Raw genomic sequence first — 111,456 nt, 5'->3', positions numbered from 1 at the left:
CAGATGATTGGCAAGCTGGTACTGGTGGGCGTTACCCGTTTTGGCGGCGATGGCCAGGTACAGGGGCTGGAACAGTTTGCCGGCACCGTGCTGCGGGTCAGTGCCGAAGAGGGACTGGTACTGGCCGATGGCGATGACGGACATGAGCGCTACCTGCCGCCGATGCTGGACCAGTACCTGCCGGCCGCGCCGGGTGAGTACCAGTTGCGGTCCAGTGGGGTGACGGTGATCGATCCCGATTATCTGTCCACCTGGGAGCTGCACGCACGGCAGTAACCGAGGGGTATCCAGGGAAGGGGCCGGGCCATGCAGGGCCACGCTTTGCAGGATGGGGCGACTAGCCCTTCCGGCCCATTTCCCGGTGGGCCGGGGGTGTTAGATTCGGCCCATGCCCGCAGTGCGGGTACCCAACTCACTCCCAGGGGATTAAGGATGCTCATCCGTCGTACCTCTCTGGCGGCGGCCGTTGCCGTTGCCACATTCGGCCTGCTGGCCGCCGGCCCGGCCTTCGCCGACTACGCCAAGCCACCGGAACACCTGCTCAAGGTACTCAAGGCCCCGCCGCCGCCGGCACCGAACATCGACCCCAGCGGCCAGCGCCTGCTGCTGACCACCGCGCAGACCTATCCGTCCATTACTCGCGTGGCGCAGCCGTACCTGAAGCTGGCCGGCGTGCGCCTGGAACCGAAGAACCGCAGCCGCCACGACACCCCCGGCGGCTATGGCATTCCGGCCTGTGTGGCCGACTTCACCCTGGTCGAGATCGCCAGCGGCAAGAGCACCAAGGTCAACCTGCCGCAGGGCTGCGCAGGGGCCGCACAGTGGTCGGCCGATGGCAGCCGTTTCGCCTTCCAGAATGCGGTCGATACCAGCGTGCAGCTGTGGGTGGGCGACGCCGCCACTGGCCAGGTGAAGCAGGTGCCGAATGTGCAGCTGAATCCGATCTTCGGGTACACCGTGCAGTGGCTGGGTGGCAGCCAGAGCCTGCTGGTGAAGCTGGTACCTGCCAACCAGGGGCCGGCGCCGTCCAACGGCGGTACTCCCACCGGTCCGGACGCGCAGGAGTCGCTGGGCAGCAGTGGCGAGAGCAGCACCTATGAAGCGCGCGACACGCTGACCAGCGTGCACGATGAAAAGCTGTTCGCCTATTACGGTGCCTCGCAGCTGGCGGTGGTCGATGCCGCTGCCGGCAGCGTGCGCCCGGTTGGCCAGCCGGCGCTGTACAACGACGTCAACGCCGCACCCGATGGCGTGCATGTGCTGACCGAAACCCTGAAGGCACCGTTCTCGCATGCGGTGACCTACCAGCGCTTCGCCAACGATGTAGCGGTGCTGGACCTCGGCAACGGCCGCAACACGGTTCTGGCCAGCCTGCCGCTGGCCGATCGCGTGCCGGTACACGGCGTGCCGGAAGGCCCGCGCGGTTACGACTGGCGCTCCACCGACCCGGCTACCCTGGTCTATGCCGAAGCGCTGGACAAGGGCGACTGGAAGGTGAGCGTGCCGCATCGCGATCGCGTGCTGATGCTGAAGGCGCCGTTCACCGGCAAGCCGGTGGAAATCGCCCGCACCGCGCAGCGTTTCGAGGGCTTTGCGTGGTCGGCCGACCCGGCCGTGTCGTTCCAGTTCGAGAACGACGAGAACCGCCACTGGATGCAGGCCCGCATCGTCGATGTGGACCAGCCGAAGAAGGAAGGGCGACTGCTGTGGGACATGTCCAGCGATGAGCTGTACGGCAACCCGGGCAACCTGGTGTTCAAGCGCCTGCCCAGCGGTGCGCCGGTGGTACGCCAGGAAGGCAACACCGTGTTCCTGCGCGGGCAGGGCGCGTCGCCGCAGGGCGACCGTCCGTTCCTGGATGCGCTCAACCTGGGTACGCTGAAGAGCGAACGCCTGTTCCGCAGCGCTGCCGATGCGTATGAGCAGGTCATCGGTTTCAGTGCCACGCCGGGCCATCTGGTCACCTGGCACCAGTCGGTGATGGACCCGCCGAACGCGTTCGTGCGTCTGCTCGGTGAGCGCATCGACAATGCCAAGGCCGGCGAAGCGCAGTTCGAGTCCAGGCCCACCGCGTTGACCAAGCTGGTCGACCCGACCCCGGAAGTGCGGCAGATCCAGAAACGCCTGGTGACCTACAAGCGCGCCGATGGCGTGGACCTGTCGTTCACCCTGTACACGCCGCCGGGCTACAAGGAAGGTCAGCGCGTACCGGCGATCCTGTACGCATACCCGGCCGACTTCGCCAATGCCGCACAGGCCGGCCAGGTATCCGGTTCGCAGCAGACCTTCACCCGTCTGCAGCCGTACCGCCTGATGCTGCTGGCCGGCTACGCGATCATCGACAACGCCTCGTTCCCGATCGTCGGTGACCCGAAGAACGCTTACGACACCTATCTGGAACAGCTGGAAGCCGACGCCAAGGCAGCGGTGGACAAGGCCGTGGAACTGGGTGTGGTCGACCGCAACCGCATCGGCGTGACCGGCCACAGCCATGGTGGCCTGATGACCGCCAACCTGATCGCCCACACCACCCTGTTCAAGGCCGGCGTGGCGACCAGTGGTTCGTACAACAAGACCTTCACCCCGTTCGGCTTCCAGAACGAGCGCCGCTCGGTGTGGCAGGCGCAGGACGTGTACCTGAAGGCCTCGCCGTTCTTCTACGCCGACAAGATCAAGCTGCCGCTGCTGCTGGTCCACGGCGAGGACGATGCCAACCCGGGCACCGAGCCGTTCCAGTCGCGCAAGCTGTACCAGGCGATCCGTGGCAATGGCGGCACCACCCGCCTGGTGATGCTGCCGAACGAGCCGCACTGGTACACCGCGTTGGAGTCGAACGAGCAGCTGGTGTATGAAATGCTCAACTGGTTCGACACTTACGTGAAGAACGCGAAGTAATCCGGCAAGGCCGCCCTCCGGGGCGGCCTTTCTGTTTCAGGCGTCGTCTCCAGGTATCCCCCTGTGGGTGTTACGTAACCATCTGTGATGCAGGCATGGAGCGGCCACAAAGCTGCGGTACGCTGCGCATCTGATGTCTGCTACGGGTTCGCTCCATGAAGGCCTTCATCCTCGCCGTATCGCTGTCGATGTCCGTTGTTCCGGTCGCTGCATTCGCCCAGCCCCTGCCTGCTGAACTGGCAGCGTTGGGCATCACCCCCGGCATGCCCTACACCAAAGCCAAGCGACTGCTTGATGCTGCGGGATGGCAGGCGAGCCCGCCACGCGATGCGCCCGAAGCACTGGAGGGTTTCCCGGAAGTGGGTTGCCAGAAAGGCGGCAACAACTGCAGCAGCACCTTCGCCAAAGATGGGCAGCAGGTCGCTCTGCAGGTGGGAACCACGCTGGCGGGTCAGCCCTTCGTGCAGGGTGGCCGCTGAGCGCGACGCGCGCTCATCCCAACGGCAGGTTGTCCAATGCACGCGACATCCGATCGTGCAGGTCGCGCACGCGTTCGGCCTTGGCGTCCACACGACGCTCGTCACCGAAGCTGCGCACATAGGCGCATGCAGCGAAGCCGGTGCTTTTCCTTTCGTATTCGACGATCCACGCCAGACGGTCGGGGTTGCTGGCCTGCTCGGCCGACCAGGCGGCCACCGGCGGACGGATGCGGGCGATGATGCCAAGCCGCCACGGTTTCGGTGTCAGCCGTGCACGGAAGCAATGCTGCAGCGTGCACATGCCTGCATACAACGTGTCGGTGCCCAATGCCTTGAAGAAGGCATGCACCTGCGCATCCTGTGGTTCGAACGTGGCATGCATCGCCAGCACGCGCAGCCCGGCAGGGGTGCGGTAGGCACGCAGGTGCCAGTCGGAATGGTGTTCGACGAACGCCTGCACACGCTGCAGCGCGATGCCTTCGGCGCCGCCGGACCGGGCCAGTCGTCGCTTGCGCCGCCCCGACAGGATCTGGTTGACCACCACCATCGCGATGCCGCCGGCCGCCAGGCCGATGTTGAAGTTGCCCAGGGCCCCGCCGATCAGTGCACCGGCTGCCAGCAGCCCCAGTGCGCCGAGCAGCGGCAATGCGCAGCCTGATGGAGTGGGCACGTGGTCGATGTCGGCAAACAGGACGTCGGGGGTGTTCAGGCACAGCGCGCCATAGCTGTTGCGGGTGACAATGACATCATCCCTGCGCTGCACGATCTGCTCGCGGATCGGAATGCCCTCGACACCGTAGTTGGTCCGTCGCTCGCGACGCGGCACGGCCTGGCCGCTGAGGATGTCATCAAGCGCTTCGCGCGCACGCGCATCGGCGTGGGCCTGTGCGGCATCCTGGTCTTCGTCGGACCAGCCAAACCGGCGAACCACCACTGGCCGGCCCCTGTACCTGTCCTGCAGACGGGCTTCGGCCCAGTACGCTGGAACGATCATCATCCTGTATTCCCCTTGCTTCCATGGCAGCCGCTCGCCGCGAGTCTGGCACAGCAGGCGAGGGCGTTGCACGATACGGCAGCGCATGCGCTGGCACGGTGATAGATTGCGCGCTTCGCGTGCACTCCACCAAGGACGGAGCCATGTTCGTGTCGTTGCGTTGCCTGCTTGCCCTGGCCCTCGGCGGGGTGGTCGGCACTGTCCAGGCGGCGGCGCCGGGACCGGAAATCCTGACCACCGATGCCACCCGTTTCTACGCGCTTTACGAGGCGGCCGGCGGCAAGCCGAGCGTGGCCCAGCTGGAGCAGTACCTGGCACAGGGCACGCCGAGCCTGGCCCAGTTCGCGAAGCTGCGCCGGGTGACCGCCGAGCGCATGGCCGACGCGATGGCGCGCGAGCCTGCGGTGTATGCCAACGGACGGGCATGCCTGGCGGAGTTGCCTGCGGTGCGGCAACGACTGGTGCAGGTGTTCGCGAGCCTGCAGGCGATCTATCCGCAGGCGAAGTTCCCGCCGGTAGCGATCGTGGTGGGACGCGGCAAACCGGTGGGCATGACGTACCCGGACGGGGTGGTGATCGGCCTGGAAGCGCTGTGTGCGGCAGATTTCATGAACGCCAACGCGCAGGACCGCTTCGTGCACGTGATCGCCCATGAGTACGTGCATATCCAGCAGACCGGAGTAAGCGAGTACGAAGCAGGTGACCCGCGGGCGACGGTACTGCGCGAGTCGTTGGGCGAGGGTGTCGCCGAGTTCATCGCCGAGCTGATTTCCGGCGACGTCGGCAATGGTCGGCATGCAGGCTGGACGCGGGGCAAGGAAGTGCATATCGAAAGTGCGTTCGCGCTGGATATGGACAGCACCGATCTGAAGCCCTGGTTGTACAACCACACGCCGGGTTCGCAGGAGCCCTACGACCTGGGCTACTGGGTGGGCTATCGCATCGCCAAGGCGTATTACCTGCAGGCCGGCAACAAGCGCGATGCTGTGCGCGCGCTGATCCAGCAGGACAACCCGAAGGCGATCCTGGAGGCCAGTGGCTGGACGCCGGGGATGTGGATGCCGGCCAAGGTGACCGGTGTGGCGGCAAGGGCGGCTGCATCGGCAAAGTGACCCTTCGCAGGTGGCGCTAGACTGGCCAGGTCGACAGCGGAGGATGCTCGTGCGCAGGATGACTTCAACGGCTTGGCTACCGGCTGGTCTGCTCATGGCAGCGCTGACCATGCCAGTGATGGTGCAGGCGGCCAGCAATCCGCTGCTGACCAGGCCGGTCGAACAGCTGCAACCGGACGAGGTGCGTTTCATGCAGCAGCGCCTGTCCGACTGGCCGCAACTGCAGAAGTACCGCGCGGCCAATGCCGCGTTGCCAGCGCCACTGGCCGGCCAGCCACGCGTGGTGTTTTTTGGCGATTCGATCACCGAAGGCTGGGGCGCGGAAGGTAGCAGTACCTTCTTCCCCGGCAAGGGATACATCAATCGTGGCATCAGCGGGCAGACCACCGCGCAGATGCTGGTGCGCTTTTCGCAGGATGTGCTGGCGCTGCGCCCGAATGTGGTGGTGATACTGGCCGGCACCAATGACATCGCCGGCAACACCGGTCCGGCCACGCAGGCGATGATCGAGGACAACCTGCAGGCCATGCTGGATCTGGCGAAGGCGCATGGCATCGCGGTGGTGCTGGCGTCGGTGTTGCCGGTCAGCGAGTACCCGTGGATGCCGGGCATCACGCCTGCTCCCAAGGTGCGTGCATTGAATGCTGCGCTGAAGCGCCATGCCGATGCACGGGGTCTGGTCTATCTGGACTATTACGCAGCGATGGCCAATGGTGCCGGTGGATTGGATGCGCAGTTGGCAACCGATGGCGTGCACCCGACGGCGAAGGGCTATGCGCTGATGGCACCGCTGGCCGAGGCGGCGATCAAGCGCGCGCAGGCGAACGTGCCTAAGCGCTGAGACGGTAGTGCCGGCCGCTGGCCGGCAACCTCAATCTGCATGGCGAACGGATTGCCGGCCAGCGGCCGGCACTACCCTATCGCCAGTTCCGCCAGCAGCCACCCACAGAACCGCATCACCAGCGGATCGCGGGCGCTGTCCTCGTGCAGCAACCAGCTCCAGCGCGGTCCGCGTACGTAGACCTCATCCAGTGGCTGCAGCAGGCCCTGCGCGCGCGCCGGTGCGGCCAGCAGTTCGCTGACCAGTGCGATGCCCAGGCCCTGGCACGCGGCATCCAGCAGTTGTCCTGGCTCGGAGAAATTCAGGCCTTCGCGCTGCTGGCCCACATCCGCGCCGCCCTGTACCTGCCACTGGCTCCAGTCCATTTCGCGCTCGCCGTGCAGGGTGCTGCGCTCGGCAACAGGTAGCGCCAGCACGCTGGGGTGGCAGGCCGGATAAAGCCGGTCCTGCAGCAGCACGCGATGCTCGCAATGGGCCTGTGCCTGCAGATCATCGCGAATGCTGATGTCCAGCGTCTGTGCGGTCATGTCCGGAGCTTCTTCGCTGGTCAACAGCCACAGGTCGACCTGCGGGTGCTGGCGGCGGAAGTCGCCCAGTCGCGGTACCAGCCAGTGGCGCGCGAAGGCGGGGCTGGTGTTGACGATCAGTTGATTCGGCTTGCGATACTGATCGAGCCGACGGATGCCACTGGCCAGTTGCCGCAGCAGCGACTGCGTGGTTTCCAGCAGGTCGATGCCGGCATCGGTGAGGGTCACACTGCGGCCCTGGCGGAAGAACAACGGTTGTTCCAGAGAGTCCTCCAGCCCGCGGATCTGCTGGCTGATGGCAGACTGGCTCAGGTGCAGTTCTTCGGCCGCACGATGAAAGCTGCCGAGCCGGGCGGCGGCCTCGAAGCCGCGCAGGGCGTTCAACGGGGGCCAATGCTTGAGCATGATTGATAAGCCTGGCTGATCGTATTCCCGCTGAATCTATCGTTTGTTCTCGTCCATCCGCAAGGGCAACATGGATCTGTCGCGCATCAGCCGGTGCGCCTGAATCGATCAGCCGGACTTCACGGTCCGCCTCTGGAGCCTGTCATGTCTACCCGACGCCATTTCATCACCCAACTCGCCGCAACCGCTGGCTTGGGCGGCCTGGCCGCGCTGGGTCTGACCGGACTGCCCGCCCGCGCCCGTGCCGCTGCACCGGCCGGGTGGCAGATGCCCGATGAGCACGGTCCGCAGGAGCGGGTCTTCCTGGCCTTCGCTGCACAGCCGCGGGTATGGGGCGCGCAGGCCGATGCAGTGAACAGTGCTGTCGCCCGGCTGGCGCGCACCATCGCCCGCCATCAGCCGGTCAGCGTGCTGTGCCGTCCTGCGCAGCGCCGGCAGGCGCAGGAGCGCTGCGGCAACGACAACATCGAGTTCCTCGACGTGGCGCTGGACGATATCTGGGTGCGCGACTACGGCGGCTGTTTCGTCACCGATGACAAGGGTGGGCTCGGCCTGGTCGATTTCAACTTCAATGGCTGGGGCGGCAAGCAGAGTGCACGCAACGATGGCGCAGTAGCACCGTGGCTGGCGCAGATGTCCGGCGCGACGCTGCTGGAAAGCGATCTGGTGGGCGAGGGCGGTGGCATCGAAGTCGATGGCCACGGCACCGCGATCCTGACCGAAAGCTGCTGGGTGAACCGCAACCGCAATCCGGGCTGGTCACGCGCGGATATCGAAGCGGAGTTGAAGCACCACCTGGGCCTGCGCAAGGTGATCTGGTTGCCCGGCATCGCTGGCGAAGACATCACCGATGCGCACGTGGATTTCTACGCACGCTTCGTGCGCCCGGGCGTGGTGATCGCCAACCTGGACAACGACCCGGAGTCGTACGATTACGATCTGACCCGCGAGCATCTGGACATCCTGCGCGGCGCCACCGATGCCGACGGCCGCAGGCTGCAGGTGCACACGCTGCCGCCGCCGCTGGGCGGACGCGACAATGTGCACACCCGCGACAATGACGATCTGGCCCGGGGCTACATCAATTACCTGCCGATCAACGGTGCGGTGATCGCGCCGCAGTTTGGTGACGCGAAGGCGGATGGTTACTGCCGTGAACTGCTGGAAGACCTGTATCCCGGCCGCACCATCGAGCAGGTGGATATCGATGCGATCGCCGGCGGTGGCGGCGGCATCCATTGCGTGACCAAGAACATGCCGCGGGTCGGATGACGCGGCTCAGGCATCTTCCAGCTTCAATGCAGCATCGGCAGCCAGCAGTGCCTCGGCTGCCGCACTCAAGGCCGGCGAAGGCGGAGCAACCACGCCGATCGATTCCATCATCTGCGGCATGCCGACGAACTGTCGCGCGCGGCGATCGTAGATGCCGGTGATCAGCAGCGCACGCGTGGCGGTTTTCTGTTCCGGGCCGATCAGTACGCGCTGCTCCATGATGCCGCGTGTGCCGACCCAGCCGACCAGCCGCGTTTCCAGGGTGAAACGCTGGAACGGCTTCAGCTCGCGGCGGAACTGGATGGTGCCGGCGCCAACGATCGGCGCCCACTTCTCACGCAGCGCCACCTTGCCCAGCCCCATGCGCAGGATCAGGTCCAGCCGGCCCAGGTCGAAGATGTTCCAGTAGCGGCCGTTGGTCATGTGCAGGTTGCTGTCCAGGTCGTTGGGCAGCACCCGGAACGAAAGGCGCGAGACCCCGAATGGCGCGTCCAGCTTGGGCCGGAACAGGCTGCACAGCAGCAGGTGGAGCAGGCGGAACCAGAGATTCATGGTTATTACGACTGTTATAGAACGGTCGATACGCTAGTCTATGACGACTGTCTTAGCAAGGAGCCTGCCGTGAGCCCGCGATCGTCCGATGCCCCCCAGCGCGTGATCGATGCTGCAGCGCAGATGCTCGCGCGGGTGGGCCTCAATGCCACCAGCATCCGCGAAGTGACCAAGCTGGCCGAAGCGCCGCTGGGGTCCACCTATCACCACTTCCCGGGCGGCAAGCAGGAGCTGCTGGCGCGGGCCACCACCATGGCCGGCGACAAGGTGGAGGCGCTGCTGATCGAGCTGTTGAAGGGCGGTGCAGTGCAGGGGTTGCAGCAGTTCCTGGCACTGTGGCGCGAGCGCCTGCTGCGCACCGGTTTTCGTGCCGGCTGCCCTGTGCTGGCGGCGGCTGTCGAGGAGCCGGTGGAGGCTACGCCGAGCCAGCCGCGTGCGGCGGCCGCCGAAGTGTTCCTGCGCTGGCAGGGGCACCTGGCGGCCACCTTCATCGCCGACGGCCACGAACCTGCCGCGGCGAACGGGCTGGCCAGCCTGGTGATCGCCAGCGTGGAAGGGGCGGTTGCGATGAGCCGCGCGCTGCAGGACATCGCCCCGTTCGACCAGGTGGCGGCGCAGTTGTTGAAGGCGGCTGCACCACCCGCTTGAATCACCCGCGCCGGGAGACGCATCGCGAGGCCTGGCTGGTTGCCACGATGGGCCGGTTGCAATGTCGCCGCCTCCATCGTCGTCCTGCATTGCAGCATCCGGCACGCATGTGAGTTGGCAGGCAGCGGCCGCGATTCGTGGTTACAATCCGCCAACCATCACCCGCGTGCCAGGCAAGGATGTCCGCATGCTGCACCATCTTTCTTTCGGGGTTCGCGATCTGCACGCTGCAGGCCGCTTCTATGATGCAGTGCTCGCAGCGCTTGGCTATCGCCGCGTCTTCGAAGACGACACCGCGATCGGCTATGGCCTGGTCGATGATGAAGACCTGCTCTGCCTGAAGCTGCGCGACGATGCGGCGGCGCCGGGACCCGGCTTCCATCTGGCGTTGGCGGCAACCACGCGCGCGGCTGTTGATGCCTTCCATCGTGCTGCGTTGGCAACCGGAGGCCAGGACAACGGACCTGCTGGCCTGCGCCCGGATTACGGCGACCGTTACTACGCCGCGTTCGTGATCGATCCTGACGGCCATCGCATCGAGGCGGTGACCAAGGCGGCAATATGAGCAACCGACGCCCGCCTGTTTCCATGCCGAGCAGCCGCAGCACTGAAGCGATGCACGCACGCCGGCAGCTGCAGCATCGTGGCTGGCCACGGCTGCAGATGGCCCTGATCGTCGTGCTGACCGGCGCCGCAGGATTCCTCGCCTCGCACGTGCTGCGCCTGGCGGGCATGGACGCGATGCTGCTGCGCTATCCACTGGCCGTGCTGATGGCCTACGGCGTATTCCTGCTGTTGATGTGGATCTGGATCCGGTGGCGCTGGGATGCGGTGGCCGACGGATTGGGTTCCGGGCCCGGAGGCGGTGGCAGCCCGGGATCGCCGTGGAGCGGCAGCGGCGGACATTCCGGCGGTGGTGGCGCGTCCGCCTCGTGGGGTGAATCCGCAGCGTCCTCCAGCACGAGTGCCGACAGCACGTCGTTGCTGGACGTAGCCGACGGCGAGGCAGGCCTGCCGCTGCTGGCCGTTCTCGGCATCATCGCGCTGGTGGCTACGGTGCTCCTGGCCAGTGTCTGGGTGGTGTGGTCGGCGCCGGTGCTGATGGCCGAGCTGCTGGTGGATGCGGCCATCGCCGGCGGTCTGTACAAGCGCATGCAGGGCATGCAGGCGCAGGGCTGGTGGCGGCTGTGCCTGTCCCATACGATCTGGCCGCTGCTGGGACTGCTGGTGTTCTTCGCCGCGCTGGGCTGGCTTGCGCAGGAGCTGGCACCGGATGCGGTCAGTCTGATGCAGGTGTTCAAGGCGTTTTAGCAGGATCTGCCACCACGTTGAATTTCAATCACACCCAAGGAGAAGCGCATGGATGTCGCTGCACGCAGTAACAGGAAGTTCGTTCGTTGGTTGATGGTGGCGATGCTCGCCCTGTTGATGCCGTTCGCGGTGCTGGCCCAGTCCGCGCCCGCAGCGGCCCCGCCCACAACGGAGGCGGCCGCAGAAGAAGTCCAATGCCGCGCCTGCACCTATGAACGCATCGGGCACAAGGTGGACATCGGCCTGGTGGCCTTGGTGTCGTTGCTGGTGGTTGCCCTGCTGGTCGCCATTTCCCGCGAGTGGGGCACGACCTCGCAGCGCTGGACCTGCCGCACGATGGCGCTGCTGCTGGTGGGACTGGGGGTGGCTCTGCTGTGGTGGGCAGGCAGCATCATCTACCTCGGCTACAACCCCTGGCAGGAGGAGGCCGCTCCGCTGGATGCAGCGTTGACGTCGACGCTGCTCAGTACGTCGCCGAAGTGGCTGGCGGGGCTGTTGATGATGGGCTTCGCGCCCACGGTCTGGCGGCGCAGTGAGCGCCTGCCGTCCTGGCGCATTGCGTGATCCCAGGGGGCGCCGGGCCATGTCCGGCGCTCCCGTTACGAATCAATCGAAGCGCCAGCGCACGCCTGCATACACGCCGCGGCCTTCGCCGGGCGTGGAGCGCGCCACGTCCTTGCCGGCATCGTTGTAACCGGGGGTGACGGTGGCGGCGTAATGGCGGTCACCGATGTTGCGCATCTCCGCCCACAGCTGCCAGCGGCCGCCCGGTGCGTCGTAACCGATGCGGCTGCCGAAGATGACGTGGCTGCCGGCCCAGTAGCTGTTGGCGTAGTCCACTGCGATGCGCGAGGCGTATTCGGTGTTCAGTGCGGCATACAGACCCGAGGCGTGGTCGAAGCGCAGTTCGGCCTGGTACGCATGGCGCGGCAGACCCGGCAGGCGGTTGCTGCCGAAACGTGTGTCATGCCGATAGCGGAAATCGCTGAAGGTATAGGCCTGGCGCAGCGACAAACGGCCCGGTGCCGCCTGCCACAAGGTGCTGTCCAGTCCGGCCTCGAGGCCGCGGTGCACGGTGGGGCTGGCGTTGTTCTCGGCAATGAACAGGTTCGGCACCGGCTGCAGTTCCACGCTCAGCAGTTCATGGCTCACGTGCGCGTAGTAGCCGGTCAGTTCCCAGCGGCCCACCGCGGCGTCGCCGCGTGCACCCAGTTCCAGCGTGGTGGCGGTCTGGTTCTGCATCGCCACCGGCGCGCGCTGGCGGCCGCTGGACGGACCATTGCCCGCGCCGAAGTACTGGTTCGAGCCCCAGATCATCGACCATGGATGTGGCGCTTCCACCGAGCGGCTGAGGTTGCCGAACCACTGCGTCTGCGGTGTCTGCTGCCAGGTGAAGCCCAGCCGCGGTGCGTAATCCCAGTCGTGGTCGCGCAGGCGGCCACCAGTGCTCGGCCAGGTGACCTGCACATCGCGGCGAGTGTTGATCAGCGCAAAACCGGTCTGCACGCGCAGGCGCTCATTCACCGCCAGGTTGTTGCCGATATGCAGCGTGCTGTCGGTGCCATGGTGGCGGAAGTCGCGCGTGCGGGTGCCGGCGGCATAACCGTTGTTGGCAAAGCGCAGCGACTCGCGCACATCGGCATCCAGGTCATGGGTAACGCGCAGGCCGATGATGGTCTCGCTGTCCAGGCCAAACAGCGAATGGCGGCGGCGGTAGTCCAGCGTGGCGTTGAGGTTGGCGTAGTCCAGCTGCTGGCGGTACAGGCTTTCGTTCAAGTCCATCGGATACTTGTGATAGACCAGCCCGGCCTGCAGCGACGAATCCTCATCGATCTGCAGCGTGGTGACATTGCCCACCCAGGTGCTGCCCGGTTGCGGACGGCGCGCATCGATGGCGAGGTTGGCCGGGTTCGCCGCGCGCGGATCGTTGCGGATCTGTTCGCGGGTCAGGCGCCCGGGTGTTTCGTGATTGGTTTCGCGGTAGCGCACGAAGAAGCGGGTCTGCAGATCGGGGGTGATCTGCCAGCCGATGTTGGCCATCGCGCCCTTGCCATCGCCGGACGCATGCCGTTGGTAGCCGTCGAATTCGGTATCGGTATAAGCCAGGAAGTAGTCGACGTCACCGCTGACGCCGCCCCAGCTGAGGCCGCGTTTCTGGTAGCCACGGCTGCCGGCTTCGTAGTGCAGCTGCACGCCAGCCGAATCGCGGCCACTGCGGCTGATGTAGTCGATGGCACCGCCCAGCGCCAGGGCACCGCGTTCGAAGCCGTTGGCGCCGCGCAGGACTTCCACACGCGACAGCCACAACGGTTCCAGCAGTTCGTAGGGCGTGCCGCCCGGGCCGGTCAGCGGCAGGCCGTCGATCGATACCGCGATGCCGGAAGCATGCGCGCCCGGGCCGCGGTTGATGCCCGAACCGCGGATGGACACCTTGGTACCTTCGTTGCCCGGTGATTGCGCACTGATGCCCGGCTGGTAGGCCAGCACATCGGCGCTGCTGGCCAGGCGGCTGTCCGCCTTGGCCACGTCGATCACGTTGCTGGCGCCTGGTACGCGCTTCAGTGCCTCGCGCGCCTGCGCACTGGCATCGGCGGCGGTGACCTGCACCGCATCCAGTGTGGTGGCCTGTGGCGCGGCCTGGGCGGTAGTGGCGAGGCCGAGGGTTACGGCCAGGAACAACAGCGACGGGGTGGGGCGGTACGGCGAGAGCGGCATGCGGAAATGCTGTAAACCACGAAAGTGGCGTGCAAGTTAACAGGTCGATGGCCCCACGTCACCCTCCACCCGCGTATGGCCGCCCGCAGTGTCGCTGTAGAGCCGAGCCCACGCTCGGCTATCGCGCGCAGCGCGGGCTTTCTCCAATCGCAACGAAAAGCAGCCGAGCATGGGCTCGGCTCTACAGGGTTTACGGCGAAGGCTTCGCCAGCGCCTTCGACTGCGCATACAGCCGATCAGCGGTTTCTTTCTCCCCCAGCGCGGCATGGCACTCGGCCAGGCTGTCCCACGCGTTGGCCGACCCCGGATACAGCTCGGTGTTGAGCGTGAACACCTTCAATGCCTTGCGTGCCCCGAGGCGCTCGCGGATAGCGTAACCATCGGCATTGATCGCACGCTCCAGTTCGCCCGTGGGAACCCCATTGCTGTCGCGCAGCCAGCTACGCATCGCCTGTGTCGCATCGGTGCTTTCATCCAGCGCGTAGCCGATCAGCCGCTCGGAAAGCACTGCATGCGGAAACTCCTGCGGCGCGGCCACCGCCATCGTGCTTTCCACCAGCGTGCTCGACCACACATTGCGGGCGCTGCCGTTGGTCAGGTACACGAACACCCAGTAGCCGCCGGCCAGCGTGCCCTTGTAGGCCAGCCGCGCACGTACGCGCGTGCCGCCGTCGTGGCCGAGCTGGGTGTAGCCGTCGCTGCGGGTGGTATCCCAGCCGGTGGAGAAGAAATTGCTGCCGCCACCGCTCAGTTTCTGCGGCTGCCAGAGTTTCTCCAGTGTTGCCGTACGCACCAGCCTGCCGGTCGCCAGCGCCTGCAGGAAGCGGTTCATGTCACCCACGGTGGTCTGCAGGTCGGCATGGCCCCAGCCGTAGTTCGGCCACGGATCTTCGTTGGCCGGCTGCAGTTGGCCGTCCTTGCCGATGTAAGGCACGGCCGCGCGCTGCGCCGGCACGCTGGCCGTGCCCCACGAGGTACTGCGCATCTTCAGCGGTTGCAGGATGCGTTCGCGCGCGATGGCCGGATAGGGCTTGCGGTAATGCGCTTCCAGCAACGCTGTGAGCACAAGGTAGTTGGCCTGCGTGTACTGCACGCGGCTGCCGGGTACGAACTGCATCGGCGCCGCAGCGGCGACCTTCAGTGCGGCGGCTAGGTCGGGCGCTATGCCGGTGTAGCCCTTGCTTATCCAGCGGTTGTCGACCCGGTCGTAGTACTCGGCGATGCCCGAGCTGTGATTGAGAAAGTCGCGCACATGGATCTTCTGCCATGCGGGCGGCAGGTCCAGCACATAGCGACTGGCCGGAGCATCCAGATCCACATTGCCCTGGTCCACCAACTGCATCACCAGCGTGCTGGTGAGCAGTTTCGCTACCGACTGCGCGGCGAATATGGAATCGATGGTGGCGGGCGCGTGGGTAGCCGGGTCGCGTTCGCCGCTGGCGCCCTGGTAGAGCACCTGGCCGTTGTGGGCGACCAGCACGGCTTGGCCGGCGATGCCGTAGCGCTCGCGGTTGACCTGCAGTTGGGCGTCCAGACGAGCCAAAAGATCATCGGGAACATCACGTGCCGAAGCGGGCAAGGTGACTGCCAGGGCGCAGAAGAGTGCAGCGGCAAGCACGCGGTACATCGCGGTGTTCCGTCAGCGGCGATGGCGCATCTTGGTCACGGCGGGAGAGCGGGTCAAGAGCACCGATTCCCGCATCAGGGAGAGCCGGCCAGCGGCCGGCACTACCACACGTTTCCGGTAGCGCCGGGCCGTGCCCGGCGACGCTCGATCAGCCGAGGATTCCTGGCAGATCCAGCCCCTTCTCCTTCGCACACTCAATCGCGATCTCATAGCCCGCATCCGCATGGCGCATCACGCCGGTCGCCGGGTCGTTCCACAGCACGCGTGCAATCCGCTTGGCCGCCGCTTCAGTGCCGTCGCAGACGATCACCATGCCGGCGTGCTGCGAGAAACCCATGCCGACGCCGCCGCCGTGGTGCAGCGACACCCAGGTCGCACCGCTGGCGGTGTTGAGCAGGGCGTTCAGCAGCGGCCAGTCGGACACTGCATCGGAACCGTCGGCCATCGCTTCGGTTTCGCGGTTCGGCGAGGCCACGCTGCCGCTGTCCAGATGGTCGCGACCGATCACCACCGGTGCTTTCAGTTCACCGTTGGCGACCATCTCGTTGAAGGCCAGTCCCAGGCGATCGCGATCACCCAGCCCGACCCAGCAGATACGCGCCGGCAGACCCTGGAACTTGATCTTCTCAGCGGCCATGTCCAGCCAGCGGTGCAGGTGCGGGTTGTCCGGAATCAGCTCCTTCACCTTGGCATCGGTCTTGGCGATGTCTTCAGGGTCGCCGCTCAGCGCCGCCCAACGGAACGGGCCGATGCCACGGCAGAACAGCGGGCGGATGTAGGCCGGCACGAAACCCGGGAAATCGAACGCGTCCTCGACACCTTCTTCCAGCGCCATCTGCCGCAGGTTGTTGCCGTAGTCCACGGTCGGCACGCCCAGTGAGTGGAAGCCGAGCATGGCGCGGATGTGGTTGGCCATCGACGCACGCGCGGCCTTCTCCACTTCCTTCGGCGCGGTTACGCGCTTGGCATCCCATTCTTCCACCGTCCAGTCCTGCGGCAGATAGCCGTTGACCGGGTCGTGGGCGGAGGTCTGGTCGGTCAACAGGTCCGGCTTCACGCCGCGGATCAGCAGTTCGTCCAGCACGTCGGCGACATTGCCGAGCAGGCCGACCGACAGCGGCTTCTTGGCGGTGCACGATTCTTCGATCAGGCGCAGGGCCTCATCCAGGTTGTCGGTCCAGGTATCCAGGTAGCCGGTACGCAGGCGCATTTCGATGCTGCTCTTGCGGCATTCCACCGCCAGGCACGAGGCGCCGGCCATCACGGCGGCCAGCGGCTGCGCGCCGCCCATGCCACCCAGCCCGCCGGTGAACAGCCACTTGCCGGCCAGGCTGCCGTTGTAGTGCTGGCGGCCCATTTCCACGAAGGTTTCGTAGGTGCCCTGCACGATGCCCTGCGCGCCGATGTAGATCCAGCTGCCGGCGGTCATCTGGCCATACATCGCCAGGCCCTTCTTATCCAGCTCGTTGAAGTGATCCCAGTTGGCCCAGCGCGGCACCAGGTTGGAATTGGCGATGAGCACGCGCGGTGCATCAGCATGGGTGCGGAACACGCCCACCGGCTTGCCAGACTGCACCAGCAGGGTCTGGTCATCGTCCAGGCGCTTGAGGGTTTCGACGATGGCGTCGAAGCTTTCCCAGTCGCGTGCGGCGCGGCCGATGCCGCCGTACACCACCAGTTCCTGCGGCCGCTCGGCCACGTCCGGGTGCAGGTTGTTCATCAGCATGCGCAGCGGCGCTTCGGTCAGCCAGCTCTTTGCGCTGAGCGTGGTGCCGGTCGGGGCGGCGATGGTGCGGGACGGGTCGTTGCGGGTCATGCGGCGCTCCGGTTCGTAGCGAATTCAAGGCAGGCGTTGAGCACCTGCGCCAGGGTGTGGCGCAACGGTGCGGCGTGGTCGGGGTCGAGCGGGGTGGGCCAGCTGTGCTCGTCCACCTGGTCGGGCAGAGGCTCGTGCATGTAGCCGCGGCAGGCCAGTTCCATCTGCAGGCTGTGCACGCCTCCGGCAATGCTGCTGTAGTGGCGGGTGATCCAGCCGCCCTTGAAGCGGCCATTGCGAACCTGGCTCATGCCGCTGAGCGCCAGCAGGTTTTCGACCACATCGCTCAGCGCGTTGTCGCAGGAGGTGTCCGGTGCACCGGACGGCCCGGCAGTGCCGAGGTTGAACTGCGGCAGCTCGCCATCGAACAGGTGCGGGATGTGCGAGCGGATCGAATGCGCGTCGTACACCACCACGGTGCCGTGGCGTGCACGCAGGCGTGCGATCTGCTTGGCGAGTGCGTCGTGGTACGGCGCGAAATAGGTGTCGCGACGGCGGGCAATCTCGGCATCGTCCGGCTCGCGACCCGCGTGGTACAGCGGCTGGTTGTCGAAGGTGGTCAGCGGGCACAAGCCCGTGGTGTTCTGGCCCGGGTACAGCGACACGCCGCTGGGATCGCGGTTGAGATCGATCACCGAGCGCGAGATGGCCGAGCGCACGGTGGTCGCGCCCATACCGCGTGCGAAGTCGTACAGCTCATGCACCCACCAGTCGGCATCGCGACGCGCCAACCACGGTGAGTGGAAGTCGCCGATCAGATCATGCGGCAGTTCGCTGCCGGTGTGCGGGAAGCTGACGATCAGCGGGGCATCGCCCTCGTGCACGGTCAGCCATTCGGGATGGGCATTCATGCCTGCGGTTCCACCGTGGGCAGCAGCTCTACCAGGCCCTTGGCCAGTGCACCGCTGCGAACCAGATCGGTCGCGATCACCATGTCCGGGTGGAAGTAGCGATCTTCTTCCAGCGTCGGCACCTGCGCGCGCAGCGTGGCGCGCACGGCTTCCAGCGCGGCGCTAGAGCGCAGCGGCGCATGGAAGTCACAGCCCTGCGCGGCGGCCAGCAGCTCGATGCCGATCACGTTGGCCGCGTTCTCGGCCATCTGCATCAGGCGGCGTGCGCCGTGCGCGGCCATCGACACATGGTCTTCCTGGTTGGCCGACGTCGGGATCGAATCGACGCTGGCCGGGTAGGCGCGTTGCTTGTTCTCCGAGACCAGCGCAGCGGCGGTGACCTGCGGAATCATGAAGCCGGAATTCAAACCGGGGCGCGGGGTCAGGAAGGCCGGCAGGCCGGACAGCGCCGGGTCCACCAGCATCGCCAGGCGGCGTTCGCTGATCGAGCCGATCTCGCACACCGCCATCGCCAGCATGTCAGCGGCAAAGGCCACCGGCTCGGCGTGGAAGTTGCCGCCGGACAGCGCCTCACCGGTATCGGTGAACACCAGCGGGTTGTCGGACACGCCGTTGGCTTCGATTTCCAGCGTGGTCGCAGCCTGGCGCAGGATGTCCAGCGCCGCACCCATCACCTGCGGCTGGCAGCGCAGGCAGTACGGATCCTGCACGCGCACGTCGTTGTCGCGGTGCGATTCGCGGATACCCGAGTCCTGCATCAGTGTGCGCAGGGTGGCGGCGGTGGCGATCTGCCCGCGCTGTCCGCGAAGGGCATGGATGCGTGGATCGAACGGCGTGTCCGAGCCCTTGGCCGCTTCCACCGACAGCGCGCCGGTGACCAGCGCGGCCTGGAACACGGTTTCGATTTCAAACAGGCCGGCCAGTGCGTACGCGGTAGAGAACTGGGTGCCGTTGAGCAGGGCCAGGCCTTCCTTCGCGCCCAGTTCCACCGGCTGCAGGCCAGCACGCGCCAGTGCATCCACGGCGGGCAGGCGCTCATCGCCAACGAAGGCCTCGCCGACGCCGATCATGACGCTGGCCAGGTGCGAGAGCGGCGCCAGGTCGCCCGAAGCACCGACCGAGCCCTGCGCCGGCACCACCGGCAGCACGCCCTTCACCAGCATTGCTTCCAGCAGCAGCAGCGTTTCCTCGCGCACGCCGGAAGCACCCTGGGCCAGGCTGACCAGCTTCAACGCCATCATCAGCCGCACCACATTCGCCGGCATCGGCTCACCCACGCCCGCGGCATGCGAAAGCACGATGTTCCGCTGCAGGGTGGCCAGGTCCTCGCGTTCGATGCGCACGCTGGCCAGCTTGCCGAAACCGGTGTTGATGCCATAGACCGGTGCGCCCTTGGCGACGATGGCAGCCACCGTCGCAGCGCTGGCGCGCACCGCCGGCAACGCGGCCGGGTCGAGCGACAGCGGCGCACCGCGATACGCCTGCCGCCACTGGGCGAGGGTGACATGGCCGGGGCGAAGAACCAGGGTGTTGCTCATGTGTTGCTCCAGGAGGCAGGCAGGTCGGGCTGTCCGCGCACCACGCGCGCGTGCAGCGGGTTGAATCCAATGCGATAGACCAGGTCGGCGGGCGCGTCGATGTCCCAGATCGCCAGGTCGCAGTCCATGCCGACGGCCAGGCGGCCGATGCGCTCGCCATGGCCCAGCGCGCGCGCCGCTTCACGGGTGAAGCCGGCGATGCATTCGTCCACGGTCAGGCGGAACAGGGTGGCGCCCATGTTCATCGCCAGCAGCGGGCTGGTCAGCGGCGAGGTTCCCGGGTTGCTGTCGGTGGCCAGCGCCAGCGGTACGCCGGCCGCGCGCAGCGCAGCGATCGGCGGCAGGGTGGTGTCGCGGGTGAAATAGAACGCGCCGGGCAGCAGCACGGCGACGGTACCGGCGGTGGCCATCGCGGCAATGCCGGCGTCGTCCAGGTGTTCGATATGGTCGGCTGACAGCGCACCGAAACCGGCCGCCAGTTCGGCGCCATGCTGGTTGCTCAGCTGTTCGGCGTGGATCTTGATGGCCAGCCCATGCGCGCGCGCGGCTTCGAAGACCTGGCGTGCCTGTGCCGGCGAGAACGCGATGTTCTCGCAGAAGATGTCCACGGCTTCGGCCAGGCCTTCGGCAGCGATGGCGGGGATCATCACCTCGCACACCTCGTCGGTGTATTCCTGCGCCTCGCGGCCCGGCGGCACCGCGTGCGCACCGAGGAAGGTCGGCACCACGTTCACCCGGCACTCCTCGCCCAGCGCGCGTGCTACCTGCAGCTGCTTGCGCTCGTGCTGCAGGGTCAAGCCGTAGCCGGACTTGATCTCGATGGTGGTCACGCCTTCGGCACGCATCGCCAACAGGCGCGGGCGGCTCTCGTGTGCCAACTGCTCTGGCGAGGCGGCGCGGGTGGCGCGTACGGTGGAGACAATGCCGCCGCCGGCACGGGCGATCTCGGCATAGCTCACACCCTGCAGGCGCTGCTCGAATTCGTTGGCACGGTTGCCGGCGTAGACCAGGTGGGTGTGGCAGTCGATCAGGCCCGGCGACATCCAGCGGCCTTCGCCGTCGATGCGGGTGGTCGGCTGCAGGTGGGCATCGCTGCCGGCGGGGCCGACATGCACGATGCGGCCATCGGTGGCGGCCAGGACTGCATCGCGAAGGACACCCAACCCCTCGCCATCGAGGGTCATCAGGTGGACGTTGGACCAGAGGGTATCGACGTGCATGGCATCCACAACGCGGCTGTGCTTATATGTCTATACAATATAGGCGTCCAATTCGGGTTGTCCAGCCATGTCCGATTCGCGTTCCCCGCACTCCTTCCATGCCGCCCACGCCCTGCTGGCCGACGGCTGGGCCGCCGATGTCCGCCTGCAGGTGCAGGAAGGGCGCATCGCGGCGGTCACGCGCGGGCAGGCAGCGCAGGACGGTGATACCTGCGTGGGCATCCTGGTGCCGGGCCTGCCGAACCTGCACAGCCACGCCTTCCAGCGCGGCATGGCTGGGCTCACCGAGATCGGCGGCGGCGACGGCGACAGCTTCTGGAGCTGGCGCGAACTGATGTACCGCTTCCTGGCCCATCTGCGCCCGGACGCAGTGCAGGCCATCGCCGCCCAGGCCTACATGGAGATGCTGGAGAGCGGCTTCACCCGCGTCGGCGAATTCCACTACCTGCACCACGATGCCGACGGTCGGCCCTACGCCAACCGCGCCGAGATGAGCGTGCGGATTGCCGCTGCGGCCGAGCAGACCGGCATCGGCCTGACCCTGCTGCCGGTGTTCTACGCCCACGCCGATTTCGGTGGGGCGCCGCCGAACCCGGCACAGCGCCGCCTCATCCATGACGTGGACGGATTCGCACAGCTGCTCGATGGTGCCCGCACCGCGCTGGCCACGTTGCCCGATGCGGTGCTCGGCATCGCACCGCACAGCCTGCGCGCGGTGACCGGCGACGAGCTGAGCGCGCTGCTGCCGCTGACCGACGGGCCGGTTCACATCCATATCGCCGAGCAGGTGCGCGAGGTCGAAGCCTGCCTGGCATGGAGCGGCAGGCGCCCGGTGCAGTGGCTGTACGAACATGCCCCGGTCGATGCGCGTTGGTGCCTGGTGCACGCCACCCACATCACCGACGACGAGCGTGCGCAGATGGTCGCCAGCAAGGCCGTGGCCGGCCTGTGTCCGATTACCGAAGCCAACCTGGGTGACGGCCTGTTCCCGATGCAGGCCTTCGCGCGCGAGGGCGGGCGCTTCGGCGTCGGCTCCGATTCCAACGTGCTGATCGATGCCGCAGAGGAGCTGCGCCTGCTGGAATACGGCCAGCGCCTGACCCTGCGGGGTCGCAACGTGTTGGCCCCGGATGCGGGCCGCAGCACCGGGCGCTTCCTGTTTGAAGGGGCGCTGCAGGGCGGTGCACAGGCGCTGGGCGTGTCTGCAGGCCTGCAGGTGGGTGCCAGTGCAGACATGGTTGAACTGGATGCAGCGCATCCCGCGCTGCAGGCGCGACACGGTGACGCATGGCTTGACAGCTGGGTGTTCGCCGCACGTAATGGCGCGCTGCGATCGGTCTGGCGCCATGGCCGCCAGTGCGTGGCCGAGGGCCGCCACCTGCAGCGCGAGGCCATCACCACCGCCTTCGCCGCTGCCCTGCGTGGCGTGCTGGGCTGATCGCCTCCCACCATCGAGACCCCACTACGTGAAGGCCAGCAAGTCCGCCACGCTCAACCAGCGCATCCGCAGCGACCTGGAAAGCCGCATCCTCAGCGGGGAGTGGGCGCCGGGCTTCCGTATTCCGTACGAGCACGAGCTGATGGAGCAGTACGGCTGCTCGCGGATGACGGTGAACAAGGTGCTGACGGCGCTGGCGGAGAGCGGCATGATCGAGCGCCGCCGCCGAGCGGGTTCGTTCGTGGCCCGGCAGCCGCCGCACCTGGAACAGGTGGCGCTGGAGATCCCGGATATCGCCATGGAGGTCGGCTCGCGCGGGCATCAGTACGGCTACCGCCTGCTGCAGCGTGAACTGCGCCTGGCCGAGGCAGCAAATGCCGGTGAAGTTGAACTGGCGGGCAGTGAACAGCTGCTGGCGATGCGCTGCCTGCATCTGGCCGATGGCCGGCCGCTGGCGCTGGAGCATCGCCTGATCAGCCCAGTCGGCGTGCCCGAGGTGCTGGAAGTGGACTTCAGCACCACCGCGCCGGGCAGCTGGCTGCTGCAGAACGTGTCGTGGACGCGCGCCCAGCATCGCATCAGCGCCTGGGGCGCCGACGCGCCCACCGCCAAGCTGCTGGACGTGAAACCCGGTACCGCCTGCCTGGTGATCGAGCGCCTGACCTGGCGCGGCGAACAGCCGATCACCCGCGTGCGTCAAATGTTCCTGGGGGATGCCTGGGATCTGGTCGCCCGCTTCTCGCCCGGGGCGCGATAGGGTCGTATCCACGCACGGCGTGGATCTACTGAATCCCGGTTTGGATTACGCGGTGCGCGAGAACCCCGGGTAGATCCACGCCATGCGTGGATGCTGCCTGATCAATACGTCGCGCACTGCCGCCAGCGCACCGGCTCATCGACGCCGGGCCGGGCGTTGAGCTGCACGCGCACGTTGCGCAGGGCGGGGTAGCGAAGCACTTCCTGGCACACGCGTGGCCACACCGCTTCCAGTTCTCCAGTGCGGTTGATCGCCAGCGTCTGCCGGGTCAGCCAGACGCCGCTGGCGATGCCGGATTGCCCGGCCAGGGCGCGGGCCAGTTCAGCCTGGTAGCGGTCCAGCGTGACAGCGTCGGGGTTGGGATTGCTGCGCGCGTCGTCGGTTTTCTGCGGCACGGATGCGGGTGCGGCAGCCGCCTGAGCAGGTGCATCCGCAACCTTGTCCGGCTCGGCGGGCGTCGGCAACGGCTGTGCGGCCGGGGGCCCGACAGACGCGACGGCGGGTGCGGGAGTTGGATCCGCCTGTTCGGTGCGCAGGCCTTGCAGGCCAAGCCCGACCAGCAGGCCCAGCGTCACTGAAGCCAGTGCAGCGATGGCGATGCGGCGCAGCGCTTCATGGCGGGCGATCGCGCGCACGCGGGTGTCAACATCGGTCGGCAGGTAGGGCTGCAGCAACGGCCACAGACGCGGACCGTCGATCACTTCCACCGCCTGCTTCTCTGCGGCGGTCAGACCATCGCGCTCAACCCGGCCTTCGGTGATCAGCATGCCGCCCTTGGCGCCCGCCAGTCGGGCGGCAGCGCCCAGTTCGTTCACCGCAGCGGTGCCGATGCGATAGGCCAGGCCGTGCTTGCACGACACCCGCCAGGTGTTCGGGCCATCGCTGAGCAGGAAATCGCTGCTCGGCTCACGGCTTTCCTCGCTCGGGTCCTGCAGTTCACGCAGGCCGCGCTGCTCGCGCAGCATGCGCTTGATCAGGGTGGAAAACTCGCGCCAGTGCATGCCAGCCAAGGCCTGCAGGCCCAGTTGCATTTCGGTACGTCGGCGCTTGACCCACCAGAGGTAGACGGTGGCCAGGGTGCAGGTAAGCAGGGCCGACAGCAGGGCCAGAATCCAGGGAAGCATGCAGGGCGACGACGGAAGGGGCGAAAACGGAAGCCCACAGTGTAAGGGGCCGACCGGTCGATTGCGTCAGGGTGCTCCCGACAGCAAGCGTGATGCAGCCCGCAGATCTGCACGCGCCAGACACGAAAAACCCGCCAATCCTGAAGCCGTGAGGGGAGGGAACAAACGGCAGCCGAAGCGATTGGCGGGTTCTACGCGATTGTCAACGAAAATTTATTGCGTTGCAACAAAGGCGGTTCAGGGCGTGCTGCCCGGTGACTGGTGGCTGCCCGGCGAGGGGGCATCGACGTCGGTGGAGGCACGATGTTCCAGCTTGGCCAGGCGCGCGGTCAGCGCGTCGATGCGTGCTTCCAGCGCGGTCACTTCATCGGCGGTCGGCACGTGCAGACGCTTGAGCACACCCTGCACCTGGTCATCGAACGCCTTGTTGACCTTGCCCCACGTTCCGGAGGCCTTCTCGCGCGCTTCGTCCAGCGAGTGCTCGACGTTGTCGCGCCAGCCCGGTTCCTGCTCGCCGGTACGCTCACGGCGGCGGGCCTCCCAGGCTTCGCCTTCCTTCACCAGGCCATCGAAGAACCGGCCTCCTTCTGCCTGCGCGCGGCCCAAGGCGCCAAGTCCGGCCAGCCAGACCTGCTGTGCCGAATCGCTCAGCTTGCGCGAAAAGCGTTCTGCCTGGTCGCCGAAGCCGGCATCGTCGTCGCGGCGGTCGTCATTCTCGTAACGGTTCATCGCACTTCCCGGGGGAGTTGGGCCTACCCCCGAGAGTAGCGCGCGCCGACGTTGCTGGGCCGTGATGGCCGCAGCGCAGGTTCAGCCCAGCTTTTCCTTCAACACACGCTGGATCTCGCTTTCCACCATGCCCTTCATCGCCGACAGCAGGAAGCCCAGCTTGGCCGTTACCCGCACCGCGCCCGGCTGCAGTTCGATCGCACCGTCCACGCCACTGCCGGAGAAGTTCAACACGTCGGCGGCCCACGACGACTTCAGGCCGAAGCGTTCGCCCAGCTTGGCGGCAACCTGTTCGATCGCTTCACGTGCCTGGGTGTCGGGCAGGGTATGGGCGTGGCGGACATCGATGGTGGACATGCAGGCTCCTGGCGCAGGGCGGGGATCAATTGAGAGGGCGAGCATTGTGCGCATCGACAGCGCCCACGCCAAGCGCTCATCCCAGGTTCTTCTTCGTGGGCGGCCAACCTGCTAGTCTGCGCCGCGTGCAGAACCTGCTAGTTCACTTCAGTCAACAACAACAGCCCGACCAGCCGCTACGGCCCGGGGTGCAGCGCATCGTGCGCCAGGCAAACGGCAGCGTGCGCCTGGGCGATGCCGGCAACGGCGCGCTGCTGCTCGCGCAGTTCTGCATGGACGACCGCGGCCTCTGGCTGCAGGTCGGCAACGGTATCCGCGGCATCCATGTGAACGGCCGTCCGGTACGGCGCATGGCCCTGCTGCGGGCCGGTGACGCGGTATATGTGGACGGCGTGGAAATGGTCCTGCAGGGCGAGGTCGACACCCTGCTGCAGGCACCGGCGCCGGCTGCCAGCATCGAAGGCAACGGTGACGAGCAGCGCCTGCTGCGCGGTGTCGGTGGCCTGCATCACGGCCGCAGCTACCCCCTGTCGCGCACGCGGGTGATCGGCCGCGGCAGCGATGTCGACATCGAGATCGATGAGCCTGCTTTCGCCGAACAGCACGCGCGGGTGGAAGTGCACGGCGAGCGGGTATTGCTGCGTGACCTGGGCAGTGCCGACGGCACCCGGGTCAACGGCGTAGCCGTGCGCCACTGCTGGCTGCAGGCTGGCGACCAGGTCGTGTTCGATGGCCAGCACCGGTTCGTGCTGGAAGTGCCGCACGACCCGCGCCGCCGCCCGCCGCTGGCTGATGACGAAGGCAGCGACGAAGCCGAACAGGCGCCGGTGGTGCCTGCGGCCCCGCGTCGGGTGCGCCGCTGGCCCTGGCTGCTGGGCAGTGCGTTGCTGCTGGCGGCGGTGCTGAGTCTGCTGCTGTGGTTCGGCGCGCGCTGAACCGCATCCGCCGGGCATGGCCCGGCGCTACCGGCCTTCGCTCTGGTAGATGCCAACCTTGGTTGGCACGCTCCCTCCGCACCCATGACGCCTGCCGGCGTACGCCAACCAAGGTTGGCGGCTACCAAGACCATGCACGGCCCCGCACCGCGCGCGGCCAATGGATACGGATGCAACCAAATTTCCCTTGCGACACTAGGCCGCAAGGCTGGTGCAGTGCGGCATACTAGGGGTCTTGCCCCACAGGTGTGCCATGACGCGCGCGTTCAACTTCAGTGCCGGCCCTGCAACGTTGCCGGAATCGGTCCTGCGCCAGGCGCAGGCGGAAATGCTGGACTGGCACGGTAGCGGTGCCTCCATCGTGGAAATGAGCCATCGCGGACCGGAATTCATGTCCGTGGCCGCCGAGGCCGAGGCCGACCTGCGCCGCCTGCTCGACATCCCCGAAGACTATGCGGTGCTGTTCCTGCCCGGTGGTGCCACCACCCAGCAGGCGTTGATTCCGCTCAACTTCGCCAGCCCCGGCCAGCGTGCCGACTACGTGGTCACGGGCCACTGGGGCAAGACCGCGGTCAAGCAGGCCAGCCCGTACGTGGACGTCAACGTCGCCGCCAGCAGCGAGGGCGAAGGCTATCGCCAGCTGCCCGAGCGCGCCGGCTGGCAGCTTTCGCCCGATGCCGCCTACGTGCACATCACCGCCAACGAGACCATCCACGGCGTCGAGTTCCGTGATGTGCCCGAGACCGGCAACGTGCCGCTGGTGGCCGATTTCAGCTCGTCCATCGCCAGCGAGCCGCTGGATGTGCGCCGCTACGGCGTGATCTATGCCGGTGCGCAGAAGAACCTTGGCCCCGTCGGCATCGCGGTGATGATCATCCGACGCGACCTGCTGGAGCGCAGTGGCCAGCCGCGTGCGGACATCTTCGATTACCGCTCGCACGTCGCCCGCGATTCCATGCTCAATACGCCGCCGACCTGGAACTGGTATCTGGCCGGCCTGGTGTTCAAGTGGATGCTCGCCGAAGGCGGCGTGGTCGAGTTCGCCAAGCGCAACGCCGCCAAGGCCGCGCTGGTGTACGGCGCCATCGATGCCTCCGGCGGTTTCTATCGCAATGAGGTCGCGCATTCGGCGCGCTCGCGGATGAACATCCCGTTCTTCCTGCCCAGCACCGACCTCGATGCCCGCTTCGTCGCCGAAGCCAAGGCCGCCGGCCTGCTGGCGCTGAAGGGTCACAAGGTGGTCGGCGGCATTCGTGCGTCGCTCTACAACGCCATGCCGCTGGCCGGGGCCGAGGCGCTGGTCGCCTTCATGGCCGATTTCCAGCAGCGTCACGGCTGAGCAATGAACGGCGCGCATCGTCGGGTGCGCGCCCCGCAACAAGGAATTCCGATGGCAAGCAAACCCAGCAAGAAGGCGTCGAAGAAGGCCGAACCGGTCAAGGACAGCGCCACCTCCAAGCCCAAGGGCAAGTCGAAGGCAACCGCGGTGCCGACACTGGCGCCACTGGCGCTGGCTGATGTGCGTTCGAAGATCGACCAGATCGACCGTGACATCCAGAGCCTGATCGCCGAGCGCGCACAGTTCGCCCACCAGGTCGGCAAGGCCAAGGGCAAGCTCGCCGCCGCCGTCGATTACTACCGCCCCGAACGCGAAGCGCAGGTGCTGCGCATGGTGGTGGACCGCAACGAAGGCCCGCTCAGCGATGAGCTGCTGGTGCACGTCTACCGCGAAATCATGTCGGCCTGCCTGGCCCAGCAGGAGCCGTTGAAGATCGGTTACCTCGGCCCGGAAGGTACCTTCAGCCAGCAGGCCGTGCTCAAGCACTTCGGCCGCTCTGCGCTGGGCCTGCCGATGGCCAGCATCGAAGAAGTGTTCCAGGAAGTGGAAGCGGGCAACGCCGATTTCGGCGTGGTGCCGGTGGAGAACTCGGGGCAGGGCACCATCCAGATCACCCTGGACATGTTCCTCACCTCCAACCTGAAAATCTGCGGCGAAGTGGAACTGCGCGTGCAGCAGTACCTGATGTCGCGCAGCGGCCGCATCGAAGACATCGAACGCGTCTACGGCCATCCGCAGTCGTTCATGCAGACCTCGGCATGGATGCGCGCCAACCTGCCCAAGGCCGAGAAGATCCCGGTGGCCAGCAACGCCGAAGGTGCGCGCCGTGCGCGCAATGCCGACGACGCCGCGGCCATCGGCGGCGAGAGCGCCGGCCACGTGTACGGCCTGAAGAAGGTCGTCACCAAGCCGATCCAGAACGATGCCGACAACACCACCCGTTTCCTGGTGGTGGGCCGCAACATCTTCCCGACCTCCGGCCACGACCGTACCTCGGTGCTGGTGTTCATCCATGACAAGCCGGGTGCGCTGTTCGATGTGCTCAGCCCGTTCGCGCGCCATGGCATCAGCATGAACCGCATCGAGTCGCGGCCCTCGCACCATGGCAAGTGGGAATACGGCTTCTTCATCGACCTGGCCGGCCACATCGACGACGCACCGATGCAGGCCGCACTGGCGGAACTGGAAGCGCACTCGGCGCAGATCAAGGTGCTTGGCTCCTATCCGGTGGCCGTGCCCTGATCCCTGCTGCGGCGGCTGCGGCCGCCGCCCCTGATGCACCGCCGGCGACCCGGCGTTTACGGAACAATTCAACGATGAGCAACGCGCAGCACTGGATCGCCCGCAAGGGCCAGCCCCTGCAGGGCAGCCTGACCATTCCCGGCGACAAGTCGGTCTCGCACCGCTCGGTGATGTTCGCCGCGCTGGCCGACGGCACCTCGCATATCGAAGGCTTCCTGGAAGGCGAAGACACCCGCGCCACCGCGCGCATCTTCAGCCAGTTGGGCGTGCGCATCGAAACTCCGAGTGCGTCGCAGCGGATCGTGCACGGGGTCGGCATCGATGGCCTGCAGGCACCCAGCGCGCCGCTGGACTGCGGCAATGCCGGCACCGGCATGCGTCTGCTGGCCGGCCTGCTGGCCGGTCAGGCATTCGACTGCACGCTGGTCGGCGACGAATCGCTGTCCGGCCGTCCGATGCGCCGCGTCACCGGCCCGCTGTCGCAGATGGGCGCGAAGATCGACACCGAGGCAGACGGCACGCCGCCGCTGCACGTGCATGGCGGGCAGACCCTACACGGCATCGACTTTGCCTCGCCGGTGGCCAGCGCGCAGATCAAGTCCGCCGTGCTGCTGGCGGGCCTGTACGCGCATGGCGAGACCAGCGTGACCGAACCGCACCCGACCCGCGACTACACCGAACGCATGTTGTCCGCGTTCGGCGTGGACATCGCATTCTCGCCGGGCAAGGCCCGCCTGCGTGGTGGCCAGCGCCTGCGAGCGACCGACATCGTGGTGCCGGCCGACTTCTCCTCGGCCGCATTCTTCCTGGTCGCCGCCAGCATCATTCCCGGCTCCGAGCTGCGCCTGAAGCAGGTCGGCCTCAATCCGCGCCGTACCGGCCTGCTGCACGCGCTGCGCCTGATGGGCGCGGACATCACCGAAGAGAACCCAGCAGAGCAGGGCGGCGAACCGGTGGCCGATCTGGTGGTGCGCTACGCGCCGCTGAAGGGCGCGCGTATTCCGGAGGAACTGGTGCCGGACATGATCGACGAGTTCCCGGCCCTGTTCGTGGCTGCTGCCGCCGCTGAAGGGCAGACCGTGGTGACCGGCGCCGCCGAACTGCGGGTGAAGGAATCCGATCGTCTGGCGGCGATGGCGACCGGCCTGCGCGCGCTGGGCATGCAGGTGGACGAAACCGAAGATGGCGCCACCCTGCACGGCGGCGTATCGCTGGGCAGTGGCACCATTGAAAGCCACGGCGATCATCGGATCGCGATGGCCTTCGCCATTGCCGGCCAGATCAGTCATGGCGAAGTGCGCATCAACGACATCGCCAACGTCGCAACGTCCTTCCCGGACTTCGACGGCCTGGCCCGCAGCGCCGGCTTCAACCTGTCCTGACCGGCACCGCATCCGCCGGGCGTGGCCTGGCGGATCACATGGCCTGGTAGGTGCCAACCTTGGTTGGCATGCTTCTGCGCAAAAAAAACGGAGGCCGAAGCCTCCGTTTTCATTTCAGGCGTTACCGACGATCAGCGCTGGGTGCGGAAATCCACCGGAACCCGCACCACGCTGGCCACGGCACGGCCCTGCTGCACGGCCGGCTCGAACTTCCAGCGCTGCACGGTGTTCAACACGGCGCGGTCCAGGTCGCGGCTGCGTTCACCGCTGCGCGACACGATCGCCGCATCGGTCACGTTGCCACGGGTATCCACGTTCAAGCTGGCAACCACGCTGCCCTGCACGCCACTACGCAGCGCGGCGGCCGGATAGCTGGGCTTGCTGTTGCTGGCCAGCGGGCGCGCCTCACGGTTGCGTACGGCCGGGGCCGCCTTGCGCTGGCTCTGCGCAGGCGCGGCCTGGCGCGTAGCCGGGGCCGGTGCGATGGCAACCGGCGTTTCAGTAGCCGGCAGCATGCGCTCGCTCACCGGCGCAGGCGCAACGTCGTCATGGTTGGCAAAGCGCAGCCAGACCAGTGCCGCGGCGAACATCGCCACGATCAGTGCCAGCCACAGCCAAGGAGACGCCGAGCGGGGCTCAAGCGTGCCATCCTGCTGCAGCTGCGGGGAATGAAGGTTTTCGTGGGTAGTAGCAGTCATCGCAAACTCCTCGCGTCAGTAACGACGCCCAGAGTGTTGCCCGAGGCGGCGTCGCAGCGTGTCAGTGTTGCGTCAACGCGTCCTGCAAGGTTCAGCTTTTCTGCGGGGAAACGTTCAGTTATTGCGGCTTGAAATCGAACGGCACTTCAATGCTGCCGGGCACCGGCTGGCCATTGCTCACTGCCGGGCTGAAGCGCCAGCGACGCACCGCGTCGGTTGCCGCGCGGTCCAGTTCACGCGAACCGCTGCGCTGGATCACCGTCACGTTGTTCGGGTATCCGGTGGCGTCCACCTCCACCCGCACCACCACGCTGCCGGCTTCACCGCGTCGCAGGGCGGCGGCCGGGTAGGCCGGTGGCGGCGACTGGCCGGCAATCGGCATCGGTTGCGCATTGGCGGTTGCCGGGGCCGCAGTGCCCGGCGCCGCCGGGGTTGGTTCAACCGTGGCCGGCGGCGGCGGCGGGGCGGTTTCCACCAACTTCGGCGCATCTTCTTCGTCCGGCACCGGGGCCGGCTTGGCGTCGGGCATGTCGCTGGAGCCTGCCGCTGCGGCCAGCGGCTCGGGCAGCGGTTCCACCTGGGCGGTTTCCTGCGGCGTCTGCGCGGCAGGGTCGGCGCGGAAGAACTGCTTGTCGCGTCCGGTCAGCCAGACCAGCACGAACAGCAGGATGCCCACGCCGAAGGCGATGCCGGCGATCTTCAGGGCGTTGCGCGGGATATGCACGGTGAACGACTTGGCAGGCGACGGACGGGGAGCAGACATGGACCAGACCAGTACGGAATGCCTCGATTCTGCCACGGCCGGAATGAACCGGGCGGCAGAATTCCGTATAACAGGCGATAATCCCGTTCCTGTTACCCACCACGACGCCTGCCATGCTTGATCCAGCCCTGCTCCGCCACCAGCCCGCCGACCTCGCCGAACGCCTGCGCACCAGCCGCGGCTTCGAGCTCGACGTGTCTGCCCTGGAGTCACTGGAGGCGGATCGCAAGCGCATCCAAGTGCGTACCCAGGAGCTGCAGAGCCTTCGCAACAGCCGCTCCAAGGCCATCGGCCAGGCCAAGGCCAAGGGCGAGGACGTTTCGGCCATCATGGCCGAGGTTGCCGCCTTCGCCGATGAACTGAAGGCCTCGGAAGTGGCCCTGGATGAGCTGCGCGAGAAGATCGACACGATCTCGATGGGCATCCCGAACCTTCCTGCCGATGACGTACCGGCCGGCGCCGACGAGAGCGAGAACGTCGAGCAGTCGCGCTGGGGTACCCCGCGCCAGTTCGATTTCAAGGTGCTCGACCACGTCGAACTGGGCGCGCGCAACAAGTGGCTGGACGGCGAGACCGCGGCCAAGCTGTCCGGCTCGCGCTTCACCGTGCTGCGTGGCCCGATCGCGCGCCTGCACCGTGCCCTGGCCCAGTTCATGCTCGACCTGCACAGCGGCGAGCACGAGTACCAGGAAACCAACGTGCCGGTGATCGTCAACGCCGACAGCCTGTACGGCACCGGCCAGCTGCCCAAGTTCGAAGAGGACATGTTCATCACCCAGCTGGGTGAGCAGAAGCGTTACCTGATCTCGACCTCGGAAATCTCGCTGACCAACATCGCCCGCGACGAGATCCTCGACGCCGAGCGCCTGCCGCTGCGCATGACCGCCCACTCGCTGTGCTTCCGTTCCGAAGCCGGCAGCGGCGGCCGCGACGTGCGCGGCATGATCCGCCAGCACCAGTTCGAGAAGGTCGAGCTGGTCTCGATCTGTCGCCCGGAAGACAGCGACGCCGAGCACCAGCGCATGACCCGCTGCGCCGAAGTGGTGCTGGAGAAGCTGGGCCTGCCGTACCGCAAGGTGCTGCTGTGCACCGGCGACATGGGCTTCTCGGCCATCAAGACCTACGACCTGGAAGTCTGGCTGCCGTCGCAGGAAACCTACCGCGAGATTTCCTCGTGCTCGAACTGTGGCGACTTCCAGGCCCGCCGCATGCAGGCCCGCTGGCGCAATCCGGCCACCGGTAAGCCGGAGCTGGCACATACGCTGAATGGCTCGGGTGTGGCCGTGGGTCGCGCGATGATCGCGGTGATGGAGAACTATCAGAACGCCGACGGCAGCATCACCGTGCCTGAAGCCCTGCGCCCGTACATGGGCGGTATCGACACCATCGGTTGAACCCGGTAGATGCCATGCTTGCATGGCACTGCTCAGGCTTTGGTGGGTGCCATGCTTGCATGGCACTTCATCCACGCATGGCGTGGATCTACTGAGGCGGTGTGGCATCCACGCATGGCGTGGATCTACTGAGGCGGTGCGGCATCCACGCATGGCGTGGATCTACTGAGGCGGTGCTGCATCCACGCATGGCGTGGATCTACTGGGGCGGTGCGGCATCCACGCATGGCGTGGATCTACTGAGGCGGTGCGGCATCCACGCATGGCGTGGATCTACCGGTGGGGTGCAAGATCCACTCACCTGGGGCCTCAGGCTTTGCAGTAGATCCACGCCATGCGTGGATAGCGCAATCCATCAACCCGCCAAGCGCAGCTTCTCCAGCGGTACCCAACCCGCTTCCCCCGCCTCCGGCACACACCACGCCCAACCATTGAGCGTGCGCACACCCCGCAGCTGCTGCCCCGGGTCCACATCCAGCTCCCGCGCGCAGTAGTCCTCCGTGGCAAACGCGCCGCCCTGCGCATCGCGACCGATCACCGGCGCCGGCACGAACCCCGGCTGCTGCCCCTCGGCCTCGCACAGAAACCAGTCCTCCCAACCCTCGGGCCCCTCATAACGCTCGCCCACCACCAGTGCCTGCCCACAGTGCAGGGCTATCGGGTGCGGAAATTCACTGCGGTGCGCAGCCGTCACGATGTAGTTCATCGCGCCATGGTGGCAAAAAAAAGCGGCCCCGCAAAAGCAGGGCCGCCAGGGTAGGGTGGGCCGGGATGGGGGAGGGAATCCCGGCCCGCGTTCAGCGCCCAGACGAGGGAGAGAGGCGCCGAACGCTGGAACGGGTTACGCCGCTGCCACTTCCACCGCCTCATGCGACGGCAGTGCTGCCAGTGCACCGGCAATCGCGTCTTCGCGGTGCTGCGGCGAGTAGGCGATGCCCTCGGCACGCACGAACTCGATGTCGTTGATGCCCCAGAAGGCGAACGTCTGGCGCAGGAAGGGCTCCTGGAAGTCCGCCGGCGAGTCGGTGTAGATGCCGCCACGGCTGCTGACCACGATCACCCGCTTGCCACCGGCGAGGCCCACCGGGCCGTTCTCGGTGTACTTGAAGGTGCGCCCGGCCACCGCCACGCGGTCGATCCAGGCCTTCAGGGTGGAGGGCACGCTGAAGTTGTACATCGGCGCGCCGATCACCACGATGTCGGAAGCCAGGAACTGCTCGAGCACCTGTTCAGCATCGGCGGCCTCAGCCGGATCGGTCTTGGCCAGCGAACCGCTGCGCAGATGCGGTACCGGATTGGCGTCAAGATCGCGATAATCAACCTGCAGGCCGTCGATCTGCTGCTTGAACTGGGCCACCACGGCGGCGGTCAGGTGGCGGGAGACGGAGTTGTCGCCAAGCACGCTGGCGTCGATGTGCAGAAGCTTCATGGCAGTACCTATGTTCGGGAGGGGTGGCGGGCTTGCCGCCGACGGAGAGAACAATAGGTTGTTGCAAGGGCGGGATAAAGGTGGTTGAATGCCACGTATTGTTCTACTAATGGAACTCGGGTATGCATGACCTGAATGATCTGTACTACTTCGCGATGGTGGTCGACCACGGCGGTTTCGCCGCCGCCGAGCGCGCGCTGGGCATCCCCAAGTCGCGCCTGAGCCGCCGTATCAGCCAGCTGGAAACCGACCTGGGCGTGCGCCTGCTGCAGCGCTCCACGCGCCGCTTTGCCGTCACCGACGTCGGTACCAGCGTGCACCGCCACGCCCAGACCATGCTGGCCGAGGCGCAGGCCGCGCGCGAGGTGGTGGACCGCCTTAGCGCCGAGCCACGCGGCCTGGTACGCGCCAGCGTGCCGGTATCGCTGGCGCAGATGCAGCTGCCCAAGCTGCTGCCCAAGTTCCTGGAGCAGTACCCGAAGGTGCGGCTGCAGCTGAATATCAGCAACCGCCGCGTGGACATCATCAACGAAGGCTACGACGTGGCCCTGCGCGTGCGTTCGCGTCTGGATGACGATGGCAGCCTGGTGATGCGCAGCTTCGGCCAGGTGCAGGAGCTGCTGGTGGCCAGCCCGAAGTACCTGGACCGCGCCGGTCGCCCGAAGGACCCGGAGGAGCTGGCGAACCACGTCACCTTGAGCATCAGCGAGGACGAGGCGCGTCAGCGCTGGGAACTGCACGGACCGGAAGGCGCGGTGCGCCGGGTGGACCTGCAGCCGCGCGTGGCCGGTTTCGACTTCCCGCTGCTGCAGAGCATGGTGAAGGACGGTTTCGGCATCACCATGCTGCCGGAAACGGTCTGCGCCGATGCCGTGCGCAATGGCGAGCTGGAAGTGGTGCTGCCGGACTGGTCGCTGCCGCAGGGTGTGTGCCACGCCGTGTTCGCCTCGCGCCGCGGCCTGCTGCCGGCGGTGCGGGTGTTCATCGACTTCCTGGCCGAGCACCTGCCGCCGCAGCTGGAGGCCTCGCGCCTGGATTGCGGCGGCGCCTGCGAAAAGGCCAAGGAGCGCATCAAGGCCAGTGCGCTGGGTGCGTTGGCGGTGGACGCGGGCTGAGGCCTGCCTCCGACGATGGAACAACGGTCTTGGGCAAATCGCCCGGCCGTGCGAGAATGCGTGCCCGGCCAGCAGGCTGGGCCGATACGGAGAGATGGCCGAGCGGTTTAAGGCACCGGTCTTGAAAACCGGCGAAGGGTTAAACCTTCCGTGGGTTCGAATCCCACTCTCTCCGCCAGTTGTCTTAAAGAGCCCTTGGAAACAGGGGCTTTTTCGTTGTCGCTGCAGTTGCGCGTCATCGAACCGTCAGATCAGCATGCGCCCCTGAGATGTGCAGGCATGCGTGGATGAGGCCGGATGCGCTTACCCACGAAAACCACCTTTCGGCTTGCTATGGCACAACGGGTAACTGGAGCACGACCTGAAAGGCCCATGCGGCCCCGTTCTGTCGACAAACACGCCCACCTTGCATACCGGGCAGCGCTCTTCTTTGATAGCCGTCCCTGAAATCCCGGTGACCTCCACGGCACCTTCGTTCACCAGCTCATCCAGGAACGGCGAGTGCTTCCCCTGCAAGGTGAACATCACAACCGAGCGCCGTGCACGCGTCAGTGCCACATAGAACAACCGCCGTTCTTCGCTCAACGGGTAGGTGTCGCCATCTGGCATCGCCAAAGAGAGCACCGGGTCATCCGATCGCAGGCTCGGGAAGCCTCGATTCACCATCCCAGGCAGGATCACATAATCCGCCTCGCGCCCCTTTGAACGGTGCGCCGTCAGGAACTCGACCTCCATCGTGCTGCCGAAGGCCGTCTTCCACTCCGAAGGCAGCGCGCTGCGATCCGCGCGGTAGCGCCCCAGGATGAAGACAGAGACGCGCCCGTTGCGGCCCTTCGGAACCGCGCCGGACAGCAGTTGCTGATGCAGCGTGGACAGGTACTGGCGAACACCATCCTGCACCTCCTCACGCCGGTTCATCTGGAACGCCTGCAGCACCGGGCCCATTGCCGGCGCAGCAGAACGAACCGTCTTGGCAATCTGCGCCGGATTGCGGCTGATGAAGCGGCTGGAGGTATCGCACAGTGCCTGTGGGCAGCGGAACGTCTGCTCCAGTTTGAGCACCTGGCCGTGCCCCATCCATTCGCGGAAACCGGTCATCACTGAAACATCGGCGCCGGCGAAGCGGTTGATCGACTGCCAGTCGTCGCCTACGGCAAACAGATAGCGGCCCGGGCGGTTGACCAGAGCGCGGCACAGGCGGGCGCGGGCGCGCGAGGCGTCCTGGAATTCGTCGGCCATCACCAGCTCGTAGGGCGATTCATAGTGGCCCTGTTCCAGCAGCCCGGCGGCCATGTTCAACATGTCTTCGAAGTCGATGCTGCGTTCGTCCGCCAGCGCGTCGTCCCACGCCTGGAACACGGGGCCGGCGATTTCCAGGAAGCGCCGGTAGCGTTCCTTGAACTGGTCCTCGGGCATCTGCCGCAGACGCTCGGCCATGTCTTCCAGGCTCAGGCAGTTGCTCTTGGCATGGGCAATGAAGGTGCGCATCAGCCCGATCAGGTCCGCATCGGGCATGGGCTTGGCGCCGGCATCGGGCAGCTCGCGGTCCGGGTTGGGGTCCAGCTCGATGCGTGATTCGCCCAGCCGTTCCGACAGGTGGTGCAGGGCCTCGCCACTGCGCAGCCCGAACGAGGTGGTCTCGACCAGCGCAGTACCGCGTGCGGCATGCTGCTCGCGTTTCCAGCGCACGCCATCGGCGTAGTTGGCAAACTGCTGCGGCGGCTGGCCGTCGGCATCCAGCGCGAAGTGCTCGTGGTACAGCTCGGCGTCCGGGTAAAAGAAGTCCGGGCGATACTGGCGATGGGTATCCGTGGCGGTGTCGAACTCGTAGCGCCGCTCGTAGTCGTAGACCACGCCGTTGTAGAACAGCCAATCGGCAATCACGCACTCTTCCAGGCTCTTCACCCGTTCACCCTGCAGGGTGCGGATGTAGGGGGTGCCGTCGCGGTCGTAGCCATCGGCCAGCATCTGCGTGCCCAGCGGCGGCAGATCGCGCCCGAATACCAGCCGGAACATGTCCCACTGGGTGCGGAAGTGGGTCGAGCGGTCCTTCAGGTCGTCCACCAGCTCGGCCAGCTTGTTGAAGCCCAGCGTTGCATCGATGGCCCATTCGGGAATATCAGGCTTGCGTCCCGTCGCCTTGGCGATGATGGACAGGCCAAGTGCATGGAAAGTGCGCGCCTCCACCACGGTATCGCCCATGCCCAGCCGCTCGAAGGATCGCTGTGCCCGATCTTCCAGCTCTTTGGCGGCATCCTTGTTGAAGGCCAGCATCACGATGCGCTCCGGCTGGACAAGGCCGCGGTCAATGGCATACGCCGCCTTGGCGACCAGGGTGGAGGTCTTGCCGGAACCGGCTGCGGCCACCACCTGCACCCGGTTGTCGAAGCAGATGACAGCGCGTGCCTGTTCCTCGGTCAGCGGCCTGCTCTCGACCCGGTCCAGGAAGTTCTTGGCCAACACCAGTTCGCGCCGGGTCATGGCCTCATTGGCTTCGGTCCAGGCGGCGGGCCAATCCAGGTTCCAGTCGCGCAGCGCGTCCAGCGCGACGCGATGGTCATGCGCTTGCAGATCTTCATGCACGTCTTCATCGAGGAACAGCTGCTCCAGCTCCCGGGGCTGCAGGGGCAGGGTGGAGCGCTCGGTCAGCAGCGCCTGCTGCTGCTCGTGGGTGATCCAGAGGCGGCCTGCATTGCCTCGGTCGATGAGGTCATCTGCTGCGCTCAACCACGACTGGATCTGCTCCAGAATCGTGTCGAACAGGGCCCTGCGCCCACGCGTGGTACGCGCAAAGCGCATCTGCTGCAGGGCAGCTGCAAGCCGGGATGCTTGCCGGTTGGGCAGCCCGTCTACTGACTGCCCAGCTGCATTCCCGGTCTGCAGTTCGACCCGTGACCAGAACAGGCCTGGAATGACCTGCACGCGATGATCGTCATCCACACGCTGCCGGTACCGCTGGCCGGAGATATTCAGCTCGACGTGTTCGCCATCGAGCCGCAGCCACCAGTGGGGCGAACGAGTCACACGTCGGCCCCAGCCCGAGGGGCGCCATTCCATAGACATCCAGATACTGCCTTGCAAGCGTCAATTGGGCCTCTTGGGCCCTCAATCCCTCATGATAAGGGGACTTGACGTCGCTTGTAGCCTATTACCCAAAGGCGGGTAGCGTGCCCGCATACTGCATGCCGCAGCTTCGCCCCGTAACATGGCGTATGCCAGCATGAAGCGTGTGGATCCAAAGGTTGGTCATGGAAATTGACTGGAACAGCGTGGGAACCTTGAAGCACACCGCCGGCGGCTACGATGTCCGGACGGGTGCATTGAGGATTCTGGTTACCGCTGCCATGCAGGGATACGAGGGTGACGTCTCCGGGATGCACGTCGAGATGGAGGATGGCACCGTCATTGCTCCAGGGGAGATAAGGCGCCTGGCGCTGGTACCGGGCCGGATCCGCTGGCAAGACTGATCGCTGACGAAACCTTTCGCAGCTTCAAACGTGCCTGGAAAATGACGACGCCCCTGAGCAAGGGGCGTCGTTGGGTTCTACGGGGTTGCCTTCGGTTGACGCGGATCGGCAATGATCCGCGACGGCGACCCATACAATACGAGTACCCGCATGCCGGCACTGAATACCGGATCGGGGCCCTGCACGACGGTCATCAGGTTGCCGTTCTCCGTCTGCACCACGTACTCAAGGCCCTTGGCCTGCGAAAGTGCGCGCTCGGAAGCCGCACCGGCAATCGCACCCACCACAAGGCCACCAATGGCGCCGATGGCCGCCGCCTGGTCGCTGCCGCCGATGGTGGAGCCGGCTACGCCGCCAGCGGCAGCACCGGCAACGGCGCCACCGCCCTGCGAACCGTCAATACTGACTGCACGAACGCTGATGACTGTGCCGCTGACGGTGCGGTTGACCTGTCCCACCGAGCCGATGGAATAGCTGTCGGTGCGCACGTTCGGTGCGCACGCAGTCAGCATCACGGCAGCGGATGCGGTCAGCAGCAGGCGCTTCACGGTGCTTCCTGCTTGTTCGGGAACATCGGCTTGGAGATGTCCACCGTTTCCAGAGCCTGCAGGAACTGGGCAATGTTGTTCTGTGCCGATCGACTGATCGACTCGCGGGCACGGATCACGCCTGCGAATGCATAGTTGAACGGAACTTCGCCGGATGCGCTGACATCCTGGGTGTAGACGATGCTGCCGGTTGCGCGATCGATCAGCTCGTAGCGGGCGATCGTCTTGGTGGTCATCGAGGCACCGAAGCTGGGAATGTCGATGGCCAGGATCTTCACCGACAGGCTCAACTTCACCGGCGCGTCGTCGCGGAACACAGCCATCTTGTTCAGTGCTTCGGTCAGCGCGTTCTGCCACATCTGCGGGACTTCGTGCTGGGCCTGTGCGGGAATCTTGCCCTTGGCTTCATCCGGACGTGCGAGCGTGACCGTCAACGATTTCAGCTCGCCATCAATCTTCTTGCTGCTGACCCCGACGTTCGGGACCGAGAAATTGAGCGGCGGATTGGTGGTGCAACCCACCAGCGACGCAGCGATGATCGCCGCGAACAGGAACTTCTTCATCCATTTTCCCCTGTGACTACGTTGAAACATCCATGGTGAATCGTGTGTTCGTCCGCAACGTCGATGCTGCACCGCAACGGTCGCAGAAAGGCGTGGCTGACTGTGCGCAAGGATACCTGAATCGGGGCGGGCTGCAGCCTGGTATCGTTGCCAGCCGTTGATGGCCCTCCTTGAGTACCTCGACTGGAACCGGGTAGTGCCGACCTTCTTGAAGATGACCGCCTGAGCGGGCGGCGTTTCATTGCGTTGATAGGTGACCACCCAGGTGGGCACCTATCACGTCAGCGCCACACCAGGGACTTACTTTGTCGGCGCATCCGCCGTCTGCGCAGCCACCATCGCCTGTTGCATTTCCTTCAGTGACAGATAGCCATCACCATCGGTGTCCAGCCCCGTGAAGTACTTCGCGATCTCCGGCACCACGGTCGCTTCTTCCTTGCTGATCTTCCCGTCCTTGTTCTTGTCCATCGCAGCGAACGCGGCATCGATCGAGTCTGCCTGCTTGCTGAAGCGCGCCTGCTGATAGGCGCTGAATTCGGCCTTGTCGACGCGACCGTCCTTGTTGCTGTCCATCGCAGTGAACGTGGAATCGATATAGGCCTGTTTCGGGTCGGCGGGCGCGGCCTGTGCAATCAGCGGCATGGCGCACAGCGCGATCAGCAGAGCGATCTTGTTCATACGCATTGCGTGTAATCCTTCAATGAGGGGAGATCAGCGGCAGGGGTAGGTGTAGCCATCGCGGTCGCGATAGCTGTCAGTGCGGCGGTCGTAGTTGCCGTAGCGGTTCATGCAGTAGTCGGCACGCTCGCGGGTTTCGCGCTCGCGCTTTGCCGCCGCCGCGATCACGCCAGCCACCACGGCCGCACCCACTACGCCCACCACCACGCCTGTGGTCTTGGCGTCGTGCCGGCGCTCACGTTCGCGGTCGCGCTCCCGCTCGCGCTCTCGGCGCTGCCAGTCATCGCGTTCGCGGTCGCGATAGTCCTGGTTCCACTGCGGGTTGTAGCGGTCGCCACGCTGCGCATGGGCGTCGCCGGAGTAGGGCATCAGCACCAGTAGTTGTGCGGCTGCTGCCAGCAGCAGTGCAGTCCTTCCTGTTTTCAGAAACATCGTCCAGCTCCTGTGCGGACATCGTCGGTAGCTGCAGTACACACCGCGGACATTGCGCGAACCTGCCGTCACCGCAGGCAATTGCAGTGACTACCGGACCAGTGCTTCCACCGGGTCCAGCTGCGCCGCGCGACGTGCAGGCAGGAAACCAAAGCCGATACCGATCAGGCTGGAGCACGCGAAGGCCGCGATGATTGAGCTCGCCGAGAACACCAGGCTGAAGCCTACGTCGGCCAGTGCCAGCACCGCGCCCAGCAGCAATGCCACACCAATACCCAGCACACCACCAAGCAGGCATACCAGCACCGACTCGATCAGGAACTGCTGCAGGATGTCGCTGCGGCGCGCGCCCACCGCCATGCGTACGCCGATCTCGCGAGTGCGCTCGGTCACCGACACCAGCATGATGTTCATCACTCCTATACCGCCCACTACCAATGCAATGGCCGCAATGGAGCTGATCATCATGGTGAGGATGCCGGTGGTCTGTTCGATCGACTGGCGGATCTGCGCGTTGTTGCTCATGTAGAAGTCGGTGCTGCCATGGCGGCGCGTGAGCAAGCGCGCAATGGCCTGCTCGGCCGCTTCCATGCTGATCGCATCGGATACGCGCACGGTGATGCTGGACACATGGCTCTGGCCCAGCATCCGCGCCATGGCCGTGGTGTAGGGCATCCATACCCGTAGCAGCGAGGTGTCGCCGGCCGCGCCAGCATCCTTCTTCACCACACCCACCACGCGCACCGGCACGTTGCCCAGCAGCAGGGTCTGCCCGATGGGGTTCTCGGCTGCGGCGAAGAAGTGCGCACGCGTGTTGGCATCAATGATCGCCACCTGCTGGTAGCCAGCCACACCGGGTGTGCCAAAGAAGGCGCCTTCCCCCAGCTTCAATCCATGTACGCGGAAGTACTGTTCGCTGACGCCCTGCACCTGCACGCTGGCCGAACGGTTGCCGCGCAGGGCGGTGCCCGTGGTGGCCACGCCGGGAGTGGCGCTGTCCACGAACGGTTGCCCGGCCAGGGCCGCGCTGTCGCCAGGAGTGAGGGTCTCCACCCGTGCCGCTTGCAGATCGCCAAAGCCGGAGCCGGGATAGATCTCGATGGTGCTGGTGCCCAGCGAAGAGATGTTGGACAGGATGGCCTGACGCGCGCCCGTACCCAGCGCGACCACCGACACCACCGAGGCGATGCCGATGATGATGCCGAGCATGGTCAGGAAGGTGCGCATGCGATGTGCATTCATGGCGCGCAAGGCCATGCGGAAGGCTTCGGCGAAGCGATCGCGCATGGCCTGCCAGCCGCTGCCATCGCCGCGTTGCGGCAGAGCGGTCGGCGCCACGGCCGCTGCCGACGCGGTAGCCGTGGCACGATCTTCGACAATCCGCCCATCGCGGATCTCGATGATGCGCTGAGCGTGTTCGGCCACGGCCATGTCATGGGTCACCAGCACCACCGTGTGGCCTTCGGCGTGCAGTTCGCCGAGGATCTTCATCACTTCCTTGCCCGACTGTGTATCCAGCGCGCCGGTAGGTTCGTCAGCGAAGATCACCGCGCCACCATTCATCAGTGCGCGGGCAATCGACACGCGCTGCTGCTGGCCACCCGAAAGCTCGCCGGGCAGATGCTGCATGCGTTCACCCAGGCCCAGCCGCGCCAGCAGTTCGGCCGCCCGTGCGTGGCGCTCAGCGGCGGGCATGCCGGCGTAGATCGCTGGCACTTCCACATTGCTCAACGCGGTCAGGTCGGTCAGCAGGTGGTAGCGCTGGAAGATGAAGCCGAAGTGTTCGCGGCGCAGCTCGGCCAGCTCGTCGGGCGACATCTGCGCGGTTTCCCGGCCGGCAATCTGGTACGTGCCCGCAGAGGGCCGATCAAGGCAGCCGAGAATGTTCATCAGCGTGGACTTGCCCGAGCCCGACTGGCCGACGATGGCCACCAGTTCACCGGCGCGGATGTCCAGGTCCACGCCGTCCAGTACCACCAGGGTCTGTTCACCGGCGGCGAATTCACGGCGCACCCCACGCACGCTCAGCAATGGCTCGCTCATGGCTGCGTTCATCGGGGCTGCGTGGGAGCGGTGGCGGCTTCGTCGCTGGCCTGCGTTAGCACCACCTGATCGCTTTCCTTCAAGCCGCCGCGCACTTCCACCTGGATCTGGTCATCCAGTCCGATGGTGATACGCCGCGCCACGGCGCGCCCATCTGCGCCACGCACCTGCACGGTGTAGCTGCCGTCACCAGCCCGCGCACCCAAGGCAGCGGAGGGAATGGTCAGCACGTTGTGGGCACGGCCGAGTACGATGCGTACCTGCGCGGTCATGTAGCTGCGCAGGCGGCCGTCGGTGTTGTCCACGTCGAACTGGCCGTTGTAGTACATGGCTGTACGACTGCCACCGGAAAGCGTTGGCGACGCGAGGCTGGACGTATCTTCGTTGGTGATCGATTCGGGCGCTGGCGCGATGTCGCGCAGGGTGCTGCTGTAGCGGCGGCCCGCATCGCCCAGGATGGTGAAGAAAGCCTCCTGGCCGACCGTGGTGTGCACAACATCGGCCTCGGAGATCTCGGCATAGACGGTCATCACGTCCTGGTTGCCCAGCATGACGATGGTCGGTGCGCTCTGTACTGCATTCACCGTCTGACCCTGGCGGGCGACGACCGCCAGCACCGTGCCGTCGGTGGGGGCGGTGATGCGGGTGTACTCCAGGTTGGTCTGCGCGATGTCCACGTCGGTCTGCCGCTGCACGATCTCACCGTCCAGCGCGGTGATCTGCTCGCGGGTCGCGTCCACCTTGGCCTTTGCAGCATCGAAGTCGGCACGTGCCACCAGCTGCGATGCCACCAGTTGCTGCTGCCGCTGCAGGGTCAGTTCGTACTGGCGCAGATCGGTGGCCAATGCATCGCGATTGGCGCGTGCGGTGCGCTGTGCCGCCTGCGCACTCAGCAGTGCATTGCGTTGGGTACGCGAATCGATGTCAGCAATCGGATCGCCTGCCTCTACCTTGTCGCCCAGCTTCACGTGCAGTGTTTCGATGCGACCGGAGACCTGCGCACCCACGCTCACCAGTCGCGATGGCTTCAGGGTGCCGGTGGCTTCCACCACCTGTTCGATGTTTCCACGTACCACGGGCGCGAGCTGCAGCGGTGGCGGCGGCGCTGGTCGCAGCCAGAGCCAAGCGGCAATGGAAGTGCACAGTACGGCACCAGCGATGATAAGCAGTCGGCGGTGCTTGCGCGGTGCGGTGCTCATCGGCACGGCATCCAGAGGGGATAGGTCATCGGTGGTCCTCGCGGCAGTAGGGATGCACGCGCCGGGTGCCGGGCGTGGATGGCCGTCGAGTCTCGAGGTGCTGGATTGCGTGAACCTTGCGGCGGTGCTGTGGTTGTCAGCCCGCGGCCATGCTGCTGAGAAGCGCTACTGCGATGAACTGTAAGGCGCTGCCCAGCACCAGCAGCACGTTACGCAGGCGGTCGGCAGCCACACGTACGCTGCAGAGCTGACACAGCGCGCCGATCACCAGCCCCACGATGGAAAGCGTACTGGTCGGCTGCGTGTGCACGCCTTGTATCGCCAAGGGTACCCACGCGCTGCCCAGCATCGTCCAGGCCGCGTGCCTGTCGATGTAGCGCAGAGGTACGGGGAGCAGCCGCGATGTGGTTGATCGCCATGCCGACAGCGCATGCAGCGCGGCATGCGCGACGACGAAGAACAGCACGGCGCTGGCCATGGCTGCATGGGCATGGCGTTGCGTCGAGATCACCAGCGCAACGCCCGGCAGCAGCAGGAACAGCACGGCAAACACACGCATCAGCACGTCCGGGCGATTCGCTGCGGGTATCACGCGCAGCCAGCGCGGCCAATGCGGCAGCGCGCGCGTACGATCGGCACGCGAGCGTCGATTCCACGCAGCCGCGGTCAAGCCGGATGTGGCCGGCGTCGCGCGGAATCGGGCAGAAGAGGAGGAGGGAGAAACTCCTTCGGTCACGTGCAGGCTTCCTGTCAGGACGGAACGCGATGGCATCACAGATGCCATCGGTCCGATGCTGCGCAGCGAACATTGCCGCAACCTTGCCTAGCGCCGCTGTCTGCTGCGCATGGACAGGCGGCAGTCACGGATGTGTGGGCGCCTTCAGTGCTCTACCGGCGGTGCCGAGGTGACGCCCGGATGCAGCGGAAACTCGACGCGGATCAGCGCGCCACCACCGGGGGCATCCAGAATCGTGACGTGGCCACCGTGACGGTCGATCACCTGCCGCACCAGGTTCAGTCCCAGGCCCGCGCCGGTCTGACGCGGACGCAGCCGCTGGAACGGCTCGAACACGCGTTCGCGCTGGTCGACCGGAATGCCGGGGCCATCGTCTTCCACCTCCAGGCAGCTGCCCTGCACCCGCACGATGATATGGCGGCCACCATGCTCGGCGGCATTCAGCACCAGGTTGGAGATCACCCGTTCCACCGCACCAGCTTCTCCCAGCACCGGGAAGTGCGGTTCCACCGCGACTGCCACGGTCTTGTCCGACTGGATCAGCAGCGGTGCCAGGTCGGCCGCCACCCGTTTGGCCACCCGGGCCAGGTTGAGGGTTTCCTTCGGGCCGTCCTCTTCCATGCGGTGCAGGTCCAGCAGTTGCTCGGCCAGCGTCGCCAGACGCGCGACTTCCACCGCCAGGCTGCGCGAGGTCGAATCATCAGCGGCATCGATCTTTACCCGCAGGATCGCGATCGGGGTGCGCAACTCATGCGCCGCTGCGGCGATGAAACGGCGTTGCCGCTCGTGTCCTTCATCCAACCGGCCCAAGGCATCGTTGACGGCGGTCACCAGCGGCGCGATCTCCACCGGCACGGCGGTCTCGGTCAGACGGATGCCGCGACGGCTGGCCGAAATATTGCGGGCTTCCTGCGCGATGCGCTCGACACCGGCCAGTGCCCGTCGCACGATGATCGGCGTGAGGATGATGGTGGCCAGGCCCAGCAGCAGGAAGATCGGCAGCGTGATGATGTGCGCGGCCAACGCCATCTGCATGGTCAGCGAATCGGTTTCGCCATGCGCCATGATGGTCAGCTTGCCGGCCGGCCCACTGTGCTGGCGTACCACCACCGCCAGGCCATCGCTGCGATCACGCCCGCGCAGGTCGCCATAGGGGATGCCATCGAGGGCGCCGACCAGCGAGGCATAGGCCGGTGGCACATGGCCGAAGGTGACGTGGTGCCCATGCTCGTCCTCGGCGATGAACCACGCACCGGGGACGATCTTCAGCAGTTCGGCCAGCTCCGGCGTGTGCTGCACGTACAGTTCACCATTGCGGTCGCGGTGCACTGCCTCGGCGGCCACCGGTGCGAAGGTCTGGATGGTGTAGTAGCCACCGCTGTCGGCACGAACGAGCACCATCAGCAGGGCGAAGAACGCCACCAGCAGGGCCAGCAACTGGTAGATCAGCGTCTTGACGATCAGTGGGCGCTTCAACGACGGGCGACGCGCCATCACTTGCTTTCCCGCATCAGATAGCCAACCCCGCGAATGGCGTGGATCTCCACGCCGGCATCGGCGTCAGCCAGTTTTCGGCGCAGGCGCGAGACGTGTGAATCCAGCGTGTTGGAATGGATGCCGTCGTCGAAGCCATACACCGCCATCTCGATGGATTCGCGCAGCACGGTGCGACCCAGGCGCCGTGCGAGGACGGCCAGCACCCGGATCTCGCGCCGCGGCAGCTCCAGCCGCTGGCCGCCCACACTGGCCTCGCCAGAGGCGGGGTCGAACACCAATCGGCCGATGCTGATGGACTCCACCTGCAATCCGCTTGGGCGACGGCCCGCAGCACGGATCCGTGCGAACAGTTCCTCCAGCGCGAAGGGTTTGGCCAGGTAGTCATCGGCGCCTTCATCCAGCCCGGCAATCCGGTCCGGCAACTGGCCCAGCGCGCTCAGCACGATGATCGGCACCCCGGGGTTGCGCTCGCGCAGCAGGGAAATCAACGCCAGGCCATCGCCATCGGGCAGGGTGCGGTCCAGCAGCACCAGATCGTGCAGGCCGCACAGCGCCGCCTCCCGGGCCAGTGCCAAGGTATTGGCCAGGTCCACCACATAGCGCTCGCGCTGCAGGGCAGACTTGAGGGCGGTGGCGAGTTCGGCTTCGTCTTCGATCAACAGGATGTGCATCAGCAGGGCTTGAGCAGGAGGGGGCCGTAGAAGGGCGGTTCGGCACGCGCCGGCACCGTATTACAGGAAGATTGCGTGAACATGGCGTGCCTCCGCATCTGCCGGAAGGCCATGGCGGGGCGCGATGAAACCGAGGGTGCGGCGCAAGGTTCACGCAATCCAGGCGCTCCAGCCTTGGCGCCCTTCGCAGTTCCCATCCCTGGAGTCACCATGAAGTTGTTCGTTCCGCTGCTGTTCCTCGCCACGCTGACCGGCTGCACCACCGCCAAGATGACGGTCACTCCCGACGGCCGCCGTGGCGTTTCCATCGACTGCAGCGGCTCCAGTTCCTGGAGCGGTTGCTACGAGAAAGCCGGGCAGATGTGCCCCGGTGGCTACGTGGTCTTCAGCAAGGATGGCGACGAGGGCAACGCCATTGCGGTGGGCAACAAGAACGGCTTCACCTCCACCCAGATGGCCACGCGCTCGATGCTGGTGTCCTGCTCGGGCTGACGATCGCGGCGCCGATCATCTGGCAGGGGGCCGTGGACATCCCGCACGCATGGGTGCACGGCGCGCCGTTTTCCCGTAGATGCTCGCTACCAGCGGCTTTCAGCGGCGCGGCCATCCGCCGGCAGCGCCGCGCTTTGCCTTTGCTTCATGCCCGTGTAACACGACCATCGCTACCACGGTGGTCCCAGCGATTCCGCTGGGATCATCTGGAGACGCTGGAATGGAGTTCAGAACGTCTGTATTGCTCGTGGCCCTGATGGCCGCTCCCGCAGTAGCCCATGCTGAAGTCTGCTTTTCGCGGGACGGTTTCGTGATGACCTGTCCCAGCTTGTTGCCGCACCCGGTGAAGGCACGATTCGAAGTTGGAACGTTGCCACGCGTAGCCGGATCGCCGTCGGAAATCTACATCACCGGTGGCGGGAGGGTGGATGGCACCAGCAATTTCTACGTGTTCGCCAACGGCAAGATGCTGTGCGAGACCAGCGGCAATCTGGATGGTGGCAACACCACGCCCGTACGGCATTGCAATGGCACGATCACTGCACCCGGGACCTACGTGATCTCGGCATCACGCAGCAATAGCGGCAATTTCCTGGCCCCGGACGATGTGGTGATCAACGTCCAGTAGAACGTCTGCCATCACGGGCCCCGGGCGGTAGTTGCCGGGGCCTCGTCCAGCGCCCCGATCCGCAGAGCGCTGGGCAGGCGCTGCGCCGGGTCGGTATACGGCGTACCGGCCAATGCCACCAAGGTCCCTGTCGCGCCGCGCACGATCAACGGCACCATCGACTGCCGCGGGTCGCCGCCACAGGACAGCTCGCGCAGCCCGTGTTCGTAGGCGGCCACCATCGACGCCATCAGCATCGACGCGGCCAGGCGCGCGTCGGCGTCACCGATAGGTCGGCCCGCAGACTCAGCCATCAACTGTGCCAGGTCATCGGTCAGCAGCGCCTGCAGCTGCCGCGCATGGGCCACCAGCACCGCGCTCTGGGCCACGGTTTTCCAGAACGACGCTGCGCCGGCGTTGATCCGCAGCAATGGATGGCCGTTGTCCAGCAGTTCCCGCACCAGCGCCTGGAAGGCGGCCAGCGGTGTCATGGACGTGCGCGAGCCCATACCCTCGCGCAGCAGCTGCCGCGCTTCCTCATCACGGTCGAACACCAGCTGTTCCTTGCTGGCGAAGTAGTTGAACACCGTCTTGCGCGACACCCCGGCGGCGTCGGCGATCTCGCTCATCGACACGGCCTCGAAGCCGCGCTCGATGATCAACCGGGTGGCGACGTCGGAAATCGCCTGGCGGGTCTCGGCTTTGCGCTGCTCGCGACGGCCGGGTGGCGGGCTCATGGGCGGTTCACTTGTGGAAACGTACACCGAGTGTAACATTGTCGCAGCCAGAGCGCCGACCCGGGGCTCACGAGGATTTCCAATGCTGTACGACGTCGTCATTGCCGGGGCTGGCCCGGTTGGGCTGTTCCTGGCCTGCGAACTGGGCCAGGCGGGATGCTCGGTGCTGGTGCTGGAGCAGGCGGCCTCGCCGGATTCGCCGTTGAAGCGCCTGCCGTTCGGGCTGCGCGGCTTGAATGCCCCCACGCTGGAGGCGCTCGACCGGCGCGGTCTGCTGGACGCCGTGGCTGCCGGCCAGGTGCTGAAACCGGAGAAAGGCCCGCCGCCGCCGGGCACCGCGCATTGGTTGTCGCAGCCGCGCAGGCTGGGCGGGCACTTCGCGGGTATCCCGTTCGCGCTGGACAACGTCGACAGCGATCGCTGGCCCTGGCGGCTGCCCAGCCCGGTCGGCACGCAGATGGCGGTGGAACTGCAGGCGCTGGAGGCCGTACTGGCCGAGCGCGCGCAGGCGCTGGGCGTGGTGATACTGCGTGGTGCGGGCGTGCAGGACGTGCGGTTGGGTTCCGACGAGGCCCAGGTCGAGGCGGGCGGGCAGACCTTCCGCGGGCGCTGGCTGGTCGGCTGCGATGGTGGCCGCAGCACCGTGCGCAAGCAGTGCGGTTTCAGCTTCGCCGGTACCGATCCGGAGTTCACCGGGCACTCGCTCAGCGTCGAGCTCGAGGATCCGACGGTGCTCAGCCCGGGGCGTCACACCACCGCGCAGGGCATGTGCAATTTCAATCCGCCGGGCACGATCGCCCTGGCTGATTTCGACGGCGGCGCCGGCCATCGCCAGCCGCTCGACCGCGATACGGCACAGGCGCTGCTGCGGCGTATCTCCGGCCGTGAAGCAACGATCACCACGCTGCAGCTGGCCACCACCTGGACCGATGGCGCACGGCAGGCCACCGCCTATCGCCGTGGCCGCGTGCTGTTGGCGGGCGATGCCGCGCATGTGCATTCACCGCTGGGCGGGCAGGGGCTGAACCTGGGCCTGGGGGATGCGATGAATCTGGGCTGGAAGCTCGCCGCCGTCGTGCGCGGCGACGCAGATGAAGCGCTGTTGGATACCTATCAGGCCGAACGCCACCCTATCGGCGCCCGAGTGCTGGAGTGGTCGCGCGCACAGGTCGCATTGATGCGCCCAAGTGCGGGTTCACGTGCATTGGCTGCGATCGTGGCCGATCTGGCAGAAACGCGTGATGGCGCTACGTATCTCGCCGAGCGCGTGTGGGGTGTGGGCCAGCAGCTGGATCTGGGTCAGGCCCATCCGCTGGTGGGCCGCAGCACGCCGGATTTCCTGCTGGTCGATGGTCGCCGCATGGGTGAACTGCTGCGCGCAGGGCAGGCGTTGCTGCTCGTGTTCGATGCTGCTGCCTCGTCGTGCGAGGCGGTTGATGTCGAACGAGCCCGTATCCTGTCCATCGCGCAGCCGGCTGTCGATTCGCTGGGCCTGTCCGCGCTGCTGGTTCGTCCGGATGGCATTGTCGCCTGGGCCAGTGATGGTGCCGATGCGGCAGGACTGGCGCAGGCCGTACGGGAATGGACGAGCCCGATTGGCAGCGATGCGATTGCCTGAGTCCCGGCGCAGCCCGCTCAGGGCTGCGCCGCCCTATTTCAGAGATCCTTCTTCTTGCCGCTCAGGTCCAGCGGCTGGTCACTGCCTTTGCGCTCGCTCGACCAGACCTCAACGCTCTTGCTGCATCGGCTTTCGCGGGCGGCAACCTCCGGCGGCAGGTCCTTCACATGCGGCGACTCCTGGCAGGCGGCATGCATGGCCGAATCGTCATAGGTGGCACAGGCGCTGATCGACGCGAGGACAAGGGCGCAGAGGGCGGAGCGGAACAGGGGCTGCAGGAGGCGCATGGGGGTCTCGGGAAGGGGCCGGGCTGGCCATCGAATTCAATCCGTGACCGCGCGCACGCGCAATCCGACTGGCAGCACTTGTTATTGAATAACAATTGTGACAATGCTCAGGGCTGACCGCTGCCGGTCAGGCAATGCAGATCAGGAACACCGTCGACAGCGCGAGCATCAACACGAACACGCGCCGACTCAGGGCCAGGCAGGTCAGGCAGGCCGCCAGCGCCCAGGCCGCCAGCAGCACACATCCCAGCAACCACAGCCCGACCGTCATCATCGAGCCGGCCGCTGCGGCGGACAAGGCAAAGGCCTTGAACAGCGCCACGCCCAGCACGCTGCCCAGCGCGCCGGCCCGCAGGGCAATCGCATCGTGGCAGGTGGGGGAAATCTGGCGGTGCATGAGGGCTGTGTCGCGCTTCGGAAGCTGGCGTACGCAACTCTGCAGCAAGGCGGATCTACGCCGCGTGTTCGTCAACCTGCAGTGTGGTTACCGCAAGCGAATCGCGATCGCCTCAGTCGAACTCGCCGTCCGCCGCTTCCAGGCGGCGCCGGTATTCGGCCCGGTGCTTGAACAGCCGCTGGCACTCCTCGGACCGATGGATGCGGCTGCCAGGCTCGTTCGCTACGGAGTCGCACATCTTGGCGATATGGTTGTTCCCGGCCAGCTCCATCACGAAGAACACCGCCGCGATGCCAGCACCCAGCAGTACCACATACAGCAGGCGGCTGAGCCAGCGCGAGCGCTTGCGTTCGAAATGTTGTTGCAGCGTCAGGTCGAAGCGGATGATGCTCAGCACGATCCAGACCACGCTGACGAGGAAGCAGAGCGTGGGCAGCAGCCCGCGCCAGAGTCCAGCCTCGTAGACCGTTTCGCTGTAGTGCACCGCCGCGCCGGCACCGGCGATGGCGATTGCCAAGGCCCAGTTGCGGCCCAGCGAAAGCAGGTCATCGAGCAGCTTCTCGCGTCTATGGGGAGTGACTGCCACTGAGCATCCTTGAGCAAGACCCTCGGCCGCCGGTTGCGGCCGATCTGCGCAGATGGTGGGGCATCACCGAGGCGATGAGAAGCTGGAGAGTGCTGCGACCGGATCGTCGCCGTCGCTCCGGCGACGGCAGGCGATCCGTCGCGTGCTTCAACGGCTGCCGGCGACAGCGGCCTTGCGGTTCTTCTCCAGCATCACCGACACGCACCACAGCAGCAGGCCGCCGACCGCAGTCGCCGCACCTACGTAACCGGTGGTGGCCGGGCTGAAACCGGCGCTGATCGCCATGCCGCCCAGCCATGGGCCGAGTGCATTGGCGGTGTTGAACGCAGCATGGTTGGAGGCGGCGGCCAGGGTCTGCGCTTCGCCGGCCACGTCCATCAGGCGGGTCTGCAGCACCGCGGCGAGGGCGCCCATCGTGCCCACGGTGACGATCATCGGGCCGATGGTCCACACCGACTCGGCGGCCAGCGGGTACAGCAGCAGCATCACGATCGACCACAGCAGCACCACCGCAGCGGCCTTGAAGTGGAACTTGTCGACCAGCCAGCCGCCGGCGATGTTGCCGATGATCGCGCCGATGCCGAACACGCCCACCGCCAGCGGCATCCACGATTCGGCCACGCCGGTCACCTGCACCAGAGTCGGTGCCAGATAGGTGAACACGCAGAACATGCCGGCAAAGCCCACCGCGCCGATCGACAGCGCCAGCCATACCTGGGTGGTGTTGAATGCGCGCAGTTCGCGCATCGGCGAGGTCCGCACCTCATCCGGGTCGGGTAGCAGAAAGCGCGCGATCATCGCCACCGTGGCGATGGCCAGCACGCTGACCAGGGCGAAGGCGGTGCGCCAGCTCAGTTGCTGGCCCAACCAGGTGGTCAGCGGATTGCCGATGAGGATGGCCACGGACAGCCCGAGCAGCACGCGCGACATCGCTTGGCCGCGCTGGCCGGCCGGGCTGATTGCGGCCGCCACCAGCATCGCCACGCCGAAGTAGGCGCCATGCGGCAGGCCAGCGACGAAGCGCGCCACCAGCATCGTGCCGTAGTTCGGCGCCAACGCGCTGGCCAGATTGCCGACGGCATAGAAGCCCATCAGCGCCAGCAGCAGCTTGCGGCGCGGGAAGCTGGCGCCGACGAAGGCCAGGATCGGTGCACCGACCACCACGCCGATAGCGTAAGCGCTGATCAGGTGTCCGACCTGTGTTTCGCTGATCGAAAGGCCGCGGCTGATCTCCAGCATCAGGCCCATGCTGGCGAATTCACTGGTGCCGATGGCGAAGCCGCCCAACGACAGGGCGAGGATGATCAGGGTGCGCTGGCGCGGCGTCAGCCGAGCGGCCAGAGGGGAATTGGGGCTCATGCGGGGGCGCAAAGGGGCGGGGAAGCGCCACATTGTACTGCTGCATTGCAGCAGGCATCAGCCAGGCTGGGGGTAAATCAGTGTTCGATGGGTGGTGCTGCCCGTGCTGCCTGCTGGCCAAGCGCCGCCAGGGCCTGTCGGTATTTGTCACGCAGGCGCTCGGCGGTGGCGGCATCCAGAGACGCCAGCCGCGTTTCATCGGCGTTGTCGGCGATATCGGCCAGCTTGACCTTCAGCGCCAGCGGATCCGCCGCTATCCGCGTGTAGTACGTGGCGGCATCCGTCGCAGACGTCCTGCTGAGCAACCGCACCGCGTGCTGCAACGGGTCTGGGAAGGCGTGCACCCGCTCAGCGAAGGCAGGGCAGTCCTCGACCACATCATGCAGCCAGGCCACCACCTCGGCCTCATCATCGCCGCGCACGGCAGCGGCCACCCGGCCAACGTGACCGGTGTAGGGCTGTCCTGCCTTGTCGACCTGGCCGGTATGGGCCTCCATTGCCAGCGTGCGTGCGCGTGCCACCCAGTCCATCGCGATCTCCCCGTCCTTAGCGTGTATTGTCGTACGGGTCGTCTACATGCCGCCACCACGGCCGTGCAGGCATCATCGGACGCTGCAGGAATGGCATCTGGATTCCATCAGGGAGATGAGACATGCAGGAATACACCCATCAGCTGGAACTACGCGGCCGCTTCCGTCTGGTAGCGGTGACCCACGAGCCGGTGTACGCTCCCGGCGATGTGGTCGGCCATGCGGTCATCGTCGACGATGGGGAGCGTCTGACCGACCTGATGTCGTTGGCCGATGCGCGCCGGTACCTTGAGGAACTGGTGCGGGAAGAGGGCGTGGAGCCCGGGCTGGAGAATGAAGTCAACCTGCGGAAGAAGGCGTCGCAGCGACGCCGCCGCTAAGCCGTCGCGCCCATTGAGGCGCATCATGGAGGATTCGGGTGTTGTCCAGTAAGAAGTATCTGCTCATCGCCGTCATCACGCTGGCGACCCTGCTGCTCGGGTTCGTGCTTTCCGGTTACCTGACGCTGCTGCTGCTTGGTCTGGATACCAAGCTGCTCACCTGGAATACCTATTACCAGTATTTCCACGCCCTCGGTCAGCCGCAGGTTGCCCCGTTCGTGGGCAAGATCAAATGGGCCGGTTACCTCGGCTTTGGCCTGCCGCTGCTGGTGCTGGCCATCGTCGGCCTGGTCGTGCTGTTGAAGAAGGACAAGCGCTCGCTGCATGGTGACGCGCGCTTTGCCACCAGCGCCGATCTGGCCAAGCATGGCATGTTCAAGAAGAGCGGGCAGAGCATCGTGGTCGGCAGCCATGGTGGCAAGCTGGTGCGGCTGGACGGTCAGCAGTTCGTGATCCTGGCCGCCCCGACCCGTTCGGGCAAGGGCGTCGGCGTGGTCATCCCGAACCTGCTGGAGTACGGCGAATCGCTGGTGGTGCTGGACATCAAGCAGGAGAACTTCGACCTGACCAGCGGTTGGCGCGCCAGCCAAGGGCAGGAGATCTACCTGTTCAATCCGTTCGCCGAAGATCGCCGCACCCATCGCTGGAACCCGCTCAGCTACGTCTCCGACGACCCGGCGTTCCGCGTCTCGGACCTGATGAGCATCGGTGCGATGCTCTATCCCGATGGCTCGGAAGACCAGAAGTTCTGGATCAGCCAGGCGCGCAATGCCTTCATCGCCTTCACCCTGTATCTGTTCGAGAACTGGGATGACGAGCGCAGCAGCGGCTTCCCGGGCGGGCAGGGCACGCCGACCCTGGGCGCGGTCTACCGCCTGTCCTCCGGTGATGGCAGCGACCTGAAGAAGTTCCTGAAGAGCCTGTCCGAGCGTCCATTCCTGAGCAGCAACGCGCGCTCGGCGTTCGCCAACATGCTGTCCCAGGCCGACGAGACCTTCGCCTCGATCCTGGGCACCTTCAAGGAACCGTTGAATCCCTGGATCAACCCGGTACTGGACAAGGCCACCAGCACCAACGACTTCCTGCTCACCGACGTGCGCAAGAAGAAGATGACCATCTACATCGGCATCCAGCCCAACAAGCTGGCCGAAAGCCGGTTGATCATCAACCTGTTCTTCAGCCAGCTGATCAACCTCAATACCAAGGAACTGCCCAAGTCCAATCCGGACCTGAAATACCAGTGCCTGCTGTTGATGGACGAATTCACCTCGATCGGCAAGGTGGAAATCATCGCCTCGGCGGTGTCCTACATGGCCGGTTACAACGTGCGCCTGCTACCGATCATCCAGAGCATGTCGCAGCTCGATGCCACCTATGGCCGAGAAGTCTCACGCACGATCATTACCAACCATGCGCTGCAGATCCTGTACGCCCCGCGCGAACAGCAGGATGCCAACGACTATTCGGACATGCTGGGCTACACCACCATCCGCAAGAAGAACGTCACCCACGCGCGTGAGAAGACCCATAGCTTCACCGAGGAGCGCCGCGCGCTGATGCTGCCGCAGGAGCTCAAGGCGATGGGGCCGGACAAGGAGGTCTTCCTGTACGAAGGCATTCCGCATCCCGTCAAATGCGACAAGATTCGCTACTACAAGGACCGCTATTTCACGTCACGACTACTGCCAAAGGTTGACGTGCCGATGCTTGATGTCTAAGTTGCAGACATGAAAGTGTGACGGATGCACGCATTCATTGAGGTGAATTAGTGAGGCGCGTCAAAGAAACGCCATACGTTGGTCAAAATTCAGATTTGTCTGACATCGAATTGACGCGTAGTTGTGCGACTCTATGCGTGGCTTGCGAATCTGTGTGATTCGTCATGCTTTCAGAGTGGCCAGGAGTTTCAGCCATGGGAACAGGGATGGTTCCGACGTTGGTGAGGGTGCGTGAAAGGGGCCTCGGATGAGGTTGCTTCACGCGACTTGGTTGGCAGCTTTCGAGCTGCAGGGGAACCGTGCCCATGTGCTGTTAAGCAGTGCATTCGTTACGTTTCCGGCGTGCATCGCGCAGTGCCGGACGACCAGGGGACCAACATCGGGACTGCTTTTTCGTACGTCAAAGTGAAGCCCGTATGAATCAGGCGTTTATTGCAAAAATGTCCATCGCCGCAGTGGCGGCGTTGATGGTGGCAGGTTGTGCTACCAAGCCCGCACCCGACTTCGGAGGGCGCTGGAAGCCGGTCAACCGTTTCGCGACGGCTCCGACCGAGATTCCGCTGTACTCCAGCTACGTCTATCAGGCGTCGCCTATGGATCGCACGCTGAAGGCCATGCTCGAGCGCTGGGCCAAGGATTCCGGCCGCACGCTGGACTATCGCCTCAGTTCGGATTTCACCCTGTATGGCGCGGTGTCGGAGATCGACACCACCAACGCACAGCAGGCCGTGATCGATCTCACGGCGGCCTATGCGGCGCAGGGCGTTTCCGTCTCCATCGTCGGCAACCAGATCGTCGTGCAGAACGCTGGATCGACGCCAACCGCGTCGGCCCAGGATCCTGAAGCCAGCAGCGGCAGCTGAGACCGCGTCGAAATCATCGAACGTGCCGCACCCCGCGCCTGGCGCAGGGGCGTCGCGCCCATTGATGTTTCAGCAGTACGGAAGAACCCATGTTCCGCAAGAAGGATGCAGGCAACAGCCCCAAGGTCGAGCAGTCGGTCGCCAAGGCGGTCAGCTACGAGATCACCGTGGCCGACATGGCCCGGCGCAGCGAGCGTCGTGCCTGGTGGGTCGCCACCGGTTCGTTGCTGATGTCGCTGGCGCTGGCCGGTGGCTACTACTACATGCTGCCACTGAAGGAGAAAGTGCCTTTCCTGGTGATGGCTGATGCCTATACGGGCAATGCAACGGTCGCCCGCCTTAGTGGCACCTTCCGTGGCGAGACGATCACGGCCAATGAAGCCATCAACCGCAGCAACGTCGCCCAGTATGTGATGGCGCGCGAGTCGTATGACTCAGCCGTGATGGGGCTGCGCGACTGGGAACTGGTATTCGTCATGTCGACGGATCCTGTGTCGCAGACCATGCGCGCCCGTTACGCGGGCAATAATCCGCAGAATCCCTTCGTGATGTATGGCCGCGAGAAGGCGATCCGGGTAAAGATCCTCAGCATCACCCCATTGGGTGCGGAACCGAATGGCAGCTTCCGCGGCGCGTCGGTGCGCATCCAGCGCAGCCTGCTGGACAAGCGTTCGGGAGTTAGCAACTTCCTGGACAACCAACTGGTGACAATGCGCTTCGAGTACAACCAGAACCTCGCGCTGTCCGAGCAGGATCGTGTGCTCAATCCGCTGGCCTTCCAAGTCACCGAGTACCGCGTAGACAACGATTACGCGCGTGGTGTGCCCGTTCCGGACGACAATGCGATCCAGGCGCAGGCCCAGCAGGCCGCGCAGCAGGCGCAGGGCATCTATGACCCCAACAACCCTGCCGCAGCCACCATGATCGATCCGGCAACCGGGCAACCCGTGGCAGCACCGGTTGGTGGCCAGGTGCCACCGATGCAGGGGCAGCCTATCCAGGGCCAGCCGGTGCAGGGACAACAGATGCCAGGGCAGGCCATGCCTGGTCAGCCGGTCATGAGGCCGGTACCGAACAATTCCACCGGAAATGCTGATGGAGCAAGCAACCGATGAGTAGTCGAAAAGTCAGGGGAAGCGCATTGGCGCTGCTGTCGTTGCTGTCGCTGGTGTTCTCCACCGCGGCGATGGCACAGGCGGTGGACCATTACGAGTACGAGAAGGATCGCATCTATCCGGTACGCACCGGTTTGGGCCTGACCACCCAAATCGAACTGAGTCCGAATGAGAAGATCCTCGACTACAGCACCGGTTTCAGCAACGGCTGGGAGCTGACCCGTCGCGAGAACGTGTTCTATATCAAGCCGAAGAACGTTGACGTCGACACCAACATGATGGTGCGCACCGAGACCCATTCGTACATCTTCGAATTGAAGGTGGTGGCGACCGACTGGCGCCAGCTTGAGCAGGCACGTCGTGCTGGCGTGCAGTACAAGATTGCCTTCACCTATCCGAGCGATACCGAATTTGGTTTGGCGCAGGAAGCGGTCGAGGAAGAGGCGCAGCCGCTGCTGAGCACCGAACTGGCCAAGGATCGCCAGTACAACTTCAACTACTCCTATTCGACCAGCAAGGCGAAGAAGATGGGCTGGCTGATTCCGGTCAATGCCTATGACGATGGTCGTTTCACCTACCTGAAACTGCCCAATTCGCCTGAGTACAAGACGGGCATCTTCCCAGCCGTGTTCGGTCGCGAGAAAGAGTACGGCGAGGACTTCGTGGTGAATACCACCGTCGAAGGGAATACTTTGATCGTCCACGGGACCTACCCGTACCTGGTCATCCGCCACGGCGACTACGTCGTTGGTCTGCGAAGGAACGTGAAGAAATGAGCCAGCAGAACACTCCTGGAAACGATCCGAACAACGGGCGAGAGGATCCGGGCCCGTACGGTAACGGGCCGGACCAGAGCCCACAGGCTCCGTCCAATCCCTATTTCGGTAACACCCAAACTGAGGCCGCACCGGACCTGGATGCGGGTGCGCCGCAGTTGCGCTCGGCCGAAGAGCAGCGGCTCAACCGCAAGGCGTTGCTGTTCCTTGGCGGCATCGTGGTGCTCCTGGTGGCGATGGGCCTGCTGGTTTTCCGCAACAGCAAGGGCGATAGCGATGCACCAGCCAAACTGCCTGACACCGCCCGCGTTGCCACGCCGCAGCTGCCGAGCGTAGAGCAGGCTCCGTCGGTGCCCACGGGCCCGGCCGAGCCCATTCCCATGCTGCCGCAGTTGCCGGAGGATTCGGGGCAGACCGGTCGCTCGGTTTATCAGTTGCCCGATCGTGATCGCGAGCGTGAGCCGGAGCGTGGTCCGAGCCTGCTCGATCGTCGTATCGGTGCTGGAAGCGGAGTGGGGGCGGGCGATGGGGCAGATGGTGCGCAGAGCCCCGCCGACCAGTACAGCAAGGCAATGATTGCCGCGATGCAGGCAGGCAATCCGCAGCCGGTCGCCACGAAAACTCGCCGTGGTCCGGATGTGGAGGACATCTCCAATGCCAGCTTCATCCACAGTCCCGATGCACTGCTGGTACGCGGTACCTATCTACGCTGCGTGCTGGAAACCCGCATCATCACCGATCTGGCTGGCTACACTTCGTGCCTTCTGACCGAACCTGTCTATTCGATCAATGGCCGTACGCTGCTGCTGCCGAAGGGCTCGAAGATTTACGGCGCTTATGGTGGTGGTCCAGTGGGCAAGCGCGTTGAGGTGATCTGGGATCGCATCACCACGCCCAATGGCATCGACGTGGCCATGTCCAGTCCCGGTGTTGATGGCCTTGGCGGTGCCGGGCATCCAGGTCAATACAGCGCGCATTGGGGCAGTCGTATCGCCCAGGCGTTGATGATCAGCCTGATCGCGGATGCCTTCAAATACGCTGCGGCCGAGCATGGCCCGGAGACCACCACCATCACCAATAGCGGCATGGCGGTGCAGTCGCCCTATGAAAGTGCCACGGCACGTTCAATGGAGCGTTTGGCCAACGATGCCATGAGCCAGCGCCGTCCGCCGACGGTCACCATCAACCAGGGCACGGTCGTGAACGTCTACGTCGCAAAGGACGTTGACTTCAGCGATGTGCTTCGCACCCGCCGGTAACCTGCAGAACGACCATGGACGCCGAAGTGTCACCCATTGCCCTCGTCTCCAGTGATTTCCTGCGCTATCAGTACGAAGTGCTGGGCATCGCGGAGTACATGACTTCACCCGAAGTGACGGAAATCTGCATCAACCGTCCGGGCGAACTGTACCTGGAGACGCGGGCAGGGTGGCAGCACGTGCATGTGCCAGGCCTGACGTTCGAACGCGCACGACAGTTCTGTACCGCGGTGGTCAACGAAAGCAACACCGGCCAGCGCATCACCGATGCGGATCCGGTGGTGTCGTTGACCTTCCCGACCGGGCAGCGTGCGCAGTTCGTGATCCCGCCTGCCTGCGATGCGGGCAAAGTGTCGATCACGATCCGACTGCCTTCCAAGCACACCAAGTCGCTTACCCAGTATCACGAGGATGGTTTCTTCAACCAGATCCTTGAGCAGGATGGCAGCCTGAGTGAGCAGGACCGCGAGTTGCTTGAGTTGCGACAGCAGCGTGAGTACGCCGAATTTTTCCGGCGCGCGGTGATGTACCGCAAAAATATCGTTGTGTCCGGCGCCACCGGCAGCGGCAAGACCACCTTCATGAAGGCGCTGGTCAACCATATTCCGGACAGCGAGCGCTTGGTCACCATCGAAGACGCGCGCGAACTGTTTCTGACCCAGCCCAACGTCGTGCATCTGCTGTATTCCAAGGGTGGGCAAAGCGCCAGCAACGTGACGGCCAAGAGCTGCATGGAAGCCTGCCTGCGTATGAAGCCCGAGCGCATCATCCTCGCCGAGCTGCGTGGTGATGAGGCTTTCTACTTCATCCGTAATTGCGCCTCGGGCCATCCCGGCTCGATCACCAGCTGTCATGCGGGCAGTCCCGAGCAGACCTGGGACCAGCTGGCGCTGATGGTGAAAGCGTCGACCGAGGGCTCTGGTCTTGAATTCAACGTCATCAAGCGTCTGTTGATGATGACCATCGATATCGTCGTGCATATCAAGGCGCACGCGGGCTCGCGCTATATCACCGGTATCGACTTCAATCCTGGGCGCGCCCAGGGGCAGGAGGGCTGAACGATGTTGCCAGGACTTGAAATGATGGCGTGCCCGGAAATGGCCGTCTCGATGGACGTGATGCAGCACGTCATCAATGTGGAATCCTCGAGCAACCCCTACGCCATCGGCGTGGTTGGTGGTGCACTGGCGCGCCAGCCCAAGGCGCTGGACGAGGCGCTCGCCACTGTGCGCATGCTGGAGGAGAAGGGTTACAACTTCTCCATCGGCCTTGCCCAGGTCAACCGCTACAACCTGGCCAAATATGGCTTGGACTCCTATGAAAAAGCGTTTCAGCAGTGCCCGAATCTGCAGGCGGGCTCGCGCATTCTTGCCGAGTGCTACAAGCGCTCCGGCAAGGATTGGGGCAAGTCGTTCAGCTGCTACTACTCGGGCAATTTCGAGACCGGTTTCCGTCACGGCTATGTGCAGAAGGTTTATGACTCGATTCGTCGTGGGCAGCAGGTTGCGTCCAATGGCGTGGCGCCCATCGACGTCGTAGCCCGCGGAGAGCGCCGTACCGTCAAGGTCGAACATCATCCGCAGCTCGCCTCCCCGGCGCAGGCGCGGATCGTCGCCCAGGCCAATGGTCCGGTCTATGTGCCGTCCAACGACCCTGCGCGTGCCTATACCGTTTATCCGTCTACCAGCGCTATGGCGCGCGGGAGCCTGGTCAATCTTGCCGATCAGGCATTGTCGCGGGTCGTGCTGGGCTCAGTCGACCGGATGATGCAGCCGCAGGCGCAGCCGGAGAGCGGCTACCCGCAGCAGCAGGGCTATCCGCAGCAGGCTGCTGCAGGGCGGGCGGGTCAGCCGCCGATGATGCCGCAGCAGCTGCCAGGCGCGACGGCAGGCGGCGGCGAAAGCCCAGTGATGCTGCAGCCCTGGGGGCAGCAGGGCGCCTCGGCACCTCCAGGCAACATGTATAACGCGCCGGCGCAGTCCATGCCGGCGCAACAGATTCCCGCAGGGGATGCGGCCTTCGTGTTCTGACGAAGTCGTGGTACGGCCAGTCCCCCGGCTGGTCGATTCAGTTGTGTTAGTCCATCAACAAGGAAATCAATCCATGAAGCGTATCAATATCGACCTCGTCCAGGCCCAGCGCACGCTGAAGACCCTGCTGATGGCTACCCTCTTCGTGGGCGCCGTGTTCGCCCCGCAGGTGTTTGCCGGCGGCGCCACCGACTTCGGTGGTACCGACAAGAAAGTCTGTGGCTTCTTCAACAACATCAATGGGCTGTTGAACATCGCCTCGATCGCTGTGGTGACCATCGCGGTCATCTTCGCCGGCTACCAGATTGCTTTCGCGCACAAGCGCATTGCCGATGTTGCCCCGATCCTGATCGGTGGCGTGCTGATCGGCGCCGCCGGTCAGATCGCCCGCATGCTGCTGGGTGACGGCAGCGATGGCAAGTGTGGTGGTGGTGGCACGACTGGCGGCGGCATGGCACTGCACATCCAGAACGCCATCCTCTACTACAGTGCATAAGAACGTTCTGTTCCGGGGTTGCACGCGCCCAGCGATGTTCCTGGGCGTTCCCTACCTGCCCTTCTTCATGGTGGCAGGTGGGTTGTTGCTGCTCAGCATGTACACGAACTTCTGGTTCCTGCTGACCATTCCGGTTGCCATCTTCATCATGCGGCAGATGGCCAGGCGTGACGAGATGATCTTCCGTCTGTTGGGCCTGCGCCTGATGTTCAAGCTGAGGGTCCGCAACGTCCAGGAACACGATGGCATGTGGGTGTTCAACCCGAATCAGTACCGCAACAAGCCGGCCCGAATGGATTGAGGGCCGGAACGGCCGCGGCGGGAAGCAGTTGCCCGCCGCAGCCACTCCGAATTTTTGTCGGCAGTACCCCATTGGAAGCAGTCGCATGTTCAGCCCAGATACCTCCATCAGCGAATTTGTTCCCCTGTCATCGCATGTAGCCCCGAACGTGGTGAAGACCACGGGCGGCGACTACCTGCTGACCTGGCATCTGGAAGGGCTGCCGTTCGTCGGTCGCGAGGAATGGGAGCTGGAGCATCGCCACAACACTTTCAATCGTCTGCTGCAGACGCTGCGCGCGCCGGATTTCGTCAATGTCGCCTTCTGGGTGCATGACATCCGCCGTCGCCGCACGCTCAAGGGCAAGAGCCAATTCAAACAGCGCTTCAACCAGGATGTGTCCGATCAGTACATGGGCATGTTGTCCTCGCAGCGCATCATGCAGAACGAGCTTTACCTGACGATGATCTATCGTCCGGTGGTGGCCGGTAAGCGCTTCGTGGAAAAGTCCGCGAATGTGGACAGGCTGCGCGCCGAGCAGGAGCAGGCGGTCGAAAAATTGATGGAGCTGGCTGGCAACGTCGAGGCGGTCATCCGCGACTATGCGCCTTACCGCCTGGGCATGTACGAGGCCAAGAATGGCGTGGTGTTCTCTGAGACGCTGGAGCTGTTCGGTTACCTGATCAACCGCATCGATGAGCCGGTACCGGTGCTGTCGGCGCCTGTGAAGGACTATCTGCCAGTCAGCCGGCATATGTTCTCGGCCAAGACCGGCGATTTTGTGATCAACACGCCCAACGGTGCCAATCACTTCGGCGCAATCCTCAATATCAAGGAATACGCCGAGGGGACCTACCCCGGCATCCTGAACGGCCTGAAGTACCTGGATTACGAGTACGTCATTACCCATTCTTTCAGCCCGATGGGGCGCCAAGATGCACTGAAGGTGCTGGACCGTACCAAGGGCATGATGATCTCCTCCGGCGACAAGGCCGTCAGCCAGATCGTCGAGCTCGATCAGGCGATGGATCAGTTGTCCTCTGGCAACTTCGTGCTGGGCGAGTACCACTTCATCATGGCGGTCTACGGCGACAGTCAGGCAAAGCTGTCGCAGAACGTGGCAACGACCCGCGCTGAACTGTCCAATGCCGGCTTCGTCTCCACCAAGGAAGACCTTGCGGTCACCTCGTCGTTCTACTCTCAGATCCCGGCCAACTGGCGCTTCCGTACGCGAATTGCCAATGTCAGCTCCCTGAATTTCCTCGGCTTGTCGCCGCTGCACAATTTCGCCACCGGCAAGCAGCACAACAACCCCTGGGGAGACTGCGTCACTACGCTGCAGACGACCAACGGCCAGCCGTACTACTTCAACTTCCATGCCACCCACCCGTCGGAAAACTCGCTGGGTGAAAAGGCGATCGCCAACACCATGGTGATCGGCAAGTCCGGTACCGGTAAGACCGCCCTGATCAACTTCCTGCTCAGCCAGGTGCAGAAGTACGAACCGTCGCCCACGATCTTCTTCTTCGACAAGGACCGCGGTGCGGAGATTTTCGTGCGCGCCTGCGGCGGCAACTATCTGGCGCTGGAGAACGGTGCGCCAACCGGCTTCAACCCGTTCCAGTGTGAGAACAACGAAGGCAATGTGCAGTTTCTGGCAGACCTGATCAAGGTGCTGGCAGGCAAGCGTGAGTACAGCTCCCGCGAAGAGGAGGATATCTATCGCGCGGTCGAGAGCATGCTCGACACGCCAATGCACCTGCGCAGCATGACCAATTTCCAGAAGAGCCTGCCCAACATGGGTGACGACGGCTTGTACGCGCGCATGCGCCGCTGGACCTCGGGCAATTCGCTGGGCTGGGTGTTCGATAACCCGGTGGATACCGTGGACCTGAGCAAGGCCAACATCATCGGTTTCGATTACACCGACATCATCGACAACCCCGAAGTGCGTGTGCCGGTCATCAACTACCTGCTGCACCGCCTGGAGTCGCTGATCGACGGTCGCCCGCTGATCTATGTGATGGACGAATTCTGGAAGATCCTGGACGGCGAGGGTGGCCTGAAGGAATTCGCCAAGAACAAGCAGAAGACCATCCGTAAGCAGAATGGCCTGGGCATCTTCGCGACGCAGAGCCCGGAAGACGCGCTGAAGAGCGACATCTCGGCGGCACTGATCGAACAGACCGCAACGCTGATTCTGCTGCCCAATCCCAATGCCAGCAAGAGCGACTACATGGAAGGCCTGAAGCTGACCGAGGCCGAGTTCAAGGTGGTCACCGCCTTGGATGAGCGCTCGCGCTGTTTCCTGGTCAAGCAGGGTCACGCTTCCAGCGTATGTCAGCTCAACCTGCGCGGTATGGATGACATTCTGTCGGTGATCTCGGCGTCCACCGACAACATCGACATCATGCACCGCGTATTGCAGACAGCTGCGGTACGCGCACGGGTGACGGTGGATGAATTGACGCCGGAACAGTGGCTTGAAGATTTCTACAAGAATCGAAAGGGCTCGGGCAAGGCTGCCCGCTCGGACGCCGCGTGATTGCGGTAGCAGGGAATTCGAAGATGACTGTTTCGAACACGGAGATTGAAATGAATAACCCGAAGAAGGCTCGTGGTACTGGCCGCGGTCCGCGCCGCTCGCGTCTTGGTGCATTTGTCCTTTCTGGTGCACTGCTGGTCAGCGCACAAAATGCCAACGCAGGCATGCCGGTGATCGACTACACCTCGATCTTGCAGGATTTATACACTTGGCTGGATCAGATTAATGAATACGCCAAAGAAAAGACACGCTGGGATGAAGTCAAACAGCAGATTGATGACGCGCGCTCGCTGTTCAGTGCTATGAGTTTTATGATGAACATGCCGAAGGCGCAGGAGCTGAAGCGTGTGAAGGACAATTATCTGGTGGCAGAGACGTGTGGCCAGGACGCGACGGGACTTAGCCTGACCAATCTTGTCGATGCGGTGGGCTTCAAGCCGACCGCAGATATCAAACAGCAGCAGAAGCAGATCTGCGTGAACATCCGCATGATGCAGAACCGGAAGTTCAATGATTCGATCGATTTCATGACGACTACGTCCGAAGAAATTGAGAAGGCCATGTACGCGAACTTCATGGCGCGCAGGCAGAGCAACCAGAGCGGCAACGTGCAGGCGGCCGACAGTGATGCCAAGCGCCTGGGTAATCAGATTCAGGCACTGTCCCAACAATGGGTGGGGCGCATGCAGGCGTACGACGCCTACATCGCAGTGATGGAAACCAATCAGAACGTGGTCGCTCAGGCCGCACTGAAGGGAGATCCTACGAAGAAGCTTGCGAGCGATCTGGTGCGCACGGCTGCGCTCAAGACCGCCTTGAGCATTGATTGATCGCAGCTGGACCTATGAAGCACCGGCCGGGCAGGGTGTCCGGTCGGAGGCAAGTGGAATCGCCAAAGGATTGTGGAAATGAACATCGCGCTGATTGCCAGCTTTGACTTCTCGGGAGGCCTGCACGAGTTGCTTGGATATGCCGTACGCATCCAATCAATCGGCGACTTCATGTTCTTCCGGCTGATCCTGGAGTTCCTCCAGGACCGTATCAATGACTTTGGCATCAAGCTGCTGGGCAACATGATGAAGTGGGTTGGCTTCATGGCTCTCACCCTCATGACGCTGTGGGTGCTGATCCAGGGATTCCGCATCGTCACAGGGCGCAGCCGAGATTCAATGATGGTGCTGGTTACCAATATGGCGCGTGCCGCGCTGATCGTCAGCGTGGCCACTACCATGGCGATGTTCGGTCAGAACGTGCAGGACTTCCTCAACAAGGATGTGAAGGGGCTGATCTCCCACGTGGTGACCGGTAAGGACGACCCGCCGGAAAAGCAGATCGACCAATCCCTTGCCTGGATGCAGGTCGCCCTGTCCAGCATCGACGCGATCCAGGTGCTGAAGGACGAAAGCCTGCAGGGTCAGAAAACCCAGGCGCAGATCTTCATCGGATTGGGTACCGGTGGTCCAGCGATTACCGCGGGCGCGATGTTGCTGCTGTACCAGATCGCGATGGCACTGTTCATCGGCTTGGGACCACTGTTCATTCTTTGCCTACTGTTCGAGCAGACCAAGCAGTTGTTCCAGCGATGGTTGTTCTACGGAATCGGAACGATGTTCTCGATGGCGGTTCTGGCAGCGATGGTGTCGATCGCGCTGGACATGGTCATCCGCGTTGCAGGTTCGTTCTGGGCGACAGCGTTGGTGGACAAGTATCTGCTTGACGGCGCACTGGCCGACGGCATGACCAGCCAGGCCATGCAACAGGGCGGTATGGGGCTGATTCTCACCACCTTGATCCTGACTGCGCCCCCAATGGCCGCGATGTTCTTCCAGGGCACACTGGGTACCTTCATGGCATATTCGCAGATAGGCGGCGGTGCCGCCGGTGCGCCGAGTTCGGATGGTAGACCGGCGGGTACCTATACGCCGTCGGCTCCGTCTAAGGGTGAGGCGGACAGTGGATCTCGAGATGCTAACGCTAATCTCGGTATGGGGAGGGTTGTCACTCCCCAGCAAACTGGCCCTAGCAAGCAGGACAGTGGCCTCCGTGGAGCCTACTCCGGCGGGCAGTGATCAAGGTTGTAGGCATAGGAATATGGAGTCGAGCAGCATGCAAGCATTGGTCAAGTTCACACTCACTCTTGCTGTCTTCTTTGCCGGCGGATCTGTTGCCTTTGCAGAAGGGGGCTGTCCAGCTGGGCAGTACCCGATCGGTGGGCAAGGTGTTCAGGGCTGCGCGCCGATACCAAGTGCTGGGAGCGGCGGAGGCGATTTGCGCCCGAATGGCCGCTGGACCAAGACGTGGGGCGCAATTTCAATTTCGCCTTCGACTCTTGATGTGGGAACTTCGGTAGGACAAAAATCCAAGGCCGCAGCATTTGCGGAAGCGAAAGCGCGATGCTCCACATACGGCGCGAAAGACTGCGGCGAGAATTTTTCATACAAGAATCAGTGTGTCGCTGCTGCCGCTCCTGCAGGGGGAAGAAGGGGGGGGGTGTATTATTCGACCGCAGCGACCAAAGAGCTTGCCGTTGAGCGAGCGACACAAGCCTGTAAACAAGGTGGTGGCGCAAGCGACGCGTGTGCAGTGTCTTACTCTGATTGTACTGAGCCAACATTTCATAGCTATTGAGCTGGCTGCTAAGTCCCAATTCGTATCTTCCGGCGTATTCGGCGAGAGTGTTGGCAAGATCGCGCTTCGCCGAGCAGTGCGCGCAGACCGGTCACTTCTCAGGAAGCCGGCCTCCGCGGCCTTAATTTGCTTGACGATGAAAATTGTATGAAGAAGATGAAGGCACTCCTTACTCTCTCTCTTCTCGCTTTGTCCTGTGCAGCCTACGCAGAGGGAGGGTGTCCGGCTGGGCAGTATCCAGTTGGAGGGCAGGGTGTTCAAGGCTGCGCCCCGATTCCGGGAGGAGGTGGTGGTGGTGATCTGCAACCGAACGGTCGTTGGATTAAGACCTGGGGAGCGATCTACCAGTCTGACGCTACGGGTGCCATGGGGGCATCTGTTGGGAAGCGAACCAAAGCAGAAGCAGAGAAGGAAGCAAAGGATCGCTGTACTACCTACGGCGCTAGCGACTGTACGGCTTTGATCGCCTATAAGAATCAGTGTGTTGCATATGCATATCCGAAAAAGAGCAGCGCGGGGGGGCGAGTTTCTGCCGTGAGGGGGCCAACAAAGGAAGTTGCTTCGACTGAAGTGCTAAAGCTCTGCGCAGCTCGTAACGAAAACCAGTGTGAAGTTCTGTACAGCGATTGCACGGAGCCACTTTTTCACTCTTATTGAGAAGTATGCCTTGGTAAGGGTAGGTTGATGGTTTTCGATGCGTCGCCAGGCTGTAGGGATGGTCGGATGGAGGTGATTGTGCCTCCCCCTTTGTCGTCAATATTTCGGATTATTGTTTCCCTGAATAAGCGAGCCTCAAAGCTGTCGATGATCCTCAGCGCGCTTGCCCGAACTTCTCTCGAGCATCTTGCAGAATCAATTGGTCGGTCTTGGTTGGTTTGCAGTCAGTATGGGTCGCTCCTCCGAATGCTGGATTCTGCATCTAGATGATCAAGATCAATGACCTGTCTTGTCGGTCTGATGGGTGAGGGTCACATGAAGGCGAAGGCACTATTTACCTTGTTTCTTCTCGGTGCCTCGCATGCTGCCTTTGCTGAAGGTGGCTGTCCTGCTGGTCAATATCCCATCGGTGGACAGGGTGTGCAGGGCTGCGCGCCGATTCCGAATGCTGGAAGCGGCGGTGGTGATTTGCGCCCTAATGGGCGATGGATCAAGACTTGGGGGGCAATTTCCATGTCGGACGCTACAGGCAGCATGGGCGCGTCGGTTGGAAAACGCTCCAAGTCAGAGGCGGAGAAGGAGGCGCGGGGTCGCTGCGCAACATACGGCGCCACTGACTGCTCGACAGCTATTACATACAAGAACCAGTGTGTTGCTTACGCGGATCCAGAAAAGGGAAGCAATGGCCGCATTTCCATATCTGCTGGGCCTTCAAAGGAAGTTGCTTCCGCTGAAGTATTGAAGTATTGCGCTTCCAGAGGCGGCGGGGCGTGTGTAATTCGTTATACCGACTGCACCGAACCCCTTTTCAAGTCATTCTGATTCACGTCGAGCGGAACGCGCCTGCGCCATCGTATCTGCGCGAAAAATGAAGTGCATTCTTGCCTGCGAGAGGGATGTCTTCGGTCGCAGATAATTTGAGTGGTGTGTCCTGCTAGACGCTGGTTGATGAATTTTTTCGTCGACACATGGGCCACGCATCAGTGTGATTCGTAGGAAAAATCCGATACGTTGCTGATGCAACGCACGGTATCGTAGTGGCTTGGACAAGTTGCGGGCTTGCGCTGCGCTTGTCGGAGCGGTCGTAAGTCTCCATGCCATTCGAAGGAACGAATCATGCAGAATCCCTTTCGTGTAGTGATGCTGGTCGGCGCTCTGGCGCTGGCTTCGTCAGCACACGCCGCCGACAGCTGGGTCATTTACGCCGGTGGCGACATGCCCAACCGTGAAGCGTGGGTAGTCGATGCACAAACGCTCAGCAGCCGCGCGGACCTGGTCGGTTTTCTGCAGCGTGCCACGCCGGAAGAGCAGAACGCGTACTTGAAGCAATTGCGCCGCAAGAAACCGCCGAAGCCTGGTGAGCCCCTCGCTGGCCCGGATCCGGTGTACGAGATCCAGGTCAATACGGTTTACGAGAACGCGATCAAGCCGAATCGGCTGATCAGGAAGTACTCGGTGAACTGTGCGCGTAACACCGTGGCTATGAAGATGAGTCTGGTGCAATGGCGCGACCGTGCGATCGAGGATGTCCCACCGGAGAGATTCGATCCGACCAGCGAGGCAGTCGAGCCTTGGCAGGTGCAACTGGTGCGTTTTGCCTGCCTCGTCGGGCCTGACCCCAAGGCGAAAGTGCCGGCGGAAATGATGAAGCGCGGCTTCCTGCCCATCGGTGACGTCGGCCAGTCACCTGCGAATTTCATATGGGGCAATCTGTGGAAGGATGGCACGCGCCCAGCGTTCACCTATCGGCCGACCGACGCCGAAATGGACCGGGCTGAGCGCAGTCTGGAAGCGAATCTGGCGCGTGGCCAGAAGGAGACCAGCCGCGTTCTGGATGAGTCGCTTCGCGCAGCCAACCGCGTGGGCCGCAACAATCTGATGGACATGTGGATCGGCAAGACCGAGCAGGAGTTCGTGCGGACATGGGGCACGCCGGACCGTGTGGAGAATGGGACCGATGGTTCGCGCACCTTGTACCTGCATCGTGGCGAACGCGTTCAGGGGTTGAACGTATACGGGCATGTCGTCAGTGACGTGAACAACCGCTGCGATATCACGGTGCTGACGATGGACGGCTACGTCCGTGACTACGCCACTCAAGGGGCCACGTGCGCGCAGCAGTTGCGCTGATCGTGGCTACAGGCCAAGCCGCCGGGAATCCGGGAAGCCATGAAGCGAATCCACCAAGCTATCTTGTCGTGCCTGCTGCTGGTTGCGGGCTCGCTGCCTTCTACTGCAATGGCTGAAGGCAATTGCCCACAGGGCATGTATCCCATCGGTGGCCAGGGTGTGCAGGGTTGCGCGCCCATCCCCGTGAGCAGCACAGGCTCGCCGTACAGCAATCGCCCCAGCTGGGCGCAGACCGTGCGCGGCGTGGCGATGGATGCCCGCGGCGACACGTTCATCAGCAACTCGATGCGTTCGCGGGGCAAGGCCAAGCGCGCGTCCATGAAGGAGTGCAGGGAATTCGGCAAGGGTGAATGCACGTTGGCGACCCTGTTCCAGGCGCAGTGCGTGGCGGTCGCACACGCAGGGCTGGGTACTGAAACCACTAGCGTCGTCGCAGCCATGTCCGAACAGGGTGCGGTCATTGTCGCGATGCAGCAATGCAGCGCGAAGGCTGCATGGCGGCAGATGCCACAGGATCAATGCAGGATCGCCAACACGGCCTGCACCGCGGATCTGTTCATCAGGTAGGGCACCATTCACGTTAAGCCCAGTTTTTATGTGATCAATTCCGCTTTTCGCTTCTCCCGACCTTCGACGCGGCAAAGCTCCTCGCGGTAAGCTCCCCGCGCGTCATAAAAATGACGCGCCAGTGCCACCGAACGCAGGAGCTTTTCCGTCCAATGAGGACTCTGTCCGCCCGTCCGACGGGTGACGCTTGCCACTATCGCGGCCACGCCGTGCGCGGGGCTATGATCCGCATCTGTGCAGGCGCGGGCGAGCCGGGACACCGCGTTCCGACCGGCCAGGGAGGCGGGCATCGGCAAGACGACATTGAAGGAGTGGGAGGGGATGGAAGACAGGTTTGGCGCACACATGGACGATGCCCTGGCATTTGTTCCATCCGGTGCGAACCTGCTCGAAGCCGTCAGGGGCGAGCTCAACGGCGATGGCATCGAGTACCAGTTGCTGGTCATCGACCAGCCGACGCCGGAAGGGCTGGTGCCCGGCCAGCACGGACCGAACCGGGTGCTGCTGTTGCTGCGCGGTGACGGGCGCGGGCGCTGGCAGCTGGCCGCGCGCAACGACAAGCTTGTGCCGTGTTCTACCCGCGGTGGCCTGGCCGGTGACCCTTTTGCGTATGCAATGGTTGAGGAAGACACCTTCAGCGTGATCACCAACGGCGGCAGCCGCGAGCGCTGGAGCAGCACGTACCGGTTCCGCTATGCATCGGCGGACAAGTCCTGCTGGGTGGATGGGGTGAGACGCAAGGTCGTGGATATCGAGACCGAAGCGACCAACATCCGGGACTTCTCGGTGGCGGAACTGGGCAGGGTGCGGTTCGAGGACTTCGACCCGTCCAGTGTCGCCGAGGTGTCGCTTCCATGAGCCAAGCTCCAACCGGCGGAAAGGAATCCGCGCTGATGAACATCCAGGAGTTGCACTGTGTCGACCGATAGAGAGTCGCAACTGCTGCGGCAGGCGACCAACGCCGGCATCGACTCCCCCCTTGAACTGGCCAATTTCATGGCTCAGGCAGGGCACGAGTCGCGCGGCTTGAGCCGGCTCAACGAGAGCTTCAACTACACCCGGGGCATCTCGCAGATCCCGGTGGAAGCGGCGTGGCGCAATGGCACCGAGGCGCTGGAGTCCGCGCGCCAGGAAGCCCTGCGAGGGCGTCCGGATGACCTGGCCGAGCTGATGTATGGCGGCCGGATGGGCAACGATGCGCCTGGTGATGCGCTGAAGTACCACGGGCGCGGTTATCTGCCGCTGACCGGCAAGGAAAGCTACCAGCGCGCCGGCACTGCGCTGGACCTGGACCTGGTCAATCAACCCGAGCTGGCGTCGCAGCCGGAACATGCAGGACGCATCGCCGTGTGGCAATGGCAGAACCGTGTGCCGGAGCAGGCGCGCGAGGACGTGCGCGAGGCGACCTACGCCATCAACGGCGCCGTCAACGGGGTGGAGGATCGGCTCAAGCGTTTCGAGGCGTGGCAGCAGAAGCTGACCCCTGACGTGATGGACCGGCTTGCCCGCGGCGAAGTGGGTGAGCGCGCACAGCTGCCTGAGCGCCCGCGCGATATGTCCGATCCGGCCCATGCCGGCAACCGGCTGTTCACCGACGCTCGCGGCCATCTACAGCAGATGGGGCCGCAGAGCGGCCTGCGCAGCCAGCAGGAGCTGGACAATACGGCCGGCGCCCTGGCGCTGAGCGCGCAGAAGGCCGGCATGAGTCGCATCGACCACGTGGTGGCCGGTACCGATGGCAGGGCACTGTTTGCGGTGCAGGGCGCCATGGGGGACCCGGCGATGCAGCGCTCGATGGTGGAGCGTGAGGCCGCCGCCCAGCTGCCGTTGGAGCAGAGCAGCCAGCAGTTGGCGGCCGAAGCCTCTTCCCGCCAGGAACAGGCCGCTTCGGTTACCCGCGAGCAGGAGCAGAACCGCCCGCGATCGCTGTAATCTGGGCACCGCCTGCAGGTCGGAGACCGGCGGGCCCATCGCACGACACCGAGCACCCTCGGGTGCCTACATGGATCTCTTTGTAAGGACACAACATGCGAAACACTTTCCTGCGTTCCAACGTGGCCCAGCGTGGTCGCGCTTCGGCACTGTTGCTCTTGCCGCTGGGACTGGCTGCCGCCATGGCCCACGCACAACAGGCACCGGACGCTCCGGCGGCTCCCGCCGTCGAGGAGGCTGTGCCGGCACCGATCGTGGCCGCAGCGGACGCGCAGACGCCCGCTGTCACTGCAACGGATGCTGTTCCTGCACCGGCTCCCGTCGCAGCGCCCGAGCTGATGCCGGCCGTGGTTGCTGCACCTTCGCCGTCCATGCCGCCCGCACCTGCACCGCAGGCGGAACCGGCGACGGGTGTCGCTCCGGAAGCCGTCGCCGCCGAACCTGCCGCGCCAGCACCGGCAGTACCAGCGGCCGACGTTGCTTCCACCAATGCTGCGCCTGTCGCAACAGCCCCTGTCGCAGCCCCGCCGGCTCCCACGCAGGTGCCGGCCCCCGTTGCCGCCGCTGCACAGGTGCCCGGCACCGCACTGGCCATGGCACCCGTCCCACCGCCAGCCCAAGTTGCACCACCCATCATCCCGCTGGCACCGGACCAGGCCGCCGAGCGCCAGCTCGGTGCGCGCTGCCCGGTCGATCTGGCCGGGCGCCTGGCACCGCAGGGCGATCTGATGATCGGTGCCTGCCAGGGCACGCTGCCGCCGCATCTGGCGGCGCTGCTGGTGGCATTGCCTGAGCAGGACATCCACCTGCCGCGCAGCTGGCGCGAGCGTGAGGTGCGCCAGAAGGCATGGTTCAAGGCTGTGGCTGGCATGGGTCAGCGCCCGGACTTCATCGCCCGCCTGGGCGACATCTGGGTGCGCTCGTTTGAAGGTGCGGATGCGTCGACGACCACCTACCTGGTCTCGGCGCCGTTCGACTGTGCCGATGGCGCGCTGTCAAACGAGAACACTGCAGATCCGGTCCGGCTCGCAGCCGGCAATTGCGGGCAGGCCTACGTCCGCCAGCGCGTTTACCTGGTTGGCAGCGACGGCGTGCCGCAGGACATCACTGCGAAGGTAATGCCGGCGGCACCGTCGATCGCCGAGGCCGATCGTGCCCGTCACCGCGCCGGCGAAGGCAAGGTCAGCCTCGACCACAGCAAGTTGCAGTACGGGCCGGCCATGCGCTGGTTCGTGCAGTACCCGGAATCGCCGCAGAAGACCGGTCCGCACAGCTTCAGCGACTGGAACCGTGAGCACCTGGCCTTCGTGGTCTGGAACGGCACCCGCTTCGAGTTGCGCGATACCGTGACGCGCGCTCAGTGGCCGTGCGATCCCGTAGCGCCGGGTGACAAGGCCTGTGGCGGTTTCCCGGACTCCGGCCCGGATGCGTACGTGCTGGCAGGGCCAACGGCGAACTCGGCGGTTTCCAGCCCCTGATCGACCGCAGAAAACAACGGGAGCCAGCAGTGCCGGCTCCCGTTTTCATTCCAGCAATCGTCAGGCGTGCAGGCTGCGCTGGGTCGTCTGGGCCTGTTCCAGCTGCTGCTCGCGCGCCAAGGCCTGGCTGGCAGCCTGCTGGTCGATACGCAGGCTGCTCTGCTCAAGCGGCGTGTTCATCGCACGGGTAGTGTCGACCGACACGCGCAGATGGCCGGGGTCGCCGCCCTGGCCCTGCAGGGCGAAGCTGCGTGACGCGTCGGCACTCATCAGCACCTCGTCGATACGCTGTCCTCCGGCGGCATGCATCTCTGCAGCCAGGGAGCCTGCCAGCTGCGCGCTCATGCCATCGGGCATGCGGCCGACGCGGGCGTCCTGTGCGTGCACGCCGCGCAGGGCGTCGTTGAACAAGGGGTTGCCAGCGTGACCGGCGTCGTCGATGCGCAGCATGCCGAGGGGGAGCCCCTGCCGTTCCGCTTCGCGGCGTGCGGGTTCGCCCGGTTCCAGCGGGCCGCGCAGATGGTCGAAGAGATCCTTCACTCCGCCCGGCAGGCCGCGCGTACCGGTGGTGACGCCACTGCGCAGCAGCTCCATCTTGTCCCGGTATTCGTCGATCATCTTGACGTTGTCGCGCGCCAACGCCTGTGTCTCTGGCCTGCCCAGCACCGAGTCGTCGCCGAGGAAATTGACCAGCTTGTGTGAACCGAAGGAATTGGCGGCCGCGCCCAGTGCGCTGTCGGGAATCAGGATGCGCAGACGGCTGTTGCTGAAGCCCCAATCACCCAGCGTGTCGATCTCCCGGGGCGTGGCGTAAACACGCACCTGGCCGAAGTGCGGCGAGGCAGCACTGACCGGGTCGGCAGCCATGACGTGGTTGACCACGCTGGTGCCGCCTTCGGGGATGCGGTAGCCAAGACTGGCCGCACCATAGGCGTTGAAGGTCTCGCCTTTCAGGTTGTAGTGGTGTGCGCTGATCTGGGCCAGCGCCCCGCCCAGCGAATGGCCGGTGACGGTCACCTCCGGCGCCTGGCCGAGGTCGCGCCCTTCTTTGGCAGCGTAGGCGAGGGCGCGTTGGGTCAGTGCAAGCGCGTCTGCGGCCTGCACGTTGTAGCGGGTGACCACCATGCCGCCGTCGGCAAGAAGGCCATCGCGCGCGATCTGCTCGGTGCCGCGATGGGAGACCACGATCTCCTGCGTGTCCACGCGCTGATAGATCGTGCCTTGATAGCCATTGAAGCGATTGCTGACATGCTCGAGCACTTTGTAGTCATGCCCGTTGAGCGCTACATGCTCTTCCTGCCCGGGGGCGCGGCGACCGACTTTCAGGTCGCGGTAGGCATCGTTGGACAGCGCGGCGTAGTCCTGGCTGTCGAGGGTCACGGCTGCACCTCATCGGCCGTCAACGTGGCAGAGAACAGCGTGTCCTGCAGTTCCGGGCGGAAGCGGCTGGCGTCCTTCTGGCCGGTAGCGCCGTAGTCGGGCAGGTCCGCCACTCGCGGGTAATCGCCCTGCGGATAATGGCGCGTCTCGCTCTGGCCCTTGACGAACGGATCGGCCTCGATGAAAGACAGGAAGCGGGTCTCGCCGTCGGCGCCGGTCGCCTTCAACATCGCACCGGCACCACTGAAAGCCCAATGGCAGACACCGCGGCCGTAGTAGTCCTCGTCGAGCATGCGGTCCAGGTAGATGGTGCCGCGGTACTCGTTGTCGGTGACCCTGCGCAGCGTCACCGGCTCCTGGCTGGTGATGCGTGCCGGAGCGCCGGTGGCCGGCTCGATGTAGCCGCACTGCGCTTCGTTGCTGACGTCGTACTGGGCAACGCCTTCGACCACGGCAAAGCTGCCCGGCGGGTTCTGCAGGCGCAGTACCAACTCATAGGCCTTGCGCGGTGAAGGGTTTAGCTTGGCCAGGCCACGTCCTCCCTGGGCGACATCGGACTCGGCGGAAGCAAGTTCCTGGTTCATGGCGGTCTCCGGGCTGCAGGCGATCAGTAGAAGCAAGACAAGACACGGGAGGGACGTGCGGCGCACGGTCAGCCTCCGGTCGGGGGAGTGAACGCGTTCGCGAAGGGGCACGCAGCGGGCGACGGAGATGCGCACCGCGCTGGCGAGGAAAGACGGGCAATCACGGCATGTCTCCTTTCCTTGGTGACCACGATCCCGAACCCGGGAGGGGTAGATTGCGCGATTCTCGCGGCAAAAAAGTGAAATAGTCGAAATTTTGACGCTATCAACTTGGATTGGATGCGGCGAACTGTGATTCGTATCCGGATTTCACATGTGTAGAGCGGGCGTCAGGCGCTGACTGTTGCTTCCTCGATGCGGGGTGATCCGGGATGATCAAGTTACTCAATCCGTTCCGAAGACATGCCGACGATGCTTTCCATCCGCCCTGAACTGCCCGCAGACACTGCTGGAATCCACTCGCTGACCGAGGCGGCCTTCCGCAACGCACCGCACAGCAGCCACACCGAACACCACATCGTCGATGCATTGCGTGAGCGTGGCGAGTTGAGCATCTCGCTGGTGGCGGAGGATGCCGGCCGACTGGTCGGTCATGTCGCGATTTCCCCGGTCAGTGTGCAGGACGGCAGCCAGGGCTGGTTCGGGCTCGGGCCGATTTCGGTGCTGCCGGAGCAGCAGGGACATGGCGTGGGCACGGCATTGATGCGGGCCGCGATCGAGGCGTTGCGCGTGCAGGGCGCGCGGGGCTGCGTGCTGTTGGGCGAGCCAGGCTATTACGGGCGTTTTGGTTTTCGTGCCGTGCCGGATCTGGTGCTGCCGGGCGTGCCGGCGGAATACTTCCAGACGCTGTGCCTGCAGCCGCCGATGGCGCAGGGCGAGGTACGTTACTCGCCGGCGTTCGACGCGGTCGGTTGATCGGCGGACGGCCGGCGCTCCGGGCGCCGGTCAGCCTTGATGGCGAAGGTGAATGAGGGGATATGGACGACCCTGCGAATCCACCGGCGAGCGGCCGGTTTCAGTGAAACCCATGCGCTGATAGAAGCCCACAGCCTGTGCATTCTGCGCATTGACGTCGGTGGTCAGTTGCGGGTGCCGGGCCACCGCATGCAGCAGCAACTGGCGGCCGATGCCGGTTCCGCGCACGTCGGGATCGATGAACAACGCTTCCATGTGCGAGCCGTCGATCAGCATGAAACCCTGCGGCCGGTCTTGGTCGTCGACTGCCACGACCAGCGGGGCGTGCGGCAGGAAGCCGGCGACTTCGGCGTCGATGGCCTGGCGGTCTTCGGCACTGAGGAAGTCATGGGTGGCGTCGACGGCCCGGCGCCAGAGGTCGACGAGAGCGTCGCCATCGGTAGCGCGGGAAGGGCGCAGGGTGGTCATGGGCATGTCCAAGGTGCTTCGCAAGTGCACGCAAGTATAGCGGCCGGAACTGGAGGGAAGATGCCGTTTGGAGGCGGCCTGCGAGGCGCTGTCGACTTGGTCACAGAGGCCTGCGCTACACTGCGGTCGCGCTGAACTGTTCGAATTCGAGAACCGCCATGACCGACACCCTGGGCGTGCCCGTGCACGACGCCGACGAGCACTGGATGCGTCACGCGTTGGCATTGGCCGAACGCGCACAGCGTGAGTTCGACGAGATCCCGGTCGGCGCGGTGCTGGTGGGCGCAGACGGTCAGCTGCTGGGCGAGGGCTGGAACCTCAACATTGCCTCGCACGATCCCAGTGCGCATGCCGAGATCGTGGCCATGCGCGAGGGCGGGCGGATGCTGGCCAATCACCGCCTGATCGGCAGCACCCTGTATGTCACCCTGGAGCCGTGCGCGATGTGCGCGATGGCGATCGTGCATGCCCGTGTGGCGCGCCTGGTCTACGGTGCCAGCGATCCCAAGACGGGTGCCTGTGGCAGCGTGTTCGATCTGGTCGGTGATGCCCGCCACAATCACCGGGTCGAGGTCCATGCCGGCGTGCTGGCCAAGGAGGCGAGCAACCGCCTGACCAACTATTTCCGGGCCAAGCGCGGCAAGCCGCCGCTGCTGCTGGAGGACCACGCTGGCGAGGGCTGAGTGGCGAAAGGGTATGATGGCCGCCACTTTCCTTTACCGGCCGGCCTCGTGCCTGCCCAGCAACGAGGCGACACGATGGCAGAGAACGGCGCGGCCAACGAGCGACTGATCTGGATCGACCTGGAAATGACCGGGTTGGATACCGACAACGATTCGATCATCGAGATCGCCACCGTGGTCACCGATGCCCAGCTCAACGTGCTGGCCGAGGGCCCGGAGTTCGCCATCCACCATCCGCTGGAAACACTGGAAGCGATGGACGAGTGGAACCGCAACCAGCATCGTCGTTCGGGCCTGTGGCAGCGTGTCATCGACAGCACCACGACGCTCGGCCAGGCCGAAGCGCAGACAGTCGCCTTCCTGGCGCAGTGGATTCCGGCCGGCGTGTCGCCGATGTCGGGCAACTCCATCTGCCAGGACCGCCGCTTCCTGCACCGGCAGATGCCGCGGCTGGAGAAGTACTTCCACTACCGAAACCTGGACGTGTCCACGGTGAAGGAACTGGCCAAGCGCTGGGCGCCGACCGTGGCCGCTGGCGTGGGCAAGAACAGCAACCACACCGCGCTGAGCGATGTGCACGATTCGATCAACGAACTGCGCCACTACCGCCAGTTCATGGGCGCACTGTCGGGCCTGCCGACCCCTTGATGGGTAGTGCCGGCCGCTGGCCGGCAACCCTGCGGCGCAGGTGAGGATCAGGTGCTGCCGGCCAACGGCCGGCACTACGCTGCGTTCAACTCCGCGGCGCTATGATCGGCCGCATGAATGACCCCATCCTGCTGCCCCGTGATATCGCCCACGACGCCGGCGACTGGTCTGACCTGCAGCGGGCGGTTGCCTTGCTCGAGGCACCCACGATCACCGCACGCATGGCCAACCTGGTCGGGACGCCGCTGGAGTTCGCGGTGAAGGCGCTTCCCACCTCGGTGTCCAACCGCATCCACGGCGCGGTGCAGGCGGCGTTGTCCAAATCCGTGCAGGCCGCGCTGTGGAGCATGGACAACACTCCTGGCAAGGGAGCCTCGACACGTTGGCACAAGCTGGCGGCGGCGACGTCGGGCGCGGTTGGTGGTGCGTTCGGCTTTGCCGCGCTGTTCATCGAGTTGCCAGTGTCGACCACGATCATGATGCGCGCGGTGGCCGATGTGGCCCGCAGCGAAGGCTTCGATCTATCGCAGTTCAGTACCCGCCAGGCCTGCCTGGAGGTGTTCGCACTGGGCGGCAATTCGCCGCGCGACGATGCCAGCGAGACCGGCTACTACCTGGCCCGTGGCTTCACCACCGATGTGATGCGCCACCTGTCGGCCGAACTGGCCGGGCGCGTGGTGACGGGACGCGACCTGACCCTGGGCGTGGCGCCGAAGGAAGCCGGCAAGCTGCTGGCCAAGCTGGTGGAAAAGGTCGCCGCGCGCTTCGGTGTGGTGATCACCGAGAAGTTTGCCGCGCAGGCGGTGCCGATCGTCGGTGCGGCAGCCGGCGCCACGCTCAATACCATGTTCACCGACTACTACCAGGACATGGCCCGTGGCCATTTCATCGTGCGCCGGCTGGAGCTGAAGTACGGCGAGGAAGTGGTGCGCACCTGCTATGACCGCATCGCGCACGGCGGGGTGTTGATCGAGCCGACGTTGTAATCCACGCCATGCGTGGAGGCGGCATCGTTGCCTCGGCGGCACAACTGTTTTGCACGAACGCGCCTGTTGCGCGCGCAGCGCCATCCCCATCCTTGCCGGCAATCCCCCGCAAGAGAATGCCGCCATGTTGTTCACCCCCCACCGCCTGGGCGCGCTGACGCTGCCCAACCGCATCGTGATGCCGCCGATGACCCGCTCGCGTGCGGCTGCCGGCAATGTCGCCACCGCAGAGATGGCCGAGTACTACGCCCAGCGTGCCGGTGCCGGCCTGATCGTCAGCGAAGGCACCCAGATCAGCCCGCAGGGCCAGGGCTATGCCTGGACCCCTGGCATCCACAGCGAAGCGCAGGTGCAGGGCTGGCGCAGGGTCACCGATGCCGTGCACGCGGCCGGTGGTCGCATCTATGCCCAGCTCTGGCATGTAGGCCGGGTGTCCCATGTTGCTCTGCAGCCGGACGGCGCGGCGCCGGTCTCTTCCTCGGCACTGCTGGCCGAAGGGGTGAAGGTCTTTGTCGACCCCACCGGCGCCGGTCCGGAATCCGGCGTGGGCGAGATGATCCAGCACTCGATGCCGCGCGCGCTGGGTGAGGACGAGATCCCGGGCATCGTGGCCGACTATGCGCAGGCGACCCGCAATGCACTGGCCGCTGGCTTTGATGGCGTTGAGTTGCACGGTGCCAACGGCTACCTGATCAACCAGTTCATCGACTCGCAGGCCAATCAGCGTACCGATGGCTACGGCGGCGCGCTGCAGAATCGCCTGCGCTTTCTGCGCGAGGCGGTGCAGGCGGTGGTCGATGTCGCTGGCGGCGAGCGTGTCGGCGTGCGTCTGGCGCCGTTGACCACGCTGCAGGGGGCGGTGGACGACACGCCGCAGGCGACCTATCTGGCTGCCGCGCACCTGCTGGGCGAGCTGGGTGTGGGATACCTGCACATCGCCGAGGCCGACTGGGAGGATGCCCCGTTGATGCCGGTGGCGTTCAAGCAGGCGCTGCGGATGATCTATCCGGGCACGTTGATCTACGCCGGCAAGTACACCGCGGAGCGTGCCGGGCAGGCGCTGGCGGAAGGCTGGGCCGACCTGATCGGCTTCGGCCGGCCGTTCATCGCCAACCCGGATCTGCCTGAGCGCCTGCGCACCGGCGCGGTGTTGAATTCGCCGGATCGCGCGACGTACTTCGGTGGTGGCTCGGTCGGATTTACCGATTATCCGACGCTGGAAGAGGCCGTGGAGGCCTGACTCCGCGTCCGCCGGGCATGGCCCGGCGCTACCGATGCTGGTGGGTGGGTGCCGACCGTTGGTCGGCACTACCAGGATGGATCAGGGCCTGTCGCGCACCAGTGCGTCTGCCTCGACCACGCCGCCATCCTTGCCATGCAGGTACAGGTGCATGTCCTGCTGCGGATACGGGATGTTGATGCCGGCCTTGTCGTAGCCCAGCTTGATCTGCTCCAGCAGGGTGACCTTGGTGCCGAAGTGATCGGCCGATTTCACGTAGCAGCGGATGCCCAGGTTGATCGCGTGCGCACCCAGCTCGTACACCACCACGTCCGGTGCGGGCGTCTGCAGCACGCGCGGGTCGGCCTTCATCAGCGCCAGTGCGGTATCGCGGGCCAGCTGGATGTTGTCTTCGTAACCGATGCCCACCACCAGTTCGACGCGGCGGGTGGGCTCTGCCGTAAGGTTGATGATCGGTGCGGCGGTGATCAGCGTGTTCGGAATGGTGGTGTGCTGGTTGTCGGCACCGGTGATCACGGTCTGGAAAATGCGTACTTCGCGCACGGTGCCGGTCTGCCCGGCGATGGTCACCACGTCGCCCACGCGGAACGGGCGCAGGGTCACTAGCATCACGCCCGAGGCAATGTTCGACAGCGAATCCTTCAGTGCCAGGCCAACGGCCAGACCGGCGGTGCCGAGCACGGCCAGCAGCGGAGTGATCCTTACGCCGAGCGTATCGATGGCCAGCAGCACTACGATCACCAGCGAGGTGGCGTACACCACGTTGCGCAGGAAGTTGCCCAGCATCGGGTCCATGCCCATGCGCGTGGTCGCGCGCGGCATCGCATTGGACAGTCGGCGTGCGACCCACATCCCGACCAGAAACACGACGATGGCAGCGAGCAACGGCACGCCGTAGGTTTCCAGCAGACGCTCCCAGTCGAGCGAATGGAACCAGGACGTCGTGGCGGGCGAGGGTGGGGCAGCGGCGATCATGCGGACTCCTTTTGCAACGGGAACATGTACGACAGGAACATGGCGTGCGCGGACGCCAGAAACAGCAAGCCCCGCGAAGGCGGGGCTTGCGTGCAACTTCAGTATGGGCCGACGTCGATGAAAGCGACGTCAGCCATCAAGCATCAACGGCTCAACCCTTGGCCTTCAACTTGGCCAGACGCAGCCAGGTATCGACCACAGTGTCCGGGTTCAGCGACACCGACTCGATGCCTTCCTGCATCAACCACTCTGCCAGATCCGGATGATCGGACGGGCCCTGGCCGCAGATGCCGACGTACTTGCCCTTGGCACGTGCGGACTTGATCGCCATCGACAGCAGCTTCTTCACCGCCGGGTTCCGCTCATCGAACAGGTGCGCGACGATCGACGAGTCGCGATCCAGGCCCAGGGTCAGCTGGGTCAGGTCGTTGGAGCCGATCGAGAAGCCGTCGAAGATTTCCAGGAATTCATCGGCGAGCAGTGCGTTGGACGGCACTTCGCACATCATGATGATCTTCAGGCCGTTCTCGCCCTGCTTCAGGCCATTCTGTTCGAGCACCTCGACGACCTTGCGGCCTTCTTCCAGGGTGCGCACGAACGGGATCATGACCCACAGGTTGTCCAGGCCCATCTCGTTGCGCACGCGCAGCACGGCTTTGCACTCCAGCGCGAAGGCAGCCGAGAAGCTCGGATCGACGTAACGGCTGGCGCCGCGGAAGCCGATCATCGGGTTCTCTTCGTGCGGCTCGTAGCCGCTGCCGCCGATCAGGTTGGCGTACTCGTTGGACTTGAAGTCCGACAGGCGCACGATCACCGGATTCGGTGCGACCGAGGCAGTGAGGGTGGCGATGCCTTCGGCCAGACGGTCCACGTAGAAGCCGACCGGATCGGAATAACCGGCGATCTTCTCGTCGATCTTCTTCTTCGTCGCGGCGTCCTGGCGGTCGTATTCCAGCAGCGCGTTGGGGTGGATGCCGATGTGGCTGGCGATGATCATTTCCAGGCGAGCCAGGCCGATGCCGGCATTCGGCAGCTGGCCGAAGTCGAAGGCACGTTCCGGGTTGGCCACGTTCATCATGATCTTCAACGGTGCCGGCGGCATGTTGCCCAGATCGGTGGTGGTGCGCTCGAAACCGAGCTTGCCTTCGTAGATGAAGCCGGTATCGCCTTCAGCGCAGCTGACGGTGACCAGCTGGCCATCTTCAATGACCTTGGTCGCGTTGCCCGAACCGACCACGGCCGGCACGCCCAGCTCGCGGGCGATGATCGCGGCGTGGCAGGTACGGCCACCGCGGTTGGTGACGATCGCCGATGCGCGCTTCATCACCGGCTCCCAATCGGGATCGGTCATGTCGGCGATCAGCACGTCGCCCGGCTGCACGCGGTTCATGTCTTCCAGCGTCTTCACCACGCGGGCCACGCCAGCACCGATCTTGGCGCCGACGGCGCGGCCTTCGGCGAGAACGTTGCCACCCTTTTCGGTCAGCGCGAAACGCTCGATCTGGGTGGCATGGCTGCGCGACTTCACGGTTTCCGGGCGCGCCTGCACGATGAACAGCTTGCCGCTGACACCGTCCTTGGCCCACTCGATATCCATCGGGCGGCCGTAGTGCTTTTCGATGGTCAGTGCCTGGCGCGACAGTTCGGCCACGTCTTCATCGTTGATCGAGAAGGTGGTGCGCAGTTCGGCCGGGGTGTCCTCGATCCTGACGCGCTCGCCGGGGACATCCGAATACACCATGCGGATCGCCTTGCTGCCGAGCGAACGGCGCAGGATCGCCGGCTTGCCGGCCTGCAGGGTGGGCTTGTAGACGTAGAACTCGTCGGGGTTGACCGCGCCCTGCACGACCATTTCGCCCAGACCGAACGAGGAGGTGACGAACACCACGTCGCGGAAGCCGGATTCGGTGTCCAGGGTGAACAGCACGCCGGACGAACCCACGCCCGAACGCACCATCAGCTGCACGCCCGCCGACAGGAACACGTCTTCGTGCTTGAAGCCGTGGTGCACGCGGTAGGCGATGGCACGGTCGTTGTACAGAGAGGCGAACACTTCCTTGACCTTGTGCACGACATCGTCGGCACCAGTGACGTTGAGGAAGGTTTCCTGCTGACCGGCGAAGGAGGCATCGGGCAGATCTTCGGCGGTGGCCGAAGAACGCACGGCTACGGCCACGTCGCCGCCACCGTTGTCGGCGCTCAGCTTGGCGTAGGCGCTGCGGATGTCCTGGTCCAGCTGCGGCTGCAGCGGCGCATCGATCACCCAGCTGCGGATTTCCTTGCCGGCCGCGGTCAGCGCGGTGACGTCCTCGACGTCCAGCGTGGCCAGCTTGTCGAAGATGCGCTTGGACAGGTCGTTGTGCGCGATGAAGTCCTTGAAGGCTTCAGACGTGGTCGCATAACCTCCAGGAACGGAGACGCCCAGACCGGCCAGGTTGCCGATCATCTCGCCCAGCGAGGAATTCTTGCCGCCTACGCGGGCCAGGTCGGCCAGACGCAGTTCGTGCAACCACAGGATGTTCTCGTTCAAGCGCGATGCTCCGTTTGGCCATCGCCCGAGGCGGGCTTGGATGGCCGCGTCCGTAGGAAGAAGCCGATATGATGCCGGGCAGACCACCGTCGGCACAAGCTTGTGTTGACGGCCCTTTTAGGCTTCGTAGGGGGTAAATGCGCGCATGTCGACCATCCGTCCGGTGTTCTACGTTTCCGATGGAACCGGTATCACCGCTGAAACCATTGGGCATAGCCTGCTGACCCAGTTCTCCGGGTTCAGCTTCATTACCGACCGGATGTCATTTGTCGATGACCCCGAAAAAGCCCGGGAAGCGTGTGCCCGGATCCAGGCGGCGGGGGAGCGGTACCAGGTCCGGCCGATCGTGGTGAACTCCTGCGTGGACCAGAGCCTGAGCGTGATCCTGTCCGAAAGCGGGGCGCTGATGCTGGATGTGTTCGCCCCGTTCATCGAGCCGCTGGAGCGCGAACTGTCCAGCTCGCGCCTGAACCGGGTCGGCCAGGCCCACGGCATGGTCGACTTCGACACCTACCACCGGCGCATCAACGCGATGAACTTCGCGCTGACCCATGACGATGGCATCGCGGTGAATTACGACGACGCCGACGTGATCCTAGTGGCGGTGTCGCGGGCGGGCAAGACGCCCACCTGCATCTACCTGGCCCTGCATTACGGGGTGCGCGCGGCCAACTACCCGTTGACCGACGAGGATCTGGAGAGCGACCGCCTGCCGCCACGGCTGCGCAACTACCGACGCAAGCTGTTCGGCCTGACCATCGACCCGGACCGCCTGCAGCAGATCCGCCAGGAGCGCCGGCCCAATTCGCGCTACGCCAACCTGGACACCTGCAAGCGCGAGGTGGCCGCAGCGGAGGTCATGTTCCAGATGGAACGCATCCCGACCCTCAGCACCACCCATACCTCGATCGAGGAGATCTCCAGCAAGGTGCTGGGTACGCTGGGATTGCAGCGCGAGCTGTATTGATCCTTTCCCTCGCGCCGCGCTGCCGCCCAGCGGCCGGCACTACCAATGGGCGCTTCAACTGCGCCCTGTAGAGCCGAGCCTATGCTCGGCTGGGCCACCGGGTTCTGGCCGAAGAGCAGCCGAGCATGGGCTCGGCTCTACAGGGGTGATCGCCGTTGGCGGCTTGGCTGCGGGTTGAACTGTCCCCACGTTGAAGGGCCAACGTGTAGGATCAACCCATGGCCCGAGCATTGCCCCGTACCGAGCGCATTCCCCGCCTGAGCCGGCTGAGCTGGCTGATGGGGCTGTACGCGGAGAATTACCGCCACCTGGTGCGCCTGTTCGCGCCGGCCGAGCTGGTGGCGGGAAGCTACGTCTCCTCGGTAGGTGACGGCCTGGACGTGCGCCTGGATGTGATCGAGTGCCACCGCTACACGGTGGAGCTGCGCCTGACCTACGACCTGGCCGACCCGGTGACCGGTGAACCTGACCCATCGGCCTTCGTCCGTCTGTACCGGGACGCGCGCCAGGCCGAGACCACCCACTGCTACGTCGGCCGCCGCTGGCAGGACACGATGGGCCTGTACCCGCCGCCGGCCGAACTGATCAGCCATCGCATGCGGATGAACACCTTCCTCGGCAAATGGCTGGAATACCTGGCCGAACGCGGCCATGGCGTGGCTACCCTGCGCCTTGACCCTGACGGCAACACCGTGGGTGCCGGCGATCGTCGCCTGTCGCTGGTGCGTTGATCGGCCATAATCCACGGCTGACCCGCCGCCGGATTCGCACATGCCGTATACCCCGATCGTCGCCACCCTGGGCTATGTGCTCTCGCCCGATCGTCGCCAGGTGCTGATGATCCATCGCAATACCCGGCCGGGTGACCACCACCTGGGCAAGTACAACGGCCTGGGCGGCAAGGTCGAGCCCACCGAGGACGTGGCCGCCGGCATGCGCCGTGAGATCGCAGAGGAAGCCGGCATCGACTGCACCGCCATGCGCCTGCGCGGCACCATCAGCTGGCCGGGTTTCGGCAAGCATGGCGAAGACTGGTTCGGTTTCGTGTTCGTCATCGACAGCTTCGAGGGTGCCCCGCACGGCGGCAACCACGAAGGCACCCTGGAGTGGGTGGACGTGGACAAGCTGGACACGCTGCCCATGTGGGAGGGCGACCGCAACTTCCTGCCGCTGGTGTTCGATGCCGATCCGCGCCCGTTCCACGGGGTGATGCCTTACCGGGATGGACGCATGCAGAGCTGGTCCTTCAGCCGTCTTTGACGCGGTGAGCAGATCAGATTGAAGGCTGATCCTGATCGCTTGATTGAGCACCGGCCTTGCCCGGCATGCTCATGGATGTGATGGTTAATTAATACCCGGGCAATATTTGACGTCATTAAATTACCCGGGTAATATTTACGCATCCTCACTGATGCCATTGTCATGCAAGCATCCCGACTCGCCCCTTTCAGCTGTTTCGACGGCCATCGCCTGGTCGTCTCTGGTACGCCGGAAGCGGCCGCAATGGCACTCAAGCAGTTGCGCGCGGACAACGCGCCCGGTCCACTACTGGTATTCGACAACGCCACCGGCCGTACCCACGATTTCGATACTCGTGGCAGTGATGCGCAGCTGCTGGTGCGTATTGCCAAGGCGTTTCCAGCGCCAGTCGAAGTGGATGAGGGCCCCCTGGTCGATGACGCGTCCGTCGTCCCGCGTGGCCGCGGACGTCCCAAGCTGGGTGTGATCGCCCGCGAGGTGACTCTGCTGCCTCGTCACTGGGCATGGCTGGCCGAACAGCCGGGCGGTGCCTCGGTGGTGCTGCGCCGGCTGGTGGAAGCGGCCAGCCGCGCCGGTGCGGACAAGGACCGCACGCGCCGCTACACCGAGCGCGCCTATCACTTCCTGCAGGCCATCGCCGGTGACCTGCCGGGCTTCGAAGAGGTCATCCGCGTGCTGTTCGCGCATGATCGCGCCGGGCTTGAGGCAGCGCTGCAGTCCTGGCCAGCGGATGTGCGCAGCCACGCCCTGTGCCTTGCCTTCGATGACGCTGCGGACGGCGACGACTGAATCACCGCGCGGCGCGTGATTCAGTCGTCCTGATCGCGGGCTGCGCACCATCCCCTGTGTGCTTCCTTTGCTGGCGGAGATGCCGGGCAGGGCGGCGCCTTGCCCATGGAATCCCATGAACTCTGCTTCCAACCCGATGTCCCCGGCGATGACGCCACCGCTGTGGCGCAGCTACCTGGCCCTGCTGTTGCCGATGCTGCTGACCAATGCGTTGCAGCTGGCCGCAGGCACGCTCGACAACATCTACCTTGGCCATCTGCTGGGAACGCAGGCGGTAGCCGCCGCCGCCGCGTTCTTCCCCGTCTTCTTCCTGCTGCTGGCATTGGTGATGGGCCTGGCGACCGGGGCCATGGTGCTGATCGGACAGGCGTGGGGTAGTGGCAGGCCGCAACAGGCGCAGGCTGTCGCTGGCAGCGCGGTGGCCCTGGTGGTGATGTTGTCGGCGCTGGTGATGGCGGTGGGTGGCATCTTCGCGCCCCAACTGCTTGTGGCACTGGGAACACCAGCGCCGATCCTGGTCGAGGCCATCGTCTATGCGCGGATCGTGCTGTTGGGTGCGCCGGTCTTTTTCCTGCTGTGGCTGGCCACCGCCGTCAGTCGTGCAGTGGGAGATGCGAAGACGCCGCTGCATGCCCTGTTGCTGGCTACCGTGGTCGGCCTGTTGTGCACACCGCTGTTGATCCTGGGCTGGGCCGGCCTGCCGAAGCTGGGGGCCGCCAGTGCGGCCTTGTCGGCAGTGTTCGCCTCAGCGCTGGCGCTGGGCTGGTTGCTGTGGCGCTGGCATTGCGTCGGTCATCCGCTCGCTCCAGGCCGGGAGCTGCTCGGTGCCATTCGTTTCGATGGGGCGCTGGTGCGTTCGATGCTGCGCATTGGTGCGCCATCTTCCCTGCAGATGCTCAGTCTGGCCATTGCCGAGATCGTGCTGCTGGGCTGGATCAACAACCATGGCTACCAAGCGACCGCCGCGTATGGTGCGGTCAACCAGTTGATGAGCTGGGTGCAGCTGCCGGCCATGTCGCTCGGAATCACCGCCACCATCCTCGCCGCCCACGCGATGGGCCCGGGTCGGGCGACGCGGCTGCCGGAGATCGCCCGCACCGGTGTGCTGCTGGGCCTGGGTCTGTTGACGCTTGTGGTGGCTCTGGCAGTCGGGTTGGCGCCGTGGCTGGCTGGGCTGATCCTGGATGCGCCGGCGGTGCGGGAACTGGCGGCCCAGCAGTTGCGCACGGTTGTGTGGGGCGTGCTGGCGATGGGAATCAGCGCGGTGCTGGTCGGGGTGATGCGCGGCAGCGGCTTCGTGCTGCTGCCGGCGCTGGCGGGAGTAGCCGCTGTCCTGCTGCTGGAGCTGCCGTTGGCGACGTGGCTGCAGGCGCGGCATGGCTTGGCTGGGCTGTGGTGGGCCTGGCCGCTGGGGTTGCTGGCGATGCTGTTGCTGCAGCTGCTTTGCTTCTTCGGCTGGAGGCGCCGGCTTGCTGTTCGAGCCTGAGCCAGAGCACATGCGGAGCGGGGCGGGGCCTGTGACGTTCCTGCATTCCGCTATCGCCCAAGCGTCAGCAGAGCAGTCTTTTGCAGTTCAAGTGGCCGGCCCTACCGGCGGCGCGCCAGCAGCAGGTGGAAGTGCTTTTCCCGCTGCTGGCCGTCATTGCCGGTTGTGCATTCGCGATGCGAGCGCCATGCCGTGACGCTGAAGCCGGACACCCGCAGCGCCAGCTCCACGGCATCCAGCTCATGCAGTTCGAAGTCGGCGGCGAAGGGCAGGCTGCGCATGAATCCAGCATCGCCGAAGGCCAGGCATAGCCGGCCGCCGCGATGCAGCACCCGCGCCAGTTCATCCAGCACGGGGGCCAGGTTCGGCCAGAAGTACAGGGTGTTGACCGCCAGCGCAGCATCGACGCAGGCATCCGCCAAGGGCAGGGCATGGGCATCGCCCTCGCGCAGCGCGGCACGCCCGGCAAGGCCGCTGGCGGCAAGATGCTGGTTGCCGGCGTCGACCATGGCACGGGACAGCTCGACGCCCACGTAGCAACTGCCGCTGGCCTGCAGCAGCAGCGGCGCGAAGGCGGCGTTGCCTGGGCCGATCTCCAGCACCTGCTCTCCGGGAGCGACGGCCAGCAACGCGATTGCTGCCTGGTTGAGGGCGCCGTTGCTGCGGTTCATCGATTCGCCCACGGCCAGCGCGGCCTCGCCATGGGGCTGCCGCAACTGCGCGGCCAGGGTGCGTGCATCCAGCATCAACATCGTCCGTCGGTAAGGAGTCGGACGTGGCGGCGGCGGGTCCGCCGCAGACCATAGCGCCAGCCGATCGGCTTGGGAAGTAGGGAAACCCCGGCTTGAGGTGATCAGGAAATGTCCAGCGTCGCAGTCGGTGAGAGCCACTTGTCCACAGGGGGTGTGGATTACGCGTGGGCAACTTTGTGGATAAGCACTGGCAGGCGCCACCCCCCTAGGCTGTCAAGATGGGTGGCGAAAAATTCACCGCCGGTGAGGATCGGTGAGTGACGGGTGAAGGGCGGGGTCAGCCCACGCTGTTGCCGGTGGCGGCGCTCGCGGTACCCTGTGGGCCTTGATGCCCCGTGAGACTTCATGAAACGTCACTTCTCGATGCTGCGCGAGTTCCATCTGGCGGACTGGTTCACCCTCGCCAACGCTTTCTGCGGCACCGGCGCGGTGTTTGCCGCGATGCGTTTCCTGCAGGATGGCGAGCGCGGCTATCTGCTGTTCGGCATGGCGCTGATCCCGCTGGCTTTCATTTTCGATGCACTGGACGGCCGCATCGCGCGCTGGCGCAAGTCCAGTTCGACCCTGGGCCGCGAGCTCGACTCCCTGTCGGACGTGATTTCCTTCGGTGTCGCACCCGCAGCGCTGGCCTATGCCTGTGGCATGCAGGGCGGCTGGGACTGGCTGGTGCTGAGCTACTTCGTCTGCTGCGGCGTCAGCCGCCTGGCCCGTTACAACGTGACCGCCGAGGCGATGAGCGGTGACGAAGGCAAGGTGAAGTACTTCGAGGGAACACCGATCCCCACCAGCCTGGCGCTGGTGATCGTGCTGGCGATCGCCGCCGGCACCGATGCCATCGGCCACGACCTGTGGCTGGGCCAGTGGCAGATCGGCCCCTGGCAGCTGCATCCGTTGGTGCTGCTGTTCGCGCTGTCCGGGTCGCTGATGATCAGCAAGACCCTGCGCATTCCCAAGCCATGACCCAGCCCTGCGGAGGAGCGCGATGACCAGCTCGGCCAACGACGCCGGCAGCAGCGATTTCGAGAACCTGGCCCGGCAGTACTTCGGTGCCTGGGGCGATGCCCTGCGCCACGCGACTGTGCAGGGGGCCCCCGCCGGTGACGACCCGGGCAGTTGGAAGCACCTGTTCGACTGGTGGGGTCAACTGCTGCCCGAGACCGGGGCGGCAGCGCCGGAAGAGGCCGTGCGTCGGTTCCGCGAACAGGCTGGCAGCTGGTACGGCACCATGCAGGAAGTGGCTGCACGCTTTGCCGGCCGCGATGCCAGCAGTGCCGAGGTTGCCCAGGCCTGGCGTGAAGCGGTAAAGGGTCAGGGCGACGGCATGCTGCAGTGGATGCTGCAGGGTGCCCGTGGCAGCACCCATGCCGGCGCTGCTCCGCCCGAGTTCGCGGCGTGGTTCCAGCAGTTGCAGACGCTGGCCGGTCCTTGGCTGCAGAGCCCGGCGTTCGGGCCCGGCCGCGAGCACCAGGCGCGGTGGCAGGCCCTGCTGCGCGCGCAGGAGGAGTACCAGCATCACTCGCAGGCCTATGTCGAGCAGATCAAGCAGGCGCTGGAAGAAGCGTTCGACCTGTTCGAGCAGCGCCTGGCCGAGCATGAGCAGCCCGGCAGCCAGCTGACCAGCGCACGGGCGATGTTCGATCTGTGGATCGAAGTGGCCGAGGAGGCCTACGCCAAGGTCGCCATGTCGGCACCTTTCCAGCAGATCTACGCGGCGCTGGGCAATGCGCAGATGCGCCTGCGCGCGGGGCTGCAACGCGAGGTGGAACAGATGAGTGAACGCATCGGCCTGCCGACCCGAACCGAGATGGATGCCGCCCACCGTCGCATCGCCGAGCTCGAGCGTACTCTGCGCCGGCTGCAGGCACAGGTAGCGGTGCTTGCCGGTACCGACGCGGTCGATCCGGTAGCCCAGCCGGCGCCTGCCAAGGTGAAGCCCGTCGCGCGCAAGCCTGCCGCGAAGAAGGCACCAGCGAAGAAGGCTGCCGCGAAGAATGTGCCAGCGAAGAAGGCGCCAGCGAAGAAGGCGCCAGCGAAGAAGGCCACCTCCCGCACCACCACGCGGAAGTCGTAAGCCATGAAAGGACCGCTGGGCTTCAATGCCGATGACCTGATGCAGGAGACCCTGGCCATGCAGCGCAAGCTGATGGAAGGGTTGAAGCTGTTGCCGCAGGTGGAGGATGTCGACTATGGCGCCACCGCCCGCGAGGAAGTCTGGCGCGATGGCAAGGTGGTGCTGTATCGCTTCGTCGGCGAGAACGCACCGGTCCGGCGCACGCCGCTGCTGATCGTGTACGCGCTGGTGAACCGCCCATACATGGTCGACCTGCAGGCCGATCGCTCACTGGTGCAGAAGCTGCTGGCGCTGGGCCAGGACGTGTACGTGCTGGACTGGGGCTATCCGGATCGTTCCGAGCGTTACCAGACGCTTGAGGATTACCTGCTGCGCTACATCGATGGCGCGGTGGATGCGCTGCGCGCGCGCAGCGGTGGCCCGGTCGACATGCTCGGCATCTGCCAGGGCGGCGTGTTCGCGCTGTGCTACGCCGCGCTGCGCCGGCAGAAGCTGGGCAACCTCATCACCATGGTCACCCCGGTCGATTTCCAGACCGCCGACAACATGCTGTCGCACTGGGCGCAGCAGGTGGACGTGGATCTGCTGGTGGACACGCTGGGCAACATCCCGGCCGATCTGATGAATGCCAGCTACCTGATGCTCAAGCCGTTCCGCCTGAACGTGCAGAAGTACGTGGGCCTGCTCGACATCCTCGATGACAAGGCCGCACTGGAAGACTTCCTGCGCATGGAAAAGTGGATCTTCGACTCGCCCGATCTGGCGGGCGAGGCCTTCCGCGAGTTCATCAAGCAGTTCTACCAGGGCAACGGGCTGGTCAACGGCACCGTGCATATCGGTGAGGAGGCGGTGGACCTGGCCAAGGTGACCCTGCCCGTGCTCAACATCTACGCCGAACAGGATCACCTGGTGCCACCGGATGCATCACGTGCGATGCGTGGCCGGCTGGGCACGCAGGACTACACCGAGTCCAGTTTCCGCGGTGGGCACATCGGCATCTACGTCTCCGGCCGCGCGCAGCGCGAAGTGCCGGCGACCATCGACAACTGGCTGAAGGAACGCACGCCATGAAGTATTTCCCCTTGATCGCGCTTGCGCTGGCCCTTGCACCGGGCGTTGCCGGCGCCGCGCCCAGCGCCGATGCGCGCCGCGAGATCACACAGTTGATCGGCAGCCTGGACGGCTCCCAGTGCCAGTTCCAGCGCAATGGCAGCTGGTACGGTCCCGCCGATGCGCGTTCGCACCTGCAGCGCAAGTACGACTACCTGCTGAAGAAGGACATGGTCGACACCGCCGAGCAGTTCATCGAGCGTGCGGCGAGCCAGAGCAGCATGAGTGGCAAGGCGTACCGGATCCGCTGCCCCGGCCAGCCCGAACAGACCTCTGCGGCGTGGTTCGGCGCCCGCCTGCAGGCATTGCGCCAACGCACGCCGTAGACACGGCAGGCGCTACAGTGGCCGCAGCCAGTCAGCCGGGAGACCTCGCCATGAACGCTGTGCCGCGCACCCTGTCGCGCTCGCTGAACGACCGCATGATCGCCGGAGTGATGGGCGGCATCGCCCATCGTTTCGGCTGGAACCCGACCCTGGTACGGGTGCTGTACGTGGTGATTTCGCTGGCATCGGCCGCCTTCCCGGGCATCCTGATCTACCTGTTGCTGTGGCTGCTGATCCCCAACGAGGCCGATTGAACGCCGCGTCCCGGCCCTGGCCGATCTGGCTGCGCGCGCTGCAGGTGCTGGGCGCGCTGTGGACCGTGCCCAATACCCTGATCGGCCTGCTTGGCGGTCTGGCCGGGTTGCTGGGTGGTGCGAAGATGCGCTGGAGCGGTCGTGATTGCGCGGTGGTTTTCGACCATTGGCCATGGGGCCCGGGCGGAGCGATTACCCTCGGCAACGTGATCCTGCACACCGGCTACGACCTGGGCATGTGCTGCCGTACCTATGCACATCAGGCGGGGTGGGGCGTGGAGCCGTTGATCCGGCTGGATGATCATGAGCGCGCACACGTGTACCAGTACCTGGTGCTGGGGCCGCTGTACCTGCCGGTGTATATGCTGTGTGGCGGCGTCAGCGCGCGCAATCCGTTCGAGCGTGCGGCTGATCATTACGCGCGGTTCGGGCATGGCTGGTGGCCATAGTTTCCAGTCAACGGCGCAGCCCCTCGTGGGTGGTCGCGTAGAGCGAATCATGTGATTGGGCCGGGCGGGGTGGGTTCGCGGGACACGCCGTAAACCCATCCCTGGGGGCTCGATGGCGCCATCCATGGCGCCAACGGTCCCGCGAACCCACCCCGCCCGGCTCCTGACAGTTTCCGGGTGCGTCCAGCCACGGAAAAGAAAAAGAACAGCAGAAGCGGGTCGCGCGCTGCGCTTGCTCGTGTAGAGCCGAGTCTGCGCCCGGCTTCGCGGACTGGCCTGAACGCAGCCGAGCGTGGGCTTGGCTCTACAAGAAGCGGCCGGCCAAGCCGCTTTTGCTTTTGATCTTCTTTTTCTTTTCCGTGGGTGGCAGACCGCAGAGATCTGTCAGAGGGCGGGCGGGTTGGGTTCGCGGGGGTGTCCGCGGCATGGATGCCGCGGCCAAGCCTTATCTGATTGGAATCTGGCAACGTAGGTGTCGAGAGCCGGCGTGGGCCGCCGTGTAAGCCTGGATCTCGACGATCGCCTTGGAGCTTGGCGCCCACGCCGGAATCTCCCTTGATCCGCCCGAACAGTTGCTGGAGCTGACACTCGCAGTAATAAGACTGGGCAAGCGGGGGAGCTCTCGACCCTTCCAGACTATACGGAGTCCGGTGATGAACGGGATCGGGATTGATGTCAGCAAGCGCCAACTGGATGTCGGCACGACGGACGGAGAGGTGCTGCAGGTCAGCAATAGCGCTTCGGGTTTCGCTGAATTGGATCTCTGGTTGAGGAAACATCCGGTGAGCCAGATCGTGCTGGAGGCCACTGGAGGCCACTGGGGGCTACGAACAATCAGTACTGAACTTCCTGCACAACGCCGGTCATGCGGTGGTCCGTGCCAACGCGCTGCGGGCTCGCAGGCTGGCCCAGGGAATGGGCCAGGTGGCCAAGACCGACCGTCTGGATGCCTATGCATTGGCGCAGATGGCGGCCTTGGTGAAACTGCCCGCCTATCAGCCACTGGAGCCCTGGCAGCAAAAGCTGCGGGAATTTGTGCGGGCGCGTCGACAGACGATGGAAGCCCTGACCGTAGCGCGCCAGCAGCAGGAGATGGTGACCGATCGTGAGTTGCGCCGACTGCTGCAAGCCAACATCAGCCGCCTGCAGAGGATGGTTGGGCGTTTGGGACAGCAGATTGCCGAGCAGGTTGCCCAGCAACCTCAGCTGGCGGTACTGAAGTCGATGAAAGGCGTGGGCCCTGTCCTGCAGGCGGTATTGGCCAGCTATCTGCCGGAGCTGGGCAAGATCAGCGGCAAGGCCATCGCCAGTCTGGTCGGTGTAGCACCCATGTCCCACGACAGCGGAACCATGCGCGGCAAACGAAGCATCCATGGCGGCAGGGCCGAGATCCGTCAGGTGCTTTACATGGCCAGCATGTCGGCCATGCGGCATGAACCTCGACTGCGCAATTTCTACCAGTCGCTGCGAGCCCGAGGCAAAGAAGGAAAAGTAGCCATCGTGGCGGTGATGCGGAAGATGCTGGTGATTCTCAACGCGCGCATGCGTGACGCTCAAGGCGGATCGATCCCCGCCTGAAGCCAGTCTGCGCGTGCCCCAAAAGGCTGCCGGCCAGCGGCCGGCACTACCGTGCGTGACTGTCGGAGGGGCCGAGGCCCCTCTCTCAACACAGTTGCTCCAGGGACGGATTCACGGCGTCCCCCGCGAACCCAACCCGGCCGACCAGCGCGACGGCTTTTGCATTCCGCGACCAACCAACCCACCCACGAGGGGCTGCGCCGTTGGCTGGAAATCCCTCCATTCGTTAGACGGAAGTTAAAGATCCGTAAGCATTCTGCTGCTATCCCGCAGTCATCTGCATGCAACCGATCGTCATTAGTCTTCGTGACGTTCCAGTCAGCTTGGTCGCGGTAAGCTCTACCCCGATGGGCTCGCAAGTACCGCTCATCGTGTGCAGTACGCAGTAGCAATTTGGAGGAAGACATCACATGGCAATCGTTCTTTATGTCGGTGGTAGCAAGGATGGCGAGAAGGGCGTGGTGCCCTACGGCTTCAGCAAATCCCGCGCCGATACCGCGCTGGGGCCGGAGTTCTACACGGAGCGGTTCATGGAACTGCAGGGTGTCGGCAAGGTCCGCCTGATGGCGCTTGAGAGCCTGCGTGACGACATCGTCATGCAGCGTGCCGCCCGCCACTACCGCTGACCTTCGCAATACGCGGCAGGACGCGCCCCACCATCGCGCGTCCGCGCCGGCATCCCAGCCCCAGGGCCAGTCCGAGCCCCACTTGCCAGGATGCCGGCGTCCGATCCGGACCCGCCGCCTGAACCGCCGTTCTGTCAACGCCTTGTCCCTGCCGCCCGCGCATTGCAAGAATGGGCCTTTCCCGCAATGCGGCCCAGGCCGGAAACAATGCACGACGCCAAGCACGCCCAGCGCCAGCTCGCCCAGCAGATCGCCCAGACCATCGCCGATGAGATCGGTGCCCAGACCGCCCAGGTCAGCGCCGCCGTCGGCCTGCTCGATGAAGGCGCCAGCGTTCCGTTCATCGCCCGCTACCGCAAGGAAGTCACCGGCGGCCTGGACGATACCCAGCTGCGCAACCTGGAAACCCGCCTGACCTACCTGCGCGAGCTGGAAGACCGCCGTGCGGCGGTGCTGGCCAGCATCGGCGAACAGGGCAAGCTCAGCGATGAGCTGCGCAACGAGATCCTCGCTGCCGACACCAAGAGCCGGCTGGAAGACCTGTACCTGCCGTACAAGCCCAAGCGCCGTACCCGCGCGCAGATCGCCCGCGAAGCCGGACTGGAGCCGTTGGCCGACGGCCTGCTGGGCGATCCGACGCGGGACCCGCAGGTCTTTGCTGCCACGTTCGTGGATGCCGACAAGGGCGTGGCCGATACCAAGGCCGCGCTGGAAGGTGCCCGCGCGATCCTGATGGAGCGCTGGGGCGAGGACGCCACGCTGGTGGGTGAACTGCGCAGCTGGTTGAGCGAGCAGGGGGTGATCCGTGCCCGCGTTGCCGAGGGCAAGGAAACCGAGGGCGCCAAGTACCGCGATTACTTCGAACACGCCGAGTCGCTGGCGAAGATCCCCTCGCACCGGTTGCTGGCGTTGTTCCGCGCGCGCCGCGAGGAGATCCTGTTCCTGGAACTGGACCCGGGCAAGGATGCCGAGGCGGGGCATCAGTACGCTGAAGGGCGCGTGGCGCACAACGCTGGCATTCGCGATGCGGGGCGCCCCGGTGATCGCTGGCTGCTCGATGCCTGCCGCCTGACCTGGCGGGCCAAGCTGCACATGCACCTGCTGCTGGACCTGTTCAACCAGGCCCGCGAGAAAGCCGAGGCCGAAGCCATCGCCGTGTTCGGCGACAATCTCAAGGATCTGCTGCTGGCCGCGCCGGCCGGCCCGAAAAGTGTGCTGGGCCTGGACCCGGGCATCCGCACCGGCTGCAAGATCGCCGTGGTGGACGCCACCGGCAAGCTGGTCGCCACCGATACCATCTACCCGCACGAACCCCGCCGGCAGTGGGAGCAGTCGCTGCAGACGATCAAGCAGCTGTGCACCAGGCACAACGTACAGCTGATCGCGATCGGCAACGGCACCGCCAGCCGCGAGACCGACAAGCTGGCCGGTGAAGCCATCAAGGCGCTGGGTGACAACGCACCGCAGAAAATCGTGGTCAGCGAAGCCGGGGCTTCGGTGTACTCGGCGTCGGAAACGGCGGCCAAGGAGTTCCCGGACCTGGACGTGTCGATCCGTGGCGCGGTATCGATCGCGCGTCGCCTGCAGGACCCGCTGGCCGAGCTGGTGAAGATCGAGCCGAAGGCGATCGGTGTCGGGCAGTACCAGCACGACGTGGATCAGTACCGTCTGGCGCGTGCGCTGGATGCGCGCGTGGAGGACTGCGTGAACGCTGTCGGCGTGTACGTCAACACGGCGTCGGCGGCACTGTTGTCGCGCGTGTCGGGCCTGTCGTCGACGGTGGCCGAGAACATCGTGCGCCACCGCGATGACAACGGTCCGTTCAAGCGTCGCAAGGACTTGTTGAAGGTGTCGCGCTTGGGCGAGAAGACGTTCGAGCAATGTGCGGGCTTCCTGCGTATCGCCGATGGTGATCAGCCGCTGGATGCATCGTCGGTGCATCCGGAAGCCTACCCGGTGGTCGAGCGGATCGTGGCCAGCACCGGGCGCCCGATCAAGGCGCTGATCGGCGACGGTAGTTTCCTGCGCGGGTTGAAGGCCGAGCAGTTCACCGACGAAACGTTTGGTGTGCCGACCGTGCGCGACATCCTCAAGGAACTGGAAAAGCCCGGCCGTGATCCGCGCCCGGAGTTCAAGGCGGCTCGTTTCGCCGATGGCGTCGAGGACATCAAGGACCTGCGCGAGGGCATGGTGCTGGAGGGTGTGGTGAGCAACGTGGCCGCGTTCGGTGCGTTCGTCGATATCGGCGTGCACCAGGATGGCCTGATCCACATCTCGGCGCTGTCCGATACCTACGTGAAAGACCCGCGCGACGTGGTCAAGGCCGGCGACATCGTCAAGGTGAAGGTGCTGGAGGTGGATGTGCCGCGCAAACGCATCGCCCTGACCCGTCGCCTGGATGACACGCCTGGCCAGGCCACCAGCCGCCCGGGCAGCCGTGACGAACGCAGCCAGGGGCAGGCCCCGCGTCGCGACGCGGGCACCCCCGGGCAGGGGCGTGGTGGCCAGGGGCGCAACCCGGGCAATGGCGGACGCCCGGCACCGGCCGCGCCGCCAGCCAACAATGCCCTGGCCGAGGCGTTCGCCAGGGCCAAGCGCAGCTGAGTCTGCCGTCCCCCTCCCGGCACGGCCGGGTGGGGGACTTGTCGATGTTCCCCGGCAATGCGCACACTTGCGCTGGAAAGGGGGCTTGGGGCCCCGCTGTCGCTGGGGAGGCCATGCCGTCAGCACCATCCGCCTTGTTCCGTGACCGCTGTGGCGCCTCGCCACGGCCTGCGGGCAGCTGCGTCTGCAGGGGAGGCGGCTGATGGCCGATCAGGGCAGCAGCGGCAACGCACTGCTGGAGCGCCGGCTGCAGGAACTGGCCGAAGAGCGCCGTCGCCTGGCGATGATCATCGAGGGCACCGCGGCCGGCACCTGGGAATGGAACGTCCAGAGCGGACAGATGCGGGTCAACGAACGCTGGGCCGAGATCGTCGGCTACCGGTTGGACGAGCTGGAGCCGATCTGCCAGAAGACGTTCATCGCGCTGGTGCATCCGGATGATCTGGCGCTGTCCGATGCGGCTCTGCAGGACCACTTCGATGGCCGCACCGACCACTATGTCTGCCTGTTGCGGATGCGCCACAGGAATGGCGAATGGATCTGGATTCACGACCGCGGACGGGTGTTCGAGTGGGACGGGCAGGGCAGGCCGCTATGGATGGCCGGTGCCCATGCCGACGTCACCGAACTGCAGCGGGCGCGCCAGGACGCGGCCGAAATGCGCCAGCGCCTGCAGGCAGTGGTGGATGCATCCGACGAAGTGGCGGTGATCGCCACCGACACCGACGGCACCATCACCCTGTTCAACACGGGTGCGCAGCGGCTGCTCGGCTACACCGCTGCTGAAGTAGTGGGTGGGCGCCGGCTGGACGCCTTCCACGACCCGGTTGAACTGCAGGCGTGGCTGCGACCGCTGGCGACCGCTGACGGACAGGTTCCCGGGGTGTTCGAGGCACTTAGTGCCCGCGCCGACGGCCAGACGTATTCGCGGCAGTGGACGCTGCTGCGCAAGGATGGCCAGCGTCGCCAAGTGCGCCTGTCGATCAGCCGCATGGATGGCGCCGATGGCGAGCGCATCGGCTATGTCGGCATGGCCATCGACATCACTGAAATCCTGCAGGCCCGCGCCGAGGCACGTCTTGCGGCGGACAAGTTCGCCGGTGCGTTCACCTCGGCGGCACTGGGCATGGCACTGGTGTCGCTGGAAGGTCGCTGGCTGGATGTCAACGATGCGCTGTGCCGCATTCTTGGCTACCCGCGCGAGGAGCTGCTGCAGGTCGATTTCCAGCGGTTGACCCATCCGGCCGATCTGCAGACCGACCTGGCCCTGGTGCAGGATCTGCTGGCGGGGCGACGCACCCACTATCACCTTGAAAAGCGCTACGTGGGACGTGATGGCAACACCATATGGGCGCGGCTGTCGGTATCGCTGGTACGCAATGAGCGCGGCGAACCGCTGCATTTCGTGTCGCAGATCCAGGATGTCAGCGCGCAGCGCAGCAGCGAGCAGCGCCTGTTCGAAAGCGAACAGCGCAGCCGCATCACCCTCGATGCCGTCGCCGACCTGGTGCTCAGCGTTGCATTGGATGGCCGCATCGAATATGCAAACGCGGCTGCCGTGCGAATGCTTGCCGGCGATGGCGCACTGTCACTGGCCGGGCATCTCGTGCAGGACGTGCTTTCGTTGACCACCGAATACGCACCGCAATCGCAGCTCGACGTCAGCGTACTGTTGGATCCGGAAAGCAATGCCGTGGACCTGCACGCCGATCTGCTGCTGCGGATGGGGGCGGCGACAGTACCGGTGGACCTCACCCGGGCCTGGTTGCGTGACGACGAAGGGCATGTGCGCGGCGCCGTGTGGGTGTTGCGCGATGATACGCAGCAGCGTGCACGCGAACGCGAGGCGAGACACCTGGCGGAGATGGACCCGCTGACCGAACTGGGTAACCGCCGCGGCTTCGAAGTGCACCTGCAGCAGGCGATCACACGGGTCGAGCGGACGGGCCAGGCGGCTTCGCTGATGTATATCGACCTGGACCGGTTCAAGCCGGTCAACGATACCTTTGGGCACCTGGCCGGCGACGCAGTGCTGTGGGCCGTGGCCAGCGTGCTGCGTCATGGTGTACGCGATTCGGATGTGGTGGCGCGCCTGGGCGGTGACGAATTCGCGGTGATCCTGTCCGGGTGCAGCCCGCGGCGCGCGGCGCGCATCGGTGGTGAACTGCTGCACACCCTGTCCAGCCTGTCCATTCCGTGGGACCAGCATCAGCTGCGGATCGGCGCCAGCATCGGCATCGCGCCGCTTGCTGCCGGCATGAGCGTGGACCAGGCCGTCGCGGCCGCCGATGCCCAGTGCTACCGGGCCAAGGCGATGGGCCGCAACAACGTGCAGGTGCAGGGCGAAACCAGTGAACTGCCCGGCGGCTCGCCGGCGGACGGCAGCGACCTCGGCGACGGCTGATCTCAACCTGTGAGAGGGGCGCGGCGAATACTGCGCCAACGCCCACATCCTCAGGTGATCAAATGAACTTCTGCGACTCGGCGGCGATGCGCGCCTTTGCTCCTGCTCTGGTCGGTTGGTGCCTGACCTCGGCTGCCTGCCTGCGGCTGGAGCAGCTGCGCGATGACCTGCGCGCGCAGGCTGTTCTGCCCATTCTGCAGGGCGGAGCATTGGTGTTGCTGGTAGTGACGCTGGCCTGTATATGTGTGGCCAGCATCGTTCTGTGGAAAGCGGGCAGGGACGAGGCGCCTATGGCTTCTGCCCCCTTGCCCGTGCTTCAGGGGAATGAGCAGAGATCGCCCGACGGCATGGATGTATTGCCGATCGACTGAATGCCTGCAGTACCTCCCTTTGCATTGATGCCGTTGCAGTTGCCCACGCCCATGCGTCGATTGAGAATAAATCGGTTCGAGCGGAACGTTGCGGTGGCGCCGCCGGAAGTTTCAAACACCGCACCACCATAGTTCGCGCCGTTGACGTAGTTGTTGTCGGCGAGGAATCGGTGTGACCCTTGCACGACGTCGATACCCCATTCTCCTGGCCGTTCAATCACCGAGTTCTTGACGGTGCAGTCGACACAGTTCACTAGATAGATGGCGCTGGCCCCCGAATCGATGACCCGTGCGCCGTCAATCATGACGTTGCTGGAGTTGTATATGGCCATCTCACCATCGCCGCCTGGACCATCCTTGCGGCCTGTGAGCTGTCCGTAAAGGATCGTGACGTCGCGGGAGTCGGTGATCCATAGATTGGGATCCGCCGTCGCATTGCCGGCAATGCCGTTTCCACGCATGAACGTATCCCAGATCTCCACGCCATTGCCTCCAACCACACCGGCGCTGATCTGGAAGCCGACGATATCCAGACTCCAGATGATGACGCGGTCCTGGTGGTAGGCCAGCACGCCGAAGTTTCCGCCTGCCCCGGTCGTCAGCGTGAAGTTGTGCAGCATTGTGTTGCTGCCGAGGCCTATGGCCTTCTGTGGTGCACCGTAGGCTGAGACCACCACCTCGGCCATGGTGGCTCCAAGTCCTTCAATGGTGGTCCCGGCAGGAATCTCCAGAGGCGCCGGGCCGGCGACGTACTGGCCTGGCCTGAGGCAGATCTTCTTGCCTGGCGCGCTGGCGACCGCGCCAGCAAGGTCGCCGCCGTTGTCGAGAGTGAGGTCACAAGCAGCGGCCTGCAGCGCCGCGGCCAAGCCGAATGCCGCGAATGCGGCAGGGATCCATTTCTTCATAACGGCTCCTTCCAGTGGACAGTCCCATCCACGATATCGCACCCAGCGTTTCCTCTGTCAACGCAGCACTTCGTCCGAGCTGACCAGCTGCACGTCGTGCATCATGTTGAGGTAGGCCTCGTAATAGCCCTTGTGTGAGGCACCAACGATCGCCAGCAGGCGCGTTCCCGGCTGCTGGCCCAGCACTTCGCGGATGTTGGCGACCATGCGCAGGTTGCGGGTTTCCCAGTAGCCCACATAGTTGCGACCAAAGCCCTGGGAGGAGGGCTCGACCAGCGCCGCGCCGAAGTCCGCCTGGTAGGCCTGCAAGCCGACGTCGGGGCGGTTGTAGGCACGGTACAGGTCCAGTACGCCACCGACCTTGTCGACATTTGCATACAGCGGCTCGTCGGCGTCGCGCCGTGCGTTTGCGTGCGGATTGTCCCAGGCCTTCATGATCGCTTCGCGTGCTGCCTTCTCGTCCTCGGGTGGGGTGGGCGAATCGGCGGTGTGGTCGTCCACTGCCCACAGGCGTTCCAGCCCCAGGCGGGCAGCGAGGACTGCCGCCACAAGGTTGGTTTCATTGCGGCGGGTCAGGCTCTTGTCGAGAATCGCGACCAGCGCAGCATCCAGGCCGTCGCCGGCGATCCGGTCCTGCACAGGCAGGCGCAGCCATTGCACCTGCGCCGATCCGCGCTCGCCAGCGGCCAGGAACACCGCGGCCAGGTGCCTACGCTGCGCTGCTGTCGGGCTTGCCGGCCATGCCGACAGCAGGCGTCCCATCTCGGCGTTCGCGCTGGGCACGTCGAGGCCGGTGGCGACGCGGGCCTCATCGGTGTCGTAGCAGTAGGTTTCAACGCTTTCGGCATAGCGGCTGGGATTGCGACGCATGAAGTCGCACTGCAGGCCGGACAGGTTTTCGGTGGCAATCGCCTGCGGGCGCCAACGTGCCAGGCGCTGCAGCAAGGGCTCCAGCATGGCCGGCTCGAAGGTCTTTGGCAGTTCCGACAGATGTGCTGTCCCAAGCACCAGTACTTCGTTGTGGCGACCGGCAGGTGGTCCCTTCAGCTGGTCGGGATGAAAGCTGGGACGGAACCCCGCGTCGCTGGCCAATGCGCCGGCACTGCACAGGCTGAGGATGATGATGGCGTTCAAGCGTCGAAGCATGCTGCCTCCCAGGAAAAATCCAGTCAGTGGGCACATGCTCGCCGGCAGCGCGCCGGCAAGGGATGTCCCGATGGTCATTGCAACCTTCTGCGTGCCTGTCGCATCCCCTTTCCGTCGGCGCTGGTCCAGAATGGTGGCTGGAAGACTTCCGGAAGCGCGTCATGGATGAAATCGCCCCCATCGTAGCCGCAGGTGCCGTGCTTGGTGCACTGGCTGGCTGGATCGGTCCGGGCAGATGGCGGTGGCAGCTGTTGCGGCTGGCACCGTTGCTGCTGGTGCCGTTCGCGTTGTACATCCTCGCCACCCGCAACTGGTTCCTGGGTGGTGGCGGGCCACTGGTGGGACCTTCCCTGCTGGTCGTCTGCGGCAGTCTGGGCTACCTGCCGGCGGTGCTGGCAACGATGCTGCTGCGCTGGGTTCTGCGGCGCGCTGCCGACCAGGGGCTGGCCCCCTAAAGTTGTTGGCCGCCGCGCCGATACCTTCTCTGGAGCCCGCTGCTGGCTCCCGCTGCCGGACCCGAGGCTGCCTCCGATGGGCGGCCCGTGCCGTGTGCTCCGCCGCTGTTTGATGACGATCGCAGCTGCCGTACTGTTTCTGCCAGTCGCTCGAGTGACGCCTTCCGGCGTCTGCAGTCCCAGGCAATCGAAGTTGCCGCCGGGCATCCCGCCCGGCGGGTCGCAACCGCTACCCGGACACCGAGGATCAGACGATGCTTATTTCAGGCTCCATGGAAGGTGCTCAGGCGCCGGCCGAAGTGCTCACCCGTTGGTCTCCCCTGCGCGCGCTGCAGGGGGTGTTGGGCAGGCAGCGCCGCGCCACGGAGGTGGCCGAACAGCATCGGCGACACGTCGAGCTTGAGGCCCAGGTTGCTGCACTGCATCGGGTGCAGGCGGTCATCGAGTTCGCGCTCGACGGCACCATCCTGCAGGCCAATGACAACTTCCTGCAGGCAGTGGGATATCGCCTGGATGAGATCCAGGGCAGGCATCACTCCCTGTTCGTCGATCCTGAGGACGCGCGCAGTACCGGATACCGCGACTTCTGGGCGCGACTCGGCCGCGGTGAATTCGATGCAGGACAGTACCGGCGCTTCGGCAAGGGTGGGCGTGAGATCTGGATCCAGGCCTCCTACAACCCGGTGCTTGACCAGCACGGGCGACCATACAAGGTTGTCAAGTTCGCGACTGACATCACGGCGCAGAAGCAGCAGGCAGCCGAGTCGGCGGGGCAGCTGGCCGCCATCGATAAATCGCAGGCAGTCATCGAGTTCAGCATGGATGGCCGCATCCTCACGGCCAATGCCAACTTCCTGGCCGCCACCGGCTATACGCTGGAAGAAGTACGCGGCCAGCATCATTCGCTGTTCGTCGAGCCCGACTACCGGGCCAGTGTCGAGTATCGCCGGTTCTGGGAAAAGCTCGGCTCTGGCGAGTACGACGCAGGCCAGTACCGGCGGCTGGGCAAAGGCGGCCGCGAAGTGTGGATCCAGGCGTCGTACAACCCGATCCTCGACGCGGGCGGGCGGCCGTTCAAGGTCGTCAAGTACGCCACCGACATCACCGCGCAGGTGCATGAGAGCCAGGCCATGCAGCGTGCCGTGGCGCAGACGCGCGAGGTGGTGGCGTCGGCAAAGGAGGGCGACCTGACCCGGAGCATCGCCATGGCCGACAAGAGCGGCCCGATCGCCGAACTGTGCGGCGGCGTCAACGCGCTGGTCGAAGCAATGGCCGGAATCATCGGCCAGATCAAGTTCGCCGCGGACACCATTGCGGTGGGTGCGAGCGAAATCGCCGAAGGCAACAACGACCTGTCCCAGCGCACCGAGCAGCAGGCGGCGTCGCTGGAAGAGACCGCAGTGTCGATGAAGGGGCTGGCCGAGACCGTGCAGCGCACTGCGACCAACGCACGCCAGGCCAGCCAACTGGCGGGCGGCGCCGCCGATGTGGCCGCACGCGGCGGCCAGGTGGTACATGAAGTGGTCTCGACGATGGCGGTGATCAACGCCTCTTCGCGTCGCATCGTCGACATCATTGGCGTGATCGATGGCATTGCGTTCCAGACCAACATCCTGGCATTGAACGCGGCCGTGGAAGCGGCGCGTGCCGGTGAGCATGGTCGTGGTTTCGCCGTGGTCGCCACCGAAATCCGCGAGCTCTCGCAGCGCTCGGCGGGTGCAGCGAAGGAAATCAAGCAGCTGATCGATGCGTCGGTTGCCAACGTCGGCGCCGGAACGGCGCAGGTCGAGAGCGCAGGGCGGACCATGGACGAGATCGTGGTCGACGTGCGTCGGGTCAGTGACCTGATGACCGAGATCAGCGCCGCTGCGCAACAGCAGAGTGACGACATCCAGCAGATGAACCACGCAGTGGATCTGATCGACCAGGGCACGCAGCAGAATGCGGCGCTGGTGGAAGAGGCCTCAGCGGCCGCGCGCAGCATGGAGGAGCAGTCCTCGCAGCTGTTGCAGACGGTGGCAGGGTTCCGTGTGCACGCGGGCTCTGGTGCAGGGCATGGACATGGCGTGCATGCGCCGGCGCTGCGGGTGGTGTAGCGCGCAGGACCGCGCCGGCCTATGGGGCGGCGCGGCCTTCGCCCTGGCCGCCATGCAGCTGCGGGTGAGTGTGCGCATACATCCAGAAATCGCGCGGTTGCCCACGGACATGGCGATACGACTGCAGCAATCCCTCGCGTTGCATGCCTGCGCGTTCGAGCACGGCAATGGATCGCAGATTGCTGTCGAGTACGGTGGCCTGGATGCGCACGCAACCCAGTGCGGTATGCGCCCAGGCGATGACCGCGCGCGCCGCACCGGTCGCCAGCCCGCGTCCCTGCTGGTCAGGGGACAGGTCGTAGGCCAGTTCGGCGCGGTGGTGCTCGATGTCGATGTCGTTGAGGCCGACGGTGCCGAGCAGTTGGTCGCCGCTGTCGAGGATCGCCCAGCGGCGGCATCGCGTGCTGCGCGCATGGTCGACGATCTGCCGCTGCAGAGCCTCTACAGAGACATCGCCCCAGCTGGTGTGCTCGATCACGCCCGGCAGCGACAGGTAGTTCGACCAGGCGACAGCGTCCTGCGGGACCAGTTCGCGCAGGTGGGCCTGGAGCGCTGAGGGAAGGATTGGACTGGAGTGTGTTGCCATCGCTCGAGTGTCGGCGGCGTCGGTCGGGCAGGGCAAGACCGGAAACGACAAAGGCCAGGTCGTGGACCTGGCCTTTGATCGTGGTGCCGGTGAAAGGACTCGAACCTTCATGGGGTCACCCCCGGCTGATTTTGAGTCAGCTGCGTATACCATTCCGCCACACCGGCAGCAGCGGGCTAGTGTACCCGAGCTCGGCGGGTGTTCATAGAGGTGCGGGCGAACGGGGCCGAAATGGCGTTGAATTGTCGGTATCAGCTGGCTGCTGGCTATACTGGCAAGGCTTAACAGGCACAGGAGCGATAGCGCTATGTCAGCGTTGCAGGACCTGCGGGTGCTGGTAGTCGAAAACGATGAAATGAGTGCAGCCCTGCTGCAGATGCAGCTGGTGCAGTCCGGCGCTCTGGTCGTCGGCCTGGCCGCGTCCGTTGCCGAGGCGCTGCGCTTGCTGGAAGAGGCCGCCCCTGATGTGGCCCTGCTGGATTACCGCTTGGCCCACAACGAGACCAGCGAACCGGTTGCTGCGGCGCTGGCTGCGCGCGGCGTGCCGTTCGTGCTCGCCACCGGCATGGCCGCTGAACAACTGCCGGTCGCGATGCAATCCGGCGTGCTGCTGATCAAGCCCTACCTGTCGGCGGAACTCTCCAAGGCCTTGGTTCGCGCCGTTGGGCGTTCCAGCGCCAACGCCTGACCCAGCCGCTCAAGCGGCTTCTTCGTAGACGTAACGGATGTCCTCGCGGTCGTCGAGGATGGCGTACTGTGCAGCCAGGTTGTCCGGATCCGGGTTGAGCCATGCGTCCAGATGCTCGGCGCGGATCGGCAGTACACCCCGGTCATGGCCGGCAGCGGCGACATCGATTGATGGTGCATCGGTGATGGTGGCGAAAGACAGCAGGCGTCCTTCCGGACCGTCCCATTCGGCCCACAGGCAGGCCAGCAGCAGGTCGCGCGGCGGGTCGGGGCGGAATTCCAGCACTGCGTCCTGTGCCTTCTCGTCATTGTGCAAGGTGCGGCCGGCAATGGCGTGGCGAGGTACGTGTTCGTAGAAGGCCTGTACCACCACCACGCCATGGCGCAGTCCGAAGGCCCCGCGCCAATAGCCTTCCAGGCTGTCCCGTCGCGCATTGTAGGTGCCCGGGTAGAGCACATCGCTGCGCGCAGGCTTGTCCGGCAGCCGGCATTGATAGCGCATGGGTTTGATCACGCGCCGGCCATTCTCGCTGACCATCACCGGTGCATAGGTACCGGGGAAAATACGATTGTCACGTGGCAGCAGCTGTTCCCGATGCAAGTCGTCCAGCCGTGCCTGCGCGCGGTCGATGCGGTTGCCGGCAACGCGCAGGTCATTGCGCGCCTTCTGCGTGGGTCGGGTGGCCAGGGTCGCATTGGCGATGTCGCGACGTTCAAGCTGCCGTTCCAGTTCGGCCTGCAGCTGCTGCCGCTCCTGTGCATGCCATTGCTGGATCTTCGCCACGATGTCGCGGCCTAGTTCGGTACGCGCACCTGCAAATCCGTCGTCCATGGCTTTTGGCGTCTTCGGCCGTTTCTTGCCGGGATCATGCGCATAGAGTTCGGCGAATTCCTCCAGGGAGAGGACGGCGCCGAACTCGCGCACCAGCTTGGCGTAGTCGGCGCGGATCAGGGCGGAATAGCACATGGGACTCTGCCGGAAGATGGGTCGCAGCGGCTGCGACGTGGATGCGGCAGGATAGCCCGACCTTCCAGGAGACGTTGCATGAATGATCCACAGACGATCCAGTTCCGCGAGGCGGTGCCGACGGTCGAGGACTACTGCCAGCTGCGCGCATTGGCCGGCCTCAGCGCAAAGACGCATGAGGCGGCGACGCGGGCATTGCCCAACACCGTCTTCGGCGTCTGTGCCTACCAGGGCAGCGAGCTGGTAGCGATGGGCCGGATCATCGGCGATGGCGGTTGCCATCTGCAGGTCTGCGATATCGCCGTGCTGCCTCGTCTGCAGGGTCAGGGTCTGGGCAAGGCGGTGATGCAGCGTCTGAGCGACTGGATGCAGGGCAACCTGCCGCCGTCGGCGTACGTGAGTCTGTTGGCCGATGGCGAAGCGCATCGGCTGTATGCGCAGTTTGGCTTTGCGCCGACCGCGCCAGCCTCGATCGGCATGTATCGCCGGTTCTGAGGTGCGGTCACCGCGGAATCGCAGGCAAAGAAAAACCCCGGCCGAAGCCGGGGTTTCAAAGATTGGCGTCCCCACGGGGATTCGAACCCCGGTCGCCACCGTGAAAGGGTGATGTCCTAGGCCTCTAGACGATGGGGACGCACGAAAAACTTCAAGTTGTAGAACTTTCGACGGCCTAATGCCGAAAGTGGTGGAGCCAAGCGGGATCGAACCGCTGACCTCCTGCATGCCATGCAGGCGCTCTCCCAGCTGAGCTATGGCCCCATGAAACTTCGGATTCCTGCTGGGAGCAGGGTCCTTTTTGAAACTGGCGTCCCCACGGGGATTCGAACCCCGGTCGCCACCGTGAAAGGGTGATGTCCTAGGCCTCTAGACGATGGGGACGCACGAAAAACTTCAAGTTGTAGAACTCTCGACGGCCTAATGTCGAAAGTGGTGGAGCCAAGCGGGATCGAACCGCTGACCTCCTGCATGCCATGCAGGCGCTCTCCCAGCTGAGCTATGGCCCCGTGTTACCGAGCCGCCTATCATACCTGCCTGTTCACATTTGTGGAAGCTTTTTTTGAAGCTTTTTCATCGAACCGTTCATTGCCACAAGGGCAGGGAGCGTTCCGACGCCACAACCTGAATGCCGGTGGGCGGTGAACAAAAAAGACCCGGTTATCGGCCGGGTCCTCGTTGTTCATGATGAGTGGCGTCCCCACGGGGATTCGAACCCCGGTCGCCACCGTGAAAGGGTGATGTCCTAGGCCTCTAGACGATGGGGACGCAGATCTCATCAATGTTCTTTGCGACCTTTCGACGGCCTAATGCCGAAAGTATGGTGGAGCCAAGCGGGATCGAACCGCTGACCTCCTGCATGCCATGCAGGCGCTCTCCCAGCTGAGCTATGGCCCCACGTCGCTGAGGAGCGAAATAATAGCTGTGCCCCCGGGGGTTGGCAAGCGCTTTGTTGCACTTTTCTTCACGTAGCGCGCGCGGTGGCGCAGCTGCGTTTTCTGCATGCGGGCAGCACATGTGTCGATGCAGAAGCGAAGGGTTCAGCGGTCTTCCCCGGTCAGCGCTGCCAGGATCGGGCACTGGTCGAGGGCGCCATGTCCACGGCAGGCATCGACCAGCTGGGAGAGCGCGCCATGCATGCGCTGCAGCTCTGCCATCCGCAGTTCGATGTCCTGCAGGCGTATTCGTGCGGTGTCACGCACGCTGCCCATGTCCTGCGGAGGATGGTCGCTGAGGGAAAGCAGTTCACCGATCTCATCGAGACTGAAGCCCAACGCCTTTGCCCGGCGGATGAAGCGCAGGCGTCGCAGGTCCTGCTCGCCGAAGATGCGGTAGCCACCTGCCGAGCGCGCTGCGGTGGGCAGAAGCTGCTGACGTTCGTAGTAGCGGACGGTATCGATGGGAACGCCGGCCTGACGTGCCAACTGACCAATGTTCACGGCGGACTCCTTGGGACCTGCCGTGCATAGTCATCCCTGGACTCTGGTCAAGAGTCAAGGCTTTGCCCGCGCCGCCTATTCAGCACACTTTGCAACTTTCTTCATATCCCCCAAGGCAAAGCAGTTCCTACCCTGCGCCTGAACCGGCCGCTCGACGGCCTGAACCGGAAGAGGAGGTGGGGAGTGGAGGGAATCAGGAACGAGGGATTCGTCGAGGTTGCGGTGGTTGAATACCCCGGAGGCGACCCGTCGGCTGCATCGGTGCTTGCCGAAATGGCACACGTCGCCAATCGTCTGGCACAGCAGCAGCGGCGGCCCTGCAAGCGGGTGCTGGTGACCCGCTGGATCGTGCCCGCCAGCAATACCGGCGTGCATCGCATCGCCGGTGCCGAGATGCTGGACGCGGCAATTCCTGCGG

Annotated in this window: 111 protein-coding genes, 8 tRNA genes and 1 pseudogene (2 of these 120 only partly in view); 70 read left to right on the top strand and 50 right to left on the bottom strand. The window is 65.0% G+C overall.

What is annotated here, in order from left to right; genetic code table 11:
- From H3005_RS07365 to H3005_RS07355, 3 genes are all read left to right on the top strand, one after another.
- On the top strand, positions 1–276 hold the 3' portion of the coding sequence (locus H3005_RS07365; RefSeq protein WP_089236083.1) for a hypothetical protein. The gene continues 60 nt to the left of window position 1, outside the view; 276 of the gene's 336 nt are visible here — the last part of the coding sequence; its start codon lies off the left edge, out of view; its stop codon occupies positions 274–276.
- A gap of 156 nt (positions 277–432) precedes the next feature.
- Positions 433–2,895, top strand: coding sequence for a prolyl oligopeptidase family serine peptidase (locus tag H3005_RS07360; protein ID WP_191077842.1), 2,463 nt, complete (start codon positions 433–435; stop codon positions 2,893–2,895).
- Positions 2,896–3,050: 155 nt separating this feature from the next.
- The gene (locus tag H3005_RS07355; RefSeq protein WP_100552930.1) at positions 3,051–3,374 is read left to right on the top strand and encodes a hypothetical protein; all 324 of its coding nucleotides are present in this window, start codon (positions 3,051–3,053) and stop codon (positions 3,372–3,374) included.
- Positions 3,375–3,387: 13 nt separating this feature from the next.
- Here the strand turns inward: H3005_RS07355 and H3005_RS07350 are convergent, their stop codons facing one another.
- Complete coding sequence (locus H3005_RS07350; RefSeq protein ID WP_191077841.1) at positions 3,388–4,371, bottom strand: hypothetical protein; 984 nt, start codon at positions 4,369–4,371, stop codon at positions 3,388–3,390.
- A gap of 140 nt (positions 4,372–4,511) precedes the next feature.
- Between H3005_RS07350 and H3005_RS07345 the strand changes: the two genes are divergently transcribed.
- Both H3005_RS07345 and H3005_RS07340 read left to right on the top strand, forming a co-directional pair.
- Positions 4,512–5,480, top strand: coding sequence for a DUF2268 domain-containing putative Zn-dependent protease (locus tag H3005_RS07345; protein WP_191077840.1), 969 nt, complete (start codon positions 4,512–4,514; stop codon positions 5,478–5,480).
- Positions 5,481–5,574: 94 nt separating this feature from the next.
- Positions 5,575–6,321, top strand: coding sequence for an SGNH/GDSL hydrolase family protein (locus H3005_RS07340; RefSeq protein ID WP_223880113.1), 747 nt, complete (start codon positions 5,575–5,577; stop codon positions 6,319–6,321).
- A 71-nt stretch (positions 6,322–6,392) separates the two neighbouring features.
- Here H3005_RS07340 and H3005_RS07335 read toward each other — a convergent pair whose 3' ends face one another.
- A complete protein-coding gene (locus tag H3005_RS07335; protein ID WP_191077838.1) occupies positions 6,393–7,253 on the bottom strand; it encodes a LysR family transcriptional regulator in 861 nt (286 codons plus the stop codon).
- 144 nt (positions 7,254–7,397) lie between these two features.
- On the opposite strand from H3005_RS07335, the gene H3005_RS07330 reads away from it, so the two are divergent.
- Complete coding sequence (locus tag H3005_RS07330; protein ID WP_191077837.1) at positions 7,398–8,525, top strand: agmatine deiminase family protein; 1,128 nt, start codon at positions 7,398–7,400, stop codon at positions 8,523–8,525.
- Positions 8,526–8,531: 6 nt separating this feature from the next.
- Here H3005_RS07330 and H3005_RS07325 read toward each other — a convergent pair whose 3' ends face one another.
- Complete coding sequence (locus H3005_RS07325; RefSeq protein ID WP_089236075.1) at positions 8,532–9,077, bottom strand: thioesterase family protein; 546 nt, start codon at positions 9,075–9,077, stop codon at positions 8,532–8,534.
- 69 nt (positions 9,078–9,146) lie between these two features.
- Between H3005_RS07325 and H3005_RS07320 the strand changes: the two genes are divergently transcribed.
- The 4 genes from H3005_RS07320 (at position 9,147) to H3005_RS07305 (ending at position 11,600) form a co-directional block, all read left to right on the top strand.
- Complete coding sequence (locus H3005_RS07320) at positions 9,147–9,725, top strand: TetR/AcrR family transcriptional regulator (RefSeq protein ID WP_100552922.1); 579 nt, start codon at positions 9,147–9,149, stop codon at positions 9,723–9,725.
- A 187-nt stretch (positions 9,726–9,912) separates the two neighbouring features.
- A complete protein-coding gene (locus H3005_RS07315; RefSeq protein ID WP_100460482.1) occupies positions 9,913–10,290 on the top strand; it encodes a VOC family protein in 378 nt (125 codons plus the stop codon).
- Complete coding sequence (locus H3005_RS07310; protein WP_100552921.1) at positions 10,287–11,036, top strand: hypothetical protein; 750 nt, start codon at positions 10,287–10,289, stop codon at positions 11,034–11,036. The genes H3005_RS07315 and H3005_RS07310 overlap by 4 nt, the downstream gene beginning before the upstream one ends.
- A 48-nt stretch (positions 11,037–11,084) precedes the next feature.
- On the top strand, positions 11,085–11,600 hold the full coding sequence (locus H3005_RS07305; RefSeq protein WP_100552920.1) for a hypothetical protein: 516 nt from the start codon (positions 11,085–11,087) through the stop codon (positions 11,598–11,600).
- Positions 11,601–11,642: 42 nt separating this feature from the next.
- On the opposite strand, the gene H3005_RS07300 is transcribed toward H3005_RS07305, so the two are convergent.
- The 6 genes from H3005_RS07300 to hutI form a co-directional block, all read right to left on the bottom strand.
- Positions 11,643–13,751 (bottom strand): TonB-dependent receptor, encoded by a 2,109-nt coding sequence (locus tag H3005_RS07300; protein WP_191077836.1) that lies wholly within the window; start codon positions 13,749–13,751, stop codon positions 11,643–11,645.
- Positions 13,752–13,941: 190 nt separating this feature from the next.
- Entirely contained in the window at positions 13,942–15,378 is a 1,437-nt protein-coding gene (locus tag H3005_RS07295) for a serine hydrolase domain-containing protein (RefSeq protein WP_100552918.1), read from the bottom strand.
- Positions 15,379–15,526: 148 nt separating this feature from the next.
- Positions 15,527–17,194 carry a urocanate hydratase gene (gene hutU, locus H3005_RS07290; RefSeq protein ID WP_100552917.1) on the bottom strand — a complete coding sequence of 556 codons (1,668 nt, stop codon included), beginning with the start codon at positions 17,192–17,194 and terminating at the stop codon, positions 15,527–15,529.
- Positions 17,191–18,045: an N-formylglutamate deformylase gene (gene hutG, locus H3005_RS07285; protein WP_100552916.1), complete on the bottom strand. Its 855-nt coding sequence runs from the start codon at positions 18,043–18,045 to the stop codon at positions 17,191–17,193. Before hutG ends, hutU begins: the two co-directional genes overlap by 4 nt.
- Positions 18,042–19,583: a histidine ammonia-lyase gene (hutH, locus tag H3005_RS07280; RefSeq protein WP_191077835.1), complete on the bottom strand. Its 1,542-nt coding sequence runs from the start codon at positions 19,581–19,583 to the stop codon at positions 18,042–18,044. The genes hutG and hutH overlap by 4 nt, the downstream gene beginning before the upstream one ends.
- A complete protein-coding gene (gene hutI, locus H3005_RS07275; protein WP_100554150.1) occupies positions 19,580–20,803 on the bottom strand; it encodes an imidazolonepropionase in 1,224 nt (407 codons plus the stop codon). Before hutI ends, hutH begins: the two co-directional genes overlap by 4 nt.
- A 67-nt stretch (positions 20,804–20,870) precedes the next feature.
- On the opposite strand from hutI, the gene H3005_RS07270 reads away from it, so the two are divergent.
- Together H3005_RS07270 and hutC are read left to right on the top strand one after the other, a co-directional pair.
- The gene (locus H3005_RS07270) at positions 20,871–22,241 is read left to right on the top strand and encodes a formimidoylglutamate deiminase (RefSeq protein WP_100552914.1); all 1,371 of its coding nucleotides are present in this window, start codon (positions 20,871–20,873) and stop codon (positions 22,239–22,241) included.
- Positions 22,242–22,269: 28 nt separating this feature from the next.
- A complete protein-coding gene (gene hutC / locus H3005_RS07265; RefSeq protein ID WP_089236064.1) occupies positions 22,270–22,998 on the top strand; it encodes a histidine utilization repressor in 729 nt (242 codons plus the stop codon).
- Between the two features lie 101 nt (positions 22,999–23,099).
- Here the strand turns inward: hutC and H3005_RS07260 are convergent, their stop codons facing one another.
- The 3 genes from H3005_RS07260 to H3005_RS07250 form a co-directional block, all read right to left on the bottom strand.
- Complete coding sequence (locus H3005_RS07260) at positions 23,100–24,122, bottom strand: restriction endonuclease (RefSeq protein WP_100552913.1); 1,023 nt, start codon at positions 24,120–24,122, stop codon at positions 23,100–23,102.
- Between the two features lie 237 nt (positions 24,123–24,359).
- Positions 24,360–24,851: a phasin family protein gene (locus tag H3005_RS07255; RefSeq protein ID WP_100552912.1), complete on the bottom strand. Its 492-nt coding sequence runs from the start codon at positions 24,849–24,851 to the stop codon at positions 24,360–24,362.
- Positions 24,852–24,932: 81 nt separating this feature from the next.
- On the bottom strand, positions 24,933–25,208 hold the full coding sequence (locus H3005_RS07250; protein ID WP_025876985.1) for a polyhydroxyalkanoic acid system family protein: 276 nt from the start codon (positions 25,206–25,208) through the stop codon (positions 24,933–24,935).
- Between the two features lie 125 nt (positions 25,209–25,333).
- On the opposite strand from H3005_RS07250, the gene H3005_RS07245 reads away from it, so the two are divergent.
- From H3005_RS07245 to aroA, 4 genes are all read left to right on the top strand, one after another.
- Complete coding sequence (locus H3005_RS07245) at positions 25,334–26,143, top strand: FHA domain-containing protein (RefSeq protein WP_100552911.1); 810 nt, start codon at positions 25,334–25,336, stop codon at positions 26,141–26,143.
- A 253-nt stretch (positions 26,144–26,396) separates the two neighbouring features.
- A complete protein-coding gene (gene serC, locus H3005_RS07240; RefSeq protein WP_100552910.1) occupies positions 26,397–27,482 on the top strand; it encodes a 3-phosphoserine/phosphohydroxythreonine transaminase in 1,086 nt (361 codons plus the stop codon).
- A 51-nt stretch (positions 27,483–27,533) separates the two neighbouring features.
- Entirely contained in the window at positions 27,534–28,724 is a 1,191-nt protein-coding gene (gene pheA / locus H3005_RS07235; RefSeq protein WP_100552909.1) for a prephenate dehydratase, read from the top strand.
- Between the two features lie 74 nt (positions 28,725–28,798).
- On the top strand, positions 28,799–30,106 hold the full coding sequence (gene aroA / locus H3005_RS07230; RefSeq protein ID WP_100552908.1) for a 3-phosphoshikimate 1-carboxyvinyltransferase: 1,308 nt from the start codon (positions 28,799–28,801) through the stop codon (positions 30,104–30,106).
- A 131-nt stretch (positions 30,107–30,237) separates the two neighbouring features.
- Here the strand turns inward: aroA and H3005_RS07225 are convergent, their stop codons facing one another.
- Positions 30,238–30,804, bottom strand: a complete 567-nt coding sequence (locus H3005_RS07225) for an energy transducer TonB (protein ID WP_100552907.1) — start codon at positions 30,802–30,804, stop codon at positions 30,238–30,240.
- A 118-nt stretch (positions 30,805–30,922) separates the two neighbouring features.
- The gene (locus tag H3005_RS07220; protein WP_100552906.1) at positions 30,923–31,567 is read right to left on the bottom strand and encodes an energy transducer TonB; all 645 of its coding nucleotides are present in this window, start codon (positions 31,565–31,567) and stop codon (positions 30,923–30,925) included.
- 113 nt (positions 31,568–31,680) lie between these two features.
- On the opposite strand from H3005_RS07220, the gene serS reads away from it, so the two are divergent.
- Positions 31,681–32,961 carry a serine--tRNA ligase gene (serS, locus tag H3005_RS07215; protein ID WP_100552905.1) on the top strand — a complete coding sequence of 427 codons (1,281 nt, stop codon included), beginning with the start codon at positions 31,681–31,683 and terminating at the stop codon, positions 32,959–32,961.
- A gap of 355 nt (positions 32,962–33,316) precedes the next feature.
- Here the strand turns inward: serS and H3005_RS07210 are convergent, their stop codons facing one another.
- Both H3005_RS07210 and H3005_RS07205 read right to left on the bottom strand, forming a co-directional pair.
- Positions 33,317–33,667 (bottom strand): ligand-binding protein SH3, encoded by a 351-nt coding sequence (locus H3005_RS07210; RefSeq protein ID WP_100552904.1) that lies wholly within the window; start codon positions 33,665–33,667, stop codon positions 33,317–33,319.
- Between the two features lie 135 nt (positions 33,668–33,802).
- Positions 33,803–34,390 carry an NAD(P)H-dependent oxidoreductase gene (locus H3005_RS07205; RefSeq protein ID WP_100552903.1) on the bottom strand — a complete coding sequence of 196 codons (588 nt, stop codon included), beginning with the start codon at positions 34,388–34,390 and terminating at the stop codon, positions 33,803–33,805.
- Positions 34,391–34,512: 122 nt separating this feature from the next.
- Between H3005_RS07205 and H3005_RS07200 the strand changes: the two genes are divergently transcribed.
- Together H3005_RS07200 and H3005_RS07195 are read left to right on the top strand one after the other, a co-directional pair.
- On the top strand, positions 34,513–35,505 hold the full coding sequence (locus tag H3005_RS07200) for a LysR family transcriptional regulator (protein WP_025878750.1): 993 nt from the start codon (positions 34,513–34,515) through the stop codon (positions 35,503–35,505).
- 88 nt (positions 35,506–35,593) lie between these two features.
- A tRNA-Ser gene (locus H3005_RS07195) sits at positions 35,594–35,683 on the top strand.
- 125 nt (positions 35,684–35,808) lie between these two features.
- Here H3005_RS07195 and H3005_RS07190 read toward each other — a convergent pair.
- On the bottom strand, positions 35,809–38,562 hold the full coding sequence (locus H3005_RS07190; protein WP_100552902.1) for a UvrD-helicase domain-containing protein: 2,754 nt from the start codon (positions 38,560–38,562) through the stop codon (positions 35,809–35,811).
- Between the two features lie 191 nt (positions 38,563–38,753).
- Between H3005_RS07190 and H3005_RS07185 the strand changes: the two genes are divergently transcribed.
- On the top strand, positions 38,754–38,972 hold the full coding sequence (locus H3005_RS07185) for a hypothetical protein (RefSeq protein WP_100552901.1): 219 nt from the start codon (positions 38,754–38,756) through the stop codon (positions 38,970–38,972).
- A 77-nt stretch (positions 38,973–39,049) separates the two neighbouring features.
- Here the strand turns inward: H3005_RS07185 and H3005_RS07180 are convergent, their stop codons facing one another.
- The 9 genes from H3005_RS07180 to H3005_RS07140 form a co-directional block, all read right to left on the bottom strand.
- Complete coding sequence (locus tag H3005_RS07180; RefSeq protein WP_229978641.1) at positions 39,050–39,520, bottom strand: hypothetical protein; 471 nt, start codon at positions 39,518–39,520, stop codon at positions 39,050–39,052.
- Positions 39,517–40,083, bottom strand: coding sequence for a UDP-N-acetylglucosamine acyltransferase (locus tag H3005_RS07175; protein WP_100460374.1), 567 nt, complete (start codon positions 40,081–40,083; stop codon positions 39,517–39,519). Before H3005_RS07175 ends, H3005_RS07180 begins: the two co-directional genes overlap by 4 nt.
- A 300-nt stretch (positions 40,084–40,383) precedes the next feature.
- Positions 40,384–40,761, bottom strand: coding sequence for an EF-hand domain-containing protein (locus tag H3005_RS07170; protein WP_100554148.1), 378 nt, complete (start codon positions 40,759–40,761; stop codon positions 40,384–40,386).
- A 33-nt stretch (positions 40,762–40,794) separates the two neighbouring features.
- Positions 40,795–41,193 carry a hypothetical protein gene (locus tag H3005_RS07165; RefSeq protein ID WP_100552900.1) on the bottom strand — a complete coding sequence of 133 codons (399 nt, stop codon included), beginning with the start codon at positions 41,191–41,193 and terminating at the stop codon, positions 40,795–40,797.
- A gap of 90 nt (positions 41,194–41,283) precedes the next feature.
- On the bottom strand, positions 41,284–43,248 hold the full coding sequence (locus H3005_RS07160) for a MacB family efflux pump subunit (protein WP_100552899.1): 1,965 nt from the start codon (positions 43,246–43,248) through the stop codon (positions 41,284–41,286).
- Positions 43,245–44,435, bottom strand: coding sequence for an efflux RND transporter periplasmic adaptor subunit (locus tag H3005_RS07155; RefSeq protein ID WP_191077834.1), 1,191 nt, complete (start codon positions 44,433–44,435; stop codon positions 43,245–43,247). The genes H3005_RS07160 and H3005_RS07155 overlap by 4 nt, the downstream gene beginning before the upstream one ends.
- Positions 44,436–44,571: 136 nt before the next feature.
- On the bottom strand, positions 44,572–45,171 hold the full coding sequence (locus H3005_RS07150) for a hypothetical protein (protein WP_243381801.1): 600 nt from the start codon (positions 45,169–45,171) through the stop codon (positions 44,572–44,574).
- 144 nt (positions 45,172–45,315) lie between these two features.
- The gene (locus tag H3005_RS07145; protein WP_100552897.1) at positions 45,316–46,665 is read right to left on the bottom strand and encodes a HAMP domain-containing sensor histidine kinase; all 1,350 of its coding nucleotides are present in this window, start codon (positions 46,663–46,665) and stop codon (positions 45,316–45,318) included.
- Positions 46,665–47,339 carry a response regulator transcription factor gene (locus H3005_RS07140; protein WP_100552896.1) on the bottom strand — a complete coding sequence of 225 codons (675 nt, stop codon included), beginning with the start codon at positions 47,337–47,339 and terminating at the stop codon, positions 46,665–46,667. The genes H3005_RS07145 and H3005_RS07140 overlap by 1 nt, the downstream gene beginning before the upstream one ends.
- 210 nt (positions 47,340–47,549) lie before the next feature.
- Between H3005_RS07140 and H3005_RS07135 the strand changes: the two genes are divergently transcribed.
- Positions 47,550–47,831, top strand: coding sequence for a hypothetical protein (locus H3005_RS07135; RefSeq protein ID WP_033831436.1), 282 nt, complete (start codon positions 47,550–47,552; stop codon positions 47,829–47,831).
- Between the two features lie 220 nt (positions 47,832–48,051).
- Positions 48,052–48,459 carry a hypothetical protein gene (locus H3005_RS07130; protein ID WP_100552895.1) on the top strand — a complete coding sequence of 136 codons (408 nt, stop codon included), beginning with the start codon at positions 48,052–48,054 and terminating at the stop codon, positions 48,457–48,459.
- Between the two features lie 11 nt (positions 48,460–48,470).
- On the opposite strand, the gene H3005_RS07125 is transcribed toward H3005_RS07130, so the two are convergent.
- The gene (locus H3005_RS07125; protein WP_100552894.1) at positions 48,471–49,175 is read right to left on the bottom strand and encodes a TetR/AcrR family transcriptional regulator; all 705 of its coding nucleotides are present in this window, start codon (positions 49,173–49,175) and stop codon (positions 48,471–48,473) included.
- An 82-nt stretch (positions 49,176–49,257) separates the two neighbouring features.
- Between H3005_RS07125 and H3005_RS07120 the strand changes: the two genes are divergently transcribed.
- Positions 49,258–50,793 (top strand): FAD-dependent monooxygenase, encoded by a 1,536-nt coding sequence (locus H3005_RS07120; protein ID WP_100552893.1) that lies wholly within the window; start codon positions 49,258–49,260, stop codon positions 50,791–50,793.
- Between the two features lie 38 nt (positions 50,794–50,831).
- Here H3005_RS07120 and H3005_RS07115 read toward each other — a convergent pair whose 3' ends face one another.
- From H3005_RS07115 to H3005_RS07095, 5 genes are all read right to left on the bottom strand, one after another.
- Entirely contained in the window at positions 50,832–51,080 is a 249-nt protein-coding gene (locus tag H3005_RS07115) for a hypothetical protein (protein ID WP_100460364.1), read from the bottom strand.
- Between the two features lie 127 nt (positions 51,081–51,207).
- Positions 51,208–51,477 (bottom strand): hypothetical protein, encoded by a 270-nt coding sequence (locus H3005_RS07110; protein ID WP_089236035.1) that lies wholly within the window; start codon positions 51,475–51,477, stop codon positions 51,208–51,210.
- Between the two features lie 112 nt (positions 51,478–51,589).
- The gene (locus tag H3005_RS07105) at positions 51,590–52,063 is read right to left on the bottom strand and encodes a hypothetical protein (protein ID WP_100552892.1); all 474 of its coding nucleotides are present in this window, start codon (positions 52,061–52,063) and stop codon (positions 51,590–51,592) included.
- Between the two features lie 147 nt (positions 52,064–52,210).
- Positions 52,211–53,422: an MFS transporter gene (locus H3005_RS07100; protein ID WP_100552891.1), complete on the bottom strand. Its 1,212-nt coding sequence runs from the start codon at positions 53,420–53,422 to the stop codon at positions 52,211–52,213.
- A gap of 77 nt (positions 53,423–53,499) precedes the next feature.
- Positions 53,500–53,952, bottom strand: a complete 453-nt coding sequence (locus H3005_RS07095) for a phosphohydrolase (protein WP_100552890.1) — start codon at positions 53,950–53,952, stop codon at positions 53,500–53,502.
- A gap of 122 nt (positions 53,953–54,074) precedes the next feature.
- On the opposite strand from H3005_RS07095, the gene H3005_RS07090 reads away from it, so the two are divergent.
- The 21 genes from H3005_RS07090 (at position 54,075) to H3005_RS20910 (ending at position 74,806) form a co-directional block, all read left to right on the top strand.
- The gene (locus H3005_RS07090) at positions 54,075–54,332 is read left to right on the top strand and encodes a hypothetical protein (RefSeq protein ID WP_099820666.1); all 258 of its coding nucleotides are present in this window, start codon (positions 54,075–54,077) and stop codon (positions 54,330–54,332) included.
- 38 nt (positions 54,333–54,370) lie between these two features.
- Entirely contained in the window at positions 54,371–56,050 is a 1,680-nt protein-coding gene (locus H3005_RS07085) for a type IV secretory system conjugative DNA transfer family protein (RefSeq protein WP_100552889.1), read from the top strand.
- Positions 56,051–56,466: 416 nt separating this feature from the next.
- A complete protein-coding gene (locus tag H3005_RS07080) occupies positions 56,467–56,913 on the top strand; it encodes a hypothetical protein (RefSeq protein ID WP_099784623.1) in 447 nt (148 codons plus the stop codon).
- A gap of 89 nt (positions 56,914–57,002) precedes the next feature.
- On the top strand, positions 57,003–58,028 hold the full coding sequence (locus tag H3005_RS07075; protein ID WP_100552888.1) for a type IV secretion system protein: 1,026 nt from the start codon (positions 57,003–57,005) through the stop codon (positions 58,026–58,028).
- Complete coding sequence (locus tag H3005_RS07070; RefSeq protein ID WP_100552887.1) at positions 58,025–58,804, top strand: TrbG/VirB9 family P-type conjugative transfer protein; 780 nt, start codon at positions 58,025–58,027, stop codon at positions 58,802–58,804. Before H3005_RS07075 ends, H3005_RS07070 begins: the two co-directional genes overlap by 4 nt.
- Entirely contained in the window at positions 58,801–60,063 is a 1,263-nt protein-coding gene (locus tag H3005_RS07065) for a TrbI/VirB10 family protein (RefSeq protein WP_100552886.1), read from the top strand. The genes H3005_RS07070 and H3005_RS07065 overlap by 4 nt, the downstream gene beginning before the upstream one ends.
- Positions 60,064–60,077: 14 nt before the next feature.
- Positions 60,078–61,121 (top strand): P-type DNA transfer ATPase VirB11, encoded by a 1,044-nt coding sequence (virB11, locus tag H3005_RS07060; protein WP_100552885.1) that lies wholly within the window; start codon positions 60,078–60,080, stop codon positions 61,119–61,121.
- 3 nt (positions 61,122–61,124) lie between these two features.
- Positions 61,125–62,093 carry a lytic transglycosylase domain-containing protein gene (locus H3005_RS07055; RefSeq protein WP_100552884.1) on the top strand — a complete coding sequence of 323 codons (969 nt, stop codon included), beginning with the start codon at positions 61,125–61,127 and terminating at the stop codon, positions 62,091–62,093.
- Positions 62,094–62,166: 73 nt separating this feature from the next.
- Positions 62,167–62,589, top strand: a complete 423-nt coding sequence (locus H3005_RS07050; protein ID WP_100552883.1) for a TrbC/VirB2 family protein — start codon at positions 62,167–62,169, stop codon at positions 62,587–62,589.
- Entirely contained in the window at positions 62,582–62,890 is a 309-nt protein-coding gene (locus tag H3005_RS07045) for a VirB3 family type IV secretion system protein (protein ID WP_100552882.1), read from the top strand. Before H3005_RS07050 ends, H3005_RS07045 begins: the two co-directional genes overlap by 8 nt.
- A gap of 85 nt (positions 62,891–62,975) precedes the next feature.
- Positions 62,976–65,414, top strand: coding sequence for a VirB4 family type IV secretion/conjugal transfer ATPase (locus H3005_RS07040; protein ID WP_100552881.1), 2,439 nt, complete (start codon positions 62,976–62,978; stop codon positions 65,412–65,414).
- A 23-nt stretch (positions 65,415–65,437) separates the two neighbouring features.
- Positions 65,438–66,244, top strand: a complete 807-nt coding sequence (locus H3005_RS07035; protein ID WP_133120084.1) for a hypothetical protein — start codon at positions 65,438–65,440, stop codon at positions 66,242–66,244.
- A gap of 78 nt (positions 66,245–66,322) precedes the next feature.
- Entirely contained in the window at positions 66,323–67,483 is a 1,161-nt protein-coding gene (locus tag H3005_RS07030; protein ID WP_100552879.1) for a type IV secretion system protein, read from the top strand.
- On the top strand, positions 67,380–68,042 hold the full coding sequence (locus H3005_RS07025) for a DUF4189 domain-containing protein (protein WP_331273747.1): 663 nt from the start codon (positions 67,380–67,382) through the stop codon (positions 68,040–68,042). Before H3005_RS07030 ends, H3005_RS07025 begins: the two co-directional genes overlap by 104 nt.
- Positions 68,043–68,189: 147 nt before the next feature.
- Positions 68,190–68,699: a DUF4189 domain-containing protein gene (locus tag H3005_RS07020; protein WP_331273746.1), complete on the top strand. Its 510-nt coding sequence runs from the start codon at positions 68,190–68,192 to the stop codon at positions 68,697–68,699.
- 279 nt (positions 68,700–68,978) lie between these two features.
- Positions 68,979–69,521, top strand: a complete 543-nt coding sequence (locus H3005_RS07015; RefSeq protein WP_223880111.1) for a DUF4189 domain-containing protein — start codon at positions 68,979–68,981, stop codon at positions 69,519–69,521.
- A gap of 294 nt (positions 69,522–69,815) precedes the next feature.
- Entirely contained in the window at positions 69,816–70,829 is a 1,014-nt protein-coding gene (locus H3005_RS07010; protein ID WP_100552877.1) for a hypothetical protein, read from the top strand.
- Positions 70,830–70,868: 39 nt separating this feature from the next.
- Positions 70,869–71,396, top strand: a complete 528-nt coding sequence (locus H3005_RS07005; protein WP_100552876.1) for a DUF4189 domain-containing protein — start codon at positions 70,869–70,871, stop codon at positions 71,394–71,396.
- Between the two features lie 321 nt (positions 71,397–71,717).
- Positions 71,718–72,254, top strand: coding sequence for a hypothetical protein (locus H3005_RS07000; protein ID WP_100552875.1), 537 nt, complete (start codon positions 71,718–71,720; stop codon positions 72,252–72,254).
- 57 nt (positions 72,255–72,311) lie between these two features.
- Positions 72,312–73,328 carry an XVIPCD domain-containing protein gene (locus tag H3005_RS06995; protein ID WP_100552874.1) on the top strand — a complete coding sequence of 339 codons (1,017 nt, stop codon included), beginning with the start codon at positions 72,312–72,314 and terminating at the stop codon, positions 73,326–73,328.
- Between the two features lie 95 nt (positions 73,329–73,423).
- Positions 73,424–74,806 carry a hypothetical protein gene (locus H3005_RS20910; protein WP_223880110.1) on the top strand — a complete coding sequence of 461 codons (1,383 nt, stop codon included), beginning with the start codon at positions 73,424–73,426 and terminating at the stop codon, positions 74,804–74,806.
- 60 nt (positions 74,807–74,866) lie between these two features.
- Here H3005_RS20910 and H3005_RS06985 read toward each other — a convergent pair whose 3' ends face one another.
- On the bottom strand, positions 74,867–76,186 hold the full coding sequence (locus tag H3005_RS06985) for an XVIPCD domain-containing protein (protein ID WP_100552873.1): 1,320 nt from the start codon (positions 76,184–76,186) through the stop codon (positions 74,867–74,869).
- Positions 76,183–76,836, bottom strand: a complete 654-nt coding sequence (locus tag H3005_RS06980; protein WP_100552872.1) for a hypothetical protein — start codon at positions 76,834–76,836, stop codon at positions 76,183–76,185. The genes H3005_RS06985 and H3005_RS06980 overlap by 4 nt, the downstream gene beginning before the upstream one ends.
- A 345-nt stretch (positions 76,837–77,181) precedes the next feature.
- Here H3005_RS06980 and H3005_RS06975 point away from each other — a divergent pair, with 345 nt between their 5' ends.
- Positions 77,182–77,685: an N-acetyltransferase gene (locus H3005_RS06975; protein WP_100554143.1), complete on the top strand. Its 504-nt coding sequence runs from the start codon at positions 77,182–77,184 to the stop codon at positions 77,683–77,685.
- Between the two features lie 30 nt (positions 77,686–77,715).
- Here the strand turns inward: H3005_RS06975 and H3005_RS06970 are convergent, their stop codons facing one another.
- A complete protein-coding gene (locus tag H3005_RS06970; protein WP_100552871.1) occupies positions 77,716–78,153 on the bottom strand; it encodes an acetyltransferase in 438 nt (145 codons plus the stop codon).
- Between the two features lie 158 nt (positions 78,154–78,311).
- On the opposite strand from H3005_RS06970, the gene tadA reads away from it, so the two are divergent.
- The 4 genes from tadA (at position 78,312) to H3005_RS06950 (ending at position 81,710) form a co-directional block, all read left to right on the top strand.
- A complete protein-coding gene (gene tadA, locus H3005_RS06965; protein ID WP_108266414.1) occupies positions 78,312–78,836 on the top strand; it encodes a tRNA adenosine(34) deaminase TadA in 525 nt (174 codons plus the stop codon).
- A gap of 75 nt (positions 78,837–78,911) precedes the next feature.
- Positions 78,912–79,484 (top strand): oligoribonuclease, encoded by a 573-nt coding sequence (gene orn / locus H3005_RS06960; protein WP_100460358.1) that lies wholly within the window; start codon positions 78,912–78,914, stop codon positions 79,482–79,484.
- A 113-nt stretch (positions 79,485–79,597) separates the two neighbouring features.
- Complete coding sequence (locus H3005_RS06955) at positions 79,598–80,470, top strand: EcsC family protein (protein ID WP_100554142.1); 873 nt, start codon at positions 79,598–79,600, stop codon at positions 80,468–80,470.
- Between the two features lie 124 nt (positions 80,471–80,594).
- A complete protein-coding gene (locus H3005_RS06950) occupies positions 80,595–81,710 on the top strand; it encodes an alkene reductase (RefSeq protein WP_100552869.1) in 1,116 nt (371 codons plus the stop codon).
- Between the two features lie 81 nt (positions 81,711–81,791).
- Here the strand turns inward: H3005_RS06950 and H3005_RS06945 are convergent, their stop codons facing one another.
- Both H3005_RS06945 and ppsA read right to left on the bottom strand, forming a co-directional pair.
- Positions 81,792–82,685 carry a mechanosensitive ion channel domain-containing protein gene (locus tag H3005_RS06945; protein ID WP_100552868.1) on the bottom strand — a complete coding sequence of 298 codons (894 nt, stop codon included), beginning with the start codon at positions 82,683–82,685 and terminating at the stop codon, positions 81,792–81,794.
- A 151-nt stretch (positions 82,686–82,836) separates the two neighbouring features.
- Complete coding sequence (ppsA, locus tag H3005_RS06940; protein WP_089236005.1) at positions 82,837–85,215, bottom strand: phosphoenolpyruvate synthase; 2,379 nt, start codon at positions 85,213–85,215, stop codon at positions 82,837–82,839.
- Positions 85,216–85,360: 145 nt separating this feature from the next.
- On the opposite strand from ppsA, the gene H3005_RS06935 reads away from it, so the two are divergent.
- The 5 genes from H3005_RS06935 (at position 85,361) to H3005_RS06915 (ending at position 89,717) form a co-directional block, all read left to right on the top strand.
- The gene (locus H3005_RS06935) at positions 85,361–86,182 is read left to right on the top strand and encodes a pyruvate, water dikinase regulatory protein (protein WP_089236004.1); all 822 of its coding nucleotides are present in this window, start codon (positions 85,361–85,363) and stop codon (positions 86,180–86,182) included.
- Between the two features lie 218 nt (positions 86,183–86,400).
- Entirely contained in the window at positions 86,401–86,913 is a 513-nt protein-coding gene (locus tag H3005_RS06930) for a DUF1249 domain-containing protein (protein ID WP_100552867.1), read from the top strand.
- Between the two features lie 40 nt (positions 86,914–86,953).
- A complete protein-coding gene (locus H3005_RS06925; RefSeq protein WP_100552866.1) occupies positions 86,954–87,442 on the top strand; it encodes an 8-oxo-dGTP diphosphatase in 489 nt (162 codons plus the stop codon).
- Between the two features lie 162 nt (positions 87,443–87,604).
- Complete coding sequence (locus H3005_RS06920; protein ID WP_100552865.1) at positions 87,605–88,231, top strand: DUF2239 family protein; 627 nt, start codon at positions 87,605–87,607, stop codon at positions 88,229–88,231.
- Positions 88,232–88,346: 115 nt separating this feature from the next.
- Complete coding sequence (locus tag H3005_RS06915; RefSeq protein ID WP_100552864.1) at positions 88,347–89,717, top strand: MATE family efflux transporter; 1,371 nt, start codon at positions 88,347–88,349, stop codon at positions 89,715–89,717.
- 101 nt (positions 89,718–89,818) lie between these two features.
- Here H3005_RS06915 and H3005_RS06910 read toward each other — a convergent pair whose 3' ends face one another.
- Positions 89,819–90,469 carry a class I SAM-dependent methyltransferase gene (locus H3005_RS06910; RefSeq protein ID WP_100552863.1) on the bottom strand — a complete coding sequence of 217 codons (651 nt, stop codon included), beginning with the start codon at positions 90,467–90,469 and terminating at the stop codon, positions 89,819–89,821.
- A 345-nt stretch (positions 90,470–90,814) separates the two neighbouring features.
- Here H3005_RS06910 and H3005_RS06905 point away from each other — a divergent pair, with 345 nt between their 5' ends.
- The 11 genes and pseudogenes from H3005_RS06905 (at position 90,815) to H3005_RS06855 (ending at position 102,262) form a co-directional block, all read left to right on the top strand.
- A complete protein-coding gene (locus H3005_RS06905) occupies positions 90,815–91,429 on the top strand; it encodes a phosphatidylcholine/phosphatidylserine synthase (RefSeq protein WP_025879258.1) in 615 nt (204 codons plus the stop codon).
- Positions 91,430–91,451: 22 nt separating this feature from the next.
- Positions 91,452–92,540: a class III poly(R)-hydroxyalkanoic acid synthase subunit PhaE gene (phaE, locus tag H3005_RS06900; protein WP_191077833.1), complete on the top strand. Its 1,089-nt coding sequence runs from the start codon at positions 91,452–91,454 to the stop codon at positions 92,538–92,540.
- Between the two features lie 3 nt (positions 92,541–92,543).
- Positions 92,544–93,611 carry a class III poly(R)-hydroxyalkanoic acid synthase subunit PhaC gene (locus H3005_RS06895; RefSeq protein ID WP_100552861.1) on the top strand — a complete coding sequence of 356 codons (1,068 nt, stop codon included), beginning with the start codon at positions 92,544–92,546 and terminating at the stop codon, positions 93,609–93,611.
- Positions 93,608–93,976, top strand: a complete 369-nt coding sequence (locus H3005_RS06890) for a YfeK family protein (protein WP_100552860.1) — start codon at positions 93,608–93,610, stop codon at positions 93,974–93,976. The genes H3005_RS06895 and H3005_RS06890 overlap by 4 nt, the downstream gene beginning before the upstream one ends.
- Before the next feature lie 50 nt (positions 93,977–94,026).
- A complete protein-coding gene (locus tag H3005_RS06885) occupies positions 94,027–94,230 on the top strand; it encodes a PspC domain-containing protein (protein WP_089235996.1) in 204 nt (67 codons plus the stop codon).
- Positions 94,227–94,679, top strand: a complete 453-nt coding sequence (locus tag H3005_RS06880; protein ID WP_191077832.1) for a hypothetical protein — start codon at positions 94,227–94,229, stop codon at positions 94,677–94,679. The genes H3005_RS06885 and H3005_RS06880 overlap by 4 nt, the downstream gene beginning before the upstream one ends.
- Positions 94,680–95,332: 653 nt before the next feature.
- Positions 95,333–96,257 (top strand): annotated as a pseudogene (locus H3005_RS06875) (IS110 family transposase).
- 410 nt (positions 96,258–96,667) lie between these two features.
- Positions 96,668–96,883 (top strand): hypothetical protein, encoded by a 216-nt coding sequence (locus H3005_RS06870; RefSeq protein ID WP_025879252.1) that lies wholly within the window; start codon positions 96,668–96,670, stop codon positions 96,881–96,883.
- Positions 96,884–97,090: 207 nt separating this feature from the next.
- Positions 97,091–99,487: a Tex family protein gene (locus H3005_RS06865; protein WP_100552858.1), complete on the top strand. Its 2,397-nt coding sequence runs from the start codon at positions 97,091–97,093 to the stop codon at positions 99,485–99,487.
- Positions 99,488–99,689: 202 nt separating this feature from the next.
- On the top strand, positions 99,690–101,891 hold the full coding sequence (locus tag H3005_RS06860) for a PAS domain S-box protein (RefSeq protein ID WP_100552857.1): 2,202 nt from the start codon (positions 99,690–99,692) through the stop codon (positions 101,889–101,891).
- Between the two features lie 62 nt (positions 101,892–101,953).
- A complete protein-coding gene (locus H3005_RS06855; RefSeq protein ID WP_223880108.1) occupies positions 101,954–102,262 on the top strand; it encodes a hypothetical protein in 309 nt (102 codons plus the stop codon).
- On the opposite strand, the gene H3005_RS06850 is transcribed toward H3005_RS06855, so the two are convergent.
- Positions 102,208–103,167 (bottom strand): right-handed parallel beta-helix repeat-containing protein, encoded by a 960-nt coding sequence (locus H3005_RS06850; protein ID WP_100552856.1) that lies wholly within the window; start codon positions 103,165–103,167, stop codon positions 102,208–102,210. The two genes, H3005_RS06855 and H3005_RS06850, sit on opposite strands and share 55 nt — an antisense overlap.
- A gap of 57 nt (positions 103,168–103,224) precedes the next feature.
- Positions 103,225–104,313 (bottom strand): DUF5694 domain-containing protein, encoded by a 1,089-nt coding sequence (locus tag H3005_RS06845; RefSeq protein ID WP_100552855.1) that lies wholly within the window; start codon positions 104,311–104,313, stop codon positions 103,225–103,227.
- A 161-nt stretch (positions 104,314–104,474) separates the two neighbouring features.
- Here H3005_RS06845 and H3005_RS06840 point away from each other — a divergent pair, with 161 nt between their 5' ends.
- Complete coding sequence (locus tag H3005_RS06840; RefSeq protein WP_100552854.1) at positions 104,475–104,768, top strand: hypothetical protein; 294 nt, start codon at positions 104,475–104,477, stop codon at positions 104,766–104,768.
- A gap of 254 nt (positions 104,769–105,022) precedes the next feature.
- Positions 105,023–106,864: a methyl-accepting chemotaxis protein gene (locus H3005_RS06835; RefSeq protein WP_100552853.1), complete on the top strand. Its 1,842-nt coding sequence runs from the start codon at positions 105,023–105,025 to the stop codon at positions 106,862–106,864.
- Between the two features lie 19 nt (positions 106,865–106,883).
- Here H3005_RS06835 and H3005_RS06830 read toward each other — a convergent pair whose 3' ends face one another.
- Together H3005_RS06830 and H3005_RS06825 are read right to left on the bottom strand one after the other, a co-directional pair.
- Complete coding sequence (locus tag H3005_RS06830) at positions 106,884–107,450, bottom strand: GNAT family protein (RefSeq protein ID WP_100552852.1); 567 nt, start codon at positions 107,448–107,450, stop codon at positions 106,884–106,886.
- Positions 107,451–107,531: 81 nt separating this feature from the next.
- Positions 107,532–107,617: transfer RNA gene (locus H3005_RS06825), tRNA-Leu, on the bottom strand.
- Positions 107,618–107,757: 140 nt separating this feature from the next.
- On the opposite strand from H3005_RS06825, the gene H3005_RS06820 reads away from it, so the two are divergent.
- A complete protein-coding gene (locus H3005_RS06820) occupies positions 107,758–108,138 on the top strand; it encodes a response regulator (protein ID WP_100460341.1) in 381 nt (126 codons plus the stop codon).
- Positions 108,139–108,147: 9 nt separating this feature from the next.
- On the opposite strand, the gene H3005_RS06815 is transcribed toward H3005_RS06820, so the two are convergent.
- Positions 108,148–109,104 carry an SOS response-associated peptidase family protein gene (locus H3005_RS06815; protein WP_165780989.1) on the bottom strand — a complete coding sequence of 319 codons (957 nt, stop codon included), beginning with the start codon at positions 109,102–109,104 and terminating at the stop codon, positions 108,148–108,150.
- 78 nt (positions 109,105–109,182) lie between these two features.
- Here H3005_RS06815 and H3005_RS06810 point away from each other — a divergent pair, with 78 nt between their 5' ends.
- On the top strand, positions 109,183–109,599 hold the full coding sequence (locus H3005_RS06810; protein ID WP_100552850.1) for a GNAT family N-acetyltransferase: 417 nt from the start codon (positions 109,183–109,185) through the stop codon (positions 109,597–109,599).
- 63 nt (positions 109,600–109,662) lie between these two features.
- Here H3005_RS06810 and H3005_RS06805 read toward each other — a convergent pair.
- From H3005_RS06805 to H3005_RS06775, 7 genes are all read right to left on the bottom strand, one after another.
- Positions 109,663–109,738, bottom strand: a tRNA-Glu gene (locus H3005_RS06805).
- 49 nt (positions 109,739–109,787) lie between these two features.
- Positions 109,788–109,863 (bottom strand) — tRNA-Ala (locus H3005_RS06800).
- Between the two features lie 44 nt (positions 109,864–109,907).
- Positions 109,908–109,983, bottom strand: a tRNA-Glu gene (locus tag H3005_RS06795).
- Between the two features lie 49 nt (positions 109,984–110,032).
- Positions 110,033–110,108 (bottom strand) — tRNA-Ala (locus tag H3005_RS06790).
- Positions 110,109–110,291: 183 nt separating this feature from the next.
- Positions 110,292–110,367, bottom strand: a tRNA-Glu gene (locus H3005_RS06785).
- A 53-nt stretch (positions 110,368–110,420) separates the two neighbouring features.
- A tRNA-Ala gene (locus H3005_RS06780) sits at positions 110,421–110,496 on the bottom strand.
- 143 nt (positions 110,497–110,639) lie between these two features.
- A complete protein-coding gene (locus tag H3005_RS06775) occupies positions 110,640–111,038 on the bottom strand; it encodes a heavy metal-responsive transcriptional regulator (RefSeq protein WP_191077831.1) in 399 nt (132 codons plus the stop codon).
- Positions 111,039–111,221: 183 nt separating this feature from the next.
- On the opposite strand from H3005_RS06775, the gene H3005_RS06770 reads away from it, so the two are divergent.
- Positions 111,222–111,456, top strand: partial view of a helix-turn-helix domain-containing protein gene (locus H3005_RS06770; protein WP_100552849.1) — the beginning only. It continues 833 nt past the right edge of the window; the window shows 235 of its 1,068 coding nt (coding positions 1–235); it begins with the start codon at positions 111,222–111,224; the stop codon falls past the right edge of the window.

Origin of the sequence: Stenotrophomonas sp. Br8, from assembly GCF_014763005.1 — a bacterium.
Classification (GTDB): Bacteria; Pseudomonadota; Gammaproteobacteria; order Xanthomonadales; family Xanthomonadaceae; genus Stenotrophomonas; species Stenotrophomonas lactitubi.
This window is presented reverse-complemented; position numbering and strand designations above follow the sequence as displayed.

What these genes read in the sequence shown, in the direction of transcription:
- H3005_RS07360 (WP_191077842.1), top strand. Translation starts at nt 433, where the DNA reads ATGCTCATCCGTCGTACCTCTCTGGCGGCGGCCGTTGCCGTTGCCACA.
- H3005_RS07355 (WP_100552930.1), top strand. Translation starts at nt 3,051, where the DNA reads ATGAAGGCCTTCATCCTCGCCGTATCGCTGTCGATGTCCGTTGTTCCG.
- H3005_RS07350 (WP_191077841.1), bottom strand. Translation starts at nt 4,371, where the DNA reads ATGATGATCGTTCCAGCGTACTGGGCCGAAGCCCGTCTGCAGGACAGG.
- H3005_RS07345 (WP_191077840.1), top strand. Translation starts at nt 4,512, where the DNA reads ATGTTCGTGTCGTTGCGTTGCCTGCTTGCCCTGGCCCTCGGCGGGGTG.
- H3005_RS07340 (WP_223880113.1), top strand. Translation starts at nt 5,575, where the DNA reads ATGGCAGCGCTGACCATGCCAGTGATGGTGCAGGCGGCCAGCAATCCG.
- H3005_RS07335 (WP_191077838.1), bottom strand. Translation starts at nt 7,253, where the DNA reads ATGCTCAAGCATTGGCCCCCGTTGAACGCCCTGCGCGGCTTCGAGGCC.
- H3005_RS07330 (WP_191077837.1), top strand. Translation starts at nt 7,398, where the DNA reads ATGTCTACCCGACGCCATTTCATCACCCAACTCGCCGCAACCGCTGGC.
- H3005_RS07325 (WP_089236075.1), bottom strand. Translation starts at nt 9,077, where the DNA reads ATGAATCTCTGGTTCCGCCTGCTCCACCTGCTGCTGTGCAGCCTGTTC.
- H3005_RS07315 (WP_100460482.1), top strand. Translation starts at nt 9,913, where the DNA reads ATGCTGCACCATCTTTCTTTCGGGGTTCGCGATCTGCACGCTGCAGGC.
- H3005_RS07310 (WP_100552921.1), top strand. Translation starts at nt 10,287, where the DNA reads ATGAGCAACCGACGCCCGCCTGTTTCCATGCCGAGCAGCCGCAGCACT.
- H3005_RS07305 (WP_100552920.1), top strand. Translation starts at nt 11,085, where the DNA reads ATGGATGTCGCTGCACGCAGTAACAGGAAGTTCGTTCGTTGGTTGATG.
- H3005_RS07300 (WP_191077836.1), bottom strand. Translation starts at nt 13,751, where the DNA reads ATGCCGCTCTCGCCGTACCGCCCCACCCCGTCGCTGTTGTTCCTGGCC.
- H3005_RS07295 (WP_100552918.1), bottom strand. Translation starts at nt 15,378, where the DNA reads ATGTACCGCGTGCTTGCCGCTGCACTCTTCTGCGCCCTGGCAGTCACC.
- hutU (WP_100552917.1), bottom strand. Translation starts at nt 17,194, where the DNA reads ATGACCCGCAACGACCCGTCCCGCACCATCGCCGCCCCGACCGGCACC.
- hutG (WP_100552916.1), bottom strand. Translation starts at nt 18,045, where the DNA reads ATGAATGCCCATCCCGAATGGCTGACCGTGCACGAGGGCGATGCCCCG.
- hutH (WP_191077835.1), bottom strand. Translation starts at nt 19,583, where the DNA reads ATGAGCAACACCCTGGTTCTTCGCCCCGGCCATGTCACCCTCGCCCAG.
- hutI (WP_100554150.1), bottom strand. Translation starts at nt 20,803, where the DNA reads ATGCACGTCGATACCCTCTGGTCCAACGTCCACCTGATGACCCTCGAT.
- H3005_RS07270 (WP_100552914.1), top strand. Translation starts at nt 20,871, where the DNA reads ATGTCCGATTCGCGTTCCCCGCACTCCTTCCATGCCGCCCACGCCCTG.
- H3005_RS07260 (WP_100552913.1), bottom strand. Translation starts at nt 24,122, where the DNA reads ATGCTTCCCTGGATTCTGGCCCTGCTGTCGGCCCTGCTTACCTGCACC.
- H3005_RS07255 (WP_100552912.1), bottom strand. Translation starts at nt 24,851, where the DNA reads ATGAACCGTTACGAGAATGACGACCGCCGCGACGACGATGCCGGCTTC.
- H3005_RS07250 (WP_025876985.1), bottom strand. Translation starts at nt 25,208, where the DNA reads ATGTCCACCATCGATGTCCGCCACGCCCATACCCTGCCCGACACCCAG.
- serC (WP_100552910.1), top strand. Translation starts at nt 26,397, where the DNA reads ATGACGCGCGCGTTCAACTTCAGTGCCGGCCCTGCAACGTTGCCGGAA.
- pheA (WP_100552909.1), top strand. Translation starts at nt 27,534, where the DNA reads ATGGCAAGCAAACCCAGCAAGAAGGCGTCGAAGAAGGCCGAACCGGTC.
- aroA (WP_100552908.1), top strand. Translation starts at nt 28,799, where the DNA reads ATGAGCAACGCGCAGCACTGGATCGCCCGCAAGGGCCAGCCCCTGCAG.
- H3005_RS07225 (WP_100552907.1), bottom strand. Translation starts at nt 30,804, where the DNA reads ATGACTGCTACTACCCACGAAAACCTTCATTCCCCGCAGCTGCAGCAG.
- H3005_RS07220 (WP_100552906.1), bottom strand. Translation starts at nt 31,567, where the DNA reads ATGTCTGCTCCCCGTCCGTCGCCTGCCAAGTCGTTCACCGTGCATATC.
- serS (WP_100552905.1), top strand. Translation starts at nt 31,681, where the DNA reads ATGCTTGATCCAGCCCTGCTCCGCCACCAGCCCGCCGACCTCGCCGAA.
- H3005_RS07210 (WP_100552904.1), bottom strand. Translation starts at nt 33,667, where the DNA reads ATGAACTACATCGTGACGGCTGCGCACCGCAGTGAATTTCCGCACCCG.
- H3005_RS07205 (WP_100552903.1), bottom strand. Translation starts at nt 34,390, where the DNA reads ATGAAGCTTCTGCACATCGACGCCAGCGTGCTTGGCGACAACTCCGTC.
- H3005_RS07200 (WP_025878750.1), top strand. Translation starts at nt 34,513, where the DNA reads ATGCATGACCTGAATGATCTGTACTACTTCGCGATGGTGGTCGACCAC.
- H3005_RS07190 (WP_100552902.1), bottom strand. Translation starts at nt 38,562, where the DNA reads ATGGAATGGCGCCCCTCGGGCTGGGGCCGACGTGTGACTCGTTCGCCC.
- H3005_RS07185 (WP_100552901.1), top strand. Translation starts at nt 38,754, where the DNA reads ATGGAAATTGACTGGAACAGCGTGGGAACCTTGAAGCACACCGCCGGC.
- H3005_RS07175 (WP_100460374.1), bottom strand. Translation starts at nt 40,083, where the DNA reads ATGAAGAAGTTCCTGTTCGCGGCGATCATCGCTGCGTCGCTGGTGGGT.
- H3005_RS07170 (WP_100554148.1), bottom strand. Translation starts at nt 40,761, where the DNA reads ATGAACAAGATCGCTCTGCTGATCGCGCTGTGCGCCATGCCGCTGATT.
- H3005_RS07165 (WP_100552900.1), bottom strand. Translation starts at nt 41,193, where the DNA reads ATGTTTCTGAAAACAGGAAGGACTGCACTGCTGCTGGCAGCAGCCGCA.
- H3005_RS07160 (WP_100552899.1), bottom strand. Translation starts at nt 43,248, where the DNA reads ATGAACGCAGCCATGAGCGAGCCATTGCTGAGCGTGCGTGGGGTGCGC.
- H3005_RS07155 (WP_191077834.1), bottom strand. Translation starts at nt 44,435, where the DNA reads ATGAGCACCGCACCGCGCAAGCACCGCCGACTGCTTATCATCGCTGGT.
- H3005_RS07145 (WP_100552897.1), bottom strand. Translation starts at nt 46,665, where the DNA reads ATGGCGCGTCGCCCGTCGTTGAAGCGCCCACTGATCGTCAAGACGCTG.
- H3005_RS07140 (WP_100552896.1), bottom strand. Translation starts at nt 47,339, where the DNA reads ATGCACATCCTGTTGATCGAAGACGAAGCCGAACTCGCCACCGCCCTC.
- H3005_RS07135 (WP_033831436.1), top strand. Translation starts at nt 47,550, where the DNA reads ATGAAGTTGTTCGTTCCGCTGCTGTTCCTCGCCACGCTGACCGGCTGC.
- H3005_RS07130 (WP_100552895.1), top strand. Translation starts at nt 48,052, where the DNA reads ATGGAGTTCAGAACGTCTGTATTGCTCGTGGCCCTGATGGCCGCTCCC.
- H3005_RS07125 (WP_100552894.1), bottom strand. Translation starts at nt 49,175, where the DNA reads ATGAGCCCGCCACCCGGCCGTCGCGAGCAGCGCAAAGCCGAGACCCGC.
- H3005_RS07120 (WP_100552893.1), top strand. Translation starts at nt 49,258, where the DNA reads ATGCTGTACGACGTCGTCATTGCCGGGGCTGGCCCGGTTGGGCTGTTC.
- H3005_RS07115 (WP_100460364.1), bottom strand. Translation starts at nt 51,080, where the DNA reads ATGCGCCTCCTGCAGCCCCTGTTCCGCTCCGCCCTCTGCGCCCTTGTC.
- H3005_RS07110 (WP_089236035.1), bottom strand. Translation starts at nt 51,477, where the DNA reads ATGCACCGCCAGATTTCCCCCACCTGCCACGATGCGATTGCCCTGCGG.
- H3005_RS07100 (WP_100552891.1), bottom strand. Translation starts at nt 53,422, where the DNA reads ATGAGCCCCAATTCCCCTCTGGCCGCTCGGCTGACGCCGCGCCAGCGC.
- H3005_RS07095 (WP_100552890.1), bottom strand. Translation starts at nt 53,952, where the DNA reads ATGGACTGGGTGGCACGCGCACGCACGCTGGCAATGGAGGCCCATACC.
- H3005_RS07090 (WP_099820666.1), top strand. Translation starts at nt 54,075, where the DNA reads ATGCAGGAATACACCCATCAGCTGGAACTACGCGGCCGCTTCCGTCTG.
- H3005_RS07080 (WP_099784623.1), top strand. Translation starts at nt 56,467, where the DNA reads ATGAATCAGGCGTTTATTGCAAAAATGTCCATCGCCGCAGTGGCGGCG.
- H3005_RS07075 (WP_100552888.1), top strand. Translation starts at nt 57,003, where the DNA reads ATGTTCCGCAAGAAGGATGCAGGCAACAGCCCCAAGGTCGAGCAGTCG.
- H3005_RS07070 (WP_100552887.1), top strand. Translation starts at nt 58,025, where the DNA reads ATGAGTAGTCGAAAAGTCAGGGGAAGCGCATTGGCGCTGCTGTCGTTG.
- H3005_RS07065 (WP_100552886.1), top strand. Translation starts at nt 58,801, where the DNA reads ATGAGCCAGCAGAACACTCCTGGAAACGATCCGAACAACGGGCGAGAG.
- virB11 (WP_100552885.1), top strand. Translation starts at nt 60,078, where the DNA reads ATGGACGCCGAAGTGTCACCCATTGCCCTCGTCTCCAGTGATTTCCTG.
- H3005_RS07055 (WP_100552884.1), top strand. Translation starts at nt 61,125, where the DNA reads ATGTTGCCAGGACTTGAAATGATGGCGTGCCCGGAAATGGCCGTCTCG.
- H3005_RS07050 (WP_100552883.1), top strand. Translation starts at nt 62,167, where the DNA reads ATGAAGCGTATCAATATCGACCTCGTCCAGGCCCAGCGCACGCTGAAG.
- H3005_RS07040 (WP_100552881.1), top strand. Translation starts at nt 62,976, where the DNA reads ATGTTCAGCCCAGATACCTCCATCAGCGAATTTGTTCCCCTGTCATCG.
- H3005_RS07035 (WP_133120084.1), top strand. Translation starts at nt 65,438, where the DNA reads ATGACTGTTTCGAACACGGAGATTGAAATGAATAACCCGAAGAAGGCT.
- H3005_RS07030 (WP_100552879.1), top strand. Translation starts at nt 66,323, where the DNA reads ATGAACATCGCGCTGATTGCCAGCTTTGACTTCTCGGGAGGCCTGCAC.
- H3005_RS07025 (WP_331273747.1), top strand. Translation starts at nt 67,380, where the DNA reads ATGCTAACGCTAATCTCGGTATGGGGAGGGTTGTCACTCCCCAGCAAA.
- H3005_RS07020 (WP_331273746.1), top strand. Translation starts at nt 68,190, where the DNA reads ATGAAGAAGATGAAGGCACTCCTTACTCTCTCTCTTCTCGCTTTGTCC.
- H3005_RS07015 (WP_223880111.1), top strand. Translation starts at nt 68,979, where the DNA reads ATGACCTGTCTTGTCGGTCTGATGGGTGAGGGTCACATGAAGGCGAAG.
- H3005_RS07010 (WP_100552877.1), top strand. Translation starts at nt 69,816, where the DNA reads ATGCAGAATCCCTTTCGTGTAGTGATGCTGGTCGGCGCTCTGGCGCTG.
- H3005_RS07005 (WP_100552876.1), top strand. Translation starts at nt 70,869, where the DNA reads ATGAAGCGAATCCACCAAGCTATCTTGTCGTGCCTGCTGCTGGTTGCG.
- H3005_RS07000 (WP_100552875.1), top strand. Translation starts at nt 71,718, where the DNA reads ATGGAAGACAGGTTTGGCGCACACATGGACGATGCCCTGGCATTTGTT.
- H3005_RS20910 (WP_223880110.1), top strand. Translation starts at nt 73,424, where the DNA reads ATGCGAAACACTTTCCTGCGTTCCAACGTGGCCCAGCGTGGTCGCGCT.
- H3005_RS06975 (WP_100554143.1), top strand. Translation starts at nt 77,182, where the DNA reads ATGCTTTCCATCCGCCCTGAACTGCCCGCAGACACTGCTGGAATCCAC.
- H3005_RS06970 (WP_100552871.1), bottom strand. Translation starts at nt 78,153, where the DNA reads ATGACCACCCTGCGCCCTTCCCGCGCTACCGATGGCGACGCTCTCGTC.
- tadA (WP_108266414.1), top strand. Translation starts at nt 78,312, where the DNA reads ATGACCGACACCCTGGGCGTGCCCGTGCACGACGCCGACGAGCACTGG.
- orn (WP_100460358.1), top strand. Translation starts at nt 78,912, where the DNA reads ATGGCAGAGAACGGCGCGGCCAACGAGCGACTGATCTGGATCGACCTG.
- H3005_RS06955 (WP_100554142.1), top strand. Translation starts at nt 79,598, where the DNA reads ATGAATGACCCCATCCTGCTGCCCCGTGATATCGCCCACGACGCCGGC.
- H3005_RS06950 (WP_100552869.1), top strand. Translation starts at nt 80,595, where the DNA reads ATGTTGTTCACCCCCCACCGCCTGGGCGCGCTGACGCTGCCCAACCGC.
- H3005_RS06945 (WP_100552868.1), bottom strand. Translation starts at nt 82,685, where the DNA reads ATGATCGCCGCTGCCCCACCCTCGCCCGCCACGACGTCCTGGTTCCAT.
- H3005_RS06935 (WP_089236004.1), top strand. Translation starts at nt 85,361, where the DNA reads ATGTCGACCATCCGTCCGGTGTTCTACGTTTCCGATGGAACCGGTATC.
- H3005_RS06930 (WP_100552867.1), top strand. Translation starts at nt 86,401, where the DNA reads ATGGCCCGAGCATTGCCCCGTACCGAGCGCATTCCCCGCCTGAGCCGG.
- H3005_RS06925 (WP_100552866.1), top strand. Translation starts at nt 86,954, where the DNA reads ATGCCGTATACCCCGATCGTCGCCACCCTGGGCTATGTGCTCTCGCCC.
- H3005_RS06920 (WP_100552865.1), top strand. Translation starts at nt 87,605, where the DNA reads ATGCAAGCATCCCGACTCGCCCCTTTCAGCTGTTTCGACGGCCATCGC.
- H3005_RS06915 (WP_100552864.1), top strand. Translation starts at nt 88,347, where the DNA reads ATGAACTCTGCTTCCAACCCGATGTCCCCGGCGATGACGCCACCGCTG.
- H3005_RS06910 (WP_100552863.1), bottom strand. Translation starts at nt 90,469, where the DNA reads ATGTTGATGCTGGATGCACGCACCCTGGCCGCGCAGTTGCGGCAGCCC.
- H3005_RS06905 (WP_025879258.1), top strand. Translation starts at nt 90,815, where the DNA reads ATGAAACGTCACTTCTCGATGCTGCGCGAGTTCCATCTGGCGGACTGG.
- phaE (WP_191077833.1), top strand. Translation starts at nt 91,452, where the DNA reads ATGACCAGCTCGGCCAACGACGCCGGCAGCAGCGATTTCGAGAACCTG.
- H3005_RS06895 (WP_100552861.1), top strand. Translation starts at nt 92,544, where the DNA reads ATGAAAGGACCGCTGGGCTTCAATGCCGATGACCTGATGCAGGAGACC.
- H3005_RS06890 (WP_100552860.1), top strand. Translation starts at nt 93,608, where the DNA reads ATGAAGTATTTCCCCTTGATCGCGCTTGCGCTGGCCCTTGCACCGGGC.
- H3005_RS06885 (WP_089235996.1), top strand. Translation starts at nt 94,027, where the DNA reads ATGAACGCTGTGCCGCGCACCCTGTCGCGCTCGCTGAACGACCGCATG.
- H3005_RS06870 (WP_025879252.1), top strand. Translation starts at nt 96,668, where the DNA reads ATGGCAATCGTTCTTTATGTCGGTGGTAGCAAGGATGGCGAGAAGGGC.
- H3005_RS06865 (WP_100552858.1), top strand. Translation starts at nt 97,091, where the DNA reads ATGCACGACGCCAAGCACGCCCAGCGCCAGCTCGCCCAGCAGATCGCC.
- H3005_RS06860 (WP_100552857.1), top strand. Translation starts at nt 99,690, where the DNA reads ATGGCCGATCAGGGCAGCAGCGGCAACGCACTGCTGGAGCGCCGGCTG.
- H3005_RS06855 (WP_223880108.1), top strand. Translation starts at nt 101,954, where the DNA reads ATGAACTTCTGCGACTCGGCGGCGATGCGCGCCTTTGCTCCTGCTCTG.
- H3005_RS06850 (WP_100552856.1), bottom strand. Translation starts at nt 103,167, where the DNA reads ATGAAGAAATGGATCCCTGCCGCATTCGCGGCATTCGGCTTGGCCGCG.
- H3005_RS06845 (WP_100552855.1), bottom strand. Translation starts at nt 104,313, where the DNA reads ATGCTTCGACGCTTGAACGCCATCATCATCCTCAGCCTGTGCAGTGCC.
- H3005_RS06840 (WP_100552854.1), top strand. Translation starts at nt 104,475, where the DNA reads ATGGATGAAATCGCCCCCATCGTAGCCGCAGGTGCCGTGCTTGGTGCA.
- H3005_RS06835 (WP_100552853.1), top strand. Translation starts at nt 105,023, where the DNA reads ATGCTTATTTCAGGCTCCATGGAAGGTGCTCAGGCGCCGGCCGAAGTG.
- H3005_RS06830 (WP_100552852.1), bottom strand. Translation starts at nt 107,450, where the DNA reads ATGGCAACACACTCCAGTCCAATCCTTCCCTCAGCGCTCCAGGCCCAC.
- H3005_RS06820 (WP_100460341.1), top strand. Translation starts at nt 107,758, where the DNA reads ATGTCAGCGTTGCAGGACCTGCGGGTGCTGGTAGTCGAAAACGATGAA.
- H3005_RS06815 (WP_165780989.1), bottom strand. Translation starts at nt 109,104, where the DNA reads ATGTGCTATTCCGCCCTGATCCGCGCCGACTACGCCAAGCTGGTGCGC.
- H3005_RS06810 (WP_100552850.1), top strand. Translation starts at nt 109,183, where the DNA reads ATGAATGATCCACAGACGATCCAGTTCCGCGAGGCGGTGCCGACGGTC.